Here is a 113,466-nt window from a genome sequence, read left to right on the forward strand (position 1 = left end):
CCCGGCAGCAGCAGGCTTGAAGTACAAACCCGGATTCTCCGACGGCGGCTACACCGGCAACGGCGGCAAATACGAACCCGCCGGCATCGTGCATGGCGGCGAGTTCGTGCTGCGCCGGGAAATCGTCAGCCGGCCTGGCATGCGTGACTACCTGGAAAACCTCAACACCGGCACCGCCATCGACAGCGGCTCATCCAGCCCCAGATCCGGCGCCTTGCAGGCCGCGAGCGGCGCAGGCACGGCGATCCAGGTCAGCACCGTGGTCAACGTCAACACCCAAGAGCGCAGCGGCGAGGGCGGCCAGCTCGACCCGCAGCAATTGCAGCAACGCATGGAGCAACAAATGAAAACCGCCGCCGAACGCGCCGTGGCCGAGTCCTGGCGACCGGGCGGGATGAGCTACCGCAGCAGCCAGGGGAGACGCTGATGGCTATCGAGACCTTTCGCTGGAAAATCGAGCGCGGCGAAGCCGGCGAGATCCAGTACCGCACCCGCGCCGCGCGCTTCGGCAACGGCTACCGCCAAATAGTCGGCGACGGGCCGAACAACCGTGAGGACCGTCACCCGATCAGCGTCACCGGCTCGAACGAGCAGGCGCGCCGCATCCTGGTCTTTCTCGACCGGCACGCCGGCGCCAAGGCGTTCCTCTGGACGCCACCGCTGGGCGAGCTGGGCCTCTACACCTGCAGCAACGTGCGCTCGACGCCGCTCGGCGGCGGCCTGTACCGGCTCAGCGCCACCTTCGAGCGCGCCTTCCATCCCTGAGGCATTGCCATGTCATTGATCAAACACCTGCAGACCCTGGAGCCGGGCAGCGAAGTGCTGCTGTTCGAACTCGACGGGTCGGACTTCGGTGCCGACACCTTGCGTTTCCACAGCCATGCCATTCCTCACTCGGCGCAAGAACTGGCCGCAGCGGGCGAGGCGGCCGACACGTTGCCGGCCAAATCGATCTGGTGGCAGGGACAGGAATACGACGCCTGGCCGCTGCAACTGGACGGCATCGCCGCCAACGCCGACGGCACGTCGGTGCGGCCGACCCTGACCGTGGGCAACGTCGAAGGGCGCATCACCGCCCTGTGCCTGGCCTTCGACGACCTGCTCGAATTCAAGCTGACCCTGCGTCATACCCTGGCGCGCTACCTGGACGCGAACAACTTCCCGGACGGCAACCCCGAGGCGGACCCGACCGAAGAAGCGATCGAGGTCTGGTACCTGGACCAGAAAATGGCGGAAAACGGCACCACGGTGGCCTGGGAACTGGCCAGCCCGGGCGACGTCGGTGGCGAAACCATCGGCCGGCAAATGACCCAGCTGTGCCACTGGGCGATGGTCGCAGGCTACCGCGGCCCCAACTGCGGCTACACCGGCCCCTACCACGACCTGGACGGCAAACCCACCGACGACCCGGCCAGGGACCAGTGCAACGGCTGCCTGGACTCGGGCTGTACCGTACGCTTCGGCCAAGGCAATCCGTTGCCGTTCGGTGGTTTTCCAGCCGTTTCACTGATCGCACGGAGTTGACCATGCACCCAGACATCCTCAGCGCCGTGCAGGCGCATGCCGCCGCCGAGTACCCGCGCGAGAGCTGCGGCTTGATCGTGGCCGCCGGCCCGGCCCAGTGCTACATCCCCTGCACCAACACCGCGACCGAGCCCGCCGAAGAATTTCGCATCTCGCCCGCCCAATACGCAGCCGCCGAAGACCAGGGCGAGGTCATCGGCATCGTCCACTCGCACCCCGACGCGACCAGCCGGCCTTCGCCGCGGGATCTGGCCATGTGCGAGGCCACCGGCGTGCCCTGGCACATCCTGTCGTGGCCCGAAGGCGATCTGCGCAGCATCACGCCCACGGGGCACACCCCCTTGCTCGGACGTCCCTTCGTGCATGGCGCCTGGGATTGCTGGCAGGTGTGCGCAGACTGGTATGGCCGCGAATGGGGACTGGGGTTTCCGGTCTATGCCCGGGATGATCTCTGGTGGGAGCAGGCGGACGGCCCGAGTCTGTACGAGCAAGCCTATGAGGCGGCAGGCTTCTACCCAGTGGATGTGCCGCAGCACGGCGACCTGATCGTCATGGCCGTGGGCCGCACGGCGCATCCGAATCATGCGGGGATCTACCTGGGCAACACTGCGCGGTTACCGGACGAAGAGGGGCAGGTGTTCGGATCAGGCCCGTTCCTGCTGCACCATCTGCTGGGCAGGCCTTCGGAAATCATCGTGTACGGTGGGCCATGGCTTGAACGCACACGGCTCGTCTTGCGGCACCGGGAGGCTGGTTGATCGATAGCCTAGGCTGCTAATGTCATGGTTTTCAGGGACCATTCAACTATCTCGCTGCTGGGCAACCGAATCTTTGAGTAGGGCTGGCAGAAACTGGCCTCCGTACGGGCATGGCGGTGCGTTCCATAACCGCCGGTGTTCAAGCAAACCAAGAAGTTTTTTACAGAGTCGGTGGGGACAAGAGCGGCGCTCATACCTGACCTTACATTGGCGATAAACAGATTTTGGAGAGGGTGAATGCTCAAAGGAGATCGCGTGCGAATTCTAGCGGTCGGGTTGGGACTAGCGTCGCTAGCAGGGTGCGGGACCATAGGCGACACCAGAAACAATCCTTCGCTTTTGGAGTTGGACTCCCGTTTACCGCCCCAACAGGCCGCTGAGTGTATTCGCGACGCATGGCAGGGCACGACCGTCTGGGGCGCGAGCTTGGGAGGCGTCCTGCAGTCTTCGGGAGGTCACTTGTCGGTTCTTTCCCCGGACGCCCAGTCCCCAATACACTTGGTCGATGTCACGCCAGTCCAAGGCGGTTCGCACATCAGCTATCACTTCTATCGAACTTGGCAGTCGCCGCTCCAACGTGTGCTCGATGCTGTAAGGTCTTGCGCTGGATAAATCGACCGCCGCAACCATCGACCACCTCCGGGTGGTTTTTTTACGTCTGGAGAAAAGATGTCAGCGCTTTCAATCGACTATCAGCCAATGACGAACGTCGTGTTCTATGGCCAACTTCGGCAGTTCGGGCGGTCGTTCAGGCTGTCGGTGCGCTCGCCAGCGGAGGCCATCAGAGCGCTATGTGTTCAAATTCCTGGCCTTGAGCGGTTTCTCAGCGATGCAAAGGCACAGGGCATCGAGTTCGCTATCTTCCGCGGCAGCCGAAATCTGCAAGAGAAAGAGCTGTGTTTCAGTGGTTCCGGCGATATCCGGATTGCACCTGTGGTCACCGGCAGTAAGCGCGCCGGCCTGTTGCAGACGGTAATCGGGGTCGTGATAGTGGCGTTGGCCTGGTGGAACCCGCTTGGATGGTCCGCTGCCACTGCGTTGGCTGTCGGCATGAGCGGCGGGTCCATGGCCCTTGGCGGTGTCGTGCAGATGCTCAGCCCTCAAGCCAAAGGCCTTTCCATGAGCGGTGCCCCAGAAAACCTGCCGTCCTATGCCTTCGGCTCCGCCCGCAACACCACCGCCAGCGGCAACCCCGTACCCATCTGCATCGGCGAGCGCCGCTGGGGTGGGGCGATCGTTTCGGCATCCATCGAAGCGCAAGACAAGGCCTGACGGGCCGAGCTTGAGCGGACACGCTGGGCATCGCTGAGCAGCGGCCGGCGTCTACGGCGTATCGGTTAAGCAACAAGGGCTGCAACAGCCCCAACCAACCCTATTTCGTCTTGACTGACCGGCATTGGCCCTCGGGCGGTTTTTTTATTACAGGAGAATCCTATGAACACAGCGGTCATCGGCGGCACGGTGACGACCTTGATCAAACTTTCAGGATCACTCGCCAAGAAATTTGGACGTTCGCACCGCAGAGTGATTGACTCCGGCTCGACCTGGGAGGTGTTTCAAGCGCTCAAAGCCACCCTCGAAGGCTTCGAGGCCGAAATCAAGCGGCTGGATCGTCTCGGGCTGAGGTATGCGGTGTTTCGCAACGGAAAGAATGTCGGCGTCGATGCGTTTTGCCGCGCTGGGACACGGGAAATTCGCCTGGTCCCCGTCATGGCAGGTAGCAAGCGAGCGGGCGCTCTCCAGACGGTGATCGGTGTCGCGTTGATCGTAGCGGCAAGCATCGCCTCAGGCGGCTTGGGTGCGGCATTCGCCGCCAGCGCCGGCACCTGGGGTAGCGTTGCCGTAGCCGGTGCGTCCATGGCCATCGGCGGCGTCATTCAATTGCTCAGCCCGCAACCCAAGGGTCTGTCCTTGAGCGCGGCGGCAGAAAACAAACCCTCCTACGCCTTCGGCTCCGCCCGCAACACCACCGCCAGCGGCAACCCCGTACCCATCTGCATCGGCGAGCGCCGCTGGGGTGGATCGATCATATCGGCGTCCATCGAGGCGCAAGACAAGGCCTGACGGCCCATCAGCACACGCAACCGCCTCCGGGCGGTTTTTTTATGTTCGGAGGACACCATGGGTGTAACGACTCACCTGGATATCACCGGTGCCAAGGGCGGCGAAAGCAAGCCCAAGGCCCCGGTCGAGGCACCCGACAGCCTGCAATCGACCAACATCGCCAAAATCCTGCTGGCCGTGGGCGAGGGCGAGTTCGACGGCGTGCCGACCGACCGCGACATCTACCTCGACAACACGCCGATCACCGACGCCAACGGCAACGTCAATTTCCCTGGCGTGAAGTGGGAGTGGCGCCGCGGCAGCGTCGAGCAGGACTACATACAGGGCATCCCCGCCGTGGAGAGCGAAACCTCGGTCGGCGTCGAGCTGCGCAGCGACAGCCCCTTCACCCGCGCCCTGAAGGACCCCCAGCTCTCGGCAGTGCGCGTGCGCCTGGCCTGGCCGCGTCTGCTCAGGCAGGACGCCAACGGCAACACCAACGGCCACCGCATCGAGTACGCCATCGACATCGCCAGCGACGGCGGCGCCTATGTCGAAGCCCACCGCGGCGCGGTGGAAGGCAAGACCAGCAACGGTTATCAGCGCTCGGTGCGGGTCAACCTGCCCAAGGCCACCTCGGGCTGGATGCTGCGCGTGCGCCGCCTGACCGCCAACGCCAACACCGGCACCATCGCCGACACCATGAGCGTGGCCGGCTACACCGAGATCATCGACCAGAAGCTGCGCTATCCCAACACCGCCTTGCTGTATGTGGAGTTCGACGCCCAGCAGTTCCAGAACATCCCGGCCGTGTCGGTCAGGTGCAAGGCCAAGCGCTGGCCGGTGCCGAGCAACTACGACCCGCTGACCCGCACCTACGACGGCGTCTGGGACGGCACCTTCAAGCAGGCCTGGACCAACAACCCGGCACTGGTCACCTTCGGCCTGTGCGTCGAGGACCGCTTCGGCCTGGGCAAGCGCATCAAGCCCTGGATGGTCGACAAATGGGAGATGTACCGCATCGCCCAGTACTGCGACCAACCGGTGCCCGATGGCGTCGGCGGGCAGGAACCGCGTTTCCTCTGCGACCTCAACCTGCAAGGCCGCGCCGATGCCTGGACCTTGCTGCGCGACCTCTCGGCCATCTATCGCGGCATGGTCTATTGGGCCCACGGCGCGCTGTTCATGCAGGCCGACATGCCCCGTGCGCAGGATGTGGACTACGTGTTCACCCGGGCCAACGTCATCGACGGCGACTTCGTCTATGGCGGCGCCGAGCGCAGCAGCCACTACAGCCGCGCGCTGGTCAGCTACGACAACCCGGCCAACAACTACGACACCGACGTGATTCCGGTCACCGACCTGGCCTTGCAGCGCCGCTACCGCGACCGCCCCGTGGAGATCTCGGCCATCGGCTGCACCCGCGCGTCCGAAGCCCAGCGCCGTGGCAAGTGGGCCTTGTTGAGCAACCATCAGGACCGCACCGTCACCTTCAAGACCGGCATGGAAGGGCGCATCCCCTTGCCGGGCTACGTGATTCCCGTGGCGGACGAACTGGTGGCGGGGCGTCCCAATGGCGGCCGCATCGTGGCGGCCGCCGATCGTGCGATCGTTCTGGACCGTGATACCAAGATCCAGCCCGGCGACCGCCTGATCGTCAACCTGCCCAACGGCACCGCGCAAGCGCGCACGGTGCAGGCGGTGCAGGGCCGTGAGGTGACCGTCACCACCGCTTACGACGTGACCCCCGAGCCACAGCTGCAATGGGCGATCGATCACCAGGACTTGGCCATCCAGTTGTTCCGCGTGCTCAAGACCTCGCGCACCCAGGAGGGGCACTACGAGATCACCGCGCTGGAGTTCAATCCGAGCAAGTTCGCGGCCATCGACACCGGTGCCAAGCTCGACGAACGCCCGATCAGCGTCATTCCGGTGAGCACCGTGCAGGCGCCGGCGAGTGTGGCCTTGTCTTCCTCGTATAGAGTCGATCAGGGCATTGCGGTCAACACCATGAGCATCGCCTGGGATGCCGTGCAGGGCGCGGTGGGGTATGACGTCGAGTGGCGCAAGGACAGCGGCAATTGGGTCAGGTTGCCACGCACCGGCACGACCTCCGTGGACGTCATCGGCATCTATGCCGGCGCCTACCTGGCGCGTGTGCGTGCCGTGAGTGCGTTCGACGCGGCGTCCGTCTGGAAACACTCTGCGCTGACCTCGCTCCAGGGCAAGACCGGTGCTCCTCCAGCGATCACCAGCCTGACCACTGAAAGCCTGCTGTTCGGCATCGGCCTGAAATGGACGTTCCCGGCCGGCGCCGAGGACACCCAGCGCACCGAGCTGTGGTACGGCGACGGTACGGACCTGGCCAAGGCCACGAAGCTGGCGGATCTGGCGTATCCGCAAGACAAACACACCTTGCAGGGCTTGCGTGCTGGGCAGCGCTTCTACTTCTGGGCACGCCTGGTCGACCGTTCCGGCAATCTCGGGCCGTGGTACCCGGTGGACGCAGCGCTGGTCAGTGGCCAGGCCAGCGCCGATGCCGGCCCTATCTTGGAGCAGATCGCCAAGCAGATCGGCGAGAGTGAGTTGGGCAAGGAACTGACCAGCAAGATCGAGAAGATCGCGCTCATCGACGGCAACGGCCCAGCGTCGGTCAACGAGCGGATCGGTAGCGCCAAGACCGAGTTGGCCAAGCAGATCGGCGACGTGAACAATGCATTGTCGGGCGTCAAGAGCACGCTCGATGGTCAACTCTCCATCGTCAGCAAGAGCGTGACCGACGCCAAGACCGATCTGCAGCAGCAGATCACCAACGTGTCGACGTTGGCCGGCTCGCTGCCGTACCGCAAGGACAAGACCTACAGCACCAGCCAGAGCGCCTTGGGTGCCGACGGCAAGCTGTACCAGGCCACCAAGGCGGTGCCGCTGAACACGCCGCCGCCGAATGTCGACTACTGGACCGACGTAGGCCAGGCTGTCGTCACTGCGGCGGGTACCGCCGCGCGCGCGTCGAAGCTGGAGACGGACGTCTCGACCCTGGACGGCAAGAGCACGGCACAGGCCTCACAGCTTAGCGGTCTGCAAACGAGCCTCACCGCTACCAACGGCAACGTCACCGCGGCGCAGACTGCTGCCGATGCCGCGAGCGCGCTGGCGGGCGGAAAGGGAAAAGTGATCATCCAAGCGGCAGCGCCCGCCGTTGCCGACCGCCTGGCGCAGAACCTGTGGATCGACACCACCGGCAATGCCAATACGCCGAAGCGCTGGACCGGCAGCGCCTGGGCGGCAGTGACCGACAAGGCCGCCACCGATGCTGCCGTGGCCGCTGCTGGCGCGCTGGCCCTGGCGCAGACCAAGGCCGATGCGTCGGTGGTCAGCAGCCTTTCGACTAGGGTCACCGACGCCGAGGGCAAGCTGACCTCCCAGGCAACCCGCCTGGACGGCATGCAGACCAGCATCGAAGGCAAGGCCAGTTCGCAGGCGCTGCAGCAGGTCACCAGTCGCGTGACGGCCACTGAACAGAAAGATGCCGCTCAGGACCAGCAACTGACCTCGCAAAGCCAGGCGCTGACCTCGCTGACCGACAGCGTGAGCAAGATGGCTGATGCCTCGACCGTGCAGTCGCTGAGCAACACCGTTGCACAGCAGGGGCAGAACCTCACGGCTCAAGGCCAGTCGCTGACCCGGATCGACACCAAGCTGCTCGCTAGCCAGGACAATTCGCCCACCAAGGTCTACCAGAGCGTGTTTTCGGACATGGCCCAAGATCAATGGATGTCGACCAACAGCGGCGCCGGCGCATCGGCGTCATTCGGTGCACCTACGGGCGTTACGCATGGCGCGGCGCTGATCGTGGACGGTGGCTCAGGCAATCGGACGTGGTGGGGCGCTTCTACACGTAAGGTGCGCTTCGACCCGACTCGCCTGTACAAGTTGACCGTGCGAGTCCAACAGGTTGCCATGGGCACCGGCGCGCCCGGCATTTACGCCGGTCTGGATTGCTACGCGGAGGACGGCAAAACCCGCATCAGCACGCTGGGCACCAGCTCGGTTGGCTCCTCGCATTACGTGCTGCTGAGCAACAGGAGACTCAGCCAAGGTGAGTGGGCAACCGCCGAGGTGTATGTGAAGGGCCACACCACTGGCTCGGAGGGTGGTGCAGCAGGTGCTGGCACGCTCGCAGATCCTAAGCGTCTCAAGGAGGGCACGTCCTGGTTCTCGCCGATGGTGATCGCGGGTTACTCGGATGTGGGCGGGCAGGCCGTCGTCGATTATTTCGATATCGAAGATGCCACCGAACAGGCGCAGATCGATGCAGGCGCCACCGCCACCACTGCTATCAGCGCGCGTGTTGAGCGGACAGAGCAAGGGCTGACCTCGGTTGGCCAGCAGACGACCCAGCTTGCCAACAGCCTGGCCAAGAAAGCCGACGTCAACACGGTACAGGCGCTGGCCAACACCGTGGAGCAGCAGGGTACCAACATCTCGGCCACGGGCCGGGCGCTCGTCTCGGTCGAAGCCAACCTCAACCGTTTGGGCGCTAGCGGCGTTAACCTGGTTCCAGCTGAATACTGTGCTTTCACCAAAGACCTGCCGGCCATGTATTCCAACGGCGGGGTCAACGTCACCACTCTGGCTGATCCTCAGGCTCTCAAAGGCTACGCACTGCGGGCCGATAGCCGGGCGGCCGATTCGCATACTTTCGGCCTCAACACAAGCTTGACGGCGCCTGGGTGCAACATGGACTTCAAGCCAGGTAAGTACCTGGTGTCCTTCTATGCCAGGGCCGAGACGGCAGGCCACACAGTTGGGGCGTACGCACGCGTCTTGCTCGCAGACGGCTCCACGTTCAAGACATCGAACGCGCCCACCTTTGCGCTCACCACATCGTGGGCCAGATACGCGGGGGTAATTGACCTTACAGACCCGGCCTACAATGGCACGCAGATGCAGCTGGCCATTCAAAGTAATCGCTCTGGGATAGCCAACCGCGTTACGTACTTCGACCGGTTTATGTTCGAGGCGGTGGTCAACGAGCAGAAAGAACCGTCCACCTTCAGCATGGGTAACAGCTTCGACCAGGTCCAGGCTAACGCCCTGGCTAACACAGCCCTGACGGGGCGGGTCGAAAAAGCTGAGAGTGGCGTGACCAGTGTTTCCGGTCAGCTGACTGAGTTGAACAACAGCATCGGCGACGTTGGCGCGGAGAACCTGGTCTTCAACCCGTCGTTCGAAAGGGTAGATCCCGGCACGCCGGGTATGGCCGATGGCTGGTGGTACGACGGTACTGGCAGCACGACTCGAGTGCCCAGTCTGGTGGCGTCCTCGCTGGCATCGGGCATGGCGCAGCGCCTAGATGTGACAGGACTGACGTCGAGCACTTGGGCTCGCTTCTACGTGAAGTCGCAGTTCCGGTTCAAGCCGGTGCCGGGCAAGACCTATACCGCGTCCGTCTACATGCGCGGCACATCGGGCTTACGCATCCTGCCGCAGGTATACGGAACCACGGAGGCGGGCGCCGGTACCGAAAGTTGGGCAGCGACTCGCGCGGAGGCCTCGGATGGCTGGGTACGCTTGACCGTGACCTTTACGCCAGGCGCTGCAACTGTCCGGCTTTATGCAGCGGTCGTTGTGTACGGCGGTGGATCGGTCAGCAGCGGCTTCATCGAGGCAGATCGCTACCAGATCGAAGAGGGTGTTCGCGCAACGGGCTGGCGGGACAACGGTCAGGTCAACAGCTTCGAGAGCTCAGCGCTGTCGTCTGTCGTGACTGGCTTGTCATCGACGGTATCGCAGCAGGGCACCAGCCTATCGAGCGTCAGCAGCAAGACGACCGCTCTTGAGAATGCCGTTAATAACACCAGCAGCGGCCTAGCCACGAAGGCGAGTACCAGCGCCTTTCAGACCCTCACAGGCCGTGTAACAGCGACCGAGGGAAGCCTGACCGCAGCCAACTCGAGTCTTACTCGAATCGGCAGTCAGATCAGCGCCATTGGCGGTACCGGGTCCAACCTGATGCCGGCCGAATACTCGACGTTCACCGACACGCTGCCGGCGTTCCGCGCTCAAGGTGGGCTCAGCATTACCGCCCAGGCAGACAGCTCGGCGTACTCCGGCAGTTTGCTTAAGGTCGATTCGAGCACCGGTTCGGGCTGGATGTGGCTCGCCGGCAGCCCGTCGGACTTCAACCTTCGGCTCGTGTCCGGACGGCAGTACATCGCTTCGTTCTGGGCCAAAGGTAGCGTTGCGCACAACGTGGCCGTACGCCTGCGGTACCAAAATACCTCAGGAGGCGAAACAGAGATCTTGGTAGCAAACGTCGGCGTAGCCACCGACATAGTCCGACTGAGCCTGACGTTTACGGCGCCGGCGGCACTGGCCGGGCCTGCATGCATCGTACTGTTCACGCAGTCGGCGGCGAATGCGGGCATTACCTGGTTCGACGGCATCATGGTTGAAGAGAAGATCGGCGAGGCCACGACGCCGTCGGCCTTCACGCCAGGTACTTCCACCCGCCAGGCTGCTGGCCAGGCGCTCGCAGTATCGGCGCTGGACACCAAGGTCACGCAGCAAGGCGCCAGGATCGAGTCGGAGACCAAGCGCACAGATGGGTTGTATACGTCCGTGGGTAGTGCCAACGCAGCGATCCAGGATGAAGCAAAGACCCGCACCAATGCCGACTCGGCGCTAAGTACGCGCATCACCACTGCCCAGGCGAGGGCCAATGAGGCTTTAGCAGCGATCCAGAACGAGGCCAGAACGCGAGCTGACGCCGACGGTTCGCTTAGCCAACAACTTCAAACAACCCAGGCTTCGCTTGGCAATACCAATGCTTCGGTCCAACAGGTCGCAACCGCCCAGACGGGCATGAAAAACATGCTCAACGCGCAGTACACCATGCGTGTGCAGATCAACAACCGGTACGGCGTACACCACTGGGGTGGTTTTGGCATTGGTATCAACGAGCAGGGCGGTGTTGTGCAGTCGGCCTTCGTCGTCTACGCAGACCAGTTCATATTGCTCAACTCGAACGGTGCGGGGTTGTCGTCGCCATTTTCTGTGGTGGGGGGGCAGACATTCATTGCCGATGCCTATATCCGCGATGCCAGCATAGGCACCGCTAAAATCGCACACGGCGCGATCGCTAACGCGCAGATCCAAGACGCGGCCATCACCAACTCCAAGATCGGCGATTTGCAGGTGGACACGCTCAAGATCGGCAATGAGGCGGTAACCATACCCCGGTATGCCGGCTATGCGCCTCGCTTCAACTGCAACGCTACCTGGCAGACGCCGCTGACCATCACGTTCTACATGCCCCAGCCGGGCATGGTTTACATCAACTACAGCTCGACGTTCCTGTCCCATGGCACCCAGTATTACCAGTACCGGCTCGTGCTCGACGGCAACCTGATTGCTGAGTCTGTAGCCCGCTGGTCTGACAGCTCGATCACGCTAGCGTCCGGGCAATACGTGAGTGCTGGCCAGCATACGGTCGATTTTTCGATCCTGGCAGAGGTGGGCGTGGTGCTTTCCTATCAAAACCTCATAGTGCAAGGAATCATGAAATGACAGAGGCATCCACAGCCGGGGAGGTCGTACTTTACGACGCACGCGGAGAGATCCGCATGCGTGGTTATATGTCCCGATTCGAGGCAGAACTCAACGCCAAACGAACCGGGTTTTTCTATCTATTCGCGCGGGCCAGCGAGACCGAACAATACGTGAGCGCAGGCAAGATCGTGTCGCGCCCTCAAATGGCGTTGCAGTTGGTCGATATGACCCTGAAAGGCGTTCCTGCCGATGCCACATTGATCATTGAAGGCATTGAATACATCGCCGATGGCAGTGATATCGAGTTGAACTTCAGCCTGCCGGGCGAATACGAGGTCGTGATTGACCTGTGGCCTTATCGGAGCGAGGTAATGCACGTTGAAAATCGAACACAAAAGTGATCATGCAAAGGCCCGCGCCTCTGATTACCCAGCCATCGAAGAACAACTCGACATGCTTTGGCACGCAATGGACCAAGGAGCGATGCCCAAGGCCGAACCGTTCTACTCCACCCTTGAACGAGTGAAGAAGCAGTATCCCAAGACCTGACGGTCGAACATCCCAAACCTGCCCCGTGCAGGTATTTTTTCGCCTGGAGAAAACCATGCCCTATGTAGCCATCAACCTGACCAACGACTACGACGCCACCAACAAGACCCGCTATGCCAACCAGGAAGAAGCCGACGCCCGCGCCCGCGAAATCCTAAACCAGTTCCCTTCCGCGCAGGTCTATACCGCACGGATACTCAAGGATTACACGGCCGAAGTATCGATCACGGCCAAAGACCCAGCCGAGCCCCAACCGACGTACGAGAACGATACGGCCCTGTGAAATGAGCCTGATCATGCCCTGCCGACCGGCTGTTCATTCTGAATCCAACAGCCTGTTCAGAAGGCCCTTCTGGTAAGTGTTGTCATAACAGCCCGGTTGGTTGGGAGGGCTGGCGTCACAGGGAATGTTTCTCTGGTCCCAACGACTTCCATAGGGGCTATTGAAGTAGTGGTTGCACCCCGAAAGTAGGAGGACCGCCAGCCCGATCAAAATGCTTCTGTTCATGTCCATTCCATGTAACTCGTCCAATCGAGTGCGCTTGGGGAAACACAAGCATTCGCAGGTCGAGAATTTTTGCAGAGTTGAAGAACATATCCGCCCTCTGGTCTATTCCATGAAGGGGAATCGATGCGGCTCGCTGCTGATACTCATTACCCGGTCAATATTCCAATCTTCGGATTGGGATACTGCCCCGTTGCACCTGCTGATAGGCGGTGTACGGGAGAACGAGCGTATCTGCAATCCCGGAGAGTCCCATGTCCACGAAAATCGTCTCGGCCGACCAGTGAGGTCCCGATCTGGTCGGCCCGCTCAAATTGCACAGTTGGTACGAAAAACCGCTGAAAGCGCGAGGAATCGAGTGGCAGTCCGACCCCCAGCGTGCCAGTTTGTCGACTGCCTTGGACTCATTGGACACGGTTTCGATAGTGCCGCACCCAGTACATGCAACCGCAAGCACCACCACAATCCATCGTTTCATCGGGCCATCTCCTTTGTAGGGGCCGAATCATAACCTATTGCTTCGATTGACCGCCTCGTGCGGACCTTTTCCATTTCTGGAGAACACCCATGACCCCTCGCGGCATCCGCAACAACAACCCCGGCAACATCGAATACAACCCCCGCAACGCCTGGGTCGGCCAGCTTGGCCTGGAGCAAGGCGTAGCCAACCCCCGCTTCGCCCGCTTCGACTCGCCCGAGAACGGCATCCGCGCCCTGGGCAAGCTGCTGATCAACTACCGCAGCAGAACCGGTCTGCCAGGCGTCGGCGGTAAAGGCATCGATACCGTGCTGGAGATCGTCGACCGCTGGGCGCCGAGCAACGAAAACGACACCCAGGCCTACGCCGAGGCGGTGGCCGCACGGCTGGACGTGCAAACCGCCGACAGCATCGACATCAAGGACCCGGCGCGACTGCGCGGCATCGTACTCGCCATCATCGTGCACGAGAACGGCGCCAACCCCTATCGGTCGGCAGTGATCGACGAGGGCGTACGACGGGCGTTGGCATGAGCTGGCCAGCACGGCTGGGGTTGCTGGGCCTGGTGCTGGCGTCCTACTGGGGCGCCTACGAGCATGGCCGGTCGGTGGCGCGCAGCCAGGCCCTGGCCGCCGCCGCCCAGCGCGACAGCGGCGACCGCCTGGCCGAGGTACTGGGCGAGCGCGCCGCGCGCAATGAAGAACGACGACGCGCACAGGCGCAGGAGAACGCGAGTGTCCATGCACACGAACAACACCGGATGGCTGACGCTGGCGCTGCTGACGCCGATGCTGCTGGCCAGCGGTTGCACCACGACGCCGGTCAGTTCGCCGCCAGCGTCGGTTGCCCCGGCCAGGATCCCGCCGCTACCGCCCGAGGCCAGGCAGCCAGCCGCGCCGCCATGGTGCTCTCCGACCTGCTCGCACGGGCTGATGCTCGAGCGGGAGAGCTGGCGAAAGCCTATGACCGTGCCCGAGTGGCGGGCCTTGCCTGCGAGGCCTCCTACAGCGCCTTGACGCCGTGAGTGCCAGCACTTCGAGCACAGGTTCTGTCGCGGCAGCTGGATACACCACAGCCATGAAAACGTTCTCCGTGCGCTGAAAAATATATTTCCCCGCCCAAGCATCAAGCATTGTTCTTCCACGCCGATGAGAACGAAGCGCCAGCAATTTCTCGCGCGTCTAGTCAACCTCTCACTGGTGTTTCCAATGCTGCAATCATTCAACAACCTGGGTGTGCGTACAAAACTGTCGTTGGGCTTTTCGCTGCTTGTCGCCATGATTCTGCTCATCGCGTTCACCGGGTGGCGGGCGACCGTTTCCCTGGCGGACCGGGGCGACCGCATGCGCGACATCGCCACCTTCAGTTCGCTGGCCCGCGACATGCGCATCGAGCGGTTGGTGTACTTCGTCAGCGCCACCGACGAGCAGGCTGGCAAATGGCTGGCTGCGCTGGACAAGACCGAGACCCAGTTGCGCACCATCGCGCCCAATTTCAAGTCGCCGCAGAACCAGGCGTTCCTGAGCGAAGCCAGCAAGCTGTTGGAGCAGTACCGCGGCTTCCAGCAACAGGCCGTGACGGCCACGCGCGAACGTGAAGCCGCGCGTACCACGGCCTCGGCATCGGCAGAGCAACTGAACCAATCGCTCGAACGTCTGTGGAGCGTCGCCAACGCCGACGGGGGGCGCAGCGAAGATCGGCAGACGATGGTGGCCTTGTCGATGGGCATGCAGCGGATGCGCATGAGCTTTCGCAGCTACACCGCATCGCCTGGCACCACCAGCGAAGCCGCTGCGAGAAAGGCTATCGAAGGTGTGCTGAGCACCGTTGCAGCGCTCACGTCGAGTGCGCTGCCGCAACCGCTGGTGCAACAACTGGCCACCGAGCTCAATGCCTATCAAGGCCGCTTGCAGCAAGTGATCCAGGCGCAGGCCGGCGTGGATGCGGGCCAGGCCGGCATCAGCCAGACGATCAACGGCTTGCTCGCGCTGGCCGACAAGCTGACGGCACGTCAGGCCGAGTTGCAGGGTTCGGACGTCAGCGAAGCGCTCCAGGCGCTGCTGATCTGGTTGCTGCTGGCGATCGCCCTGAGCGTGTCGGCTGCCTGGCTGATCACCCGCTCCATCGTGGGACCGCTCAAGGAAACCGTGGAACTCGCCGAAACCGTCGCGCGCGGCGACTTCACCCAGCGTCAGAGCGTCACCCGCACCGACGAGATCGGCGCCTTGCAGGCCAGCATGCAACGCATGACGCTCAACCTGCACGGCCTGGTCAGCCAGCTCAAGGATGGCGTGGTGCAGGTCGCCAGTGCCGCCGAAGAGCTCTCGGCCATCACCGAGCAGACCAGCACGGGCGTGCAGTTGCAAAAGGTGGAAACCGACCAGATCGCCACGGCCATGCAGGAGATGACCGCCACCACCCATGAGGTGGCGCGAAATGCGGGCCAGGCGGCTGCATCCGCTCAAGGCGCGAGCCGCCAGGCGGTGCAGGGCGACCAGGCCGTGGGCAAGGCGGTCGAGCAGATCGAGCTGCTGGCCGAGGAAATGGCCTCGGCCAAGTCGGTGATGGCGACCTTGCGCGGCCATGCCGACAGCATCGGTGGCGTGCTCGACGTGATCAAGTCGGTGTCCGAGCAGACCAACCTGCTGGCGTTGAATGCGGCCATCGAGGCGGCGCGTGCCGGGGAGGCGGGTCGTGGCTTCGCGGTGGTGGCCGATGAGGTGCGCAACCTGGCCAAGCGCACGCGCACGTCGACGGACGAGATCATCGAACTGATCGCGGGCTTGAACCAGAGCACCGGCCATATGGCCACGGTGCTGGAGCAGAACGTGCAGTTGACCGGCAACAGCGTCGAGCTGTCCCGCGAAGTGGGACAAATGCTCAAGCAGATCGCTCACTCGATCAAGGACATCGAATCGATGAACGATCAGATCGCCTGCGCTGCCGAACAGCAAAGCGCGGCCGGCGAGCAGATCAGCCGCAGCGTGACCAACGTGCGCGACATTTCCGATCAGACCGCAGCTTCCAGCGAAGAAACGGCGAACGCCAGTACGGAACTGGCGCGCATCAGCGTACAACTCCAAGAAATGTCGGGCCGCTTCCGCGTCTGACCTTCACCGTGCCGGACGTAGCGTTCGGCACGACCACGATTCGCTTCTTCGAACCACGGGTATGGAATCATGAAAAAGACCTTGGTACTGCTCAGCTTCATGTTGTGCGCAGGCGTGCAGGCTGCGCCATCTTTGAAGACTTACTCCAGTTGCAAGATGAGCGCGCAGGACGCTGCCGAACTCAAGGCTTCCGGGCCTACCACCGACGCGTTGCACAACCACATCCTGTTGCGGGTCGAGACGCTGACGAACGACATCCGCGAGGCCGATCGGCTCCACACCGTAAGTGCCTCGGTCGCTGGCGGGTTGATCGAGCGAATCGAAGCAGTCAAGTCGTCTGCCGCGCGTGATGTGAAAAACCAAGGTTTTCTGAGTGCCGCGGAAAGGGCCAGTTACGATCGGGAACTGAATGCCGTTGCAGCGGAATTCTGTGAGTCCAAGTGACCCGCGTAGCCGGCGTAGGCGTGATGCTATGTATAACGGCGAGGACCAATAATCGGATGGGCTGAAGGCACAATCGGGCTGTGCGAATACTTTACGAATGGAGCCCGGGCGCGTGCCGGGCATTAGTGCTGACAGGCCTGCGGTCCGCTTGAGTCGTCACTGAAGGGCGGCGGTTGATCGACATCAAATACGAACGGTATTAGCAAACAATACACAACAAAGAATCATTCCTGTTTGTTATATTCGCGCCGCTCGTTCATCCGCCTACCGGCTTTTCGTATTCGACCGTCTCGCTCAACAGGTCTGCTCATGCCTATTTCTCTTTATCCCCGCAAGAACGCGCTGACTTTCCTTTGGTTGCCCGTGGGCTTGCTCGTCGGTTTTGCCTCGCCACAGGTAGTGGCGCAGACCGTGCTTGAACTGCCCGCAGCCGGCGAACCTGCCGCCCAGGCCGCTGATGTCCAAGCGCCCGTGCTCGAGCTGGAAGAAACCGCCGTCTCGGCCAGTGCCGATGCCTCGCGCGAAGGTCTGGTGCCCGAATACGAAGGCGGGCAGGTCGCCCGCGGTGGACGCGTGGGGATCTTGGGCAACAAGGACTACATGGAGACGCCGTTCACCTCCACGTCCTATACCAACCAGCTGATCCAGGACCAGCAGGCGCACAGCGTCGCCGACATTTTGCAGAACGATCCTTCGGTGCGTATCGCCCGGGGTTTCGGCAACTTCCAGGAACTGTACATGGTGCGCGGCTTCCCGCTGTACTCCGATGACATCGCCTATAACGGCCTGTATGGCCTGCTGCCCCGGCAGTACGTGGCCTCGGAGTTCATCGAGCGGGTCGAGGTGTTCCGCGGGGCCAGCGCGTTTCTCAACGGTGCGGCACCGGGTGGCACGGGGATCGGCGGGGCGATCAACATTCTGCCCAAGCGTGCGCCGAACGAACCGCTGACCCGGCTCACCGCCGGTGTCGAGAACCGTGGCTTCGGTACTGTGGCGGCCGATGTGGCACGTCGCTTCGGAGAGGGCGATCAGTTCGGGGTGCGGGTGAACGTCGCCAAGCGGGCAGGGGAGACGGCGGTCGAGGATCAGGACCGTAGCCTGGATATGTTCGCGTTGGGGTTGGATTACCAGGGCGAGCGGTTGCGCTTGTCGTCGGACATTGGGCATCAGTATCACTTCATCGATAATCCGTTGCCGAGCGTCACGCCGACTGGCGGAGTGCCCAGCGCGCCGGATGCGAGCAAAAACTACGGACAGTCGTGGACGTACTCGAAGGAAAAGCAGACGTTCGGGACGTTCCGGGCGGAATACGATCTGACGGATTCCGTCACTACTTGGGCAGCCATCGGCATGCGCAAGGGTGAAGAGAAGAATGTGCTGTCCAACCCGTCGTCCACCCCTTCTGGCATCACATCTGCCAATCGATTTGACAATTACCGCGAAGAAACCGTAACCACTGGCGAGGTGGGCGCACGTTGGAACATTCAAACCGGCCCTGTATCCCATCAATGGGTCGTTTCTGGCGCGATGTTCGATACCAAGGACCGCAACGCGTGGGCAGGTAACTTCGGTAGGTTTGCAGACAATCTGTACGATCCCGTCGGTTTCGCCAAACCGGAAAACACAAGTTTCAGCGGCTCCATGTCCGACCCGCACATTACTGCCCGCACGCACACGCAAAGCCTGGCCATCGCCGATACCCTCGGCTTTTTCGACGACCAGCTTCAGGTCACGCTGGGCGCTCGCCGCCAGGGGTTGGACGTGACGAGCTACAGCTACGCCACGGGTGACAAAACATCGAAATACAATCGTTATGAAACGACGCCCGTCGCCGGCGTGGTCTATCAGCTCAACGAACAGTTCTCGGTCTACGCCAACTACATAGAAGGCCTCACCAAGGGTGACACGGCGGGCGCTACCACCACGTTGCCCGATGGATCATCCGCACCGATTCTCAACGCCGGTGAATCCCTGGCCCCCTATGTGGCCAAACAGACCGAACTGGGCGTGAAATACGACGGTGGCGGCCTGGGCGGTAGCCTGGCCGTGTTCGAAACCCGCAAGCCCGTCGGCATCGTCGAAAATCAGGTGTTCAAAGACGGCGGCGAGCAGCGCAACAGAGGGCTCGAGCTGTCCCTGTTCGGCGAGCCCGTACAGGGCGTTCGAGTACTGGGTGGTGTCACCCTGCTGGACGCCGAACTGAGCAAGACACAAAACGGCAAGGACGATGGCAACGACCCCATCGGCGTGCCGAAAACCCAAGCCAACATCGGCGCGGAATGGGATGTGCCGGGGCTTGAAGGGCTTACGCTGACCAGTCGCGTTACTTACACCAGCCGTCAGTACGTCAACACCGGCAATACGCTGGACATCCCCTCGTGGACCCGCCTGGACCTCGGCGCCCGCTACGGCTTCAAGGTCGACGACAAGGACGTCACGCTCCGCGCCCGCCTCGACAACGTTGCCGGTCGCGACTATTGGGCATCCACCGGGGGCTATCCCGGTTCGAACTATCTGGTGCTGGGCGCCCCACGCACCTTGTCGGTCAGCGCTTCGGTCGACTTCTGATCAGTTGCAGAACTGTCACCCCGCCGCAAGGCCGGGTGACAGATCTATCGCTATCGTTCTGACTTGTACATCCTCAAGAACGATGTACAACACTCGCGGAACGATTGCCCGCGCCGCCACTCCGAACTCTATCTGCGGAGCGATACCGCCACTGCAACGCAGTGAATCAACAGGAGTTTGGGCAGTGTCCAACAGCGATCTACGTGTCGACAACCGCTTCACTGCCGACGTGCTCGGGCACCCGAAAGACATCTTCTTCGCCGCCGTGGAAAGTACGCGGATGCCGATGATCGTCACCGACCCGAACCGGCCCGACAACCCGATCATCTTCGCCAACCACGCGTTCCTGGAGATGACCGGCTACGACGCTGTGGAGATCATCGGGCGCAATTGCCGCTTTTTGCAGGGCGAAGACACCGACCCCGAGGTGATCGCTTCGATCCGCCAAGCCGTGGAACAACGCCACGACTTTTCCACCGAAGTGCTCAATTACAAGAAAGACGGCAGCTCGTTCTGGAACGCGCTGTTCATCTCGCCGATCTACAACGAGGCCGGCAAGTTGACCTATTTCTTCGCCTCGCAACTGGACGTCAGCCGTCGTCGCGATGCCGAGGAGGCCTTGCGCCAATCGCAGAAGATGGAAGCGCTGGGGCAATTGACCGGTGGCATCGCCCATGACTTCAACAACCTGCTGCAGGTCATTGGCGGCTATATCTCCTTGTCCAAAGCCGTAGCCGGCAAGTCGTCACCAGACCTGGCGAAGATTCTCGGCAACCTCACCTATGCCAATGATGCGGTAGAAAAGGCCAACACCCTGACCAAGCAACTCCTGGCCTTCTCGCGCAAGCAAAAACTCCAGGGCAGGGTCATCAGCCTCAATCAACTGGTCAAGGACGCGCAAGTGCTGATGAACCGCACGCTGGGCGAAGGCATCGAGATCCAGCTCGATCTCGACCCGCACCTTGCCAACTGCCGCATCGACCCGGCGCAAGCGGAAATAGCCCTGCTCAACGTCGTGATCAATGCCCGCGACGCCATGGTCGGTAGCGCCCGCCAGGAGCTGCACATCGAAACCCGCAACGTGGTCATCACCGAAGAGGTGCGGGCGGCTTACGAAGGTCTGCTGCCGGGCACCTACGCTTGCATGGCGATCACCGACACCGGCGAGGGCATGTCCGAAGAGGTACTGGCACGTGCCATGGACCCGTTCTTCACCACCAAGGAAGAAGGCAAGGGCACCGGCCTCGGGCTGTCGATGGTCTATGGCTTCGCCAAACAATCCCGTGGCAGCGCGCGCATCTACTCCGAACAAGGCGTCGGTACGACGTTGCGTCTGTATTTCCCGTCCGATGAAAGCGACGTCCAGGCCCTCGACAAACGCAACGCGCATTTGCCCAAGTCCGGCGATGAGCGTGTGCTGGTGGTGGAAGACCGGGACGATGTCGCGCAACTGGCCTGTACCATTCTCGAAGAGTATGGCTATGTCACGACGGTCACGGCGGATGCCCGCCAGGCCCTGGCGCTGATCGATGATGGGCATGAATTCGACTTGTTGTTCACCGACCTGATCATGCCTGGCGGCATGAACGGAGTAACGCTCGCGCGTAAGGTGCAGGCGCTCAAGTCCGAGACCAAAGTATTGTTGACGACGGGCTATGCGGAAAACTCCATCGAGCGCACCGATGTGGGCGGTTCGGAGTTCGAAGTCATCTCCAAACCCTACCTGCCGCATGACTTGGCGCGCAAAGTGCGCCAAGTGCTGGACTCGCCAGGCGGCGTGTAATGAGGCCTGTTGCTCATCCAACGCAGCGAATTCTTGTTTGGACTGGAAAATGGCCGAATAGCCGTTAACCTGATCACGAATTTTCCAAAGCTTCGAGCATCTACTTGCATTGATCGATCAGTGTGATATCACTGTGCTCAGATAGCTTGCTAAGTAATAACTCCAGGAAAACCGTGATCATGAAAACAGTCATCGCCGCTGCGGTGCTTTCGCTCTTTGCCATCTCCGCCCAGGCGACCGAGTTGTCGGGTGCCATTGGTGCCACCAGCCAAGGCGGCCTTACCGCGCGTGTCGGGGTGGGCTTCGCTTGGGACAAGTCGTGGCTCGAGTCCGACGTTGGCCGTCTGACCGGCTACTGGGACGCTGGCTACACTTACTGGGAAGCCGGCAAAGCCGCAGGCGGCGCGCACTCGCTGTCGTTCGCGCCCGTGTTCGTCTATGAGTTCGGCAATGGCGACATAAAGCCCTTCATCGAGGCAGGTATCGGTGTGGCGGTGTTTTCGGGCACTTCGGCCGGCGACCAGGAATTCGGCAGCGCTTTCAACTTCGAAGACCGCATCGGTGCGGGTCTGAAGTTCGGCGACAACCAGCGCGTGGGTATCCGTGCCACGCATTATTCCAACGCCAGCATCAAGCAGCCCAACGACGGCATCGAGTCCTATGCGCTGTTCTACAGCCACCCGATTTGATCGAATCTTATGAAAAGAGCCCGCGCATGCGGGCTTTTTTCATTGTGGGCGTTAGAGCAGGGGACATTCAAACGCTCTGCCATTGGCCGCTTGTCCTGGCCAGGGGCATCCAGGATAAAATACCGGTTTCCCCACGTTCGAGATGGATCTTATGCGACAAGTTCTTGCCATGACCTTTGGTGGCCTGACCCCAAGCTACTATGCACGGCAGCTCTTCTTCGGCGTGTTATTCGCCGCGTTCTTCATCTACATGAAGGCCAATGCGCCGAGCGGTATAGGTGTGGGCAGCATCCTCATGGCCATCGTCTGTGCCTTGCTTTATCCCTACTCGCGTTTCGTCTACGAGCGCATCATCGGCTTCATCATGGGCAACAACGTGTTCTTCGTGAACGCATTGCTGATGCTGTTCGTGAAGTTCATCACCATGTTGATGTGCTGGTTCCTGGCGATTTTCATCGCGCCGTTGGGCTTGGCGTATCTGTATTGGTACAACCGTCGGCAACTGACCGATCGATAATCACTGCGTCCGTTTCAATGCGCCAGTCGCACAGTCCAAGCCCCGGTCATTCCCTGTCGGGGCTTTGATCTTTCCGGTGTCTTGATTTCACCACGGCGCCTCGCACCTCACCTCGAACACCCCACATCCACACCTGACCCCGGAGATCTCGCCATGGCTGATGCCGACACACCGTCCAGCCCTTCGCACACCGCCACCCTGCAAGCGGTCTGTGCGGTACTGGATCTGCCTTCGGACTCCTGGCTGATGGATTTTTGGCAGCAACATGCCGGTGCATGGCTCGTGGACCAGGTTGTGGTCTACGCGATCGGCGATGTCCAAGAGCGTAACCACACGTTCGAGGTCGCCCAGTATTTTCCGCGGCAGATTGCCGTAGGCGACGATTCGGGCGGGCGGCTGATCCTGGTCGACCGCTTGGCCGATTCCGGGCTGTGGCTGGTGGACGCAGGTTCGCCTTCGCTGGACGGTGCCGAGCACTTCGACACCCTGGCACAACTGGTCGCCGCCGTCGTGCGCGAACATGAAAAGCCGACACAATAGTGTGTGAGATGTCCTGACGACTGCGGAGTGACCCTATGAAAATATATGGATATGCGCTTGAACATACTGAAAGGGTAGCGTTGTCGGAAGCATCAATCGTTGCAAGTGCTGGAGAGTTGCGTGCTTTGGCAGCATTCTTCAATCACGTAGCCGATAGAAAAGAGGGCGTGGTGGAAAACACTTCAGACCACGTTCATTTTAGGGATCATTGGCCAAGCTGGGAATCTGAGTCGGCGGATGTGGTTCTAATGACAGTCGACACTCAAACGTCTTCCTGATCGGCTGTACTGGACGCCCTATAGCGCTACAGCCACCAGCCCTGCAGAAGACTCAACCCTGCGCAGGCGGCCCTGCCCGGTTGGCGATACCAAAGGGCACATGCACCATGGGCAGGTCCCTGGCGGCCGAGTCCAGGTGGCTGCGCTGGTCGTCGAAGAACATGTGCGGCTTCAGGATCGACAGCACCCGCCTTTTTTCCATACCGCCGAGGAAGAACGACTCGTCCGGCGACACGCCCCAATCCTTGAGCGTGGTGACCATCCGTTCGTGGGACGGCGCATTGCGCGCCGTGACGATGGCGATGCGCAGAATGCGTTGGTATTCGGGGCACTCGGCCAGTTTCTGGTCTTCCAAGGTGCGGATCGACGACAGCTTGCGAAACAGGTCGGCCAGCGGCCCCGGCCGGTGCGGAATCGCTTTGCGCGTCAGCTCGTAAGCCTGGAAGGCATTCAGGTCCAACGCCTGCTTGTAGACGCTTTCGGCCTCGTCATCGGCGATCACGCCGTCGAAGTCGAAGGCCACGCGCAGTTCGTTGTCGATCTCATCGTCGTAGACCTTGCTCGGCAGCACCAACCCGGCCGGGTAGTCGGCGTCGATGGCCCGCTGCACGTCGCTTTCGTTGGCACTGAGAAACAACGAGGCGTTGAACGCGGGAATGTATTCGTAGGGCGAGCGACCCGACATGAACGCTGCGCGGCTGATGTCCAGTCCATAGTGTTCGATGGAACGAAACACCCGCAGGCCGGTTTCCGGCGAATTGCGCGACAGCAGCACCACCTCCACTGGCAGTTGCTCGGGAAAGGCCTGGTTGATCCGCAGGAAGCGCCGAATGAACGGAAACGCCACGCCACGGGCGAAAGGCTGGTCGATGTTGCGCTCGTGATGCGAGCGATACGCTTCGACGCCTTCGCTGGCATAGATATGGTCCGACTCGGTGAGGTCGAACAGCGCGCTGGAGGCAACGCCCACTACCAGCTTGTCATCGATCGGGTAGGGCATGGCTGCCTCCTTGGCTGCAAATGGGAGTGATCAGTCGGCCTGAGGCGTACGGCCTTCGGCGAAGCTTTGCAGACGTTCGCCTTCGAGGCGGTACTTAATCCACTCGTCCTGGGCCTGGGCGCCCACCGCCTCGTAGAAACCGATGGCCGGGGTATTCCAGTCCAGCACGCTCCACTCCAGACGACCGCAACCGGTGCGCACCGCTTCGCGGGCAATGTGCTGCAGCAGGGCACGACCGGCACCGCCGCCGCGTTGCTCGGGGGTGATGTACAGGTCTTCGAGGTAGATGCCATGCCGGCCCAGCCAGGTGGAGTAGCTGGTGAAATACACGGCAAAACCGATGGCCATGCCGTCGCGCTCGCAGATCAGGCTGCTGACGCTGCCGGCTTCGTCGAAGAGGCTGCGCTCGATGTCGGCGGTGGACGCGATGACCTCATGCCGGGCGCGCTCGTACTCGGCCAGCTCGGTGATGAAGGCGAGGATCTGCGCCGCATCGCTGCGCTGGGCGGGGCGGATGGAAAGGGACATGGCAGGGCTTCCTTGGTGACGGGATGCGTATTCTAGCCGCAGGGTTGCCCCTCAAGGCAATGTAAAGTTCGCTTGACATGGCCCAAGAGATGCGGGCAATGTAAAGCCTCCTTTACATGGAGGTCCCACTTATGTCGCTCACACGCTTTGCCCCAGCGTTCGCATTCAGCGTAGCGCTGTACGTCCTGGCCGTGCTGGTCAGCAGTCATTACCTGCCGCTGTTGTCGGCGCCTTCGACCAAGGCTGCGGTAGCCCTGGTACCGATGCCGGCGATGATCGCCATGGCCTGGGTGGTGATCCGTCAACTGCGCAGCCTCGACGAGTTGCACCGGCGCATCCAGCTCGAAGCCCTGGGCATGGCGTTCGTGGCCACGGCGCTGATCACCTTCGCCTACGGATTCCTGGAAACGGCAGGCTTGCCGCGTTTGTCGATGTTCATGGTGTGGCCGTTGATGGGCGCGCTGTGGGCGTTGGGCACGGTGTTCGGCGTCAGGCGCTACCGATGAACAACCGTGTGCGCGAGCTACGCGCCGAACACGGCTGGTCGCAAGCGGAGCTGGCGATGCGCCTGGGCGTGTCGCGGCAAACCGTCAATGCCATCGAGACCGGACGCTATGACCCTAGCCTGCCATTGGCTTTCAGCCTGGCGCGCGTGTTCGAGCAGCCGATCGAGATGATCTTCCAGCCGGATTGAGCGATACAGTCAGGTGTATGGGCGAAATATGTCATGACTGTACATGTCTGCCTGAGGCGGCCTTTCGCTACCTTAGATCGGCCTTATCACCCCATTCGGACACCAGACCATGCTCGGTTCCTACGATTTGCTCACCGCCTTCGTACTTTTCGCTTTCGTCTCATCCATCACCCCCGGCCCCAACAACACCATGCTGCTCGCCTCGGGCGTGAATTTCGGCGTGCGCCGCAGCGTGCCCCATGCGCTAGGTGTGAGTATCGGCTTTGCGGTGATGGTGATTGCGGTAGGCCTGGGCCTGGGCAAGGTATTCGAGGCCTGGCCGATGCTCTATAGCCTGCTGCGTTATGCCGGCGCAGCGTACCTGCTGTACCTGGCTTGGAAGATCGCCACGTCAGGCCCGATGGCCGAAGGTACCGGTAGCGAGCGCAAACCGCTGACATTCCTGGGTGCGGCGGCTTTCCAGTGGGTCAACCCCAAAGCCTGGGTCATGGCGGTGGGCGCGATCACCACCTATGCCCCGGCCCAGGGCTACCTGTACAACGTCCTGGTGATCGGCCTGGTCTTCGCGTTGGTGAATCTTCCCAGTGTCGGGATCTGGGTCATGTTCGGCAGCGCCTTGCGCAACCTGTTGCGCAATCCGCGTTGGTTGATGCTGTTCAATGTCCTGATGGCCTTGCTTCTGGTGATTTCCCTGTACCCGCTGCTGTTCGTAGAATCGACGTTCTCCTGACCGCGATAGCGACTTGACGATGCAGCTGATCCCTTGGTCTTACCCCACCGTCGAAGGCTTCACCTTAAGGGGCTGGCGCTCGCCGCCCAGTGGCAAGCCACTGTTGCATGTGCTACACGGCAACGGGTTTTGCGCCCTGGTCTACCGACCCATGCTGCTCATACTGAGCGAGCGCTACGACCTGTGGCTCAGCGACGTGCAGGGGCATGGCGAGAGTGACCACGGCGGTGTGTTCCGCGGTTGGAATCGCAGCGCTGAACTGGCCCTGGAGGCCTTCGAGGTTGGTCGCGCAGCCTATGGCGAGGTGCCGCGCTATGCAATCGGGCATAGTTTCGGCGGTGTGCTCACAGCCTTGATCCTGGCTCACCGCCCTGCGCTGTTCGAACGCGCGGTGTTGCTCGACCCGGTCCTGTTCAGCCCACGTATGATCGCAACCTTTTGGGTGGCCCGCTGGCTGGGCTTGCACAAGCGCCACGGCCTGGCGCGCAAAGCGGCGGCTCGACGCAGCCAGTGGCCGGATCGTCAGACCGCCCGTGCGGCGCTGCAGGATAGGGGGATATTCAAAGGGTGGATACCGCAGGCGCTGGAGGCTTATTTAGAGTACGCGTTGATGGCTTGCCCTGAAGGGGTTCGACTCAGGTGCCGACCCTCACGCGAGGTTGAAATATTCAGCTCGATGCCCCGGGGCTTATGGCCGAACCTGAGGCGGATTGCCGTGCCCACGCTGATTTTGCATGGTGAGGGCAGCTACCCATTCGTGGGCCCGTCGGTACGGCGGATAGCGTCCTCGAATCGAATGGTTTCCCAGCTGCAAGTGGCGGGGGGCCACTGTTTCATGCAGGAGGCGCCTGACTTGGCAGCGGAACGAATTATCGATTTCCTGAGGGCAGACTCAAAAGGCTGACGGTATAGGAGATGGGCTGCAGGGGCGGGTGGTCGCAAGTCCTCGACACCAGCCCGAACACCTCAGGCCATACCATGGCCAGCCTCAGGCAGCCACATTGCTCAATACCAGCTTGTGATGACGCATCGGTTTGGGCCGTATGCTCGCCTCCCCATGGTGGCGACGCGCAACGCGCAGCACGCCCCACAAGAACGCCAACGCCACCACTGCCCAAGCACTCATCAAGCTAAAAAGGGTCATCGCCAGGTTCATTGAAAGCTCCTTTGCTTTGCGGTCCTCTCTAGATAAATGACTGCCTGGATGGCGGGTCATTCCAATGGATCGGTCAGCGCTCCCGACCAACGGCCATCACACGTGGCCGCTGCTGTTGACGATGCGCAGGCACAGCGCCTCATAGGGGTCCAGATTGATCATCAAACGACCGTCTTCGGTCAAATCGCCTTCCACCGTCTCGTTGATCATGTCCACGACGGTGCCAGGGGTGAAGCCGTTCAATTGCAGCTCCTCGGCGATCACCGTCTGGCCAAAGTTCAGCGCGCTGATCTGGGTACCGCGTCCGGCCGGCAGCTCGTGCACCATCACCAACAGCCCAGGGCTGGTCACATCGGGCACGAGGATTTGCCGGGCGGTGGCAATGCCGTAGGCCTGGCGCACGGCCAACAGCTTCTTCACCTTGCAGGCGAACGAGTCGCCCCGCTCCATTTGCGCATCGAGACTGCCATACAGTGCGCGTGCGCGTGGCATGCCGCGTACCGAAGTCTCGTTGTCGGGTGCCAGCCCGGCCAGATCGTAGCCTCCGCGGTGGATCCAGCGCGTGTCGCCGTCGAGCATGCGCTCGGCCACCGCTTCGGCCGGCAGCGGCAGGGCGCCCACCATGTCCCAACCCGACAGCGCCACCACGCCTGGTTGCATGGCGTTGTACATGACCAGCAGCAGGTGCACCTTCTGGATCTGCTCGATGTCGGCTTCGCTGATGTCGGCCAGATCGCGAATGCCCAGCGCGGCGGTGATCAGGCTGGCCGTGGTGCAGGAAATCCCGTTGGTGACGAAGCGCAGGTTGTACGGCGCATGCTCGCCCGACAGGCGTTCGTAGATCTCCTCGCGAATGTGCTCGCGCAAGATGCTGCCCGGCAACGTCTGGCCTTTGTAGTGGTACATGTCGTGGGCATGCAGGGTCCAGAAGTGCACCAGCTCCACGGTCAGTTCGTCATGGTTCTGCAGCGCATGGATGAGCGAAGCGGGGTCGATGTCGAAGGCCTGCATCTCCTTGAACATCAGGCGCAGGAACTCGGTGTCGCCGGTCAGCAGCGCATGCTGGTAGGCCGGGCGGGTGATGAAGTCGTACGAGAGGTCGGCGCCGCCCTTGGACATGCCGGCGATGTCGTCCAGGGTCAGGTTCAGTTCCTGGAAACTGAAACCGCCGGCTTTGCGGATCATGCCGCCGATGATCTGGTTGCCCACCAGGGACAATGGGTGGCTTTCCGACCAGGCCGTGCCTTCGGCGCGGGTTTCCACGCCCAGGAAGCCGTTGGCGTCCAGGCGCAGGCCACGCGCGCCGAGGCAGTCGAGCGCGTGCAGGGCATCGCCGATGATCATCTGCTGGGCGGTGAAGCTCGGGTCGAGCCAGTTCAGCGACGGCTGGCCTTCCTTGAAGTAATGCAGGTAGACCCAGCGCCGCGTCACCCCATCCACACCGGTGACGGGCGGGGTAGCGCTCCAGTCGGTTTCCTTGACGCCGGGCTCGAAGAAGATCACCCGTTGCAACTGGCCGACGATGTAGTGACGGGCCTTGAGTTCGTCGCACTGCGCCGGCAGCAGGTTCACCGCGTCGCGACCCGCGGGCACGTCGGGCAGCAGGTTCCAGTCTTCTTCGCGGATCTCGACCATGTGGTAGAGCCCCGGATAGGCGCCGTGGCCCATTTCTGCCAGGCGGAAGTCTGCGCCCTTGCCGGTATGCGAGGGGATCAGGTCGTCGATGGTCACGGCGTTGTGCGCAGCGGCCAGGCGGCTCATCTGCACCAGTTCCTGTTCGGTGCCGTAGAGCGGGTCGATGTCGAAGCTGATGCGATCGAAGTTGCCGTCCACGCTGGGTGTGAAGTCGCGTTCGCGCACGCCACCGGACCGCTTGATCGGGCCGGTGTGGATGCCTTGCACGCCCATGTCGGACAGGCGTTTCCACAGTGCCTCATGGCCGAGAGCGCCCAATACCGAGCAGCCTTCGGGGGCGATGATGGCGTCGGGGTAGACCGTCAGCCACACCGACGCGATCTGCGTGGCGCGGCGCGGCTGGGCCTCGGCGAAAGGGTTGAGCCACAGGCGCGATTGGCCGGAATAGAGCCGTGCTCGGTCCTGGGAGGCTTTGAGCATCGACTGGTCTTCGAGCCATTTCACATACGACGGGTCGGGGTGCGACATCGGGCGTCCTCTTTGTGCGCAGTTCCTGGGTATGTGTGTATGACGATGCCGCGCGCGGTACGTTCGTCCGGGATCGCCAGTCGGCCGATCGCGCACGTGCGTGTTGCGCCGGCCCACCGAAGTTGGCACGCTTGCTCGCGCTTTGGCACGCGAGCGCGGTGCCATCGACCAAGCCACATCCACGCTAAGACACAAGGAACCACCAGGTTGAACTGGGAAAAAGTCGGTAAGTCCCTTGCGGGCGTCTTGGTCGCGCTGGTCTGCGTGGCTGCGCTGTACCTGGTGTTCAGGCACGATCCGCAGCTCGAGGCCGAGCTGACCTACCAGTCTTTGACCTATCCCAGTCAATTCAGCGAGCGCATCAGCCAGACCAACGATGCGCTCAAGTACGAGCAGCTGTACGACCATGCCCGCAGCATCGCTGGCGACGCGCTGAGCCACGATCAGCTCGACAAGTTCGTCGACCTGGCCCAGGCGCCATACCGCACGCTGTTCGCCAAGCCGTTCGAGGCCGGCTTGGTGGACCACCGCACAGGCCTGTTCATCACCTTGCGCAACGACGGCGAAACGCCAATCCGCAACGTGCGCATCCGCCTGCCGGTCAAGGGCCTGGTCCAGGTACGGGACGAGGCGGGCAACGACAACCTGCTGGAAAACGCCACCAGTACGGTGGAAATCCCGGCCATCGGCGGCGACGCCCAGGCCCGGGTATGGATCTATTTCGACGGCGACTACGCGCAGATCGCCCAGGCCGGAGTGCGCATCAGCCATGAAGGCGGGGAAGCGCGGGTCAAGGTGTTCGAATCGTTCGCCGGCATCCAGGCCAGCGTGGCGCGCTATGCCACCGAACTGGTCGTGGCGTTGGTCTGGTTGCTGCTGACCTTGCTGGGCCTGGGCTACATCTGCCTGCTGCAGCATCGTGCGTTGGCGGTCAAGGCCAAGCATGGGCACGGGTCGACCGAACGCTGAGCGGCGGTCGCCTGGCCGAGTTCTGAACCAGATAAAATAGTCGCCGCTGCTCGATGCCGATTAGCCGCGATGGGCTGCGAAGCAGTTCCAAGTGACACCACTGCGGCTCAATCGGTAGGCATTACGCCCTTGTCTGTCCCCTTTTTTCGACTGGGCTGTCATCTAGGGCAAATGATCCCTACGAGAGCCGTACCATGCCCGCATTTCCACGCCACCGCCCACGCTTGGCGTCTTCGATTTCTGCGCCCACCCTGTGTCTGGTCCTGGGGTGGGGCGCCATGCCCGCGCAGGCTTTAGCCGAAACCGCTCCACGCAGCTTCCAGATTCCGGCAGGCAGCCTGGGCGCCGCGCTGACCCGTTTCGCCGGGCAGGCCGGTGTCAGCCTGTCGGTGGAGCCGGCCCTGGTGGCCGGGCGGCAAAGCCCGGCGCTATCCGGCCGCTACAGCGTGCAGGAAGGCTTCGCCCGCCTGCTGCAAGGCAGCGGGCTGCAATTGCAGACGGTGGGCACCGACAGCTACACCCTGGTGCCCAGCCCCGGCTCGGCCGACGTGCTGGAAATCGCCCCGACCACCATCCAGAGCGCGCAGAACAGTGGCGCGGTGGACGCCGAGCGCTACGCTGGCGGCCAGGTCACCCGTCGCGGCTCCCAGGGCCTGCTGGGCGCACGCGACTTCATGGACACGCCCTTCAGCATGACCAGCTACAGCAGCGAAGGCATCCAGGCCCAGCAGGCGCGCACCCTGGGCGACATGGTCGCCAGCGACCCTTCGGTGCGGACCACCAACCCGGCGGGCGGGCGCTTCGAACAGTTCACCGTGCGTGGCCTGAGCCTGTTCAACAGCGACGTGTCCTATGGCGGCTTGTACGGCATCTTGCCGACCTACAGCATCGACATGGAAATGGCCGACCGCGTCGACATCATCAAAGGCCCCAGCCAGCTGATCAACGGCATTTCCCCGCGTGGCAGCGTCGGCGGCGGCATCAACGTCGTGCCCAAGCATGCCGGCGACGACCCGCTGACCGCGTTCACCGCCAGCTACGCCTCCGACAGCCAACTGGGCGGCGCGGTGGACATCGCACGGCGTTTCGGCGAGGGCGATCAGTTCGGCGTACGCTTCAACGGCGTCAAGCAATCGGGCGATACGCCCTGGGACCATCAGAGCGTCGACCGGCAAATGGCCGTGCTCGGCCTGGACTTTCGTGGCGAGCGTCTGCGCCTGTCGGCCGACATGGGCCACACCGAACGCGATACCGACGCACCGCAGGAACGGGTGATCGTCGGCGCGCGGGCCAAGGTGCCCGATGCCGACAAGGTGCGCGACAACTATGCGCAGTCCTGGAGCAAGGCGCGCACCAACGACACCTTCGGCATGCTCAACGCCGAATACGACATCAACGACTCGCTGCTGGCCTATGGCGCGGTCGGGGCGCGCAAAAGCGACCACGACTTCCTGCGCCACAACGTGCCGGTCTCCAACGATGCCGGCGATTTCAGCGTGCAGCCGCGCGACTTCACCCGTGACGAGAACGTGCGCACGGGCTTGGCCGGTTTGCGCAACTGGTTCCACACCGGCCCGGTCAGCCATGAGCTGAACCTGGCCGCCAGCTATTTCTACATGGACTTCGAAAACGACGGCGGGCGCTACGCCGCAGCGCCCAGCAACCTCTACGACCCGGTACCGACACCTACCCCAGCTAGGCCTACGCGCCTGGACGACAAGGTCTACACGGAAAATCGTTTCACCGGCGTCGCACTGTCCGACACCCTGGGCTTTTTCGACGACCGCCTGTTGCTGACCTTGGGCGCCCGCTGGCAACGCGTGCAAGTCGACGACTGGAGCAACGGCATCAAAGGCGACACGGCCTACGACGAGGAAAAACTCTCGCCTTCGGCCGGTGTGGTGTTCAAGGCCACCGAGCAGTTGTCGCTGTACGCCAACTACATGGAAGGCTTGAGCCAGGGCAAGATCGCGCCCAGCACCTCGATCAACGAAGACGAGATCTTCCCGCCGTTCATCAGTCGCCAGGTGGAAGTCGGCGCGAAATACGATTTCGGCCGTTACGCCGTGACCGCCAGCGCTTTCCGTATCAAGCAGCCTGCCTATGAAACCAACACCGGCACCCGTGTGTTCGGCCCCAACGGCAAACGCGAGAACACCGGCCTTGAGTTGAACGTGTTCGGTGAGCCGCTCGACGGCCTGCGCCTGCTGGGTGGGATCATGTACATCCACAGCGAGCTGCGCGATACCCTCGACGGGCAATTCGATGGCAACCGGGCGCCGGCGACGCCGCGTTACAACGTCAACCTGGGCGCCGAATGGGACGTGCCGCAGCTGAGCGGGCTGACGCTGACCGCGCGGGGCATCCACTCCAGCTCGCAGTACCTGGACCAGTCCAACAGCAAGCAGATCGACGGCTGGGAACGCTTCGACCTGGGCGCGCGCTACGCCTTCAAGGTCGAAGGACGTGACGTGACCCTGCGCGCCAATGTCGAGAACGTGCTCAACGACCGCTATTGGGCCTCGGCGGGGGCTTCCGACGACAGTGAGGCCGGCTTGACGCTGTCTTCGCCGCGCACATGGCTGCTGTCCACCACCGTAGCGTTCTGAGGCGAGCGCCGGCCTGGAAGGTCCGATCCAGGCCGGCTTACCTGAACCCGCATACGCGTCTGTGAAGCCTTGATCGCCAACTTTCCGGCGCCGTGTTCGGGGCGTCTGTGGGCTCATTGCCCCGTACTTTTGCGTCTGAGCCGAGCGCCTCTTGGCAGGCGCATCGCAACCCTGCAAACTCCGCGCACGCCAGGTCAGGTCTGGCCTCAAGCAAAGGCACTGCACTGCCGATACAGTGAAATCGCCGCCCAGGCGCGATGGCACAATGCAATCTTCGGGCGCATCCTGCACAAACTATTCAGGCCCACTACGGTCAGTCACAGCAGGCCGGCCATTTCGGCTTTTCTTCCCTTTTGGAGCACACGGCACATGGCAGCATTGCAGGGCAGTACGTTGGACGCGATCAACGACAATCAAAGCCAACTACTGGATGGGTGGATCGCCAGCCTGGAAGCCAACGGCGCTACGCGCAACCTCAAGGAACAGGAGCTGCGCCAGCAGACCAGCGGCTTTCTCAGCCTGCTGCTGATGAGCCTGAAGGAAGGCACCATGACAGGCGCAGGCTCCGACGAACTGCGGCGCTTCCTGGAAAAGCTGTCCGCCTCGCGCGCGCAGCTCGGCCACGATTCGCACCAGACCGCGTTCTTCATCTTTGCCCTCAAAGGCCCACTGTTCCAGCTTTTGCAACAGCACTACCAGGATCAACCGGCCGTGCTGGCCGAGCAACTGCTGGTAGTTTCCGAACTGCTCGACAGCCTGGGCATGCACACCGTGCGCGCCTACCAAGTTACCCGTGAAGCGGTGATCCGTCGCCAGCAGGAGGAACTGCTCGAACTGTCCACCCCAGTGGTCAAGCTGTGGGATGGCGTGCTGGCGCTGCCGCTGATCGGCACCCTCGATTCGCAACGCAGCCAGACCGTGATGGAATCCCTGTTGCAACGCATCATCGACACCGGTTCGGAAATCGCCATCATCGACATCACCGGCGTGCCTACCGTCGACACCCTGGTCGCCCAGCACTTGCTCAAGACAGTCACCGCCATCCGCCTGATGGGCGCCGACTGCATCATCAGCGGCATTCGCCCACAGATCGCCCAGACCATCGTGCACCTGGGCCTGGACCTGAGCACCATCACCACCAAGGCCAACCTGGCCGATGCGCTGAAGCTGGCGATCAAGCGCCTGGACATCGGCGCAGACCAGCGGGGTTGAGGCATGGAGCGTATTCCGATCCTGCAGATGGGCGAGTTCCTGCTGGTCACCATTCAGGTCGACATGCATGACCAACTTGCGTTGAACCTGCAGGAAGACCTCACCGAGCGCATCAGCCGCACGTCAGCGCGCGGCGTGCTGATCGACATTTCCGCACTGGACATGGTCGACTCCTTCATCGGCCGCATGATCGCCAGCATTTCCGGCCTGTCGCGGATCATGGACGCGCAGACCATGCTGGTTGGCATGCAACCGGCCGTGGCCATCACCCTGGTCGAGCTGGGCCTGACCCTGCCGGGCGTCAGCACTGCACTCAATGTCGAGCGCGGCATGCAGATTCTGCGGCAACGGGTGGCGCAACGATGAACGTCATGCAAAGCGGTAGCCTGCCGGTGCGCCTGGAACAGGACGTCGTATTGGCGCGCCAGTTCGTGCGCAAGCTGGCCGCCGACCATGGCATGCGCCTGGTCGACCTGACCAAGCTGGTCACGGCCGTCAGTGAGCTGGCACGCAACACCGTGGTCTATGGCGGCGGCGGCGACATGGACTGGTCGGTACTCGACCGCATGGGCCGGGTGGGGCTGAGCATGCTGTTCCGCGACGAAGGCCCCGGCATCGCCGACACACGCCTGGCCCTCACCGATGGCTGGACTTCCGGCAATGGTATGGGCCTGGGACTGACCGGCGCACGCCGCTTGGTCGATGAGTTCGAGCTGGATACCGCGCCTGGGGAAGGTACACGGATCACGATCACACGATGGATATGACGCTTACCGCCAGTCTGACCCTGGTGCTGACCGTCGACGACCCCAGCCAGGTCGGACATGCCCGGCGTACAGCGCAAACGCTGGCTCAGACGCTGGGTTTCGACGAGACCGACGCGGCACGTGTGGCGCTGGTCGCCACGGAGCTGGCGAGCAATCTGCTCAAGCATGCCGGGCAGGGCGTGCTGCACCTGCGCCGCTTGACCAGCGCCCGGGGCAGGGCGGGCGTAGAGCTGCTCAGCATCGACCGGGGTCAAGGTTTCGACCCTTTGCAATGCATGATCGACGGGTTTTCCTCGAGCGGCACGCAGGGCATCGGGCTGGGCAGCGTGGCGCGCGGCGTCCAGGTGTTCGACGTGCACAGCGACAGATACGGTTCGGTGGTGCTCGCACGGTTGTATGCAGGGACTGGCGCCGACGACGACTTGCGCATTGGCGTCAGCCAGCATTCGTTGCACGGCGATCCGGCCTGTGGCGACACCTGGCAGGTGGCCCTGCGCGATGGCGGTTTGAGTGCGCTGGTGGTCGACGGCCTTGGCCATGGCGAAGAGGCCGAGCATGCTGCCCAGGCAGGCGCTCGGGCGTTCGGCCAAGCGCCGTTCGACGCGCCGCAATACGTCCTCGAACGGATGCATTCGGCCATGTGCGGCAGCCGTGGAGGCGCCGTGGGCATGGCCCAGTACGAGGCCGGCGAGCACAAGTTGCGCTATCTCGGCGTCGGCAACATCGGCGCTACCCTGGTCAAAGGCGACGGCAGCCGCGGGCTGGCTTCGCTGTCCGGCATCGTCGGTGGGCAGTACCGCAAGGCGCAGGTGTTCGAACAGCCCGATATCGACAATCACTTGCTGATCCTCTACAGCGACGGCTTGCAGTCGCGCTGGAACCTGAACAATTACCCTGGCCTGGTCCATCGTCATCCGGCAGTGATCGCTGCCGTGCTGCACCGCGACTTCTGTCGCGGCCGCGACGACGTGACGGTGCTGGTCATCGACCTGGAACTCAGCCATGCCTGATTCTCTCCCTCTCGACGCTGCCCAACAGGCGGCGCTGATCACACGCTTGCAGGCCGAGACCCTGGCCCTGCGCGCCGAACTGGACGACACCAACCAGGGCGTGCTGGCACTGTATGCCGAGCTGGACAACCAGGCCGAGCAACTGCGCCAGGCCTCGGAGCTCAAGAGTCGCTTCCTGGCTTACATGAGCCACGAGTTCCGCACGCCGCTGGGTTCGATCCTCAGCATCACGAGGTTGCTGGCCGACGAACTGGACGGCCCGTTGTCGGGCGAACAGCACAAGCAGGTGGCCTTCGTCAGCGCCGCCACCCGCGAGCTGTCGGACATGGTCGACGACCTGCTGGACCTGGCCAAGATCGAAGCCGGGCGCATCACCATCTCGCCAGGCTGGTTCGACATGCTCGACCTGTTCTCGGCCCTGCGCGGCATGTTCCGCCCCATCGTCGACAGCAGCTCCGTGGATCTGATCTTCGAAGAGTCCGAGGGTTTGCCACGGCTGTATACCGACGACAAGAAACTCACGCAGATCCTGCGCAATTTCATTTCCAATGCCTTGAAATTCACCACCCGTGGCGAGGTACGCGTGTCTGCCCAGCTGCTGGGTGAAGACCGCGTGCGCTTCGCCGTCAGCGATACGGGCATCGGCATCGCCCCCGAACTGCTCGGTGCGCTGTTCGAAGACTTCAGCCAGGTCGACTCGCCGTTGCAAAAGCGTCTGCGCGGCACCGGCCTGGGCCTGTCGCTGTGCAAACGCTTCGCCGAACTGTTGGGCGGCGAGGTCGGCGTGCTGAGCGAGCCGAGCAAAGGCTCGACGTTCTACGTGGTGATTCCTCTGGCGCTGACCCGGGAGCGTGCCGATGCGCAATGACGAGCGCTTGCTGATCGTCGACGACAACCTGGTGACCCGCTACGCGTTGCGGCGACGCCTGGCCCTGCACGGCTTCGAAGTGCTCGAGGCCGGTACCGGGGGGGAAGGCCTGGCGCTGCTGGCGGAGACGGCGGTCGATGCACTGATCCTCGACGTCAACCTGCCGGACATGAGCGGTTTCGACGTGGTACGGCGGCTGCGCCAGGACAGCCGCACCGCGCTGCTGCCGATCATTCACGTCTCGGCGGCGGCGATCCAGACCGGCGACATCATCACCGGCCTGGACAACGGCGCCGACGCCTACCTGATTCATCCGGTGGATCCTGACGTGCTGCTGGCGACCCTGCGTACGTTGTTGCGGGTGCGCGACACCGAACGCGCCCTGCGCGAAAGCGAGGCGCGCTTCCGCGAAATCTTCAACAACGTGTCGGCGCCGATCGCCGTACTCGACGCCGAACTCAAGGTGCACGAGTGCAACCACGCCTTTGCCACCCTGATGTTGGACAACCAAACCCCGGGCTACCTGCGCGAGTGCTTTGCCGAAGGACAGGAGGCGGTGTTGCAGGCCTTGCGCCTGCACCTGGCCGAGGGTGCGCGCTGGCGCGGCATGCTGGGCATGAGCCAGCACGGTCAGTTGCGCGAAACCGAATGGCAGCTGTCGCCGTACCGCTCACCCGGCCTGTGCCTGGTGTTCGTCGAAGACGTCACCGAGCACCGCCATCGCGAGCGTTCGCACTTGGCGCGCCTGGACGATGCCAACAGCCAACTGGCCAAGGAAGTGGCCGAGCGCGCGCGCACCGAAGCGCAGTTGCTGCAGATGCAGAAGATGGACGGCCTGGGCCGCCTGACCGGTGGCATCGCCCACGACTTCAACAACTTGCTGACCGGCATCATCACCAGCTTGGAACTGATGCGTAAGCGCATCGGCGAGGGCCGCCTGGAGCGCATCCCCACCTATGCCGACGCCGCGTTGAACTCGGCCATGAGCGCCGCCTCCTTGACCCACCGACTGCTGGCTTTCGCCCGTCAGCAGCCGCTGGACACGCGTCCGGTGGACGTCAATCGCAATGTGCTGTCGTTGCAAGACCTGCTCACCCGCACCATCGGCGAGCGCATTCGCCTGGTACTGTCGTTGTCGAACCGCCCGGCCATCGCGTCGGTGGACCCCGTGCAGTTGGAAAGCGCGGTGCTCAACCTGATCATCAACGCCCGGGACGCTTTGCCCAAGGGCGGTACCATCGAGGTCACCACCTCGCCGGTGTGGTCCAGCGGCGACCCCAACCTCAAGGATGGGCCGTACGTCTCGCTGAGGGTGCGCGACGATGGCGCCGGCATCGAGCCGGCAGTGTTGGACAAGGTCTTCGACCCGTTCTTCACCACCAAGCCACTGGGGCAGGGCACGGGCCTGGGCTTGTCGACCATCTATGGCTTCGCCCGTCAGTCCGGCGGCAACGTGCTGCTGCGCAGTAGCGTCGGGCATGGCACCGAGGTGACGCTGATGCTGCCCGCCAGCGGCGAGGCTGCGGATATCGCCACGCCACCCGCGCGGTTGGAGCGGCCGGGCAAGGGCGAGCATGTACTGGTGGTGGAAGACATGGCGTCGGTGCGGGTGTCGGTGGTCGAAGTGCTGCTCGATGCCGGCTACCGCTGCAGCCAGGCCGACTCCGTGGAACAGGCCCTGGACTGCATCCGCCATGACGCCAGTGTCGACCTGCTGCTCAGCGATGTCGGCCTGCCGGCCATGAGCGGCCGTGAACTGGTGGACATGGCGCGCACCTACCGCCCTGGCTTGCCAGCGCTGCTGATGACCGGCTATGCCGAGACGGCCCTCGACAAGCAGGCGTTTCTCGGTGAGGACATGGACATGCTGACCAAGCCGTTCCACATCGCGGACTTGCTGGAGAAGGTACGTCAGGCCCTAGGCTGACATCGCACCGAAGGCCGAATGCAGTGGGCGCCTGCGCAGCGCGCCTGGTAGCGCCAATCTTGTAATAGCGGCCGGTTCGGCGCTCCGATCGGCCGCGATGGCCTGCGCAGCAGGCCTGGTAGCGTCGATCGGTTTCTGTCAGGCGATCAGCGGTGCCTGAAGTGGGGCGGCGATGCCGCCCATCGCGGCTTAAGCCGCTCCTACAGGGAGCCTGCGCAGCGGGCCTGGTAGCGCCTAGCGCCGAGCCCTTGTAGGGACGGCCGGTTCGGTGCCTCGATCATTAGCGAGGGGCCGCACCGCCTGCGTCGTCCCAGCCGAGGTCCCGCCGGACCTTCAGGCCGGCCTTGCGCTTTGGATCGGGCACTTCAACACCAGTCTGGCACCGCCCAACTCGCTGTCACCGATCTCCAGCTCGTAGCCATGCAGGTCGACGATGGCCGCCACGATCGACAGCCCCAACCCGAACCCCGCATGGCGGTGACCTTCCTCGCTGCGGTAGAAACGCTTGAGCACGGCCTGGCGCTCATCGATCGGGATGCCAGGCCCGCTGTCTTCAACGGCAACTCGCAGTGCTTTGTCATCGACGCTGGCGACAATGCGCACCTGGCCGCCTTCCGGGGTGAACTTGATGGCATTGCCCACCAGATTGGCCAGTGCTTCGAACAGCAGCTCGCGGTCGCCATTGAGCGGTGGCAACTGCGACGGCTGTTGCAGGCTCAAGCGGATGGCGCCGTCTTCGGCGAGTGGCAGATAGAAATCGTGCAGTTCCAGCAACAGACCGTGCGGGTCGAGTTCGAGGAAACCGGCACGGCGGCGGCGGTCTTCCAGTTCGCTGATGCGCAGCAGCCCACGGAAGCGCGCCATCAGCGTGTCGGTTTCGCCGATGGCCTGGTCCAGGGCCTCGGCCAGGGGGTCCTGGTCATGGCTTTGCTGGCGGATGCGGTACAGCTGGGCGCGCAGCCGGGTCAGTGGCGTGCGCAGGTCGTGGGCGATGTTGTCGCAGACGCCCTTGACCTCGTGCATCAGCCGCTCGATGCGGTCGAGCATGGCGTTGACGATGGCGGCCAGCATGTCCAGTTCGTCGCGCCGCGACGACAAAGGCAAGCGGTGGGTCAGATCGCCCGCGACGATCAGCTCGGCACTGGCCTGTACCGCACGGATACGCTTGAGCGGGCGTCGGCGCAGCCAGTACCAGCCGGCGAAACCCGGAATCAAGGTCAGGGAAATGCCCCACAGTAAGGCATCGAGGATGATCCGCGTGACCACGAACAGCGAGCCGTTGTCGCGCAGCAGCACCAGCCAGCGGCCGTCCTTGATCTGGATGGCGACGGCATCGCAGCTGTCCTGCGGCAAGTGCGGGTTGCCCACGTCCAGGCACTGCTTGAGCTCGTGGATCGTGCCGTCGAGTTCCAGACCCGGCGGGAACGCACGAACACGTCCGCCCAGCGGATTGAGCTTGGCGTCGAACAGCCCGTAGGCATCGAAGGCACGCTGCTCGAACGCTTCGCTCGCGACCAGGGCGTCGTCGAGCTGCTTGCCGCTCATGTGCGCGAACAGGTGCTGGCGTTGCAGCATGGAATGGCGGGTGAGCTTGTTCAGATAGCTCGACACCTCGAAGTACAGCACCCCCATGAGGATGCTGCTCCAGGCGACGAACAGAAAGCTGTACAGCGCCAGCAGGCGGCTGGTGGACGAACTCCAGCCCTTAGACGGGTTCGGCAATGGCATAGCCCGAGCCCCGTACCGTACGGATCAGCGGCGCCTGGCCGGGCGAGTCGATCTTCTTGCGCAGACGGCCGATGTGCACGTCGATCAGGTTGGTGCCCGGGTCGAAGTGATAGCCCCACACTTCCTCGAAGATCATCATCCGCGTGATCACCTGGCCGGCATGGCGCATCAGGTATTCGAGCAGCTTGTACTCGGTGGGCAGCAGGTTGAGGGTCTGCTCGCCGCGCCGGGCCTCGTGGCTGATCAGATCGAGCTCCAGATCGCAGACCTGCAGGCGGGTCTGGGTCACCGGCACGCTGTTGCGCCGCAGCAGCACTTCCACCCGTGCGGCCATCTCGTCGGAGGCGAACGGCTTGGTCAGGTAGTCGTCGCCCCCGGCACGCAGGCCGCGCACGCGTTCGTCGACGTCCGACAGTGCGCTGATCATCAGGATCGGCGTGGCGATCTTGAGGTTGCGCAGGGTGGTGACGATGGTAAGGCCGTCGACCTCGGGCAGCATGCGGTCGAGGGTGATCAGGTCGTAGCCGCCGCCGATGGCCTTGGACAACCCCTCGCGACCGTTGTCCGCCCAGTCCACCTCAAGGCCATGGCTGGTCAGCTCGGCGACGATTTCCTGGGCGGTGACGGCGTCATCTTCGATGGTCAGTACGCGGGGCATGCTTATACCTGGGCAGCGGGTTGAGTCCGGATTGTGCCAAAGAATAGCCGTTGGCCGATTTAAGAAAAATTCATCTGCCGTAAATGCGCGCGGGGTGCGACCGCCGGCGCCTACACCGGGTAGGTCGCGGCGGGCGCACCCCGCGTTGCACGTTGGGAACGTCAGTCGACCTTGACGATCCAGCCGGCCGGCGCTTCGACGTCACCGCTCTGGATGCCGGTCAGTTCGGCATACAGCTTCTGAGTGACCGGGCCGACGTTTTCCAGGTCGTGGAAGACATGCAGCTTGCCGTTGTATTCGATGCCGCCGATCGGTGTGATCACCGCCGCGGTACCGCAGGCGCCGGCTTCGATGAAACGGTCGAGCGCGTTGATTTCGACGTCGCCCTCGATGACTTTCAGGCCCAGGCGCGAGGCGGCCAGTTCCATCAGCGAGAGGCGGGTGATACCCGGCAGCACCGACGCCGATTTCGGCGTGACGAATTCGTCGTTGGCGGTGATGCCGAAGAAGTTCGCCGAGCCGACTTCCTCGATCTTGGTGTGGGTCAGCGGGTCGAGGTAGATGGCGTCGGCGAAGTTGGCTTTCTTCGCTTCGGCGCCCGGCTGCAGGCTGGCGGCGTAGTTGCCACCGACCTTGGCCGCGCCGGTGCCTTGTGGGGCGGCGCGGTCGAAGCTGGAGATCTGGAAGTTGTGCGGCTTCATGCCGCCCTTGAAGTACGAGCCCACCGGAATGGCGAAGACCGAGAAGATGAACTCGGGCGCGGTGCGCACACCGATGTTGTCACCGGTGCCGATCACGAACGGACGCAGGTACAGGGCGCCTTTGCCGTGCGGCGGCACGAATTTTTCGTTGGCCTTGACCACCTGCTTGCAGGCGTCGATGAACACCTCGGCCGGCACCTGTGGCATCAACAGGCGGGCGCAGCTGCGGGCCATGCGCGCGGCGTTCTGGTCGGGGCGGAACAGGTTGATCGAGCCGTCCTTGCAGCGGTAGGCCTTGAGGCCTTCGAAGCACTGCTGGCCGTAGTGCAGGGCAGTGGAGCCTTCGCTGATGTGCAGTACGTTGTCGTCGGTCAGGGTGCCGTTGTTCCACTCGCCGTTGCGCCACACGGACAGGTAGCGTTTGTCGGTCTTGATGTAGTCGAAGCCCAGCTTGTCCCAGTTAATGCTTTCGTTGCTCATGACACCCTCGATTGTCTTGTCCGTGCTGTTGATGCGCACACGCCACGATAATACAAACCGCGTCGGTTCGGAAACGCTCACCCGGCAAATGCGCACGGGGTCGAGGCGGCTCAGCGACCCGCCAGGTCGTCAGGGGTGTCGATGTCGAGCCAGATCCCGGGGTCGGCCACTTCGACTTCGAGACAGGCCTGGGCATGGGCTCGCAACACGGGGCGGCCGCCCTGATCGCCGCCGACCCGCTCCAGTTCGGGCCAGAATTGTCGGCCGAACAGCACCGGATGGCCGCGGCGGCCATCGTGGCAGGGCAGGACGATACGCTCCGCCGTCGCCGTTTCACGCAAGCGCAGCAGGGTGTCGGCCGCCAGCCAGGGCATGTCCCCCAACAACACCGCAAGCACGCAGGTTTGGCTTGCTCTCATTGCCCTTACGCCCGCCGCCAGGCTCGCGCCCATGCCTTGGTCGGCGTGCTGCGCGCGCACCACCCGCACCCCTTCGGGCAACGCCAGTGCCTGTGGGTCGTCGTGCCCGGCGATGACCACCCAGACCTCATCGAAGTGCGCCTGCGCACGGCGCACCGTGGTCGCCAGCACGGTCTGCCCGTCGCCCAGCCGCGCCAGACGTTTGTCGCTGCCGAAACGACGCCCCCGGCCCGCCGCCAGCACCAAGGCGGCGCAGGTCACAGCGCCTTCTGGGCAGACGGTACTCAGTTGCTTTGAACGCATGCCAGTGGCTCCCGGTCGGACCTCAATAAGCAGAATAAGCAGCCTATGGCTGCATATAACGACAGCATACCGACCGTGAGGCTTGAGAGATGAGCGATTCCGACTGTATTACGGCCAGCCAGCCGCTTGAGCTGACCATCAACGGCCAGCGCCAGACGCTGCAGGTGCAGCCCTGGCTGACCCTGCTCGATCTGTTGCGCGAGCGCCTGGACCTGACCGGCAGCAAGAAGGGCTGCGACCACGGCCAGTGCGGCGCCTGCACCGTGCTGCGCAACGGCCAGCGCGTCAATGCCTGCCTGACCCTGGCGATCATGTGCCAGGGCGACAGCATCACCACCATCGAAGGCCTGGCCGAAGACGGTCGCCTGCACCCCTTGCAGGAGGCGTTCATACGCCACGACGCCTTCCAGTGCGGCTACTGCACGCCCGGGCAGATCTGCTCGGCCGTAGCCCTGGCCACCGAAGGCAAGGCCCTGAGCCGTGCCGAGATCCAGGAAGGCATGAGCGGCAACCTGTGCCGCTGTGGCGCCTACGGCAACATCGTCGCGGCCGTGGAAGACGCGCTGCCCAAGATGATCGCCAGCGACCAGGGAGGGGCACGGCCATGATCCCGTTCGCCTACAGCAAGCCCACCGACATCGCCAGCGCCGTGGGTATGGCCGGTCCTACCACGCGCTTCATCGCCGGCGGCACCAACCTGCTCGACCTGATGAAAGAGAACGTCGCCCAGCCCGAACAACTGATCGATATCACCGGTCTGCCGCTGCGCGAGGTGAGTGCCAGCGCCACCGGCGGCCTGCTCATCGGCGCCCTGGTGGGCAATGCCGAATTGGCCCATCACCCCCGCGTACAGGCCGACTACCCGCTGTTGGCCGAGGCCATTCTCGCCGGCGCTTCGCCACAACTGCGCAACATGGCCAGCACCGGTGGCAACCTGCTGCAGCGCACACGCTGCCCGTATTTCTACGACACCGGCACGCCGTGCAACAAACGCGAGCCGGGCACTGGCTGCCCGGCGCGCACCGGCCTCAACCGTAACCATGCCATCTTCGGCGCCAGCGACCAGTGCGTTGCGACCCATCCTTCGGACATGTGCGTGGCCATGGCGGCGTTGGAAGCGACCGTGCACGTTCAGGGCAAGCAAGGCACCCGACAGATTCCGTTCGCCGAATTCCATCGCCTGCCGGGCGACCAGCCCCAGCGCGACAATTGCCTGGCCGAAGACGAGTTGATCACTGCCATAGAGCTGCCGGCACCGCGCTTCGCCAAGCACGCGCGTTACCTGAAGATCCGTGATCGTGCCTCCTATGCGTTCGCCTTGGTGTCGGTAGCCGCTGCTCTGGTCTTGGACGGCGACCGTATCGGTGAGCTGCGCCTGGCCCTGGGCGGTGTAGCACACAAACCCTGGCGCGATGCCGACCTCGAAGCGCGCTTCAAAGGTCGCCCGGCCACCGCCGCGACCTATGCCGAGATCGCCAAAGCCATGTTGCAGGGCGCGCAACCTCTGGAGCACAACGCCTTCAAGGTCAAGCTCGCGCACAACGCCATCATCCGTGCCCTGGGCCAAGCCCAGCAGCGCCAAGGAGCCACCTCATGAATGCGCACGTAAAGCCCGTCAGCGGGCAGCCGCTGGACCGCACCGACGGCCCGGCCAAGGTCAAGGGCGAGGCTCGCTATGCCGGTGAATACCCGGATGAAGGCCTGCTGTACGGCAGCGTGGTCTGCGGCAACATCGCCAAGGGGCGCATCCGTTCCATCGATTGCAGCGCAGCCCTGGCGCTGGAAGGGGTGGTCGAGGTGATCCATCACCTGAACCGACCGCCCATGGCGGGCGACGACAAGCCTTACCAGGACGATGACGCCGCCGACGGCCATCCGTTCCGCCCGCTGTTCAACGACCGCGTGCTGTACAGCGGTCAACCGCTGGCGCTGGTGATCGCCGAAAACCTGGAGCTGGCGCGTTACGCTGGCAGCCTGGTGCGCTTCGAGTTCGACACCCGTCCCCATGAAACCGACCTGCGCGCCGTGATCGACGAAGCGTATGAAGCGCCGGCCGAACTGCCCGAGCCCCGCGGTGATTTCGCCAAGGCATACGCGGCCGCACCGTTCAAGGTGGACGCCGAATACAGCACGCCCAACGAACACCACAACCCCATGGAGCCGCACGCCTCGACAGCGATCTACCAGAACGACGGCAGCCTGCTGATCCACGACAAGACCCAGGGCACGCAGAACAGCCAGGACTACGTGACCAGCGTATTCGAGCTGCCCAAGGAAAAGGTGCGCATCTGCGCCGCGTTCGTCGGCGGGGCGTTCGGCTCTGGTCTGCGCCCGCAGTACCAGCTGGCCCTGGCGGTCATGGGCGCGCTCAAGCTCAACCGCTCGGTGCGCGTCACGCTGACCCGGCAGCAGATGTTCACCTTCGGTTACCGCCCACGTACGTTGCAGAAGCTGGAACTGGGCGCCGACAGCGAAGGGCGTCTGCTGGCCATCCACCACACTGCGACCGGCCAGACCTCGCGCTTCGAAGACTTCAGCGAGCACGTGGTGGAATGGAGCGGCATGCTCTACCGCTGCGACAACGTCGCCATGACCTACAAGTTGGCGGCCCTGGATGTGTACACCCCTCTGGACATGCGCGCCCCGGGCGCGGCGCTCGGCCTGCTCGGTCTGGAGTGCGCCATGGACGAGCTGGCGGAAAAAGTCGGCATCGATCCTGTGGCCCTGCGCCGCATCAACTTCGCCGACAGCAACGGCAACGAGGGCAAGCCGTATTCGAGCAAGGCCCTGCTGGCCTGTTATGAAGAGGGTGCCCGCCGTTTCGGCTGGGAGCAGCGCAAACCTGCGCCGCGCAGCCAGCAAGAAGGCGACGAGCTGATCGGCTGGGGCATGGCCGGAGGCGTGTGGGAATCGATGCAGATGAAAGCCAGCGCCAAGGCACGCCTCGATGCCCAGGGCAAACTGTGGGTCAGCAGCGCCACCACCGACATCGGCACCGGCACCTACACCGTCATGACCCAGATCGCAGCCGACGCAGCCGGCATGGGCATGGAGGACGTGACCTTCCAGCTCGGTGACAGTTCGCTGCCGACCGCGCCGCTGCAAGGTGGATCGTTCACCGTATCGTCGGTAGGCTCGGCCGTGCGCCAGGCCTGTCAGTTGCTGCGCGGCAAACTCGTGGAGCTCGCCAAGTCGCGCTTCCCCGAGCTGTCGGAGGCGGCGGCGGAAGACTTCCAGGTGCAGGAAGGTCGGCTGCACGTGGGTGAGCAGGCGTTCGATCTCGACGCGCTGCTCCAGGGTGCCGACGATGATGCGCTCGAGGTGCAGATCACCGCCGAACCCGGCTCCAAGCGCCAGGGCTTCGCCTGCGCCACGCACTCAGCGGTGTTCGTCGAGGTGCGTGTCGACGAGGCGCTGGGCACCGTGCGTGTGAGCCGAGTGGTCAGCGCCGTGGCGGCGGGCCGTGTCATCAATCCCAAGACCGCGCGCAGCCAGATTCTCGGTGGCGTGGTGTGGGGCGTGGGCATGGCGCTGCACGAGCAGGCCGAGGTCGACCATAACCTGGGCCGGACCATGAACCACAACCTGGCCGAGTATCACATTCCGGTGAACGCCGACATGGGTGAGGTGGATGTGATCTTCGTCGACGAGCCGGACGACATCGTTAACGAACTGGGCTCCAAAGGTGTGGGCGAGATCGGTGTAGTGGGGGTGGCGGCCGCCATTTCCAACGCGCTCTATCACGCGACCGGTCGCCGGGTTCGTGACTACCCGCTGACCGTGGACAAGGTGTTGGGCTAAGCGATCGGGTTGCGACTTGGCGCCCATTCGCGCCAGGTCGCGCTGCGGTCTTCGTTGGAAGGGTGGGTTGAGCCGCCGATCGCATCGAACCTCTCGCCAGCAGATGCGCGGGCAGGCCGGAGCGCAGGCCACACATCCCAAGCATTTCTCTAACCGCATCGGCGGCCTTCCAGAATGCGCAAGCGCTGGAGGGCCGTTGGTCGCAAACCTCAAGCCGACCTGCTAGTTTGGTACACCCTTGGAGAAGTCGGCATCCTGCGGCGGGCTTTTCCCCTCTGGTCTGCGTTCAACTAGCGGAGTCCTCCTATGTCTTGCTCCTACACCCTGATGGCATCTCCCGTGGGCGTGCTCACCCTGGTGGCACGTGACGAACACCTCGCTGCCGTGCTCTGGGAGAACGAGCGTGAAAACCGTGTACGTCTGGGCGCTTTGCAGCGCGACGACGAGCACTCGCTGTTGCAGGAAACGGCCCGCCAACTGGGCGAATATTTCGCCGGCTCGCGTCAACGCTTCGATTTGCCGTTGGACTTCACCGGCACCGATTTCCAGCGCGAAGTCTGGTCGGCGCTGCTGACCATCCCCTTCGGCGAAACCCGCAGCTACGGCGAAATCGCCCGCCAGATCGGCAAACCCCAGGCCGTGCGCGCCGTCGGTGCTGCCAATGGTCGCAATCCCATTTCCATCGTCGCGCCGTGCCACCGCGTGATCGGTGCTTCGGGGCGCCTGACCGGCTTCGCCGGCGGCCTGCCAGCCAAGCAGTTGCTGCTCAAGCTCGAAGGCGGTCATGCCGTGCAGAGTGAGGCGGTCTGATCCCGTAGGGCACTTCGGGCGGTATCCGGGGGTATCTGTCATGCCCACGGCGCGAGCACTGCAGTGGACAGATGCAGCCATGCAGAAGTCAGCTGTCATGCAGCCATGCAGCCATGCAGAAGTCAGCTGTCATCACTCACCCGTGGGTCTTGTTCAGGCGATGTGCCGAGGCCAGGTCGATGGTGCCATGGCCATTGGGCCGGCGATGCCGGCCATCGCGGCTGATCGGAGCGCCGAACCGGACGCTCCTACATGGCATCGAACTTCTGTTGGAGCGGCTTCAGCCGCGATGGGCGGCATCGCCGCCCTAGTCCATGCGACGTGCAGGGTTCGGCGAACTCGCTTATAGGGTAAAGGGTTGCTTGGCGGCCCACCGCGGCTGATCGGAGCGCCGAATAGACAGCGCCTGCAAATTCGCGCTCAAGCCGCAATCAAATGTGCCAGCACCCCCAGCGCAAGCGCGATCAACATCACCCCCGACACCCGTTGCAGCGTCGGCAAGGCACGTTCGAAGCGCTGGCGCACCGTGTTGCGGCCAAACGCCGCTGCCACCAGCAAATCCCACAGCAGCACGATGCCGAACATCCATCCCGCGTAGGCCAGCTTCCAACCCAGGCTGCTGGCGCTGACCATACTCGCCAGGCTTGCATAGAACAGCGCGTTCTTCGGGTTGAGGATGGCGCAGACGAAGCCCGCCCCCAGATTGCTCCACCAGCCGCGTCGCGCGCTTGCTGTCGCATTGGCCGTCAACGGCGATCGCTGGCTGGCGTGACGCAAGAACAGCCCGCCGATGTACAGCAGATAAGCGCAGCCGGCCAGTTGCAGGACGACGAACAACGCGCTGTCCTCATGCAACAGCGATAGCCCGGCGAAGGCCATGCCGATGAACACGCCATTGGCCAGGGCGATCCCCAAGCAGGCGCCGCTGGCGACGCGCCAGCCGGACGTTGCGGCGTTGCGCACCACCAGGAAAAAATCCGGACCGGGCGACAGCAGCGCGAGGAAGTGGGCGAGGGCGATGAGCAGGAATTGTTCCATGGGGCGGACTCGTGAATGGATGAGGCCGCAGAGTCGCGCGGAGCGGGAGGGGTTGTATTGAACAATAGTGCGAGGGCAATGGTGATGGGGGCGGTGTCTAAGCCAAGTAGAGCCAGCTCTACAAAAATCGCTCAACGTCCTGCGCGATAGGCCCCCGGCGTAGTGCCGGCATGCACCTTGAACACCCGCTGGAAGTGGCTCTGGTCGGCAAACCCCAAGCGGTAGGCCACCTCCGCCAGATCGCCGCCCTGGCGCAGCAGCACCCGTGCCCGGTTGATACGCGCGTTCAACAGCCAGGCATGGGGTGTCATTCCGGTTGCGCGGCGACAGGCGCGGATCAAGGCATAGCGACCCAGCCCAGCCCAGCGCGCCAGATCCTCCAGGCTCAAATGCGCCAATCGCTCGTCGGCCAAGCCCTGCAAGCCTTCTTCCAGGTTCAGCGCGGCGGCATCCTCGGCGGGTGCCATGGGCAGGGCTGCGAAGGCCCGTTCGTCATGGTCGCCAATGAAATCAACCAGAGCGATTTCCTTCTCCAAGACACTGGCTTCGGAAAACAGCAGAGCGGTCAATTGGCAGAACTGCCGGTACAGGGCTGCATCCCGCGTGACCAGCGCCGCCGTGCCGGCCCCCTGGACGGCAATGCCACGCTCGTGCCGCAGACGCAGCAGCCACTCGGCGTCCAGATGCAGCATCTGATAACTCCACGCGCCACCCGGCTCGGGGTTGCAGGCATGCACCCGCTGCGCCGGCACCAGTACCAGCGTACCGGCCGTCAGGCGTTTGCTGCCGGGCCCGGCGCCGGAGAAATGGCTGACCCCGGAATCCACCGCCCCAATGGAGAATGTCGGATGGCTGTGTGCCTTGTAACAAGCGCGGCTGTGGCAGGCACGGCGCGCTTCGACGAAGGGCAGGGCAGGATCGTTCCAGTGTCGGCGGTCAGTCATGGGCAATGGAGCACGTGATGGAGGGCATGGGGAAGTCTACCCCCTGGACACCATACCGGTCATTCGTCGCGCCGGGCGCGAGCTTCGACGCGCTATGCCAAGGCCTGTGGAACAGCGACGCAGGCGTGTCTGGGTCAATAGTTCCAGCGCAGGCCCATATTCGCACCGATGCCTCGCTGCTCCCTGCCATCGAGGTCCTGACTGTAGTGCACGCCGCCGTGCACGCTGAAACGCTCGCTCAGCACCGCTACCAGGCCGGTCTCGACCTGCATCGAGGTATGTCGGTAATCGGTCTTGAGGCGGTCGCGTCGATCGAACTCCAGGGTGTCGCGCCCACCGTCTCCATGCCACAGGTTGACCTGCATGTAGGGTTGCAGCGAGGCAGCACCCTCTAAAGGCAAATCGCCTGCCACGCGGGCGCCAAGGCGGGCGGTCAATTCGGTTTGCGCATCGAAGTCCACCTGCGAGACCTGGTCGCGTACGCCTTCCACCTGGGTGCGCTGGGCGATGACCTGCGCCTGTGGTTCCAGGTACCAACGCGACGAGAGCGCGATGGGATAGCCGCTCTCCAAAGAAACCGTCCATACATTGCCGTCCAGGTCCAGACGCCCGCCACGGTCGGAGCGTGCACGGCCATCCAAACGGCTGTACTGCACCACAGCGTCGAAGTACCCCAGCTGGGGTCCGACCACGGTCCAATAGCCTGCGATGCTGTCTGTATCCAACCGCAGGTCGCCGACCTGGCGGTTTTCCTGAGCCAGGGCGAAGCCCTTGACGTCTGCGTCGAGTCGGCTGTGGCCGACGTAGAAGCCGAACTGCTGGCGATAGCCGCCGTCGGTGCTGAAGGCGAACAGATCTTGACCGGCCCGCCAGCCGGCGATATCGCCGTCCAGGCCGGGGTTGACCGTGCCGCTCCATTGCTGGCGTGTGCGACCACCGTAGGCCTGACCCCAACTGGCAGGCAACGCCCCGGATCCGGTCAGCAAACGCTGGTCGCCCTGGCGCTGGTGGAAAGTGCCCAGCGCTTGTCGAGCGGTCAGCGCGGCGGCGCGCGGTGCCACACCATAGACCGGCACTTCCGGCCGATACAGCGGCACGCTGTCGCTTGCAGCTGCAACGGGCAGCTCAGGTTGCCCCGGTGCAGGGGCGGCCACCGGCGGTGTGGTGGCCGGGGGCTGTACCACCTGTGGCGCGGTGGGTGGTATGACCACAGGCGGATCGACCGGTGCCTCGCCAGGGGGAACGACCACCGGAGTCTGCGTAGGCGGCACCTGCACCACCACGGGCGCTGCCAGAGTCGAACGCAGGTACCAGCTGTTTTCGCTGCCTGCTGTGAGCCCCCCCTTGAACAGCCGGTAGTCGTAAGCACCCGCCGACAGCGTCTGGGTCTGGACGAAGGCCGTTGCCGTACTGGTACTGCCCTGACCAGCTTCGACCACCTGAATGCCGTTGATCGTCGTCGTAGCGCCTACCCCGCCCAGGTTGTCGACCACAAGCAGCGTCCTGCCGTCGATGCTGCCTTGGTTGACCACCAGACGATCGGAAGGCGCATCATCGCCGGCGAGCACACTGTTGAGCTTGAGTACGCCGTCGCTGCCGACATAGTTGCCCTGTACCGTCAGACGACCCAACCCGTCGCGGCTGCTGAGGTCGATCAGCCCCGCGTTGTCGAGGGACGCTGAAGCATCGGCGGCGAACGGACTGATCGACCCACTGCGCGAGCGCAATGCGCTTGTGGCATCGATATTCAGATTGCCGCTATCGCTAGTAGCATCGCCCAGTACCCAATCGTCATCGAGCGTGAAACGGCTAGCGTCAGCCAGTTCGACCCGTTCCCAGTTCGGATACAGGGTGCCTTGACTCGCCTGGCTCTGCTCGAAACGCAACGAGTCCAGACCCTCGCCGCCGTCCACGGTGATGCGCAGTTGCTCAGGGCCAAGCTGGCGCAGCAGCGCCCGATCGTCCCCGGGGCCCATCTGCACGAGCCCGGCGATGGTGCCGCCGTCCCAGGTGAACCGATCGTTGCCAGTGCTCAGGAGTACGTCACCGCCCACACTGCCGCCGTGGATCAGCACCTGATCGTCACCACCGCTGACGCTGATGTTGCCGCCGATGGCACCGTCGAACCGCTCGACGTAGTCGCGGTCGAAGCCCGTCACCAGGTTGCGGTCGATGATGCCACCACGCATGAGAAACGTGTTCTGGTCCAGGCGCATGTTCACGGTGCCGATGCGGCCGCCATCCATTTCTGCGTAATCGCCACTGTCGAACGTGCCGACGATCCAGCCGTCACGCAGGAAAAAGCGGTCGAGGCCATCGCCCTGATTGACGCCGCCCGTAATCACGCCACCTGTCATGGTGAAGGTGTCGATGCCCGCGCCTTGATTGACCGATCCCTCGATACGGCCGGAAGCCATGTCCAACGCGTCTTCGCCAGGTCCGAACGTTACGTCGCCCGCGATCAGACCGGTGCCGCCGGCCGGCAGGCTGAGGCTGTTGTGGCCCTGCAAGTCGACCAACCCCGGCGCGCTGCCGCTGTCGCAGACGTAGGCGTCGTTACCCGGTCCGGGGTTGAACGTGCAAGCGGCGTAAAGATCGGGGGAGATAAACGAGGCGAGGGTAAGGCCGGTAGCCTTAAATAATGGGCGCATGGGGCGATTCCATGTCAGAGGATCGCCTCAAGACTGGGCGTGCGCCAAAAAGGTGACAACTGGCAAAAATGTCAGGTGGCGACCTCAAGGCGAGCGTTCAGTCGCGGTAGAACACCTGCACCAAGTGATAGCCGAACTTGCTCTTGACCGGCCCATGCACCACCCGCAGCGGCTTCCTGAAGATCACCTGATCGATGGCCCCGACCATCTGCCCCGGCCGGATCTCGCCAAGATCCCCGCCGCGCTTGCCCGAAGGGCAGGTGGAGAACTTGCGGGCCAGTACGTCGAAGGCTTCGCCCTTGTCGATGCGCTGCTTGAGCTGTTCGGCCTCGGCGGCGGTTTTGACCAGAATGTGGCGGGCTTGGGCTTTCATGGGTGTCCTGCGCAGCGTGCGAAAAAATGGCGGCCATTATGCCCAATGTGGCGGGGCTGTGCCCGCCCGGCGGTCCCGAAGGCGAGCGCCAGGCAAATGAGACATCGCTCACAGCCCGGTTTCGAAGCGACCTATGGGCTAGTCACTCTGTACTAGCATCAATGCTGTCCGCACACCCTTGCCAAGGAAGTCGTCGATGCTCGAACGCCGCGCGTGTTGGTTGGTGGCTTGGTTGATGGGCTTGTCGTGCGCACAGGCGCAAGAGGACTGCGCCGAACTCGTCGTGACCGGCAACCCGGAATACCCGCCCTATCTGTGGCGCGATCCGAACATGCCCGGGCAGCTGATCGGCGCCAACGCCGACCTGATGCACTATCTGGGCAGCAAGCTGGGGTTGCGCGTGCAGGTGCGCGATGTCGGGCCCTGGCCACGGGCCCAGGAAGAGGTGCGGCTGGGCCGTATCGATGGCATCGCCGGCTATTTCCGCACCGACGAGCGCGAGCAGGATGTGGACTTCATCCAGCCAGCCTTTCTCTCCACACCGAGCATGGTCTGGGTACGTCGCGACGAGGTCTTCGCCTATCGACAGTGGTCCGACCTCAAAGGCCGTACCGGCGGCACTTTGGTCGACAACAGCTACGGGCAGGCTTTCGACGAATATGCCCAGGCCAACCTGGACCTGGAGCCTGTGCCCAGCGCCAACCAGGCCTTCGAAAAACTCTTGCACAAGCGCAACGACTACCTGGTCTACGAACGCTATCCAGGGGCTGCGCTGTCCCAACGCCTGGGGATCGATCAGGCATTGCGCGTGCTGGAGCCGCCGATCTCCAGCGAAGGCCTGTACCTGGCGTTGTCCAAGGCCTCGCCATGCAATACCCAGGCGCTGCGCGAAAAACTGTCGGCATTGATGCAAGGGTTGGCCGACGGCGACTTGGCCGAGCAGTGGGTCACGCGCAACCTCGAGCGCTGGAACGTCCAGTCGCCTGCCCAGCCCTGAAACTCACACCGGCAGGCTCTGGTAGGGCTGTTCTTCGCCAGGGCTGCGGGCGAACTGCCGTTTGTACTCTCGGCTGAACTGCGACGTGCTCTGGTAGCCCACCCGATGCGCCGCCTGGGCCACGCCCACGCCTTCGCCCAGCAGCATCTGCTGTGCCTTGAGCAGGCGCAGACGCTTGAGGTACTGCATCGGCGCCAGTTCCGTGCAGCGTTTGAAGTGCTCGTGGAAGGTCGACACGCTCATGTTGGCGCGCTCGGCCAGGGCTTCGACGCCGAGCGGTTCGGGGTAGTGCTCGCGCAAGAAACTCAACGCGGCGCCGATTCTGGCGAAATGTCCCTGTTGCTCCACCAGTGCGCGCAGCACGCCCGCCTGGGGCCCGCGCAGGGCGGTATAGAGCACTTCGCGCACCCGGCCCGGGCCGAGCACCTGGGCGTCCAGCGGGTCTTGCAGGCAGGTCAGCAGCCGCTCGACGCTGGCGCGCATCGGTGCGTCCAGGGCTGCCGAGGTCATCGACTGCGGCGTCTGCGCCTGCACGCGGTCGGTAGGCGGCAGTTGTTGCACCAGTTCGGCCAACACGTTGCGGTCGATGTCCACCGCCACGCCCAGCAGCGGTGCGTCGGGGGTGGCGAAGGTCTCGCACATGAACGGCACCGACAGCGCCTGCACCAGGTAATGCCCGGCACCGTACTCCAGGGTGCGCGGCCCGAGGCGCGCCAGTTTGCTGCCCTGGGCGAGGATCATCAGGCTCGGCTCGTAGATCTGCGGGCTGCTGGCCACGTAATGGTCCCAGCTCAGTACCTGCACCTGCGGCAAGTGCGTAGGCACGAAGCCGGGCCGTGTGGTGAGGGCGCCGATCAGTTTGCACAGCCGGGCGTTGGCATCGACATGACGGGTGAGCTCCATGGAAAACCCAGGTAGAGAATCAGACAGGCGGATGATCGCAGATTGAACCTATTGCGCCAGCACAATGGAGAAATTTTCGGAGAATCAGGCAAGCCTGCCGGAGAATCTGCAATGGGCTGGCCTGGCCCGAATGGGCACAATGGTTCACCTGAAACGATTAACGTCGTTCGCAACGATTTCCGTCTGTCACTTGCCCGCGAGGTCCAGCATGTACACCGCCATCGGTTATGCCGCGCAAACCCCCACCAGCCCCCTGGCCCCCATGACGTTCGAACGCCGCACCCCCCGTCCGGACGATGTCGCCCTCGAAATCCTCTATTGCGGCGTGTGCCACTCCGACATCCACCAGGCCCGCAACGAATGGGGCATCGCCGTCTACCCGCTGATGCCCGGCCACGAAATCATCGGCCGGGTCACCGCGGTCGGCAGCGACGTCACCGCCTACAAAGTCGGCGACATGGTCGGCGTCGGCTGCATGGTCGATTCCTGCCGCACGTGCAAAGCCTGCAAATCCGACCTGGAGCAATATTGCCAGGAAGGCCCGACCATGACCTACGCCACCCCCGACCGCGTCGACGGCAGCAACACCATGGGCGGCTACTCCAACAGCATCGTGGTCAGCGAACACTTCGTGGTGCGCATCCCCGAAGGCCTGGACCTGGCCGCCGCCGCGCCCATCCTGTGCGCCGGCATCACCACCTACTCGCCGCTCAAGCACCATGGCGTCGGCCCAGGGCACAAGGTCGGCATCCTCGGCATGGGCGGCCTGGGCCACATGGGCATCAAGCTGGCCAAGGCCTTGGGCGCCGAAGTGACCCTGTTCACCCGTTCCCAGGCCAAGGCCGAAGAGGCCCGTCGCCAGGGCGCCGACCATGTGATCGTGTCCACCGACGAGGAGCAGATGCGTGCCGCCGCCGGCCGCTTCGACTTCCTGCTCGACACCATTCCGGTGCAGCACGACCTCAACCCCTACCTGGAAACCCTGACCTTCGACGGCGTGCACATCCTGGTCGGCCTGATCGAACCCGTCGAGCCACCGGTGCATGCCGCCAACCTGGTGCTCAAGCGCCGGGTGATCGCCGGCTCCCTGATCGGTGGCATCGCCGAAACCCAGGAAGTACTGGACTTCTGCGCCGAGCACAAGGTCAGCTGCGACATCGAGATGCTCGACATCCGCAATATCAACGAAGCCTACGAGCGCATGATCGCGGGCGACGTGAAGTACCGCTTCGTGATCGACATGGCCACGCTGAAGGCCTAATCGCACAGGCATGAAAAAGCCCGGGGCCATTGCGGTGGCACCGGGCTTTTTTCGTTTCGGCCGACTCAGTTGGCGGCGAGCGGATCGTCCTGCGACAGAATGGCCTGGGCCAGCTCTTCGTCACCGATCTGCAGGCCTGGGTTGGCCTGACGCACTTGCTGCAGGGCCGATTCGACGTAGGCACCGCGAATCGCGCCACCGCTGGCGACGAAGGCCGACAGGTCGTCGCGGGCTGGCAGGATACGCTTGTCATCCTTGAAGGTGGAATAGAGCGACGCGGATACGCCGGCCGACGTGGCGACATCGCGGCCATCGACACGGGCAAAGGCTGCGCCGGCAGGCAACAGGAGCATGAGAGCAGGAACGAGAATGAGCTGACGCATGGCGAAACCTCCGGAGGGAATGGGGGTGCCGAGGGTGGGCACGCATTTTTGAGCGCCAAACCGGGGGGTGAGTTCCACCGGCGTTGCCGCCGGCCGGTTGCCGTGTTAGAACCCGCACCTGCCATTCGCCAGCCCAATGCCCCGATGCCTGCCATTACCAAAGCCACTAGAGCCCTGTTCGATCTCGACCTGCTGCGCGCTGTAGTGGTGGTCGCCGACTGCGGCAGCTTCACCACCGCCGCCGCGCGCCTGCATTCCACGCAATCGACCATCAGCCAGAAAGTCCGCCGCCTGGAAGACATGGTCGGCCACCGCCTGCTGGTGCGCGGCAACCGCGACGTGCTGCCCACCGATGCCGGGCAGACCTTGCTCGGTTACGCCCGGCACATGCTTGCGCTCAACGATCAGATGCTCGAAGCCCTGGCCGGCGCACGGGTCGGTGTGACCGTACGCCTGGGTGTGCCGGAGGACTTCGTCGGCGGCCCCACGACCACCGCCCTGGCGGCATTCGCCCGGCAGCATGCGCAGGTCAAGCTCGAAGTCACCAGCGGCCTGTGCCGCGACCTCAGCCAGGCCTATGACAACGGCGAGCTCGACCTGGTCCTGCTCAAGCAGCGGCGCAATGCCCGCGACAGCGTGGCGCGCTGGCCGGAGCGCCTGCAATGGGTCGACAGCGCCCACGCGCCGGCTTTCGGCCTCGATCCCGTGCCCCTGGTGACCTTTCCGCCCCGTGGCTTGTACCGCGACGACATGATCAACGCCCTGGAAGCCATGAGCCGTGCGTGGCGCATCAGCTTCACCAGCTCCAGCCTCAGCGGCTTGCAGGCGGCGGTGGCCGACGGCATGGGCATCAGCCTGCTGCCGCCGCGCGCGGCCACGGCCATGCATCGTGTATTGGGCGCCAGGGAAGGGCTGCCGGAAGTGGACAGCTATGAAATCGTCCTGGTCCATCGCCCCACCGCCGACGTCATGGTCAAGGCCCTGGCCGAGGTGCTCGGCGAACTGCTGCACAGCGCCGCCCACTGATTCCCGACCGCACCCCTTGGCCAGCATAGGGTCCATTGGAAGGTGCACGCGACCAGCGCCCGTGTTGAGCACTGCGGGTGTGCGAAAAAAGCCTGGTCTGTGATGCTGGCCAGTCGAGCTGTAAAAGGTATCGACTGGGGCTGCTTTGCAGCCCATCGCGGCTCATCGGAGCGCCGAACCGGCCGCTCCTACAGGGTAGGTGTGATGCCGTTGGCGCGACAGGTTGGGCGCTGCGCAATCGCCGCCAGGCAAGCCGGCCGTTCGCACCGCCCGTTCAATTCCAAGGATGCTCCATGCTGCTCATCGAAAAGCTGCACAAAACCTACCCCACAGCGCAGGGCCCGTTGCCGGTGCTGCAAGGCGTCGACCTGCACCTCGATGCCCACAGCAGCCTAGCCTTGATGGGCGAGTCGGGCAGCGGCAAGAGCACCTTGCTGCACCTGATCGCCGGCCTGGACCGGGCCGACAGCGGGCGCATCCTCATCCACGGCCAGGCCCTCGACGCACGCAGCGAGGCGGGGCTGGCGCAGTGGCGACGCGAATCCATCGGCCTGGTGTTCCAGCAGTACAACCTCATTCCTAGCCTGGACGTGGCCAGCAACCTTAGCTTCCAGGCGCGTCTGGCCGAACGCCACGACCCCACCTGGGCCACTTACCTGGCCGAACGCCTGGGCTTGGTCACGCTGTTGCGGCGTTACCCCGAGCAACTTTCCGGCGGGCAGCAGCAGCGCGTGGCCATCGCCCGTGCCCTGGCCGGGCGCCCGGCGCTGTTGTTGGCCGACGAACCCACCGGCAGCCTCGACGAGGGCAGCAGCGAAGAAGTGCTGGCGCTGATGCTGCAATTGATCGACGAAGCCGGCAGCAGCGTGCTGATGGTCACCCATAGCGAACGCCTGGCCGAGCGCTTGCAACGGCGTTGCCGCTTGCAGGCCGGACGGGTACTGCCCGAGCTGAGCCGATGAACGCCCTGCGCATCGCCCTGCACACCCTGCTCAGCCACTGGCGCAGACACCGCCTGCAAGGGGTGAGCATCTTTCTCGGCCTGTGCCTGGCGACCACCCTGTGGACCGGCGTGCAGGCGCTCAACAGCCAAGCGCGCAGCGACTATGCGCGGGCCAGTGCGGTGCTGCGCACGGCCAGCCAGGTGCAACTGCTGGGGCGTACCCACGAACGTTTCGACCAGAGCCTGTACGTGCGCTTGCGTCTGCTCGGCTGGCCGGTCAGCCCGGTGCTGGAAGGGCGCGTCACCTTGGCCGGCGACGCACAACTGGGCGTGCGCCTGATCGGCATCGAGCCGCTGAGCCTGCCCCGCGGCTTCAGTGTGGCCGGCACCCGCGCCGAAGGCTTCGACCTGCCGGCATTCATCGGTGCCACCGGGCAGACCTGGATCGGCCCGGACACCCTGCGCAGGTTGGGTCTGCATGAGGACGACGCCGTCAGCACCGCCGAAGGCGTGCGCCTGCCGCCTTTGCAGGTGCAGGCAGGCCTGGCGCCGGGCGTGGTGATCGTCGATATCGGCCAGGCGCAGCGCGTCTTGCAGGCGCCAGGACAGGTGTCGCGGCTGTTGCTGGACGGTGCGGCAAGGCCTTTGCCGAGCGAGTTCGACGCGCAGTTGCGCGTGGCGCCTGCCGAAGACGATGGCGACTTGCAGAGGCTGACCGAAAGCTTTCACCTGAACCTCACGGCCCTGGGTTTGCTGGCGTTCGTCGTGGGGCTGTTCATCGCCCATGCGGCCATCGGCCTGGCGCTGGAGCAGCGCCGTGGCCTGATCCGCACCTTGCGCGCCTGCGGCGTCAATCTGGGCACGGTGCTGGCCGCGCTGGCGCTCGAACTCGGCCTGTTCGCCGTGCTCGGCGGGCTGGCCGGCGTGGCGGGAGGCTACCTGTTGGCGGCGGCCTTGCTGCCTGACGTGGCTGCCAGCATGCGCGGCCTCTATGGCGCACAAGTCGCCGGGCAGTTGAGCCTGTCGCCGGCCTGGTGGGCCAGCGGCCTGCTGGTCAGTGTGGTCGGGGCGTTGCTGGCCGGCGTCAGCGCGGTCTGGCGCGCCGCGCGGCTGCCGTTGCTGGCCCTGGCCCAGGCACAGGCCTGGCGCCGGGCACAGGGGCCTTGGCTGCACCGCCAAGCCCTGGCTTCGCTGGGGCTGGCAGCGGTCGCCGTCGCCTGCTGGGCGTGGGGGCAAGGACTGCCCAGTGCCTTCACCCTGTTGGCTTGTCTGCTGCTGGCGGCGGCGCTGCTGTTGCCGCTGTTGCTCGACCGGCTGTTGGCGGGCCTGGCGCTTGTGTGCCGACGGCCGCTGGCGCAATGGTTCATCGCCGACAGTCGCCAGCAGTTGCCTGCGCTCAGCCTGGCGCTGATGGCATTGTTGCTGGCCCTGGCCGCCAGCGTCGGTGTCGGCAGCATGACCGAAGGCTTTCGCCGCACTTTCACCGGATGGCTCGATCAGCGCCTGTCCGCCGACCTGTACCTGACGCCGCGCGACAGCGAGCAAGCCGAGACCATCGACCGCTGGCTGGCCGAACAGCCCGGTGTCAGCGCACGCCTGCCGACCTGGCGCACCGAACTGCGCCTGCAACAGTGGCCGGCGCAGGTGCAGGGGATCGTCGATGCACCCTGGTATGGCAGGCATTGGCCGCTTCTGGCGCAGCGAGAGGATGCCTGGGCGCAATTGGCCGCCGGCACTGGGCTGATGCTCAGCGAGCAACTGGCGCGGCGTCTGCACGTGGGGTTGGGCGACAGCGTCGAACTGCCCACCGCGACGGATGCCGACCGCCAAGCGCTGACGGTGGTCGGGCTGTACGCCGACTACGGCAACCCGAAAGGCCATGTGCTGGTCAGTGCGCCCTGGCTGCGCGCCCACGTGCCGCAAGCCAGCCTCAGCGGCATTGCCGTGGCCGTGGCGCCGGAGCAGCTCAGCCCGTTGCAGCGACAGTTGCAGGAGCGCTTCGAGCTGGGGCCGAGCCGTCTGGTGCAGCAGGCCACCTTGAAGGCCTGGTCGACCGAAGTGTTCAGCCGCACCTTTGCCGCTACCGCCGCGCTCAATACCCTGACCCTAGGCGTGGCCGGCCTGGCCCTGTTCATCAGCCTGCTGACCCTCGGCCAGAGCCGCCTGGGGCAACTGGCGCCGCTCTGGGCACTGGGCGTGCCGCGCCTGCGCCTGATCGGCCTGTCCCTCTGGCAAACCCTGCTGCTGGCCAGCCTCACCGTACTGCTGGCCATGCCCCTGGGGCTGTTGCTGGCCTGGTGCCTGGTGGCGGTGGTCAACGTGCAGGCCTTCGGCTGGCGCCTGCCGTTGATGGTCTTCCCCGGGCAATTGCTGCAACTGGCAGGCCTTGGCCTGTTCACCAGCCTGGCGGCCAGCGCCTGGCCGCTCTGGCAACTGGCACGGCGCCAGCCGGCCGACCTGTTGAGGACCTTCACCCATGAAGCGTGAATGCTGCCTGCTGCTCGGCCTGTTCCTGGCCGGATGCGACGCCCCCGAACCGCCTGCGCGCAGCTATGCCGGCCTTGGTCAGGAGGCGGCCGCCTACACCCAGGTGCAACGCGGAGTGCCTCTGGTGTTCCCACGCGACCACGGCGCCCACGACGGCTTTCGCATCGAATGGTGGTACGTCACCGCCAACCTGCACGATGCCCAGGGCCGCGACTGGGGCGTGCAGTGGACCCTGTTCCGCTCGGCGCTGCGCCCAGGTGCGGTCGAGCCCGGCTGGAGCAGCGCCAACCTGTGGATGGCCCACGCCGCGCTGACCGGGCCTGGCGGGCATCAGTCCAGCGAACGCCTGGCCCGCGGCGGCATCGGCCAGGCCGGCGTGCAGGCCGCGCCCCTGCGCGCCTGGATCGATGACTGGTCGCTGACCGGCGATGCGCAGATTCGCGACCTGAACATGCGCGCCCAAGGCGAGGGCTTCGCCTACGACCTCGATCTCGCCAGCCAAAAACCCTTGGTGCTACACGGCGACCATGGCTATAGCGAGAAGTCCGGCCAGGGTCAGGCGTCTTACTACTACAGCCAGCCGTTCTACCAGGTCAGCGGGGTCGTGGAACGCGGCGGCCAACGCATCCCCGTCACCGGCAACGCCTGGCTCGACCGCGAATGGAGCAGCCAGCCGCTGGCGGCCGGGCAGTCGGGGTGGGACTGGTTCTCCCTGCACCTGGACGGCGGCGCCAAGCTGATGTTGTTCCAGGTGCGCCAGGATCACGGCAAGCCCTACCGCGCGGGCACCTGGATCGGCGCCGATGGCCGTAGCGAGCCGTTGCAGGGCGAGCAGATCCGGCTAACGCCGCAAGCTTCCACGCGCCAGCATGAAGGCCAGGTGGTACCGACCCGTTGGCGCGTGCAAGTGCCGGGCAAGCGACTGGACATCGAGGTCCAGGCTCTGGAACCGCAGGCTTGGATGCACACCCGATTTCCTTACTGGGAAGGCCCGGTGCGCATCGAAGGCACTAGCGGCGGGCGCGGGTACCTGGAGATGACCGGCTACGCGCCGCCGGGCTAGGGTTCCCGGTATTCCCCAGCGCTCAGCGAACATCGAACCGGGCAAAGCGCGCTTGGATCAATGCCGCTCGTCGGCTTACCATGAGTGAACTTGAAGGCTACTAATGGTCAGGCTAATAGTTACGCATTGCCAGGGGGGCGCTTATGCAACAACGTTTCGTCATCGTGCCGGCATTGCCTGTCGAAAAGGACATATACAAACGCCGGGCACTGTCATGGGCCAGCCTGTGCAACCCGCGATTCGACCTGTACGACACACTCGAGAAACAACGTCTGCCGTTGAGCCTGAAGGACCGGCCCGAAGCCGAGGCCGAATGCAGCCGGCGCAATTGCCTGGGCTGAATCAGCGACAGGCAAGGGCAACAGGTGCCCAGCGCTCGAGGGCGCTTAGCTGAAAAGCAGACGGCCTGCACGTTGGCGACCCCTTCACGAAAACGCCCATACGGAATGTGTATGGGCGTTTTCATAGGGGTTCTCTTGGGGCGGCAGGGCTACTCGCCCGGCCAGTGCGATACCGATGCGTTACAGCGCGTAATGCTTCAACTCCCGCGCAATCAGCAGCCGCTGAATCTCGCTCGACCCTTCATAGATCTGCGTGATGCGCGCATCGCGGTAATAGCGCTCGACCGGGTAGTCCTCCAGATAGCCATAGCCACCATGCACCTGGATCGCCATCGAGCACACCCGCTCGGCCATTTCCGAGGCGAACAGCTTGGCTTGCGAGGCCTCGGACAAGCAGGGCCGGCCGGCGCTGCGCAGGCGCGCGGCATGCAGGATCAGCAGGCGTGCGGCGTTGACCTGCACCTGCATGTCGGCCAGCAGGTTGGCGATGCTCTGGTGCTCGCCGATCGGCTTGCCGAACTGCACCCGCTCACGGGCATAGCCCAGCGCCGCCTCGAACGCCGCCCGGGCGATGCCCAGGGCTTGGGCGGCGATGCCGATGCGCCCGCCTTCGAGGTTGGAGAGGGCGATGGCCAGGCCCTTGCCGCGCTCGCCGAGCAGGTTCGCGGCCGGGATGCGGCAGTCGCTCAAGCTGACCGCGCAGGTGTCGCTGGCACGGATGCCCATCTTGTGTTCGCTGCGCTCGACATTGAAACCGGGGGTGTCCGTGGGCACCAGAAAGGCCGACAGGCCTTTTTTGCCCAGATCCGGGTCGGTCACGGCGAAGACGATGGCCAAGCCCGCCCGGCGCCCGTTGCTGACGAACTGTTTGGCGCCATTGAGTACCCATTCGTCGCCCACGCGCTCGGCACGGGTGCGCAGGTTGTGCGCCTCGGAGCCGGCCTGGGGCTCGGTCAGGCAGAAGCAGCCGATGACCTCGCCACGCGCCAGGCGCGCCAACCAGGTGGCTTGCTGCTCGGCATTGCCATGGGCCAGCAGTGGTCCGCAGCCCACCGAGTTGTGGATGCTCATCAGCGCGCCGGTGGCGCCGTCGGCCACGGAGATTTCCTCCACCGCCAGGGCGTAGGCGACGTAGTCGGTGTAGCTGCCGCCCAGGGTATCGGGTACCACCATGCCGAGCAGGCCCAGTTCGCCCATCTGGCGCACCACGCCGTCGTCGATCCAGGCCGCTTTTTCCCAGGCCTGGGCATGTGGGGCGATCTCGTTGCGGGCGAAATCGCGCGCCATGTCGCGGATCATCACCTGCTCTTCGTTCAGTTCGATGTCGTGCATGCGCAGCTCCGGGTCAAAGGCCTTCGAAGAATCGCGCCACCTGGGCGTCCGTCACGGCGGCGGGCGTAGGAGGGTTCCAGCGCGGTTGTTTGTCCTTGTCGATCAGAAGCGCGCGCACGCCTTCGATGATGTCGCCGTGCTCGAACCACTGCCGGTCGACATGCAGCTCCTGGGCGAAACACTGCTCCAGGGTCAGCTCGCGACCGCGGCGCACCAGCTCCAAGGTCACCGCCATGGCCAGGGGCGAGCGGGTTTCCAGCAGGTCGGCGGTGGCCAGCGCCCAGGCATGGCTGTCGCCGAGGTTCACCGCGCGCAATTGTTCGATGAACGCCGGCACGTCGGCCTGTGCGAAATAGTGGTCTATCGCCGGACGCAGGGCCGCCAGTGGCGCGTCTTCCAGACGCTGCTGACCGAGCTTGGCGAGCAGCCCTTGCAGATCCTTGAGCGGGTAGCTGCCAAACTGCACACGGTCCAGGCCCGCGTCCAGCTCAGCCAGGGTGGCGCTCGGCAGGTACCAGTCGGCCAGCCCGCAATACAGGGCGTCGGCCGCCTGGATCTGGCCGCCGGTGACGGCGAGGTAGACGCCCAGTTGGCCGGGCAGGCGCGAAAGGAAATAGCTGCCGCCCACATCGGGGAAGTAGCCGATGCCCACCTCCGGCATGCCCAAACGGCTGCGTTCGGTGACGACGCGCAAGTCGCACGCCTGCGCCAGGCCCATGCCGCCGCCGAGGGTGAAGCCGTCCATCAGCACCAGCAATGGCTTGGGGTAGCGGTGCAGGCACAGGTCGAGCGCGTATTCCTCTTCGAAGAACACCTCGTGCAAGGTGCTGCCGGCTGTGTAGCTGTCGTACAGCGAGCGGATGTCGCCGCCGGCGCAAAAGCCTTTCGGGCCTTCGCCGCGCAGCACCACGGCCAGCACTTGGTCGTCGTGGCGCCAGGCGTCGAGTTGGCGCTGCAGGCTGCGCACCATCTCCAGGGTCAGCGCGTTGAGGCCCTCGGGGCGGTTCAGGGTGAGGTGGCCAATGCGGTTGCGGACGCTCGCCAGCACTTGGGCGGCGGGCGGGGTTGGGGCCTGTGCGGTCATCGCGATCTCCTTGCGGTGGTTGTCGTTGTCCGGGAAGCGCTGCGCTACGCGGGGTGGGCCGATGCTGGCATGGGCACAAGGGCCCGGACAATCGGCAAATCTGCAGCGCGGTGCTGCATTTTTGCCGGGCTCGGCTCTCCCTACGGGTGCGTGCGCGTCGTGCTTGTGACAGCGACGGCGAGTAGATGACCTATTGACTTACCCTAAGGCCCTGTACGAACCGATAGTGTCTTGACCGCGAGGCTGCGCCCAAGCCCCCGCAGTTTGAGCCACTGCCAAACGCGCATGACCAGGCCCAACGCGACCCCGCTAGACCGCCAGCTGAAGCAGCTCAAGCGCCAGTGCTCGATGAACTCTGTCTGCCGTTCGTGCAATTGATGGCTGGAATTGTCCAGGCTCACCCGCGAGGCATCGATCCACGTCCAGCCTTCGTCCAGCCCCCATTGGATCAGCGCTTCGAGCAAGACCCGGCCGCTGCCCAGGTCGCGGTGCTCGGGCAGGAAGGCCAGGTTGTAGTCGTAGAAGCGCCCAGCTTCTAGCAGGCCCAGGCGGTAGCTGATGCAGCGTCCGTCCAGCTCCAGCAGGACCGCACAGACCTGGCCCTGCGCGGCCAGTGCGGTGAACGCTCGGTACATCCACTGCCGGCGCTGTGCGCCGGAGAAGATGCCCACTGCGTCGTCGCCTTTCCAACTGGCGTCTTCCACCGCGCTGACCGCGTCGAGCAGTGCGCCGATGTTCGCCGCGTCGGCCAGCACGCGGCGCTCCACCGCGCCGCAGGCAGCGATGCGCTTGCGCGCCCGGCGCAATTTGTAGCGCGGGTCGCCGCTGACCTCCTGGCGGTCGGCGGCACTGATGCGATGCACCGGCACGCGGCAACCCAGGCGCCGTTCGAAGGCCGAGCTGTCCCTGGCCCAGCACTCCAGCCAAGGCTCGTCGGCGAGCGCCGGGCAGACTTCGCTCAGTTGCAGCAGCGCGTGCGGCAGGCGCTGGCGGATACAGCGCAGCACCTGGCCGGCGGCTTGCACCGGCAACTCGTTCATCAGCGCGATCCGATCGCTCAGCGGATAGCCCAAGTGGCGCACCACCGCCACGCGCAGCGGGCCGAACGCCTCGCGGCTGCGTACCAGCGGCAGGCACAGGCGCAGCTCGCCGTCCGCATGGCCCAGCAGCACCGCCAGTTCCTGGCGCGGCCCTAGCGCGTGGGCGGCTGCACGCAACCAGCCCAGGTGGTTGAACGGGGTACTGCCGGCCACGCGCTGGCGCAGCGCCTCGTAGTCGACGGCAGGAAAACTCGCCTCGCTCAGCGAGTGGCACCAGCGCAGTTCCACGGCCATGGCTCAGGCCGCCGTCGCCGACGGTGTGGCCACGGCCTTGCGCAGCCAGTCCAGGCGCGAGCCGTGGTAGCGGCTCTGCCGGTAAAACTTGTAGCCGAACAGGTGATACACGTGCTGGATACGCCCCTGTTCGCGGTAGCCCATGCGCAAGTGCAGACGCAGCGCCGGGATGTTGTGCAGCGCACACACATCGACCACTTTTTCGCAGCCCTGGGCACGCATCACCTGCCACAGGCACAGCTGCGCCTCGGTGGAAATCGGCGTGCCCCAATAACGGCGTATGGACTCGCCACCGAACTGGAAGAACTCGCCAGGCCTTACCGAGAACCAGCAGCCGAAGTGGTGGCGGTCGTGGTAGTCGCGGGTACTGCCCCAGACGAAGGCGCAGGCGTCGCCGTCCTCGTCCAACCACATCAGCCCCACATGGCCCTCGGCGGCCAGTTCGCGCATGGTCTGCACGCGGTCGCCGAAGTGCCGGGCGAAGGCCGGCGCGTTGTGCACCGTGATGCGTTGCATGTGCAAGGGCGGCGCAGGTCTGGTGCTGTGCGGCGGCACGGGGGTCACCAGGTCGCGCTCCATCCACAGAAGCTGTTCATGGCGATAGACGTAACGCCGCACGATGCCGTTGACGGCGCCGCGCAGGCCTTTGCGTCGGACGTACTGCTCAAGGGTGCTCAAGGCTGAGATCATGATGCCTCCAGGGCGGGGTGGGTCGGATCATCGACCGGTGGTCCAGGTCAGAGCGAACAGCGTGCGTTCGGCGAGGGCGAGCCGCGCTTGTCCGTCCGCGCAGGTGAAGGTGGCGTCGCGCGGCTGCTGGTCGGGGCCGAACAGCTGCAAAGTGGCGTCACGGCAGGCCTTGCCCAGGCCGTCGACGCGCAGGTGCTGGATGCGGCTGGCCTTGTTGACGCCGAACAGGCTGCGCCGATCGCCATCGGCCATGGCCAGGGCGTCCACTTCGAAGCCGTCGTTGTCCAGCGCCAGCACGTGCGGCAACCAGTGTCGCTGCATGAACTGGTGCGCCAGGGCCACGGGCTTGGGCGTGAAGCGGCTGCGGCCCTCGTCGACCTCGACCATGCCCTTGGGCCAGGCGGCCTCGTCGCCCAGGTGGAACCAGTTGAGCATGTCCAACAGACCGTCGGCCGAGGCGTTGATGGCCACCGACGCCCACCACAGGCCGGCAAAATCGGTGTTCTGCTCATAAGGACTGAGGTTCGAGCCGCTGGAAATGTTGGTCTGGTCGAGCAGCAGAGCCTTGCGCGGTCGGCCTTGGGCGTCCAGCCCGACCAGCTCGGCGGCCTGGCGCACCTGGGCGCGGTAGATCCGCGTGGCCAACAGGTCGCGCACCATCCACTGGTGCCAGGCCAGCGCGTCGATCTGCTCACCGTGGCTGGCCAGCAAGCGGCGCGCCCAATCCAGGCCGATACGGGCGGCGCTGTCTTCGTGCAGCGGGCCGTTGACCAGGTTGGCGCTGGCCGGCATGGCGATGCGCACCCCGGCCTCGCGCGCGCCCGGGAAGCGGCGCACCTGGGCCGCCAACGTCTCGAAGTCACGGGCATAGCGGGCGTAGTCGGGGTAGTTGAGGTTGGGCTCGTCGGCAAAAGCCACGTAGTGCAGGGTCTTGCCGCCCAGTTCGACGCTGGTGGCGAGCCAGGCGTCGAGGCCCGCACGGGTGTCGCCATCGGGGTCGAGCACGGCGCGCCGACCGCTGCCGGCGAGCAGGGTGATGTCTTGGGCGATGGGGTAGCGGTCCTGATAGAAGCGGCGCATCGGGCGCTCGTAGCCGGGCTGGCGACGCAGCACATCGACGAAGCTGTAGCCACCGGTGGCGCGCGGTTGCACCACATCGATGGCGGGGTAGCTGGCCTTGGGCGGCAACTGGTACGGCACGTTCACGCCCAGGCTGGCGCTGCGTCCGCGCACCGTGCGGCCTACACGCAACGCCACTTGGCCGTCGGCCAGGGCCAGCGGGCCGAGGTGTTCGGCGCGCTGGGCGAAGAGGTTGGCGGTGCCGTCCAGCCAGAACGCCGCCTTGCCGCGACCGACCAGGCGTAGACGATAGGTACGCGTTTGCTCGGCCACGGGCAGGGCCAGGCGGTCAAACTGCCAGTAGGCGCGGTAGGGTTTGAGTGGCAACTCCTGTGCCTGCCCATCGTCCAGCCGTTCGACGCGCAAGGCCCGTACCCCACCGTGGAACTTGCCGGCGAGGCTTGCGTGTTCGCCGGCCTCGACGCGGAAATACAGCACGGTGTTCGCGGGGGCTTGCACGCTGAAGTGCACCTTGGCCGGAGCGAACTGGGCGCGGGTGCTGGCATCGAGCGCCACGCGGTAGCGCCGGAAGCTGTAGCCCGGCACCTCCAATTGATAGGCGTGGTCACTGGCCGCCAGCGGCCAGCGCTGCGCGCCGGAGGTTTGCGTGCGCTCGATGCGGCGCTCGCCCTGCAGGTGCCCGCGGCCGTCGAGCAGGTAGAGGTGTTCCTCGGCGGCGTCGGCCTGCCAGGCCGGTCGCCAGTCGATGCTCAGGGTATCGTTCTGGCGCGGTTGCAGGTACAGACTGCCGTCGCGCAGGTCGCTCCAGGTCAGCGACTCGGCCTGGCACGGCCCCGCCAGCAATAGGGCGGCCAAGGCCAACAGCAGGCGCCGGCTCATGCCGGACTCCGTTGCAGCATCCGGCGCAAGGGCACGATATCGCTGGGCAGCACGATCAGCGTGCGCCACGGTGAGACGCCGCTGAGCCGGCAGTACAGCGCCAGCATTATCAGCGCCACGGCCAGATAGGCCACCGACGAGGCCAGGGCTGCGCCGAGAATGCCCAGGCCGGGAATCAGCAGCAGGTTCAGCACGAGGTTCAGCGCCGCACCGAGGCCCATGATCCATGACACCGCGCCTGGGCGGTTCTTGCCCAGCAGGTCGAGGCGCAGGATGCTCACATGGCTGACGCCGAGCAGACCCGGCAACAGGCCGAGCAGCGCAGGGTAGGCCGGCTGGTAGGCGCTGCCGAACAAGGTGACGATCAACCACTCGCCGACCAGCGCCATGCCCAGGCAGGCCAGCAGCATGCTGGTGCAGGTCAGACGCAGGGCCAACGGGGTCAGCCGGCTCATCTGGGTTTCCTGACGCAGCAGGCGCTTCATCAGCGGCGTGGTGACGGCTTCGGGCACGATGAACAGCAGCTCGGCCGCTGCGGTGGCCATGGCGTACAGCCCCAGCGGGGCGCTGCCGAGCAGCGCGCCGATCAGCAGGAAGTCGCCACGCTGCATGGCCTGGCGAAACAGAATGTCGGGGTGGCTCTTGGCACTGTAGGCCAACAGCTCGCGCTGGCCGCTGCGGTCCCAGCGCAGGGCGATGGGATGGGCACGCCCCAGCCAGTACAGGCCGAGGGCGACGAACAGGCCCAAGCCGCCAAGCCAACTGAGCACCGCCGCTTCCAGGGCTGCATCGCGCCACCACCACAGCAACCCGCCGAACAGCAGCAGCGGCACCAGCGATTCGAGCAGGCGCAGGGCGTTGTAGGTGCCGGTGGCGCCGGATGCGTTGTGCAGGGTCAGCAGGGCGGTCTTGAGTACCGACAGCGGCACCGCCAGCAGCAACAGCCAGACCAGCAGCCCGAGTTGCTCGGTGGCTTCCAGGCGCTCGCCCAGCGCTTGCGCCAGGACGATGCAAATCAAGGTCAGCAGGGTCGCCAGCAAGCAGCCGAACACCAGCGCCTGGGTCAGCAGCAAGCCCATGCTGCGCTGCTTGGCCCCCTGGTAGCCCAGAGCGGTGTTGAGGCCGCCGCAGCCGAGCGCGGCGATCAGCTCGGGCAGGGTGTTGAGCAAGGCGAACAGGCCGCGCTCGCTGGGGCCGAGGATGCGCGCCAGCAAAACGTTGCGCGCCAGGCGCAGCACCAGCATGGCGAGGTTGGTGCCCAGGCTCAGGACCAGGTGGCGCAAATAAGCGTTGCCCTTCATCGACGCGCTCCCAGGCACATGCGCCAGGCCAGCAGCGAGGGGTGGCGCGCGCTGCGTTGGCTGACCCCGATGCGCGGTAGCGCCAAGGGGTCGTCCTTGGCCTGGTGGATCGCCTGGCGGGTGCTCAGGGCGAACGGATAGTCGTGCGCCGCCAGACGCTGGCGCACCCGTGCGTCGTGGTCGCCGTTGGGGTAGCAGTACACCGGCAGCGGATGCGCACAGGCTTGTCGCAGCGCCGCACGGCTGCGCGCCAGTTCCGCGTCGAGGCTGGCATCGTCCAGCTCGGGCAACAGCGCGTGGCTGGCGCCGTGGGGGCCGAAGCTGACCAGCCCCGACGCCTCCAGCTGACGCACCTGCGACCAGTCCAGCGCTTGCGGCAGCGATTCGGCCGGGCAGGCTTCGGTGAGCTGGCGCAGCACCCGAGACGGCAGCGCCTTGAGGCTTTGCAGGTAGTCCGCCAGCGCCTGGCTGCGTAGCACCTGAGAAGGCGCTGCGAACACCGCTGCCGGTACCGGACGGCCTTGCTCGTCCAGGCGCGTGCACAGCGCTCTGCAAGGCGCCTGACCATGGCTGCCCCACAGCGTTTCGCCCAGGCTCTCCCACCAGAAGCGCTGGTGGCTGCCGATGTAGTCGGTGGACAGAAAGATGCTCGCCGGCACCCGATGCTGGTTCAGCAGGGGAAAGGCATGCAGCGCGTTGTCGCGCCAACCGTCGTCGAAGGTCAGCGCCACCCGCGGTCGCTGCCTGGCCTGCGGCGGTGGCCCGGGATCGAGCAGGCTCATCAGCGGCACGCAGTCGAAATGCTGGCGCAGCCAGCGCAACAGCCGGTCGAAGGCCTGCGGCCCGAGGCACAGCTCGTTGCGGTGGGGCAGGTCGGCGCTGGCGTCGTCGGCCAACACCCGGTGCAGCATCAGGATCACCCCGCCACCGCGCAGTTGCAGGCGGCTCGCGGGGGAATTCAAGTACAACCAACCGCCGGCGCGTTTGAGGTGGGTCTTGATCGACATGGCGTGTCCTCAGCGGGTCTGGTCGGGTGCCCATTGGGCGTAGCTGCGTCCGCGCAGGAAGTGCCACAGGCCCAGGCTCATGCCCGCCGCCGTGACCAGCACGAAGGCGGCCAGGCGAAAAGGCTTGGGCAGGCGCTGGCGTCGGTCGAGCAGCCCGGCCAGGGCGATGGCGTACGCCAGCACTTGGGCGAGCAGCGTCAGGCGGTACAAGCCGCCAGCCTCGAGCAGCAGCAGGTTGCTCAGCAGCAGCGGCAGCAGCAACACCGGCGCCAGGCGCCGGATCAGCTTGTGGCTGATCAGTGCGATGGCGTACAGGCCGTGCCGGAAGGGGTCGAGCAGGTGGCGGCGGGCCTTGAGGCTGATCAGCCCGCCGACGGTCACGCGCTGACGGCGGCTGAACTGGCGCCCGGCCCCCTCGGTGCCGTAGTCGACGGCACGTGCCTGGTCCACATAGGCCACGCGCAAGCCGGCTGCTGGCGCGCAGGTGCTGATGAAGAAGTCGTCGTTGACCCGGGGTGGAATCGCTTGGTACAGCGTGCGGCGCAGCGCCTGCAAGGCGCCATCGACCGACACGCAGCAGCCGGCACGCTGTTCCAGGCAGCGCAGCCAGGCTTCCTGGCGGCGGTACAGCGCTTCCCCGTAGCTCAAGCCCTTGCCGTTCAGCGGGATGACCATGTTGCCACCCGTGGCGCCCACCTGCGGGTCGGCGAAGGGTGCCAGGAGCGCGGCGAACGTGCCGTCCAGCCACTGCACGTCGGCGTCGGTGAACACCAGCACCTCGCCGCGGCAGTGCGTCACCGCCGTATTGAGCGTGGCGTTCTTGCCTTGCCGAGGCAGGTCGAGCACCAGGATGCGCGGGTCGTCGAGGCTGCTGGCCAAGGCCACCGTGCCGTCGCTGGAACCGTCGCTGGCCACCACCACTTGCAGGCTGGCGAGCTCTACGCGCTGCGCCAGCAGGTTGCGCAGCTTGGCTTTTATGTGCCGCGCCTCGTTGTGCGCGGCGATCACCACGCTGACGTGCAGCGGGGTAGGCGCCGGCAGCGCCGGACGTCGACAGAACGGCCCGACCAGCACCAGCAGCACGGGGTAGCCCAGCCAGGCGAAGGCGGGCAAGGCCAGGCAGGTCCAGAAGATCGCTTCAGCCACGGGCGGGCCTCCTCGGGTAGCGGTTGCACAGGCTCAGCAGCACGGCGCCGGCGGCGACGCGCAGGCGCAGCCAATGCAGGCCGCACAGTTGCAGGGTCAACAGCGCGTCGCGCTGGCGCAGGCTCTGGCGGATGCCGAGCGCCAAGGCCGGCAGCGCGCCGACCGCCAGCAGCGCCAGGGTCGGCGCCGGCTGGCCGCTCACCAGCGTCAGCAGCGCCGCGAGGTCGCAGGCCCCGGCGCCCAATGCCAGCAGGGGAAAACGCCACAGGCGCAGGCTCGGTGCGTGCTGGCGCAGCAAGCGCAGATGCCCGCCTTGGCGCCACAACTCTTTGCCCAGCCATTCGCCCCAGCGGCCCTCGAAGCCCCAGTGCACAACGGCCGGTGCGCGCACGCTGGTCAAGCGCGCGCCGGCCTGGGTCAGGCGCCAGGTGAAATCCTTGTCTTCGCCGGTGCTCAAGCGCTCGTCGAAGCCGCCGACCCGCTCGAACCAACAGCGCCGCATCAACAGGTTCTGCGACGTCAGCCAGCGCTCCTGCGCCTGCAGCGCGCCGCTGCGCCACGTGCGGCGCTGCCAAGCCTGAGCATACCAGGGGGCCGTCGACGGCGTGTCGCAGGCCAGGGCGAAGACGTCGCCGCGCTGCTCGTGGTGCAGGCGCAACAGGTGCACCAGCCAGTGCGCCGGCACTTCCACGTCGGCGTCGAGGAACGCCAGCCACTCGCCCTGGCTGCTGGCGGTGCCGCGGTTGCGCAGCGCGCCGATGCTCAAGCCCGGCAGCCGCAGTACCCGGGCGCCCAAGGCGCGGGCCAGGGCCGGGCCTTGGTCGTGCGAGCCGTTGTCGACCACGACCAGCTCGCAGGCCAGGCCCGCCTGGGCGGCCGCCTCGCGGGCGGCGGCGAGGGTGCGGGCGATATGCCGGGCCTCGTCGAACATGGGGATGACGATGCTGATCCTGTTCATGCGCTGCGCGCCTTGCCGGCGTGTTCGGCCTCGCTGCGCAGCACGCTGGACAGCGCCAGCATGATCCACAGGTATTTATGGTTCGGCGCACTGAGAAACAGCAGGAACAGCCCAATGGCGAGCATGCTCATGCTCAGGTGGGTCAGCAGATCGGCGTGGTGCCGTTGACCGGCCTCCAGCCACAGCCGACGAGCGCGCCACAGATTGCGCCAGGCCAGGACGAGCATGGCGCAGAACAGCAGCCCGGCCGGAATGCCGGTTTCGCTGAACAGCTCCAGGTAGGTGTTGTGTGCCTGGCGGTAGAGGTTGCTCGCTTTGGCGTTGGGCGCGAAACCGTTGGCGAAGCCCGTGGTGGCGTAGTGCAGGGGAAAGGTGCCGGGGCCGGCGCCGAGCAGCGGGTCGCTGCGGATCATCTGGCCACCGACCACGATGTACGAAGCACGGCGGCCCAGGGATTCGTCACGGTTGTTGCTGGCACCTGCGCCGAGCAGCACCAGTGACTCGATGCGCTGCACGTAGCTGGCCGGCAGCAACGCCGCCGCCGTGGGCAGCAGCAGGGCCAGACCCAGCACGACGAAGCCCAGATGGCGCGGGCGGATGTGCGTGAGCCAGGCGCGGTAATGCACCAGGGCGATGGCCAGGCTGGTCAGCAGCACCACCAGCCCCGAGCGCGAGTCGGTCTTGGTCATGCCGGCCAGTAAAAGCCCCAGGCAGCCCAGCCACAGCAGCCGCTGCAACCCGCCGCGGCTGTGCAGCAGCGCCCACAGCGCCAGGGGTACGGCCACGGCGATCAGCAGGGCGAACACATTGGCGTCGTCCAGCAGGCCACGGGCGCGGCCCTGTTCCTGGAACCTGGCCGAAAGCACCGCCATCGCGCAGGTCACCGCCACGCTGAGGCTGACCACCTTGCACAGCCAGCCCAGGTCGAGCTCGCGGCCGACCAGCAGGGTGATGGCGAACAGCACGAAGCCCACCGCCATGGTGCGCAAGTGGCCGAGCGACAGGCCGACATTGTCGCTGAGCAGCAGGCTCAGCAGGTAGAAGCCGAGAAACGGCAGCAGCAGACGCCATTGGTTGCTGCGCAGACGTTCGGCCGGCAGCTGGCCGAGCAGCAGTTGCACCACCAGCACCAGCGCCAGGGACGCGCCGATCAGCTTGGCACCGGTCAGTTCGCTGTCCTTGAACAGGCCTTCGAACGGCACCAGGGCGACGATCGCCAGCAGGCCCCAGGCCGGTTTGCGGTACAGGGCCAAGAGGCCCGCCAGGCCCAGCACCGTGCCGGGTGCCAGGTACGGCCAGGGGCTGGCCAGCAGGCCCAAGCTGAGCAGCGCCAGCAGGCCGATCAGCGACAGCGGCAGGATCATGGGCAGGCCTCCAGGGATGCGTGCCGGTACACCTGTGCCCAATGCTGGGCCAGGCTCGGCAAGTGGTGGTGCTGGCGCTGCCGTTGCCAGGCGCGGGCGCTCAGTTCGGCGGCCTGGGCCGGGTCCAGCAGCAGAGCTTCGAGGTGCTCGACCAGTTGCGCCACCGCCAGCGGCGGGGCCAACAGGCCACTCACGCCATGCTCGATCACATCGGGTATGCCGCCCACGGCGAAGGCCACCACCGGCACCCGTTGCTGCATCGCTTCGAGCAGGATCATCGGCGTGCCCTCGCTGCGCGAGCTGATCAGCAGCGCGTCCAGACGCTCCATCCATGGCGCCATGTCGGCCTGGAAGCCCACCAGGCGGATGCGTGCACCCAGGCCCGAGGCGTCGATACGCGCCTGCAGCACAGCCCGCTGCGGGCCGTCGCCGACCATCACCGCGCACACGTTGGGCTGGCGCTGGCACAGCGGAATGAGGCCGTCGAGAAACAGATCGGGGCCTTTCTCCAGGCTCAGGCGGCCGACGTAGCCTACCTGCCAGCCCGCGCCGCTGTGCGCACGCACGCCGCTGCCACCGACCTCGGGAAGACCGTTGGGAATCACCGCCAATTTGCTCGCCGCCACGCCCGCCGCCTGCAGCAGGCGGGCGATGCTGCCCGCCACGCAGACCACTTGGCCGACCGCCGCGGTGCGGCACAGCTGCATGGACAGCCAGGTGTACAGCCGCTGTTTGCGGCTGCTCGGGGTGAAGCCGTGCTGGGTGCTGACCAGCGCCAGGCGCCACAGCATCGCCGCCAGCCAGGCCGTCAACAGGCCGCGGAAGTTGTGGCTGTTGAGCAGCGGCCGTTGCTCGCGCAGCTGGCGGACGAAGCCCAACGCCGCGAGCAGCTGCGGGCGGTTGGCGCAGGCCACGCCTGCGGCGCGAAAGCGCGCGAGCAAGGCTTCCGGCGCCCCGAGAAACAGCACCTGGTGCTGCCCCGGCGTATGCAGGCAGTGGTCCAGCAGCATGCGCTCGGCGCCATAGAAGCCACCGCTGCCCAGCAGGTGCAGCACCGGGCGGGCGGCGGCGTCGGCCGCGTTCAATTGCGCACCCAATGGGCCAGGCGCGGCAACGACCAGCGCCGATGCGGGTTGCCCAGTACCGGGGCGTGGTCGTTGAGCACCAGCAACACCGGCAGATCGAGCTGTTGGGTGATTTGCGCCGGGTGTTTGAAGCGGCGGTCGAAGAACTCGCGCAGGTACACCAGCGCAATGGCCAGCAGCAGCCCGGTCAGCAGGCCGAAGGGAATGATCAGGCCCGGCCGCGGGAAGGCCGGCTCGGTCGGCTCGTAAGGCGCGCTGAGGACGCGCGCGTTTGACTGCTCGGCACTGAGCTGACGTTCGCCACGGGCTTCCTCGAAGCGCTGGGTGTAGGTGAAGAAGGCCTTGTGCAGCGCGTCGATCTCGGTGTCGAGCTGACGCGACTGGCTCTGGGTCTGCTGCAACTGATGCACCCGCGCCTTGTAGTCGGCGATGCGCTGGGTCTTCTGCTCGATCACCCCCTGCACCACGGCCAGGTCCTTTTCACGCTCCTGGATGCGGTTGGCCACCACCTTGAGGAACTGTTGGCGCGACTTGGCGATCTGCTCGCGTTGCACCAGCATCTGCTCGCTGCCGGGCTGGAACACCGACAGGTCGTTGTTGTAGGCCAGCAACTGGTTGCTCAACTGCTGGCCCAACTGGCGCACTTCGCGGTCCTCGAAGGCCACGTTTTCGTTGTCGTTGGTGGTGGTGAAGGTGAAGGGGAAGGCGTAGTCGCGCACGCTGGCGTTGCGCGCGGCGGCCAGGCTGGTCTTGAGGTAGGCCAGCCACTGGCTGCCCTGCAACAGGCGGTCGCGGTACTGGTTGAGCGCCTGCTCCTCGGTGTTGATGGCATTGAGGCGGAAGGTGATCTCTTCGCGCGGGTCGGACGAACCGATGTCCTGCAGCATCGCCAGACGCGTCTGCTCGAGGTCGCTGATGCGCGTCTGGTAGTGCAGCTTCTTCTGCTCGTAGAAAGTTTCCGGCAATTCGTTCGATTGCAGGTCCTGGCGGTTGCGCAGGTAGTTGTCGAGCAGGCGCTGGACCAGCAGGGTGCCCAACTGCGGATCGGGGGTGGCGTAGCTCACCGAGACCACGTTGGAGCCGGGCAGGGTCTCGACGGTGAGGTACTTGATGGCGTCCTCGGTGAGGTTGTCCAGCTCGGTGTCGCGTACCGGGTCGACCTCCAGGCCCATCCAGGTGCGCAACGGATTGACCAGATGCTCGCGCAGCGGGTTGACCACCCCGGTGCGCAGTGGCGTCAGCACGAAGCGTTGCAGCAAGGTCGGCGGTACGTCGTAGCGGCCTTCGGCGCGCAACTGGGCGATGGTTTCGCGGATCAGCGCCGGCGAGCGCAGGATGGTGCTCTCGGTCTCCATGTCCGACAGGGTCGGTGGCACGAACTTGTCGCTTTCTTGCAGCAGCGCGCTGTTGCCGTCGCTTTGCGAGAGCTTCTTCGACTGCACGATGACTTCGGCGTTGATCTCGAAGGTCTGCTTTAGCAACAGCGGCAGCAACAGCGCCACCACGGCGAAGACCAGGAACACCCGCTTGACCGTGCGCCGGTTGGCGAACAGCACCCGGAAGCATTCATGCACATAGTTTTCTTTGCGGTTCATGTCCATGCCCCTGGTTGATCAGTCTTCGTTCTTGTTGTCGACGCGGTAGCCGAAGCTGAAGCCCACGCCCTGGAACAGCACGACGTCGGCCAGTTGCCGGGCCAGGTCGCCGGCACTGGCGAGCTTGGTTTTGGGCACGTAGAGCATGTCGTCGGGTTGCAGATAGGCCACCTGGGCGGCGCTCGCGTCCAGGGCCTTGTCGATGTCGTAGGGCATGGCCTGCACCTGGTTGCCGGTGCGGCGCAGGATCATCACCGAGTCGAGCCGAGCCTTGAGGTTGGGGCCACGGGCCAGGGTCAGGGCTTCGAGCACCGAGATCGGCCGGCGGATCGGGTAGGCGCCTGGTTGCGCCACTTCGCCGAGCACGAAGATCTCGTTGGCGGCGGTGGACTTGAGCATCACGTCGACGGTCATGCGCCCGGGCAGGTCGGCATAGCGTCTGTTGAGGTAGGCCTGCAATTGCGAGACGGTCATGCCTTGCAGCGCCACCGCGCCGATCTCCGGAAAGCTCGCCTGGCCGTCGGTGCCCACGGTGATCTCGCGGCTCAGGCCCGTGGCCGGATGGTTGAGCGTGCTCTTGAGGTTCTGCTCGCTGCTGTTGGCGCTGAGCACCTGCACCGACAGTTGGTCGCGGTTGGGTTGGAACAGGCTCTTGTTGCGGTAGGCCTGCTGGATGGTGCGGCGGGCCTCGTCGGCGGTCTGTCCGGCGATGTTGACCGAGGTGTTGGCGCGCGGCAGCTCGATGCTGCCGTCGGGCAAGACCAATTGGTTGCCATTGAGCGAGGCGGCCGAAAGATAACTCAGGCTGACGTTGTCGCCGGGCTGGATGCGGTAGGCGCCCGAGCCTGTGGTGCTGACGTGGAAGATCACGTCGAGCACGTCCTGCGGGCGCAGCACCTGCTCGCGGCGCGGCAGTTCGCTGTCCTGGGCGTTGCCCGGGGCGGCGGTGAGGATCTGTACCGGCATCTGCCGGGTTTCCTGGCTGGCGCACCCGGCGAGGGTCAGCAGGCACAGGGCAATTGTTGGGTAATGCATGGCGAGCTCCTGGGTGCGGGCCTAGAGATGGTCGTACAGCCACTTGGGCATGTAGTACTTGCGCTTGTTGAACACGCTGCCGATCACCGTGGCGCCGGCCTGGGCCAAGCGCTGCACGGTGGCCTGGGCGACTTCCAGGCGGGTCTGCTCGGCGGTCACCACCAGGATCACGCCATCGACCAGACTGCCGAGCACCAGGCTGTCGGCACTGGCGTACACCGCCTGGCCGTCGATGACCACGAACCGGTAGCGGCGGCTGAGCTGGGTGAGCAGCGCGCGCAGCCGTTCCGGGTCCAGGCGCTGGCGGCCGCGACGATAGGTGCCTGCCGGCAGCAGGTCGAACGGCTGGTCGGGCAGGTGCACCAGACTCTCCTGCAAGAGCGGCGGCGCGTCGGCGTCGAACAGCAGGTCGCTGAAGCCGCACAGTTTGCCCGCGCCCAACTGCTGGCTGAGGTTGTTGCCGCTCGGGCTGCTGTCGACCAGCAGCACCTCGCCCGCGCTCATCAGGGCCAGTTGGCTGGCCAGGGCCAGGGCGCTGGTGCTGGTGCCGCTGCCGGGGTTGGCGGCGGTCAGCAGCAAGGTGCGCTGCTCGAGGTCGAGCACCGTGGCGGCCAGGTTGGTTTCGCTGGGGGTGGCGATGCTCAGGCTGCGCGAGGTAGAACCGTCCATCTCAATGTGCTCCGTGGCCAGTGAAGACGATGAAGGGAGTCTTGAGCAGGATCTTCAGGTCCAGCATCAGGCTCTGTTGGTTGATGTAGTGCAGGTCGAGCGCGACGCGCTGGTCGAAGTCGATCTCGCTGCGCCCGGAGATCTGCCAGAGGCCGGTCATGCCGGGGTAGACCGACAGCCGCGCGAGGTGGCTGGCGTGGTAGCGCTGGGCACCGAACGAAGTGGGCCGGGGGCCGACCAGGCGCATGTCGCCCAGCATCACGTTGATCAGGTTGGGCAGCTCGTCCAGGCTGCTGCGCCGCAGCCAGCCGCCGATCGAGGTGATGCGTGGGTCCCGGTCGAGCTTGAAGTCGATGGAATCGGCGCCGTGCTTGTTGAGATGGCGCAGCGACTCCTTCAAGGCTTCGGCGTCGGCGACCATGGTGCGGAACTTGAACATGCCGAAGCTGCGCCCGCGGTAGCCGGTGCGGCGTTGCACGAAGAACACCGGGCCTGCGCTGGAGCGCTTGACCAGCACGGCCAGCACCAGCAGCAGCGGCGCCAGCAGGGCCAGCAGCAGCGCAGCGGTCAGGCACGACCACACCCGGTTGCTGCGCGACAGCGTCCAGGGTCGCCCGCCTGGGCGCCCACTCAGCCAGCCGCGGCCCTGTTTGTGGATGGCCGCGTCGATGCGCTGGCGGTGTTCGGGGTCCAGGCGCTTGTCGCGCGCCAAGGACGCCGCGGCAACGTCGCTCGATAGGTCGCTCATGACACTCTCCGTCGATCCGCCTGCTCGCGCGCAGGGCTCTGCGGCGAAGGGCTGTGCCAATGGTGGCTCTTGAACCAGGCGACGAAGCGTCCGAGCCCTTGGTCCAGAGAAATCTGCGGGGTGAAGCCGGTGACCTGGGCCAGGTCGCTGGCATCGGCACAGGTGCTCAGCACGTCGCCCGGCTGCAGAGGCAGGAGCTCGATGTGCGCGGGGCATTGCAAGTGCTTCTCCAGCAAGGTCACGTAGTCGAGCAGTTGCACCGGACGCTGCCCGCCAACGTTGTACAGCCGCCATGGCGCGTGGCTGCTGGCGGGGTCGGCAGCGTGGGCGTTCCAGCCGGGATTGGCTTGCGGAGGCTTGGGCATCAGCCGTACCAGGCTTTCGACGATGTCGTCGATGTAGGTGAAGTCGCGCGCGTGGCGGCCCTCGTTGAACAGCTGGATCGGCCGGCCCTCGCTGATGGCGCGGGCGAACAGCATCGGCGACATGTCCGGGCGGCCCCAGGGGCCGTACACGGTGAAGAAGCGCAGGCCGCTGCAGGGCACGCCATACAGGTGGCTGTAGCTGTGGGCCATGGCCTCGTTGGCCTTCTTGGTGGCGGCATACAGCGACAGCGGGTGGTCGACACCGTCCTGCACGCGGTAGGGGGTGCGCTGGTTGGCGCCGTAGACCGAACTGGACGAGGCGTACAGCAGGTGTTTGACCGGCACCCGACGGCAGCCTTCGAGCACGTTGAGGAAGCCGGCCAGGTTGCTGTCGAGGTAGGCGTACGGGTTTTGCAGCGAATAACGCACACCGGCCTGGGCCGCCAGGTGGATCACCACGTCCGGGCGCTGGCTGGCGAACAGGCTGGCCATGCCGTCGCGGTCGGCGAGGTTCAGGCTGTCGAGGGTCAGCCGGCCGATGGATTCGCCGTTGACCACTTTGCTGCTGGCGTCGCGGCGCACCCATTGCACGCGGGCATGTTTGAGGGCCGGGTCGTAGTAGTCGTTGAAGTTGTCGATGCCGTGCACGTCGTGCCCGTCGGTCAACAGCCGCAGGCAGGTATGCGCGCCGATGAAACCGGCCACGCCGGTCACCAGCACCTTCATGATGCGCTCGCCTGGGCCGGTACCTGGCGCAGGCCGATGCCGCTGTAGCGCAGGCCGTGGCCGGCCACTTGCGCCGGATCGTAGAGGTTGCGGCCATCGACGATCAGGCGCGCGCGCAGCTTGCTGGCGAGCAGCGCGAAATCGACCACGCGGAAGTGCTTCCACTCGGTGCAGATCACCAGGGCGTCGGCGTCCTGCAACGTGTCGTCGCGGGTCGCGCACAGGTGCAGGTCCTGGCGGTAGCCGTACAGCCGGCGGCACTCGTCCATGGCCTGGGGGTCATAGGCGCGCACGCTGGCGCCTTCGGCCCACAAGGCTTCGATCAGGTAGCGGCTGGGCGCCTCGCGCATGTCGTCGGTATTGGGCTTGAAGGCCAGGCCCCATACGGCGATCGAGGCGCCTTCGAGCGGTCGACCGAGCTGCTGGGTCAGTTTGGCGAAGAGCAGGCGGCGCTGTCGGTCGTTGACGTCGCTGACGCTTTGCAGCAGGTGCAAGGGCATGCCGCTGGCGTGCGCGCTGTGCAGCAGCGCGCGGATGTCCTTGGGGAAGCACGAGCCGCCGAAACCACAGCCGGGGTAGATGAAGTGGTAGCCGATGCGCGGGTCGGCGCCGATGCCGCGGCGCACCGCTTCGATGTCGGCGCCCAGGCGCTCGCTGAGGTTGGCCAGCTCGTTCATGAAACTGATGCGGGTGGCGAGCATGGCGTTGGCGGCGTACTTGGTCAGCTCGGCGCTGCGGTTGTCCATGAACATGAGCTTTTCGCGACTGCGGCTGAAGGGCGCGTACAGCTCGCCGAGCCGTTCGCCGACCTGCGGGTCGTCGCTGCCCACCACGATCCGGTCCGGGCGCATGCAGTCGGCCAGCGCACTGCCTTCCTTGAGGAACTCGGGGTTGGACACCACGCTGACGCGCAGCGCGTCCTTGCCCAGGCGCTGCAACTCTTCCAGCGCCAGCGTCCGTACCTGGTCGGCGGTGCCCACCGGCACGGTGGACTTGATGATCAACGTGCGGTCGGCCTGCATCAGGGCCGCGATTTGCCGGGTCACCTCGAGCACATGGCTGAGGTCGGCGGAGCCGTCTTCGTCGGGCGGGGTGCCGACGGCGATGAACAGCAGCTCGGCATGGGCCACCGCGTCGCTGGCCTGGGTGCTGAACGACAGACGACCGGCGCGCAGATTGTCGTCCAGCAGGTCCGACAAACCAGGCTCGCTGATCGGCGGTACGCCGTGGCGCAATTGTTCGATCTTGTGTGCGTCGACATCCACGCAGAGGACGCGGTGCCCTACGTCGGCCAATGCCACGGCCTGGATCAGGCCCACATAACCAGTACCAAAAACGCTTACGTCCATGCCGGCGCGCCCCAAGGGATGAGTGAGGGTGGTGAAACAGTGTGAGAGGGGTATAGCGCAGTCTTGAGAAAATGCGTCAAAGCAATGGCATGTATCGCTGCATTTACAACGGCCAGTGGTACGGCACTTGGCCATCAATCCCTTTTGTATCCGCTACTTAGCGCGACAATCCCATGGCGAATATTTTTTCTAAAACCGATGAGCGGTGTAAGTAGCTGATAAGGCTGATTTCTTAGTAATAGAGTGTGCGAGTGTGGCTCGTCCTTTTCGCCAAAATACGGCTATGTATGATCGACGTAATATTGACGTTTGCTGGCTTGTGATTTGTCCGTGGAGTGCTACGGTTCCAGTCGAATCCCCTGATCGGAGTACCCCAGATCATGCGTACATGGCTGAAGCTGCTGTTGGTCGTGGTGTACCTGGCATCGTTCCACGGCTACTACCGCGAGCGGGTCGAAGCGCTCGGTGTGGGCCTGCCGCTGGTCATGTTCCTGACGCTGTTCGGCGTATTGGCGGGCGCGCTGTTGCTCGGTGCCTGGACCCGCCCGGCACTCGTGCGTTGGTGCCTGGCCCTGGCGTTCGCCGCCAGCGCGGCGATGTTCGATGCCTATACGCAGATCACCCACGGTTACCTGACCTACAGCGCGTTCGTGTCGATGGTGTATGCCGGTGGCTTCGTCGACGAGGCGCTGCAGCAGTACGGCGCGGCCATCGGCCTGGCGGCGGCCAGGGCATCGTTGCTGCTGCTCGGTGTCGGCCTGCGCCCGCCTGCCGCGCCGCGTCTGCCGCGCGGGTTGCCAGTGGCGGCGCCGCTGCTGGCGCTGCTGTTGCTGATCGGTGTGTTGTTCGTACGCGCCGGGGAGGGCGCACGGGGCTTGCCGGTGATGTACACGCCCTTGGCGTACCTGACCCTGTTCGGCTATGAGAGCCTGCACGACAGCGTAGGGCCACGTCAGCCCGTCAGCCTTGCCCGGCCAGGCGCGGTGGCGGCGCGGCATATCGTGCTGGTGATCGACGAGAGCATCGCCGGCAACTATCTGGACATCAACACGCCGGGCGGTGTCGACAGCCACCTGAGCGGACACCTGCGCGGCGCCGAGCTGATCAACTTCGGCTATGCCGCCTCGGCGGCCAATTGCAGCGCCGACACCAACGTCACCTTGCGCTATGGCGGCACCCGGGCCGATTACCTGCGCATCAACACCACCCAACCGTCGATCTGGCAATACGCCAAGGCCGCAGGTCTGCGTACGGTCTACCTCGATGGGCAGCGCACCGGCGGAGCCCTGCAGAACCTGATGACCCCCGAGGAGCAGCGCGATATCGACCAGTTCGTGCAGTTCGATGACACGCCGGTGCAGCAGCGCGACATGGCCGCTGTGGCGCAGTTGGTACGGCTGCTGAACAGCCCGACGCCGCAGTTGATCGTGCTCAACAAGATCGGCGCGCATTTTCCGGTACACGACAAATACCCGGACGCTTTCATGCGCTACACCCCGGCACTGCCGCGCGGGCGCTTCCTCGACATCGCCGATACGGGCGAGCGGGCCGGCTTCGCGGGCGGCGCCCAGGATTGGCAGCGCTACCGCAACGCCTACCGCAACACCTTGTTGTGGAACGTCGGGGAGTTCTTCCGGCGTCTCTTGAGCGAAGCCGAGTTGAACGATGCGGTGTTGATCTACACCTCCGATCATGGCCAGGACCTGCACCAGCGCGGCAATCCCGGGCTGAACACCCATTGCGGCAGCGATCCGCAGGCTGAGGAAGGCCTGGTGCCGCTGCTGGTGCTGCAAGGGCACGGCCTGCGCACGCTCGACTGGCAGACGCATCTGGCGCAGAACCACAACGGCTCGAGCCACTACAACATCTTCCCGACCTTGTTGTTGCTCATGGGCTACGAGCGGCAGGCGGTGATCGCGCAGTATGGGCAGCCCCTGGACGAGGCGACCCACGACCCGTTCACCTTCAACGCCCGTTACAACGCGCGCCTGGGCGCCAAGCCGGATTTTCGCTTCATCGATTTGAAAGGGTTGGCCGAGCCGAATGCTGCACGGGACGAGTAAGTGCAGCCATCCGCTAATGCTGACCGGCAGGGGTAGGCGCCTTCTGTCCTTCACCTACCGCCAACCGGCCGCCCTGGTTCGGGCACTGCCAAGCATCCGGCGGAAACTGATCGCAGCTATTGGGCCTGCTGCGCAGGCCATCGCGGCTAATCGGAACGCCGAACCGGCCGTTCCTACACGGGCGTGATGGCTTGAGAGATTTGTTGGCTACGCGTAGCCGGTCGCACCTAAGACCGTAACCGCCTCAACCCGCTACACGAAGACCAGTTCGAACGGCTGCAGCAGGCAGTCGAGTAACGTGGAAGGCACCACCGGCGGACGCCCCTCGTCGCTGTTCAACTGGCTGACGTGAGCATGGATCGCCTGGCGCTTGCGTGCCAAACGGGTTTCGTCGACCAGTAGACGCCGCGCGCGCTCCCAGGGTAGGCGCGCGTCGTCCGGGCCGGCCCAGTGCCAGGCCCAGACCGGCACCTCGACCAGTTGCGCACCGCGCGCCTGCGCCGCTTGTGCGCCGGCGCGACCCACCGCTTCGTGGTCACTGTGGCCATCGCCGCGCCAGGTGACCATCAGTATGTCGTCGGGCATGAGCAGTTGGCTGAGGTGGTTGACCAAGTACGCCTCGTCGCGCTGGACACCGCCGTCCTTGAGGTTCAAGCGGCGCCAGTCGAGGCGGTTGAGGTCCAGGTTCAGCGCTTGCAGGGCATGCCGGCTCTCCAGTGGACGCTGATGGCGCAGACGACGCTCGCTCCACTGGCTGGAGTCGGGATGGCTGCCTTCGCCATCGGTGGCCGAGATCAGCACCAGGTCGTCCTCGCGGCCATGGAAGCCGGCCAGCAGGCCACCGGCCATGAGGATTTCGTCGTCCGGATGCGGCGCGACCAGCACCAGGCGACGGCCCGGCGGGCATAGCTGCTGCGGGTCTGTCCAGGCCGCGCGGGCCAGGTGCGCGCAATGTTGCCACTGCTGCCAGGGCGTACCGCCACTGGCTTGGATCAGATTTTCATCGTGCATGGGGCAGGGCTCCTGGGCAGGCGACGCGGCGGCGAACCTCGGCCTGCGCAGGGACGCGAGCCTGGAGCCAGCCTAGGGTGTCGTGCTTGAGAGGCCGCCAGGCGCGCCGGAGTTCAACCCAGCGCACGACCTGCCGTTCGCGTGAGCGCGGCGATCGTGTGGAATTTTGCCTGACGCTTCCGATCCCAGTAGCGTGCCCGCCCGTCTACTCAGGAACTGACGCTTCATGGATTCGATCACCCAAGCCCTGTTGGGCGCTGCATTGCAAGGCTCGCTGCTGGGCCGCGTCCAGGGTCGCCGCGCACTGGCCTATGGCGCGGTACTGGCCACGGTGCCGGATCTGGACGTGTTCGTGCACTACGCCGATCCGGTCTCGCAGATGACCTTCCACCGTGGCTTTTCCCATTCGCTCTTCATGCTGACCGGCCTTGCTATCGTACTCACCGCAGTAGTGATGGCGCTGGCCCGCTGGCGTCGGCCGGACCACGGCTACCATTGGCCTCGGCTGTTGCTGACGTTCTGGCTGGTGCTGGTCACCCATCCGCTGCTCGATGCCTTCACCGTGTATGGCACGCAATTGCTCTGGCCGCTGCAGGTCACGCCGCAGAGCTGGGCGGGGGTGTTCATCGTCGATCCGGTGTACAGCGTGCCGTTGCTGCTGACGGTCCTGTACGCCGCGGTGGTCGGGCTGGGTAAGCGGGCGCGTCGCCTGCTCGCCGCAGCGTTGGTGTTCGGCGCGCTGTACCTGGGCTTCGGCGTCGGCGCGCGCATGGTCAGCGAGCAGCGCTTTGCCGCCGCCCTGGACGCGCAGGGCATCGCGTACGAGCGCGTGCGCGCCGTGCCGATGGCGTTCAACACCTTCATCTGGCGAGTGCTGGCGACCACCCCTGACGGGCACTATTACGAAGGCGTCAGCAGCCTGTTCGACCATGCCCCGCCCGAGATGCAACGCCAGCCTCGCCACCTGGAGGCGGCACAGCCGCTGGCCGGTGTGGCGCTGCACGAGCGTCTGCGCTGGTTCACCGACGACTGGCTGCGCTACGACGTGATCGACGACGCGCTGGTGGTCAGCGACCTGCGCATGGGGACGCCGAGCGACTACAACTTCCGATTCGTCATGGCCCGCCGCGATGCCCAAGGGCAGTGGCAGGCGGTGCAGCCGTCGCGTTGGCGCAGCAGCCGCGCCGGCGGTTTGGTCGACCGGCAGATGTTGGCGTTGATGTGGCAGCGGATCTTCAGCCAAACGCCGCCTTTGCCGTTGGCAGCCTGGCAGGCGCGTAGCGTCGAGGGCGAGACCGTGCGTTGAACGCGATTATCAGGGTTGGGGATGGCTTGCCTGCGTCTGACGGCACGAGCCATTCGAAGGGCGTGTAGCGCGAAAGCCGCGCGCATTGCGAGCCTGGCAGAGGTCGCTGCCTGCCGCCAGGCCTTGCTTTGGCCGGGATCGTGCGGCGCGCGTGCCTCGTACCGAGGCAGCGCGCTTCGCGCTTCAACGGCAGTTGCCCGCCTTCTTGTAACCCTGGGCCTGGGCCTGGGCTTCGGACTCGAAGCTGACGCGGTTCTTCGCCGCCACCTTGTCGTAGCTCGGGCAGCCGCTGGGCAGGTGATAGAGGTGACTGTTGCTGTTGCCGACGATGCTGCCGTGGCTGGCCTGCGGCTTGGCGGCGGCGGTGGCCTGGGGCTTGCCGGCACCAGCGGACGCATTGGGCAACGCACTCACCAAACCGTCGCCAACCGGCCGATAGCCCTGGGTCCACTGCCGGGCACCGCTGACGAACGGGTTGCCATGGCCCATGATCGCGGCGATGCGACGGTCACGTTCCTTTTCCCACGCGCTGACCGGGAACTGTTTGTCCCACGCCATCAGCAGACGCTGCTGCTGGTTGGACATGTTCAGTTTGTAGCGATCGAACATGTAGAACGTGGTGCGCGCCACCAGGCCCTTGACCTCGTCGCGCGGCTCGGCGGTGCGCTCCTTGAAGTCGATGCGGGTCTTGCACTGGCCGTATTGCGGCGCAACGCCCGAGGTCATACCGTAGTTGAAGTTGCTGCGGTCGCCGTTCACCTCGCCGACGGCGGGGTAGAGGTTGAACAGGTTGGCTTCCATGGCGCGGAATACCGGATCGTTGTCGACGCACTGCTTGCGACCGCCGTTCTGCCAGCACTGGCGCTGGTGGCCGAAGGTCCAGGCCGGCACGATGTGTTCCCATTCGGTGCGCTCGGCGCGGTTGGCCTGCTTGCGTGTGCTGTACCCACACGACGCGGCGTCGATGCGCCCACCGGACTTGCCCACCCACGCCCATTTGCAGCCGCAGTACAGCTCACCCATGGCGCTGCTGGCCTGGTCCAGATAGACCTTCTGCTTGGCCACTACCTTGGCTTCGGTGAACGTATCCGGAGGGCTTGCGAAAGTGGGAAAAGCGACGGCGAATGTAAGGCTTAACGCAGATAACAGCTTGATCATGGTCGAAAAAAGGTCGGAAAAAGGAGGGCGCGCATTATAGACATGCCTTGGCGCTACAACCCATCTCGGAAACATTCCCGTCCGCGCGTTCATCCTGTAGGCCCTGGATCAGGGCCATTGGGCCGTTAAGTGATCCTGGTCCCCCGAACGACGGGTAACTGGGATCAGGCCACGCCTTGCCCCAAACGCCCTAAGCACCTACTGCGCCGTGTCGATACTCACCACTACCGACATCCCCGGCCGCAAACGCTTCGCCTCCGCCTGATCGGGGTCGACCTTGATGCGCACCGGGATGCGCTGGGCGATCTTGACGAAGTTGCCGGTGGCGTTGTCGGCCTGCAGCAAGGCGAACTCCGAGCCGGTGGCCGGGGCGATCTGCTCGATGTGGCCGTACAGCTTGCGGTGGTTGAGCGCATCGACCGTAAAACTCGCCGCCTGCCCCACGCGCACATCGGCCATCTGCGTCTCCTTCATGTTGGCGATGACCCACAGGGTGTCGGGCACCAGCGCCATCAGTTGGGCGCCCGAGTTCACATAGGCACCCAGGCGCGTGCCGATCTGCCCGAGCTGCCCGTCGCGTGGGGCCACCACGCGGGTGTTGTCCAGATCGATGCGTGCCAGCTCCACACTGGCCTTGGCGTTTTCCACCGCTGCTTCCAGCGAGGCGCGATTGACGATCACCGACTGCAGGTCTTCGCGGGCGATGGCCAGCGCCGCCTTGGCCTGAGCCAGGCTGGCCTGCGCGGCAGCCGCGGCGGCGCGGGTGATGTCGAACTCACGGCGCGATACCGAACCGTCGCTGACCAGCGCCTGGTTGCGGCGCAGGTCGGCCTTGGCCTTGTCGCCCTGGGCCGCGGCATCGGCGATGGCAGCCTGGCGCTGGGCGATGGTGGCTTCGGCGCTGCGGCGCTGTTGCAGGTTGTTGGCCAGCGCGGCCTCCTGTTGCCGCTGCTGGGCGATGGCCTGGGCCAGGCGCTGGCGGTAGATACGGTCGTCCAGGCGCACCAGCAGGTCGCCGGCCTTGACGAACTGGAAATCGTGCACCGGCACTTCGACGATGTAGCCGGCCAGCTGCGGGCCGATGGTCGTCACCTGGCCTTTGACCAAGGCATTCTCGGTGCTCTCGATGGGGCTGCTGAACGGCGGCAGGCGCCAGGCGTAGAGCACCAGCAGCACGCCGGCTAAGGCGATGCTGGCGAACACCAGGGCCGACAACAGGCGCACCCGCCGGCCGCGTGAGGGGCTGGCCGCTTCGCTGGGTGGCGCTTTGCCTTCTGGGGTCTCGGCCAGGGCAGTGGTGGTGGTCGACGGAGTTTCTTCCTGGGTCATTGGCTCGTGGCACCGGCTGGGGAAGGGGAAGAAGAGGCGCGGCGGGTCGAGTACCAGACCCACAGGCTGCGCAGGGTGATCCATAGCATGGTGAGGATCGCCACCCCGCCGATCAGCATGAACACATCGTTGTAGGCCAGCACATTGGCCTCGCGGGTGGCGGCGTTGGCCAGCAAGCGCGTGCCTACTTCGCTGCGCAGCGCAGGGTCGGCGAACTGCCCGGCATAACTGGCGCCCCCGCTCTGCACCCGTGCGGCCACCAGCGGGTCGAAGGCGCTCAAGCGCTCGGTGATCTGGCTGGAATGGAACTTCTCCCGCCAGATCTGGAAGGTGCCCAACAGCGCCGCACCGATCAGGCCGCCCAGGTTGTTGCAGATCCCGAACAGCACCGAGAAGCTCACCAGGTTGCGCGGGTTGGCGCGCACGTGGCTGATGCCCAGTACCATGCACGGGCCGAGGAAGAAGGTACCGCCGAAGGCCAGGAGGAACTGGCTGAAATACATCTGCGCCGGGCGCGTGAGATTGCTCGAGGTGCTGTCCATGAACGAACCGACGGCCATGGCCGCCACCGAGATGAACAGCGGCCAGATCAGATGCGCCGGGTTGATGGTCAAGGCGCTGGTCGCCAACCCCGCCACGGCGCCGAGCAGCATGATCGCGTACAACGAGCGCATCTGCTCGCTGCCCATGTTCAGCGCTTGCAGAAAGCCCACCGCGCCGGTGGACTGCTCGGAGCTGACCATACGGATCAGGATCACGCACAGTCCTAGCCGGATGACCGCCGCGCTGCCCAGCCAACGGGTCATCAGCAGCGGGTTGCGGCGGTTGTGTTCGATGGCCAGACCCGCGCAGATCAGCGCGATGGAGGCGGCCAAGGCGGCGCCGACCCAAGGCGTTTCCAGCCACCACTCGATACGCCCCAACGACAGCGCCGCGCAGAGCAGGGCGGTGCCGCCGGCCATCAGCGAGAAGGTGAGAAAATCCAGCGGTTCGAAGGTCTTGAAGCGGTCGCCAGGCGGCAGCTTGAGCATCAATACGCAGCCCAGCGCGGTAATCGCCAGGCCCAGTTCGAACAGATACAGCCCGCGCCATTCGGCGATCTGCAGCAAGTCTTCGGAGAACACCCGCGCCAGCGGCAGGGCCAACTGCGAGGCGCCCAAGCCCAGCACCATGGCGCGCAAGCGCCATTTGGCCGGAAACGCCTGGATCATGTAGTACAGCCCCAGCGAACTCAGCGCCGCGCCGACCATGCCGTGGGCCGCACGGACGGCGATGGCGGAGTTGAGGTCGTTGACGAACAGGTGGGCGAAGGTCACCAGCGCGTACAGCACCAGAAACACCTCGGTGAACGCGCGCAAGCCGAATTCTTGGCGGAATTTCACCAGCAGCAGGTTCATCGACACATTGGTCATCACATATGCGGCCGGCAACCAGGCCATTTCTGCGCTGGTCGCACCCAGCGCGCCTTGCAGGAACACCAGGTTGGCGGTGACCAGCGCGTTGCCCAGCCCGCCGGTGATCGCCACCAGCAGCCCGACCAGGCCATAGGCCAGACGTTTGCTCGGCGCGTGTAGCGGCGTGGAAGGCGAGCCGGGCAGCACCGGGCGTTCGTGCTCTTGCCACTGGCGGGGGGCGTACTTGTCCATGGCAGGTCTGCGCGATCTGAGAGGCGTGGGATGGAGTCTAATGGACTGACGGGCGGGGGAAAAATTCTGTCACGGGCGGTTGGTGGTCCGCGGCAAACGCTGTGCGGACACAGGGGTAGGCTTCATCATCGAAGAAGACTGACGCTCAAATGAGCGTAGCGCGCTGTCGGGAGCGCAGTGCGTCGCCGATGCGTTCGAAGCGGGACGAGTGCGATGGGCACCAGGCCGAGGCGCCGTCTCGCATGCAGCGACATGCCGAGAAACGGCGCACCCGGACGACGGATCTTCAGAACGGCAGTTACTTGGGCATCGACCAAGGCTGCAGGTCGTACCCCTTGCTGTAGAGTTCGGCACGCACTTCTTCGATCAGTCGGCCCCATTGCGCGAGGTCGGAGTAGGTGCGCGACGACACTTGCTTGCTGCCGATGCGCGTGTTGGTCCGGTCGATGACCGCCAGGCTCAGCTCTCCAGTACCGTTGGGCGCATCCCAGGCGACACACTGGAAAGGCTCGAAAGCGTGGTCGGCGATCAGCAGTGCTTCGTTGACACGGAGCGGGGCGTTCATGGGTAGCTCTCTCTTGGTTCCTGTACTGCGAATAGGTGTCCGCTCGGTAGTCCGAATCGGATGCCACTGGGCGGGGTTACTGGTAGTGATGCGCGGCGCCAGCCGCTGAGTCACACCTTTTGCAAAAAACTTTTACGCACGGTTACAAGGGCAGTTTCAAGGCGCGCCCGTGTGACGCGATCGGCTTTGAAAAATTCCCAAGACGATGATGCGGCTGAGACATGGCGGACCAACGGTCATGGGGCATCGTCAATTAATTGCTACTTTTGTTCAGGCGTCGCAACTGATTGTTTCCGTTGGAAAACCCTAAACCGACGCCAAGGATTGGTCATGCCGGATACCGCGCCACTACCTCGCCTGCTCATCGTCGACCCGTGCGACGAGTGCCATCGGCTACTGCCGGGTTTGCTCGACGCTGGCTGGGACGTCAGTACTTCGACCCTCGAGCAATCGCTCGGGCAGCCTTGCGATGTAGGCGTATTGCGCCTGCGCGCCGCGCACCTGCGCGATCCGGCCGCAGTCAAGGAGCTGATCAAGCGCAGCGACACGGAGTGGATCGCCGTGCTCAGCGCCGAAGAACTGCGTCTGCACAACCTGGGCGACTTCGTCTGCGAATGGTTCTTCGACTTTCACACCTTGCCGTTCGACGTGGCCCGCTTGCTGCTCTCGTTGGGTCGTGCCCAAAGCATGGCACGTCTGCGCGGCAGGGGCGTTGCCTCGCTCGACCTGACCGACCACCCACTGCTCGGCGACAGCCGGCCGATCCGCGAATTGCGCAGGCTGCTGGGCAAGCTGGCGTCCACCGACGCGCCCGTGCTGATCCGTGGCGAGAGCGGTACCGGCAAGCACCTGGTGGCCAAGACCTTGCATCGCCAGTCGCCACGCCGTCGTGGGCCGTTCGTGACCCTCAACTGCGGGACCGTTCCCGAGCACTTGCTCCAAGCCGAGCTGTTCGGGCAGGGGCAGGGCGCCATGGCCGACGCCCACCAGCGCCAGATCGGGCGCATCGAGGCGGCGCAGGGCGGCACGCTGTTTCTCGACGCCATCGGCGACTTGCCGCTGGGCATGCAGGCCAGCCTGCTGCGCGTCCTTCAGGAAAAACGCCTCGAATCCCTCGACGGCAGTCAGCCGCCCGCCGTGGACGTGCGGCTGTTGACGGCCACCGACAGCGATCTGGTGCAGGCTGTCGAACGCGGAAGTTTCCGTGAAGACCTCTATCGGCAGCTTGACGTACTCCACGTCGAGATCGCGCCGCTGCGTGCCCGGTACGGCGACCTGGCCTTGCTGGCCGGCCATTTCGCCCGGTTCTACAGCCTGGAAACCGGGCGCAGCCCGCGCTCGTTCAGCGACAGCGCCTTGGCGGCCATGGCTCGGCACGATTGGCCGGGCAACGTACGCGAGCTGGCTCATCGGGTGCGTCGCGGCCTGGTGTTGGCCGAGGGGCGGCAGATCGAAGCGCAGGACCTGGGCCTCGAGGCCTGCGCACAGGATGCGCAACCACTCGGCACGCTGGAGGACTACAAACGGCGTGCCGAGCGCCAGGCGCTGCGCGATGTGCTCGATCGCCACAGCGACAATTTCAGCCTGGCCGCACGGGTGCTGGGCGTATCGCGTCCGACCTTCTACCGTCTGTTGCGCAAGCACCACATCCGTTGACCCGCCTGCGGCTGCGTGGGGCAGGGGACGTGGGGTATGATGCCTGCCCCCTACCGCAGCGAGGCCCCACCGCCATGCCCTTGAACGCCGAACAGATGAGCGAATTCCGTGCCTTCGCCGAAACGCTGGCCGATGCCGCCGCCGACGCGATCCAGCCGCACTTCAGGGCGGGCCTGGCGGTTGAGGACAAGGGCGGGCGGCTGTACGACCCGGTCACCGTGGCCGACAAGGCTGCGGAACAGGCCATGCGCGCGCTGATCCAGGCGAAGTATCCGAGCCACGGCATTCTTGGCGAAGAGCACGGCACGGCGCAGGGCAGCAGCCCGCTGACCTGGGTGCTCGACCCCATCGACGGCACCCGCGCCTTCATCACCGGCCTACCGCTGTGGGGGACGTTGATCGCCTTGAACGACGGCAAGCGCCCGGTGCTGGGGGTGATGAACCAGCCCTTCACCGGCGAGCGCTTCATCGGTACCGGCGACAGCGCCTGGCTCGGCGAACGTCGTCTGCGTACGCGGGCCTGCGCGAGCCTTGGCGCCGCCTCGCTGATGTGCACCACCCCCGACATGTTCGAAGGCGCCCAGCAGAAAGCGGCGTTCGAACGGGTGGCCGGCAAGGTCCGCATGCTGCGCTATGGCGGCGACTGCTATGCCTATTGCATGCTGGCCAGCGGTTTCGTCGACGTGATCGTCGAGGCGAGCCTGCAGCCTTACGACGTGCAGGCCTTGATGCCGATCATCGAAGGCGCCGGTGGCGTCATGACCGCCTGGGACGGCGGCTCGGCGCAGAACGGCGGCTGTGTGGTGGCTTGCGGCGATCCGGCATTGCACGCGCAGGTACTGGCGCTGTTGCAGGGCGTGAAGTGATGACGGCCCGCGCCTGCTGACCTGGACCCCGGCCCACGGCCTCGGGGATCGGCCGACCGGGCCTGGCCAATGACCGCACACGATGCCTTGGCCACTGCGTCAGGCAGGGGCACCGCACTTTTCCCCCGTGCAAGGCTCTATGTCTGGCCAGGCCGCACCGACCCCCGGTGCGCCCACCCGATATCGATTAGGTCCCGATGCCCGTTCGCACCCATCTGTCAGTGTCCTGCCTGCTGTTTAGCCTGATCGCCAGCCTGGGCGGCTGCGCCCGTGACCAAGGCCGCGACATCCTCCACCAACTGGGTGACGGCAAACCCAGCGAGCTGTTCCAGACCAGCGTCGATCGCATGGCCACGCTGTCGATGCGCGACAACCTCGACAGCCTCTACCTGCTGATGAACAAGCTCTACCAGCGCAACCCCAACCAGTGGAAACGGTCCGGCTACCTCGACGCCGCCACCGCCGAGCGACAGATCCGCCAGGCCATCGAGCAGCGCCAACCCCTGGCGCAACTCGGCCAACGCCGCGACCTGGCGGCCCTGAGCTATGCACTGGACCCCGAATTTCGTGGCGACCGCGTCGGCGCGTTCATCTATGCCATCGGCAGCATGCTCATCACCGCCCACGGCGGGCGCAGCGAGTTCTTCGTCACCGACACCATCGACCCGCTGTTCGTCAACAACGCCGCGCGCAACATCGAGAAGGCCACCTGGATGCTGAGTCAGCGGCAAGATGCCCAAGGCGTGCTGCTGCTGTTTTCCAACGAAATTTCCGAAGCCGGCAGCAACCTCAGTTTCGCCGTGGAGTTCGGCAAGATCGTCGCCCGTCTCGACTTGCTGGCGCAGATGCTCGACGAGCGCTACCGGCGCATCGGCCTGAACTATGCGCAGAGCCTGCTGCTGATGAACTTCCTGCCGGTGCAGTGAGGAAGGGGTAGACTGGCGGCAGTTCCCTGGCGACCTGTAGGCACAGGCCTTGGTCGCCCCAGTTGCAACCCTTCCACTGAGGTCCCCCTTTGGCGTTACAGCAGGGCTTTCTCCTGACTCGGCATTGGTACGACACTGCGCAAGGCACGGTGCTCGAATTCTGGCTGGCCACCGACCAGGGTGCGCGCTGCGTGCGCCTGGCCCCACAGCCTTCGGTGGCGTTCCTCGCCGAGGCCGACCGCGCGCGGGCGCAGGCGGTCATCGCCGGCGAGGCGGGTGTGGAGCTACGTACGCTGGCGCTGCGCGACTTCGATCAGCGTCCGGTGTTGGGCCTGTACTGCCTCCAGTACCGCCAGTTGTTGCAACTGGAAAAGCGCCTGCGCGCCGCCGGCATCGAGGTGTTCGAAGCCGACATCAAGCCCCCCGACCGCTACCTGATGGAACGCTTCATCACCGCCGGCGTGTCCTTCACCGGCCGGCCCGACGCCCATGGCGTACTGTGCGACGCCCAGCTCAAACCGGCTCCCGACTACCGTCCGGCGCTGCGCCTGGCGTCGCTGGACATCGAGACCACCGAGCGCGGCGAGTTGTACAGCATCGCCGTGGAGGGTTGCGGCCAGCGCCAGGTGTACATGCTCGGCCCGGCCAATGGGCCCGACGAGCCTCAGGATTTCGACCTGACCTACTGCGCCACCCGCGCCGAGCTGATCACCGCGCTCAACCACTGGCTGGCGCGCCACGACCCGGACGCGATCATCGGCTGGAACGTGGTGCAGTTCGACCTGCGGGTGCTGCAAACCCAGGCCGACAAGCATCAGGTGAAACTCTACCTGGGCCGCGACGGCCAGCCGATGAGCCTGCGCGAAAACGACAGCCGCAGCCACTTCTTCGCCGCCGCGGCCGGGCGCCTGTTGATCGACGGCATCGAAGGCCTGCGCTCGGCGACCTGGAATTTTCCTTCCTTCAGCCTGGAAAACGTTTCCCAGACCCTGCTCGGCGAGGGCAAGGCGATCGCCACGCCCTATTCGCGCATGGGCGAGATCAACCGTATGTTCGCCGAGGACAAGCCGGCGCTGGCGCGCTACAACCTCAAGGACTGCGAGTTGGTCACGCGGATCTTCGCCCATACCAGGCTGCTGGCGTTCCTGCTGGAGCGCGCCAGCGTCACGGGCCTGGCGGCCGACCGCAGCGGGGGTTCGGTGGCGGCGTTTTCCCACCTGTATCTGCCGCTCATGCACCGCCAGGGCTTCGTCGCGCCCAATTACCGCAGCAGTGCCGAGCAGAACAGCCCGGGCGGTTTCGTCATGGATTCGCGGCCGGGCTTGTACGCCTCGGTGCTGGTGCTGGACTACAAGAGCCTGTATCCGTCGATCATCCGCACCTTCCTCATCGACCCGGTGGGGCTGGTGCAAGGGCTGCACCAGCCTGACGACGCGCATTCGGTCGAAGGCTTCTGCGGTGCGCGCTTCTCACGCATGCAGCATTGCCTGCCGGCGATCGTCGAGCGCGTATGGCGGGGTAGGGAGCAGGCCAAGCGCGATGGCAACGCGCCTCTGTCGCAAGCGCTGAAGATCATCATGAACGCCTTCTACGGCGTGCTCGGCACCAACGGCTGCCGCTTTTTCGATACGCGCCTGACGTCGTCGATCACCCTGCGCGGCCACCAGATCATGCGCCAGACCCGTGCGCTGATCGAAGCGCGTGGCTATGAGGTGATCTATGGCGATACCGACTCCACCTTCGTCTGGCTCAAAGGCCCGCACAGCCAAGAGGCCGCTGCCGCCATCGGCCGTTCGCTGGTGGGCGAGGTCAACCAGTGGTGGCGCCAGCACCTGGCCGAGACCCTGCAGCTGGACAGCGCCTTGGAATTGCAATTCGAGACCCACTACCAGCGCTTTCTGATGCCGACCATTCGCGGCGCCGACGAAGGCAGCAAGAAGCGCTACGCAGGGCTGGTGCAGCGCGAAGACGGCGAGTTCCAGGTGGTCTACAAGGGGCTGGAGTCGGTGCGCAGCGACTGGTCGCCGCTGGCCCAGCAATTTCAGCAAGGGCTGTATGGGCGAATCTTTCGCGACGAGCCTTACCATGACTACGTGCGCGATTACGTGCGCAGCACCCTGGCCGGCGAGCTGGACGCGCAGTTGGTGTACCGCAAACGCTTGCGCCGCCCGCTCGACGACTACCAGCGCAATGTCCCGCCCCACGTGCGCGCGGCGCGCCTGGCCGATGCCGACAGCGCCGCCCAGGGGCGGGCGCGGCAGTATCACAAGGGCGGTCGCTGGATCAGCTACGTGATGACCGTGGCCGGCCCCGAGCCACTGGAAACCCTGCAATCGGCGCCGGACTACGACCATTACCTGGACCGCCAGTTGAAGCCTGTGGCCGATGCCATCCTGCCCTTCGTCGACGATGATTTCGCCGCTTTGGTGGGGCGACAGATGGCGCTGTTCTGACACGACATAAGCACCCCAGCCGGCGCTTGCGGGATCGCTAACCTGCCCGCTTTCCCATGCGAGGGCAGGACCATGGTCGCCAGTACTCAACCCAACACCCGTCAAGCGGAACACTACCAGGACAGCCTGATCGCCCAGGCCATGCCCACGTGGTTGCGCAAGGCCAGCGTGGCACAGTTGGATCAATTGCAGGAAGCCAGCGCGTTGAGCCTGTACTGGCGCGAACGTAGCCAACAGGTACTAAGCGGCTTGCAAGGCATCGAAGCCTTCTGTCGACCGCGCTTGCAGCATGCCTTGAGCGTGCAGTTTCCTGGCGTCGAGCAAACCACGACGAGCTGGCGCGAGGGGCACCGCGAGCCCGTGGTCACCTCACAGCCCATCGGCTATCCCGTCACTACGGCGGTCTATCGCACCCGTCCGTTGCTAGAGGCCGCGCTCGCCAACTTCACTGCCGAGCAAGCCGAACCGGGCGGCATGCTTGTCGGCAATCGTCTGCAACGGGCCGCTGGTCTGCCGGCCCAACCCTTGCCCGACGCTGCCAGCTTCGCCCGGTTCTGCCGCACGCTGGATCTGGGCGGGCAATACCAGCGGCACGTGCACGAAGTACTGGAAACCTCCGCTGCCGAAGAAGTCAGCCCACGTTCCGTGTTGTCCCGGCACCTGCGTTACGCCTTGCTGGTGGAGGCGCACCGGGCCTGGATCGAAGGGCATCTGGACGCGTTGACGCATCGTTTGCTGACCGACGTGTGCACACTGCGCCTACCGACGGCGGACGACGCTACGACACTGCGGGTTGGGCGCCTGCGCCTGCTCGGTTACACCCTGGAGCGCATCGTCGTGGTGGACGGTGGGGATTTTGCGGGTTACGCCGAGGGAATGCCGAGCCAGCCGGTCTTGGTCTACATCCCGGGCGATGCGCACGGCGCGTTGCGCGGCTATCCGAGCTTGCGACACTTCGCCAACGACCTCGGACGACGCCTGCGCACCCCCCAGTACCAGCGCTTTTTCGCGCGCTTCGTACGCCGGCGCGACAGCCAGGGTTTCTTCACTGCCGTCATCGAGGGCTACGACGGGGTAGGCGACCTGGGAAACATCAGCCTGAGCGAGCGTGTGCTGCCCTGCAGCGCGCCGATCTTCGACGAACTGGCCCAGGCACAGATCGAGCACATCAAGGACGATGCCCGCCTGATCGCCACGCCCGTAGCCGAGATCGACCTGCAAGTGCAGCGCGAGCACGATCGGCGCTTGGCCGCCGAAGGCTGGACCTTGCTCAACCTCGCCGGGCTGTTCGTCCCGGCCTTGGGCGCTGCGCTGTTGGCGGTCACCGCTTGGGAAGTGCTGGACGAAACCTTCGTGGGCATCGTCGCCTGGCGCCAGGGCGAGCACAGCGAAGCCATGGCCCATCTGCTCAATGTCGCGGCCCAAGTGGCGACCCTGGCTGCGCTGGGCGGTGCTGGCGCTTTGGCGTCACGCGCCTGGAGCCGTTCGCGTCAGGTCGACAGCCTGCTGCCGCACACCTTGAGCGACGGCCGCGTGCGTCTTGGCCTTGCGCGCCTCGAAGGGCCGACCCAGCCGCTCCCGGCAGAGGCCATACGCGACGAAGAAGGGCTGTACCGGCTTGGCGAGCAGCGTTGGGTAGTGCTCGACGACCAGCCTTATCCCGTGCAGCGCCTCGACGAGGACCACCCTTGGGCCATCCACACGTCGGACGGCGTGGTCCATCCACTGACCCACAACGGCGCCGGTGCCTGGCGGCTGTGGCACGAATCGCCTTGCGAATGGACAGAGCCCCGCTACCTGTTCCGTCGGTTGGGCGTGGCGCCGACCATCCTCGACGACGACGCCATCGACTTGATTCTGCAGGCCACCGGAACCAACGCGGATACGCTCAGAGGCCTGCATATGCAAGGCGATGCGATCGATGCGGTGTTTCAGGACAGCATCGAGCGGGTGGTCCTGGAGCAGCGTCTGCGCGCCTTGATCCGGCAGTTGCGCGGCGGCGAAAGGGTCAACGACGCACCGCTGCTGGCGCTGGTGCGAGCGCTGCCCGAGGTCGATGGTTTGAGCGATCAAGCGCTGGCCGAGCATCTCTGGTCGATGCGCCGGGCAGTGTTCGGCCCACTGTTGAACGCCTTGCAGGCGCCGGCGTCGCCAGCGGCCGAGGTACTGACGCGCGATTTTCCCGGGCTCAGCCGGCGTACTGCGCAAGCGTTGGTCGATGCCGCCAGCCATGTCGAGCGCGGACAACTGCTCGAAGAGGGCCGAGTGCCTTTGCGCATGGCGCTCGAAGCGCGCCGCAGCCTGCGCCGGATACGGGTTGCCCGGGCGTATGAAGGCTTGTCGATAGACATGGCGCAGGACCTCGATCTGGCGCGCCTGGCCCTGCAACTGAGCCTGCGTCTGCCAAGCGCAGCCGAAGGGCTGGGCTGGCGGCTGTTCGAAGGCAGCCGTGACGGCGCGCCCCTGTGGACGGGCGCCTTGGCAGCCGATGCGCGCATGCTCGATGTGGTGCGCGGCGAGACAGGGTTCGAGCTGTTCGATACCCAGGGCACTCGGCTTTCGTCGGCACCGGCTGAACTGTTCGCCACGCTGGCGACGGCTTTCGCCACTTCCGAGCGCGAAGCGCTGGGCGTCGCCGAGCCGTTCGCCCATAACCTGCGCGTGCTGCTGGCGCGACAGGCGCGGGTGGACCGCGATGCCATTGCGCATCTGCTCGGCCAGGCTATCGACCAGAGTGGGCTGCGCGTGCCGACGCGCTTGGCCGATGGGCGTTTGGGTTACCTGCTCAGTGGCCGCCGCGCGGGTCGTACGCCTCGTGGACTGGGTGCGCAGATGCGCCGACTGTACCCACTGATGACCGATCAGCAGATTGACGCCTGGGCCCAGCAGGTGCGCGACAGCGGGCACAATGTCGATCAAGTGCTGACACAACTGGGGCATGAAATGCGGGAGCTGGAGCGGGCCTTGCGGCACTGGTCGAGTGCAGGGGCGGGTGTGCTGATACGCAACGAGCGCAGCCGCTTCGCCGACCATCTGATGGCCACCTGGCGACGCATGACCTCTTACCTGTTTCCAGGTGCCCAGCAACACGAGATGTATCACCTGCGTTTGCGGCGGGTCTATCTTCCGGTGCTTCCCCGCCTACCGGCGGGAGTCAGTTTCGCGCACGTTCACACATTGTCGCTCCAGGAGGTAGGGCTCCATGACATTGGTCCTGATTTCCTTGGGCGTTTCCCGCAATTGCGCATACTCGAACTCGACGGCAATGTCTTGCGCCGTTTGCCACGCGATCTGAACCTATTGCCCCAATTGCAGGAACTGTCGTTGGCCGGCAATGCGATCAACCTGGACGAGGAGCAGACCGGGCAGTTGACCACGCTTACGCACCTGCACCTGCTCAACCTGGCAGATAACCCATTGCGTCGAACCTTTTCGGTGCAGAACATGCCGCATCTGCGCTACCTCAATCTGCGCCACACCGAACAAAGGCTTCTGCCAGCAGGTTTGACAGCGCGCCCCAACCTGGTACTGGCCGACCTGCGGGAAAACCATATCCGCACGCTGCCCGAACCGTTTTTCACCAGACCAAGGTGGATGAGCCAGACGATTCTGGTGGGCAGAAACCCGCTGGACTCAGCGACCTTGGACCGTATGGAGGCTTGGCGGGAGTCGCAGGCGGGCGTCGATGCCCAGGGTACGGACGAATCCGCCGCTGCGGTCGTGCGCGATGCCTGGTTGACCTCACTGCCCGAGCAACCGCAACTTGAACGCCTGGCGATCTGGGAGGAACTGCGCTTGCGCAGTGAAGCCCATGGGTTATTCGATCTGCTCGACCGGCTGCGCCAGAGTGCCGATTTCATTCGCCCTGAGGCTGCTTTAGGCCAGCGGGTCTGGGCCCTGCTCGACGCATTGCATGCCTCTCCTGATCTTGCCGACGAAGTCTTCGCACTGGCCAACGTGCCGCTCACCTGTCAGGACAGCGCCGCCTTGTGCTTCAGCGGCCTAGAGCTGCACCTGTTGGTATGGCAGGCGCTACAGCGCGCACGCAATAGCGCAGGTTCCGAGGTGCAGGCGCTGATCCAGCTGGGACGCCAGTTGTGGCGGCTCGACGAAGTGGAGCGCATCGCCCTGCGCGATATCGAGGCACGCCATGCCGACGGGGCCGACCCTGACCAGATTGAGGTCGTACTGGCATATCGGGTGGGGTTGCGCGAGGCGCTGGATCTGCCTGCGCAACCCCAGGACATGCTGTTCGCAGGGGTTTCGGGCGTCGATCCTGCGCGTTTGGAGCAGGCGCGGCAGGCCGTGTCAGCGGGTGAGCGGCGCGACGTGCTGATACGGTCCCTGGTCCAACGGGACTTCTGGCGCACTTGGCTGGAGCGTCACCATGCCGATCGTTTCGAAGCGTCGGACATGCCGTTTCAAGCGCGTTTGGCGGCTTTGATGGAACAAGCCGAAGCGCAAGCGGGCGCCGAAGGCGATTACCTCAACCAGATGAACGCAGTGCGTGACGAGCGCGAGGCGAGTCGTGCGGCACTGATGCTTACCCTCACTGAAGCGATCCTCGACGCTCACGCCGCGCAGTGAGCCAATCCCGGCACGGTTCAGGGTCTTCGTGTAAAAGGCCTTGGACTATGCTGTTGGTTAATACGGAAATTTCCTGTTTTCCTGTGGTCCTGATCTGAGACCGGAGGTTACCCTCTAGCTAATCCGTGATGACCACGGTCGATTCAGCTTGCTGCTCCGAACCGCCCACGTGGTTCGTCGTTACTCGAATCAACAAGGAGATGCCCATGCTCGTACGGTCCCTGACTCTCGCCACTTTGCTCTGCGCCGCCAGCCCGCTGTTCGCCGCCGACAGCGACGCGCCACTGGCCAAGGAACTGGGCAAGGCACGGCCCCTGGTGGTGATCGCCCCCAGCTCGGCCGATCCGACCCTGCGCGGCCTGAGCCAGGCCAGCAAGGATCCGGCCACCGAAGCAGGCTTCAAGGAGCGCAACCTGGTGCTCTACAGTGTGGCCAGCATGATGGGCATGCGTGAAGACAAGCACCTCGAACAGCAGGCCACCATGGCGCTGATCCGCGAACTCAAACTGGGTGTCAGCAAGGGCACACGGGTGATCCTGATCGGCAAGGATGGCGAGCAGCATGTGCTCAGGGACGGCGAGGGCACCGAGCCGCTCGACGCTCAGGCGGTGTTCAAGGCCGTGGACGAGCTACCGGCCAGCGAGAAGGCCGTCACCGCGCCCGAACCCGTGGCCGCTGCGCCTGCTGCAGGCAAGCCTGCCGGCAAAGACGGCAAGCCGGTCAAACCCGCCAAGCCTTCAGCTCCACCCAAGCCGCTCGAAGACTGACCTCTGCGGGCCTTCTACGCGCGTGCTCGCCGCGTACCAAGGCCCGTGCTCAGCGCCGCGGATCGAATGCTTCGCGCAGCGCCTCGCCGACGAACACCAGCAAGGCCAGTATCAGCGCCAGCGCGAAGAAGGCCGTGAATCCCAGCCACGGTGCTTCCAGGTGTTGCTTGCCCTGGGCCACCAGCTCGCCTAGCGAAGCGCTGCCGGCGGGCATGCCGAAGCCGAGGAAATCCAGGGCGGTCAGGGTGGTGATGGCGCCGGTCAGCATGAACGGCACGAAGGTCAGCGTCGCGCTCAGCGCGTTGGGCAGGATATGCCGCCACATCACCTGAAGGTCCGACAGCCCCAGCGCACGGGCCGCCTTGACGTACTCCAGGTTGCGCCCGCGAAGGAACTCGGCGCGCACCACGTCCACCAGGCCGAGCCAGGAAAACAGCGCCATGATCCCCAGCAGCCACCAGAAGTTCGGCTCCACGAAGCCGCTGAGGATGATCAGCAGGTACAGCACCGGCAACCCCGACCACACTTCCAGCAGGCGCTGACCGAGCAGGTCGACCCATCCGCCGTGGTAGCCCTGCAGAGCCCCGGCGGCGATGCCTACCATCACACTGACGGCGGTCAGGACGAAGGCGAACAGCAAGGATACCCGCGTGCCGTACAGCACCCGCGCCAGCACGTCGCGGCCCTGGTCGTCGGTGCCCAGCCAGTTGTCCGCACTGGGCGGGCTGGGGGTAGGTACCTGCAGGTCGTAGTTGGGCGTGTCGGCGCTGAAGGGTATCGGCGCGAAGAGCATCCAGCCGCCTTGGCCGGCGATCAACTGGCGCACGTACTGGCTACGGTAGTCGGGCTGGAACGGCAGCTCGCCGCCGAACTGCCGCTCGCTGTAGCGCTTCAACGCGGGCGCGTACAGCTCGCCGTGGTAGCCCAGCAGCAGCGGCTTGTCGTTGGCCACCAGTTCGGCGCCCAGGCTGAGCAGCAACAGGCCGCCGAACAGCCACAGCGACCACCACCCGCGGCGATGGCTGCGAAAACGTTGCAGGCGCCGGCGCGCCATGGGCGACAGCATCAGTGCGCCCTCGCGTCGAAGTCGATGCGCGGGTCGAGCACCGTGTAGGCCAGGTCACCGATCAGCCGAATCACCAGGCCGGCGAGGGTGAAGATGAACAGGCTGCCGAACACCACCGGATAGTCGCGTGACACCGCCGCGTCGAAGCTCATGCGGCCTATGCCGTCGAGCGAGAAGATCACTTCGATCAGCAAGGAGCCTGCGAAGAACACCGTGATCAGCGCCTGGGGCAGACCGGCCACCACCAGCAGCATGGCGTTGCGCAGCACGTGACCGTACAGCACCCGTCGCTCGCTGAGGCCCTTGGCCCGTGCCGTGACCACATACTGGCGGGCGATTTCGTCGAGCACGGCGTTCTTGGTCAGCAGGGTCAGGGTCGCGAAGCCACCGATGACCAATGCCGCCACCGGCAGCACCAGGTGCCAGAAATAATCCGCGACTTTGCCCAGCAGGCTGAGCTGGTCGAAGTCTTCCGACACCAGCCCGCGCACCGGAAACCAATTCAGCGACGTGCCGCCGGCGAACAGCACGATCAGCAGCAGCGCGAAGAGGAACGAGGGCAGGGCATAGCCGACGACGATCAGCAGGCTGCTCCAGGCATCGAAGCGGCTGCCATGGCGCACCGCCTTGCGAATGCCTAGCGGGATCGACACCAGGTAGGTGATCAGCGTCGCCCACAGGCCGAGCGAAAGCGTCACCGGCAGTTTGTCGAAGATCAGATCGGTGACCTTGGCGCCGCGAAAGAAGCTCTCGCCGAAATCCAGTCGGGCGTATTGGCTGAGCATCAGCCACAGACGTTCGGGTGCCGATTTGTCGAAGCCGTATTGGCGCTTGATGTCTTCCAGCAGCTTGGGGTCCAACCCACGGCTGGCACGCGACTCGCCGCGCAGCACGTCGGCGCTGGCGCCCGCCGCACCCGCGCCGACCCCTTGCAAGCGCGCCACGGCCTGCTCGACGGGGCCGCCGGGCGCGGCCTGGATGATGGCGAAATTCACCAGCAGAATCGCCAGCAGGGTGGGGACGATCAGCAGCAGGCGCCGCAGCAGATAGGCGGTCATGGGCGGTTCCCGCGGCGCTCGGCCATTTGCGCGTTGGTCAAGGGCGTGGGGCTGACTTCCCACCAGGCGTCCAGACCTTCGTCGTACGGTGCCGGGTGGTCGGGCTGTCCGAAGCGGTTCCACCAGACCGTCGAGCTGCCGGGTGGGTAGTAGTTGGGAATCCAGTAGTAGTTCCACTGCAACACCCGGTCCAGCGCATGGGCATGGCGCAGCAGGTCGGCTTCGCTGCTGGCGCGCACCAGGCCTTGCAGCAGCCGGTCAACGGCGGGGTCGCGCAGCACCATGAGGTTGTTCGAGCCCGGGTCGGTGGCGGCGGCCGAGCCGAAATAGTTGAGCAGCTCAGTGCCCGGCGACAGGCTGACCGGGTAGCCGGACACCACCATGTCGTAATCGCGGGCCATCAACCGGTTGACGTACTGAGCGGGGTCGACGTTGCGGATGTCGAGGGTCACACCGATTTGCGCCAGGTTGCGCTTCCACGGCAGCAGCAGGCGTTCCAAGCCGGCCTGACCGTTGAGGAAGGTGAAGCGCAAGGGCTCACCCTGGGCGTCCACCAACTGGTCGCCTTCGATCCGCCAGCCGGCGCTTTGCAACAGCGCCAGCGCCTGCAACTGCTGCGGCCGTACCAGGCCGCTGCCGTCGCTGACCGGCGCTACGAACACGCGCTCGAACACCTCGTCCGGCACCTGCCCACGCAAGGGTTCGAGCAGTTGCCGTTCGGCGGCATCGGGCAACGCCCGCGCCGCCAGGGGCGTGTTGGAGAACACGCTCTGCTGGCGGATGTACAGGTGGCGCATCATCTGCCGGTTGCTCCACTCGAAATCCCAGAGCAGCGCCAGGGCCTGGCGGGTACGGCGGTCCCGGAACACCGGTTTGCTCAGGTTGAACATGAAGCCCTGGGCCACTTGTGGTTTGCCAGGGCCCAGGTGCGCGCGTTGCAAACGCCCGTCGTCGAGCTGCGCGCCCTGGTAGCCGATGGTGTAGGCCGTGGCGGAGAACTCGCGGTTGTAGTCGTAACCGCCGCCCTTGAGCACCTGGCGGGCCACTTCGGTGTCGCTGAAGTACTCCACGCGCAGCTGGTCGAAGTTGTAGCGACCGCGGTTGACCGGCAGGTCTTTGGCCCACCACTGCGTGTTGCGCTCGAAGGTGATGCTGCGGCCGTTGTCGATCTTGCCGATGCGGTACGGGCCACTGCCCACCGGTGCGCTGAAGCCGGCGCTGTTGGCGAAGTCGCGCTGCTGCCAGTCGTGCTCGGGCAGCACCGGCAGGCTGGCCACGTCCAGGGGCAGGGTGCGGCCGTGGCCAGGGGCGAAGTCGAAGCGCACGTGCTGCGCATCTTCCACCGTCACCTGGGTGACGTCGGCGAATTGCGTACGGTAGGTGAGGCTACCCTGGCGTGTCAGCGTTTCGAAGGAGAAGCGCACGTCTTCGGCGCGCACCGGCCGACCGTCGGCGAAGGTCGCGCGCGGGTCGAGTTCGACACGCAGCCAGGCATCTTGCGGGCCGCGCTCCAGGCGGCGGGCGATCAGACCGTAAACGGTGTAGGGCTCGTCCTGCGAGCGTACGGCGAGGGGCGCATACAGCCAGCCGTCGACTTCGCTGACGCCGGTGCCCTTGTCGATGTACGGCAGGATGTGGTCGAACTGCCCCAGATTGGTCGCGGAACGTCGCAGATTGCCGCCTTTGGGCGCATCCGCGTTGACGTAGTCGAAGTGGCTGAAATGGACAGGGTAGCGCGGCGCTTGGCCGTAGACGGTGAGGGCGTGGCTGGGGGCTGCGAGGGCGGGCAGGGCGGGCGCGCCGAGCAGGCAGGCCGCAAGCCAGAGCTTGCAGCGCTGCCAGGCCAGCCGCTGGAAAGGGCGACGGGCCAATTCAGGCTCAGTCCTGACGGCTGGTGACTTCCAGCAGGTGGTAGCCGAACTGGGTCTTGACCGGGCCTTGCACGACGTTGATCGGCGCGCTGAAGACCACGGTGTCGAATTCCTTGACCATCTGGCCCGGACCGAACGAGCCCAGGTCACCGCCTTGGCGGCTGGAAGGGCAGCTGGAATTGTCTTTGGCGACCTGGGCGAAGTCGGCGCCGGCTTCGATCTGTGCTTTCAATTCGTTGCACTTGGCTTCGTCGGAAACCAGGATGTGGCGGGCGGTGGCTTTGGCCATGGGAATTGCTCCTCTTGAGAAAGGGCACAAGCCTAACTCAGGTGGAAGGGGAATGTCTTGCGCAGGCGTAGGAAGCGTCTGCGGTGAGCAAGAGATTATATAGCCTGGACCGCTACCGTTCTACCTTAGGGTACCGCCGATAACCACCTGCTGCGATGGAAGATTAGCGCATCAATGCGCAGTTTTTGTCTCATAAAACCCTTGTAAACACTGGTAAAAATGGCCATTAGAGCCTACAGTCACCTTGTGATGTATACCTTCACAGTGGAGGTCAGGTATGAAACTTGAAGATCGCATGAGCCGCTCGATTAGGCAGCGCGCAAGCGTGGTCATCTTGCGCTCGGACTTTACCAAGATGGGGAGTGACTCTCAGGTCGGACGAGTGCTTGCTCGCTTTGTGGCGGAGGGAACGCTTGTTCGCGTAAGCAAGGGTGCCTTCGCCAAAACTCGAATCAACAAGTTCACCGGCAAACCAACCCCAGCGGGAACGCTGGAAATGATCGCAGCGGAGCTTTTCCGCAAGCTCAAGATATCAGTGCAACCAAGCTCGGCCATATCGGAGTACAACAGCGGCAGATCGACCCAGATTCCCATGGGGGCGACTGTCTGCACCGGACGCCGACGCATTTCGCGGAAAGTGACGGTAGGGAATAGCACTTTAATTTATGAGAAAAATTCCAGACGATCTTAGGTCTGATATCGAAGATGCCGCCGCCGCCGGGATGCTGGGAAACCTACCCGCTGCCGTCGCTGAAAAAGATCAGCACATCACTGACGCGCTATGTGTTTTAGCTCAAATCCGGGTGATACACATTGCGAAGCAAAAGGATCGTCGCAAGGGCGATCCCGCACCGGCATCGATTGACGTTGCAACACGTTTGATTTTTGCTGGCGGCACTTGCCTTTCGAAAGCTCACGGTCTGATCGACCGGATGTCCGAAGACATTGACATCAAGGTCATACTGGAGGAAGCGCCGGACGGCTACACGCTGAAACAAGGAGTTCGTGGGCGTTTAAAGGATTTGCACCAAGAGATTGAGCGCCGCTTGACCGACATGGGCTTTGAGTACGTGGTCCATGACAACGGAGAAAACCCTCTCATGCGCGACAGCCGGCGCTACTATTGTCTGTTGGTTTCGTATGGTGCACATTTTCAGGACGTGTCTGGCGTACTTCGCCCACAGCTCAAACTTGAGCTGATACACCGCCCACCGATGCTGGCCGCTGAGCTTCGCGAAATGGGCTACATACTGGACCAGTTCGTCCAACGCCAATCCCCTCACCGCTTTCCGATGACATGTATCACAGTGGCAGAGACGTTGGCTGAGAAGGTGCTGTCGCTGCTGCGCCGTTGTGCCTGGAGCTGGGATGGACATCAACGCGGCGAATTTGACACTGCATTGGTTCGCCACGTCTATGATGTCTGGCGTATCGCAGAGAGCCAGCCTGATGCAATAGAGCCCGCCTGCCAGATCTTTGCCGCTCTTGTCCAAAAGGATGTGGAGGAATTTAACAAGCAGCATCCGGAGTTTGATCAGGACCCATACGCGGTGCTTCGGCGAAGCTTAGCCTCTGCTGCTAACCATGAAGGGCTGAAGGCGAACTTCGAGCAGCGCCTCAAGCCGCTCCTCTATACCGCGGATAAGCCGGATTTCCAAAGCTGCTATAGCGCTTTCGCTGCCGTCGCAGAGCGGCTGCTGAATCACACCGCCTGACGCCTCCCGCTGAGTGAAGCGTTTTAAGCCTGAGCTTGACCTCTGATTTATAGAACTGTTGTTGTTGATCAGCTCGCGTGTCGGGCGGTTGCTCGAATGCGCAATCTTGCCTTGAGCGGCTCAGGGACGAGCTTTTGCAGATCGGAGTCGACTGGCCGGCCTTGGTATTTCACAGCAGGATTACTTTTCTAAGAAGTAGAGTGCCTGGCCTTGGTTGAAGATGGCCGCCAGGATCGAATCTTTCTTTAGGCTTTGTGCGAAAATTCGCCAAGCGGCGATCAGGCAAGGCCGATGGCGGCCCCGCAAAAAAGGCGGGGGCGCCTAGCCGGGGGCGCCTAGCCGAGGAAGCGGAGTTTGCTGGTTGCAAATGAGCATTCCGACGAGGCCGGCCTCCGGCCTGTTTTCAATGCAGCATGATCGTCGCGCAGGCACTTTTCGTACGAAGTCTAGTCGCTGACCAGCGATGGTAGATGTAGATCCATTCGGGTAGGTGCTCCGATGCCTGCAGCCCGCCCTGCGTCAGGCACCGCTATAGACACGTGTAAACTCATCCCAACTATTGGACCTGCTGCGCAGGCCATCACGGCTAATCGGAGCGCCGAACCGGCCGCCCCAACATGGCTGTGGTGACCTTCAAGACTTGGCTACGACCCTAGATTCTCCCCCAACAGCTTTGAAGACGATTTGGATATCGGCTGGAACGCAGATCACCAGCATCAACCAAAGTCGGCACGCCGCTACCACACGCCGGAGCCTGCTTACAAACGCTCGGCAGCATCGCGCAGCAGCCGCTCGGTCGCATCCCAGCCCAGGCAGCCGTCGGTGATCGATACGCCGTACTGCAAGGCCCCTTTGCCCAATGACTGCGCGCCTTCGAACAGATGGCCTTCGAGCATCATGCCCACCACCGAGCGGTCGCCATCCAGACGTTGGCGCAACACAGCGTCGAACACCGCGGGCTGGCGCGCCGGATCCTTGCCGCTGTTGGCGTGGCTGCAATCGACCACGATCCGCGGCATCAGGCCCGCTTTGTGCAAACCTTCGCGCGCTTGGGCCAGGTGTTCGGCGCTGTAGTTCGGCCCACTGTGGCCACCTCGCAGCACCAGGTGGGTGTCAGGGTTGCCGAAGGTGTCGACGATGGCCGGGTGGCCTTGCGCGTCGATGCCGAAATGGCGGTGCGGGTGGGCAGCGCTGCGCATGGCGTCGCAGGCGATGGCCACACCGCCGTCGGTGCCGTTCTTGAAGCCCACGGGCAAGCCCAGCCCGCTGACCAGTTCGCGGTGGATCTGCGACTCGGTGGTGCGGGCGCCGATGGCGGCCCAGCTCAGCAGGTCGTCGAAGTAGCCGGCGGCCAGGGGTTGCAGCACCTCGTTGGCCAGCGGCAGGCCGCATCGCAGCAGGCCCAGCATCAACTCACGCGACAGGGTCAGGCCCGCCTGCATGTCGTCGCTGCCGTCCAGGTGCGGATCGTAGGCCAGGCCTTTCCAGCCCACGGTGGTGCGCGGTTTTTCCACGTAGGCGCGCATCACCAGCAGCAATTTGTCATCGACTGCGGCAGCCAGCGCTTGCAAGCGCTCGGCGTATTCCAAAGCCGCGCGTGGATCGTGCAGCGAGCACGGACCCAGGATCACCAGCAGGCGCTCGTCGCGGCCGTCGAGAATGGCGCGGATGGCGTGGCGGTGCCGTTCGACTTGCAGGGCGAGGTCGTGGGGCAGGGGCAGTTGCTGCTTGAGCTGGTGCGCAGTAGGCAGGCGGCGGCTGAGAGCGCTGTTGGCCGCCTGGGCCTGGGCGGGTCGCTGGGGCTGCGAGGGGGACTGGGTCAGGGCGAGGGTGGCACGGGGCATGATGATCTTCCTCAAGCGCGCGGCGGGCTCTGGCCCGCGACGTCGGCGCTAGTGATGTGTTCGACAGGTCGTTCGCAATGATCGACGCGCAGTTGTGCCACCTGGGACGGACCGATCGGAGGCGGCAGACTGGCCCGAACGGGATTGGCTAAATCGCCAGGCGCTGGTGCAAGGGCGGTAATAGTCGGCGTGGTGCATGGTGGTGTCCTTTCGATCGATTGAAATGTGTGGGCCTGAAAACGCAAAACCCCCGGACGGGAAGCCGACCGGGGGTTTGAGTATTCTCATGTTCGGCGGCCCCTCGAGAGTGGGCGCCGTGGTGGGTATCAGCGGCGCCTAGTGGCTAAACCAATACCCGAAGTAATAGCTGGAAACCGACACGCAACCAGGCACCGCAGGACGCTGTTGGCGACCGCTGGCAACGCTCTGGATGTGCAAGGGTGTGTGCATGTCGTACTCCGTGAATGGCCTCGAGCTTACTGCACCTGCGGGTGGCGATTCAATGGCTTTGCGCGGATTTTTCTTACAAGCGTCCGCCGCGCGCGGCGTTGCAAAATTTTTTGCATGCGATGAGTTTGCGACATCCTCTTCACGGCATTTTCACCTATGGCTTGGCATAGTGAAGCCACATCCGTGAAACACTTAGCCCGCCCTCCCCAGCGGGCTTTTCTTTGCCCGCCGTTCATGCACGACGCTGGTTTCTCCAGGACATGCGTTGCATCAAGCGAAACGCCTCACTTAGCATGCCGAAGATTTCCTAAAGAGAACGACAGTGGACTTCTTCATTACCTGTTTGCCCGTCCTGGCTCCGACCGTCATGGTCCTGGGGTTCTATGGCTTGATCCGCTGCATCGGCCGGATACGGCGCTTGATTTTCCCCACGCTCAGCGTTCGATTCCCGGCCAGCGCACAGCCGCTCACGGTCGACATTCCCAAACCAGGCCGCTATGTGATCAATGTCGTCATTCCGCCCATGACCTTCCTTACGGGTGTGGCGCACTTCTCAGCCAGATTCCAGGTCGTGGCTTTGCCCAGCGGCGCTTCCTTGAACTACCGATCCTATGGTCGTTCTTTGCTCCACGTGTTCCAGGTGGACAGAACCGATATGTCGGGAAGGAAGTCGATGCCGCTCGGCGCGTTCGACTGCACCGTGCCCGGGGAAATCGCCATCACGTGCTTGAACCCCGAAAGCATCCGCGCCAACTACGCGCTGGAAGTGTCCCCACACGTGCCGCAGTTGAGGTTCTTCGCTTTGGTGTTGCTGACGATCACCTCGGCGGGCATGACCATCGGCGGGTTCGTGCTTTCGATACTGACGTGGAGCGGTAACATTTGACTATCGACTCGTCCGCTTCGGTGCCCGCTTTGCATTCGATCGACCTGAAGAGCTATTCCAGATCGCCTGGATGGGTCGGGCATTTCGATGCAAAACCGGGCTCGAACCGCAGGGTGGCGGCACAGGCCGCCAATCGACTTTTGGTGAATTACCTGAAGCGGCATCCTCAGCCACTCACGGTAATGACCTCGCTGGTCATGCCCCATACCGAAAAACAGTTGCGCGGGCTCGGATACAAGGCTGGCGAAGCACGTAACCTTTAATGCACAAGCCATCAACCGAGCGCCTCTTATCACTTGCCTGGGCCCCTCCGAGGCATCCGCAGGGGCTGACCTGCGCCATGTCGCAGTCTCCGACCATGAGCTCGAGGGGCTCCTGACGGTGATCTATTCGATCATGGCGATGAATGTGTTGCGCGGCGGTTTCCAGGGGCATTTCTTCATCGCCTTCGTACACTGCGGGCTGGTGATCTATCCCCACGACGATTGCGGTTATGGGGTGTTCTAGGGCCACGATCCCGCCGCGAGCCAAGCGTTTTTAGCGGGCGTGGACGCCGAGCGTTTCGATCTTTTCCTGCACAAGTAACTCCGGCGTCCCGGTCAAATCACCTTCACCGCTCGCCCGATGAACTGGATCGGCCCGGTCGGCCGTCCGGTCGGCGAACCGCCGGCCTGCTCAAGCGTCAGCTCGAACAGCTGATCGGCCTCCAGCGGCGGCAACTGCTCCACCGGCACCTGGGCCCGCTCGCCCGGCTGCACCAGGCCCAACGACACCGGCGCCTGCCACCGGTCCACCTTGGTCCAGAACTGCAGCACCTTGCCAGCGGGCACCTGCACCGGCTCCAGCGGAATCAGCTGCAGCGCGCGGGTGTTGCTGGCCTGCACCACCCAGCCCGCCGCGCGGTCGCTGGGCGCTGCGAGCACCACCACATAGGTGCTCGGCGCAGGCGAAGAGAACCACAGCATCACCGCCAGCAGCGCACTGGTGAAGGCGCCCGCACCGGCCAGGCCTTGCCACAGCACCAGGCGCTGCCACCAGCGCGGTGCCGAGTCGGGCGAGGCCTGGGCATCGAGGCTCCGAGCGATACGCTCCCACACCGCGGCTCTGGGCGTGAGGGGTGGGGCGAGGGCGTCCAGTGCCTGCAAACGCGTCTGCCAGGCGTCCACCGCTTCACGCAGGGGCAAGTCATGCTCGAGGCGGCTGGCGACCACGGCGCGCTGCGCGCCGGGCAGGGTGCCCAGCACGTACTCGCCCGCCATGTGGTCGAGGTCGTCCGGGCGTTCGGGGTCGATTTCAGGCTTCATCCCATGCACTCCCGCAGCGCACTCAGGCTGCGTTTGATCCAGGCCTTGACGGTACCCAGCGGGGCATTCACCAACTGGGCGATCTGCCGGTGGCTGCAGCCTTCGACGTAGGCGTGCAGCACACAGGCACGGCGCACCGGGTCGAGCGCGTCCAAACAATGGTGCATACGTCCCGAAGCGAGGCGCGTGTCGGCCGTCTGCCAATGCTCGGCGTCCGTGCGCAGGCTGTCGAGCTGGTCGGGGTCCAGCGGCGTGTCGCGCTGTCCGTCGCGCACATGGTTCAGCGCCAAGTGGCGAACCACGCTGTAGATCCAGCCGCGCGCCGAACCACGGCTGGCATCGAAGCTGCCGGCGCGGGTCCAGATGCGCACGAAGCCGTCGTGCAGGACGTCTTCGGCGCTGGCGGTATCGCGCGTGATGCGCCGGGCCACGCCCAGCAAATGCGCGCCTTCGTGGTCGTACAGGGCTTGCAGGGCACGGCGGTCGCCACGGGCGCAGGCACGCAGGCAACGCTGGAAGTCGAAAGGGGCGGCGGGCTCGCTCAAGGTAGGTTCGATCCTGGTCGGCGCAGTCGGCGCACCGGTTGCTGCTCAGGGTAGACCAGCGCTGGCGATCTGCCT

100 protein-coding genes and 1 pseudogene (1 of these 101 running past the window's edge) are annotated in these 113,466 nt (G+C 64.9%); 57 read left to right on the forward strand and 44 right to left on the reverse strand.

The window, feature by feature from the left end; genetic code table 11:
- The 10 genes from AA0Z93_RS17675 to AA0Z93_RS17720 all read left to right on the forward strand — a co-directional run.
- On the forward strand, positions 1–427 hold the end of the coding sequence (locus AA0Z93_RS17675; RefSeq protein WP_413047666.1) for a phage tail length tape measure family protein. 2,063 nt of this gene lie to the left of the window's left edge; 427 of the gene's 2,490 nt are visible here — the last part of the coding sequence; the start codon falls outside the window, past its left edge; it ends in the stop codon at positions 425–427.
- Complete coding sequence (locus AA0Z93_RS17680; RefSeq protein WP_413047665.1) at positions 427–765, forward strand: phage tail protein; 339 nt, start codon at positions 427–429, stop codon at positions 763–765. The genes AA0Z93_RS17675 and AA0Z93_RS17680 overlap by 1 nt, the downstream gene beginning before the upstream one ends.
- 9 nt (positions 766–774) lie before the next feature.
- Positions 775–1,524: a phage minor tail protein L gene (locus AA0Z93_RS17685; protein ID WP_413047664.1), complete on the forward strand. Its 750-nt coding sequence runs from the start codon at positions 775–777 to the stop codon at positions 1,522–1,524.
- 2 nt (positions 1,525–1,526) lie between these two features.
- Entirely contained in the window at positions 1,527–2,282 is a 756-nt protein-coding gene (locus AA0Z93_RS17690) for a C40 family peptidase (RefSeq protein WP_413047663.1), read from the forward strand.
- Positions 2,283–2,951: 669 nt separating this feature from the next.
- Positions 2,952–3,554 (forward strand): tail assembly protein, encoded by a 603-nt coding sequence (locus AA0Z93_RS17695; protein WP_413047662.1) that lies wholly within the window; start codon positions 2,952–2,954, stop codon positions 3,552–3,554.
- Between the two features lie 162 nt (positions 3,555–3,716).
- Positions 3,717–4,346, forward strand: a complete 630-nt coding sequence (locus AA0Z93_RS17700; protein WP_413047661.1) for a tail assembly protein — start codon at positions 3,717–3,719, stop codon at positions 4,344–4,346.
- Positions 4,347–4,403: 57 nt separating this feature from the next.
- The gene (locus AA0Z93_RS17705; RefSeq protein WP_413047660.1) at positions 4,404–11,897 is read left to right on the forward strand and encodes a carbohydrate binding domain-containing protein; all 7,494 of its coding nucleotides are present in this window, start codon (positions 4,404–4,406) and stop codon (positions 11,895–11,897) included.
- Positions 11,894–12,280 carry a hypothetical protein gene (locus AA0Z93_RS17710; RefSeq protein ID WP_413047659.1) on the forward strand — a complete coding sequence of 129 codons (387 nt, stop codon included), beginning with the start codon at positions 11,894–11,896 and terminating at the stop codon, positions 12,278–12,280. The genes AA0Z93_RS17705 and AA0Z93_RS17710 overlap by 4 nt, the downstream gene beginning before the upstream one ends.
- Positions 12,258–12,428 carry a hypothetical protein gene (locus AA0Z93_RS17715; protein WP_413047658.1) on the forward strand — a complete coding sequence of 57 codons (171 nt, stop codon included), beginning with the start codon at positions 12,258–12,260 and terminating at the stop codon, positions 12,426–12,428. The genes AA0Z93_RS17710 and AA0Z93_RS17715 overlap by 23 nt, the downstream gene beginning before the upstream one ends.
- A 55-nt stretch (positions 12,429–12,483) precedes the next feature.
- A complete protein-coding gene (locus tag AA0Z93_RS17720) occupies positions 12,484–12,711 on the forward strand; it encodes a hypothetical protein (RefSeq protein ID WP_413047657.1) in 228 nt (75 codons plus the stop codon).
- 379 nt (positions 12,712–13,090) lie between these two features.
- On the opposite strand, the gene AA0Z93_RS17725 is transcribed toward AA0Z93_RS17720, so the two are convergent.
- Entirely contained in the window at positions 13,091–13,411 is a 321-nt protein-coding gene (locus tag AA0Z93_RS17725; protein ID WP_413047656.1) for a YceK/YidQ family lipoprotein, read from the reverse strand.
- Positions 13,412–13,500: 89 nt separating this feature from the next.
- On the opposite strand from AA0Z93_RS17725, the gene AA0Z93_RS17730 reads away from it, so the two are divergent.
- From AA0Z93_RS17730 to AA0Z93_RS17780, 11 genes and pseudogenes are all read left to right on the forward strand, one after another.
- Positions 13,501–13,944 (forward strand): structural protein P5, encoded by a 444-nt coding sequence (locus AA0Z93_RS17730; RefSeq protein ID WP_413047655.1) that lies wholly within the window; start codon positions 13,501–13,503, stop codon positions 13,942–13,944.
- On the forward strand, positions 13,941–14,435 hold the full coding sequence (locus AA0Z93_RS17735) for a DUF2514 domain-containing protein (RefSeq protein ID WP_413047654.1): 495 nt from the start codon (positions 13,941–13,943) through the stop codon (positions 14,433–14,435). The genes AA0Z93_RS17730 and AA0Z93_RS17735 overlap by 4 nt, the downstream gene beginning before the upstream one ends.
- Before the next feature lie 253 nt (positions 14,436–14,688).
- Positions 14,689–15,663: pseudogene (locus tag AA0Z93_RS17740) on the forward strand (methyl-accepting chemotaxis protein); the annotation flags it as partial.
- Positions 15,658–16,521, forward strand: coding sequence for a methyl-accepting chemotaxis protein (locus AA0Z93_RS17745; protein ID WP_413398597.1), 864 nt, complete (start codon positions 15,658–15,660; stop codon positions 16,519–16,521). The pseudogene AA0Z93_RS17740 and the gene AA0Z93_RS17745, both read left to right, overlap by 6 nt.
- Before the next feature lie 69 nt (positions 16,522–16,590).
- The gene (locus AA0Z93_RS17750) at positions 16,591–16,965 is read left to right on the forward strand and encodes a hypothetical protein (RefSeq protein WP_413047653.1); all 375 of its coding nucleotides are present in this window, start codon (positions 16,591–16,593) and stop codon (positions 16,963–16,965) included.
- A 309-nt stretch (positions 16,966–17,274) separates the two neighbouring features.
- On the forward strand, positions 17,275–19,533 hold the full coding sequence (locus tag AA0Z93_RS17755) for a TonB-dependent receptor (protein WP_413047652.1): 2,259 nt from the start codon (positions 17,275–17,277) through the stop codon (positions 19,531–19,533).
- Positions 19,534–19,717: 184 nt separating this feature from the next.
- On the forward strand, positions 19,718–21,316 hold the full coding sequence (locus AA0Z93_RS17760; protein WP_413047651.1) for a histidine kinase famiy protein: 1,599 nt from the start codon (positions 19,718–19,720) through the stop codon (positions 21,314–21,316).
- A gap of 179 nt (positions 21,317–21,495) precedes the next feature.
- The gene (locus tag AA0Z93_RS17765; RefSeq protein WP_413047650.1) at positions 21,496–22,005 is read left to right on the forward strand and encodes an acyloxyacyl hydrolase; all 510 of its coding nucleotides are present in this window, start codon (positions 21,496–21,498) and stop codon (positions 22,003–22,005) included.
- Between the two features lie 169 nt (positions 22,006–22,174).
- Positions 22,175–22,522 carry a hypothetical protein gene (locus tag AA0Z93_RS17770; RefSeq protein WP_413047649.1) on the forward strand — a complete coding sequence of 116 codons (348 nt, stop codon included), beginning with the start codon at positions 22,175–22,177 and terminating at the stop codon, positions 22,520–22,522.
- Positions 22,523–22,675: 153 nt separating this feature from the next.
- A complete protein-coding gene (locus AA0Z93_RS17775) occupies positions 22,676–23,062 on the forward strand; it encodes a hypothetical protein (protein ID WP_413047648.1) in 387 nt (128 codons plus the stop codon).
- Positions 23,063–23,097: 35 nt separating this feature from the next.
- Positions 23,098–23,340 (forward strand): hypothetical protein, encoded by a 243-nt coding sequence (locus AA0Z93_RS17780; protein ID WP_413047647.1) that lies wholly within the window; start codon positions 23,098–23,100, stop codon positions 23,338–23,340.
- A 52-nt stretch (positions 23,341–23,392) separates the two neighbouring features.
- Here the strand turns inward: AA0Z93_RS17780 and AA0Z93_RS17785 are convergent, their stop codons facing one another.
- Positions 23,393–24,340, reverse strand: coding sequence for a 5'-nucleotidase (locus tag AA0Z93_RS17785; RefSeq protein WP_413047646.1), 948 nt, complete (start codon positions 24,338–24,340; stop codon positions 23,393–23,395).
- 30 nt (positions 24,341–24,370) lie between these two features.
- Positions 24,371–24,868: an N-acetyltransferase family protein gene (locus AA0Z93_RS17790; RefSeq protein ID WP_413047645.1), complete on the reverse strand. Its 498-nt coding sequence runs from the start codon at positions 24,866–24,868 to the stop codon at positions 24,371–24,373.
- Between the two features lie 131 nt (positions 24,869–24,999).
- On the opposite strand from AA0Z93_RS17790, the gene AA0Z93_RS17795 reads away from it, so the two are divergent.
- From AA0Z93_RS17795 to AA0Z93_RS17810, 4 genes are all read left to right on the forward strand, one after another.
- Positions 25,000–25,374 carry a hypothetical protein gene (locus tag AA0Z93_RS17795; RefSeq protein WP_413047644.1) on the forward strand — a complete coding sequence of 125 codons (375 nt, stop codon included), beginning with the start codon at positions 25,000–25,002 and terminating at the stop codon, positions 25,372–25,374.
- Positions 25,371–25,562 carry a helix-turn-helix transcriptional regulator gene (locus AA0Z93_RS17800; RefSeq protein WP_413047643.1) on the forward strand — a complete coding sequence of 64 codons (192 nt, stop codon included), beginning with the start codon at positions 25,371–25,373 and terminating at the stop codon, positions 25,560–25,562. Before AA0Z93_RS17795 ends, AA0Z93_RS17800 begins: the two co-directional genes overlap by 4 nt.
- Positions 25,563–25,671: 109 nt before the next feature.
- Entirely contained in the window at positions 25,672–26,292 is a 621-nt protein-coding gene (locus tag AA0Z93_RS17805; protein ID WP_413047642.1) for a LysE family translocator, read from the forward strand.
- 19 nt (positions 26,293–26,311) lie between these two features.
- Entirely contained in the window at positions 26,312–27,196 is an 885-nt protein-coding gene (locus AA0Z93_RS17810) for an alpha/beta fold hydrolase (protein WP_413047641.1), read from the forward strand.
- A gap of 84 nt (positions 27,197–27,280) precedes the next feature.
- Here AA0Z93_RS17810 and AA0Z93_RS17815 read toward each other — a convergent pair whose 3' ends face one another.
- Positions 27,281–27,448 carry a hypothetical protein gene (locus AA0Z93_RS17815; RefSeq protein ID WP_413047640.1) on the reverse strand — a complete coding sequence of 56 codons (168 nt, stop codon included), beginning with the start codon at positions 27,446–27,448 and terminating at the stop codon, positions 27,281–27,283.
- A gap of 96 nt (positions 27,449–27,544) precedes the next feature.
- Positions 27,545–29,611 (reverse strand): maltose alpha-D-glucosyltransferase, encoded by a 2,067-nt coding sequence (treS, locus tag AA0Z93_RS17820; protein ID WP_413047639.1) that lies wholly within the window; start codon positions 29,609–29,611, stop codon positions 27,545–27,547.
- Between the two features lie 207 nt (positions 29,612–29,818).
- Between treS and AA0Z93_RS17825 the strand changes: the two genes are divergently transcribed.
- The 8 genes from AA0Z93_RS17825 to AA0Z93_RS17860 all read left to right on the forward strand — a co-directional run bounded on the left by AA0Z93_RS17825 (position 29,819) and on the right by AA0Z93_RS17860 (position 38,973).
- Positions 29,819–30,580 carry a hypothetical protein gene (locus AA0Z93_RS17825; RefSeq protein ID WP_413047638.1) on the forward strand — a complete coding sequence of 254 codons (762 nt, stop codon included), beginning with the start codon at positions 29,819–29,821 and terminating at the stop codon, positions 30,578–30,580.
- Between the two features lie 194 nt (positions 30,581–30,774).
- On the forward strand, positions 30,775–33,189 hold the full coding sequence (locus AA0Z93_RS17830) for a TonB-dependent siderophore receptor (RefSeq protein ID WP_413047637.1): 2,415 nt from the start codon (positions 30,775–30,777) through the stop codon (positions 33,187–33,189).
- A gap of 369 nt (positions 33,190–33,558) precedes the next feature.
- Positions 33,559–34,401: an STAS domain-containing protein gene (locus tag AA0Z93_RS17835; protein WP_413047636.1), complete on the forward strand. Its 843-nt coding sequence runs from the start codon at positions 33,559–33,561 to the stop codon at positions 34,399–34,401.
- A gap of 3 nt (positions 34,402–34,404) precedes the next feature.
- Positions 34,405–34,767 carry an STAS domain-containing protein gene (locus AA0Z93_RS17840; RefSeq protein WP_296267764.1) on the forward strand — a complete coding sequence of 121 codons (363 nt, stop codon included), beginning with the start codon at positions 34,405–34,407 and terminating at the stop codon, positions 34,765–34,767.
- Positions 34,764–35,168 (forward strand): anti-sigma regulatory factor, encoded by a 405-nt coding sequence (locus AA0Z93_RS17845; RefSeq protein WP_413047635.1) that lies wholly within the window; start codon positions 34,764–34,766, stop codon positions 35,166–35,168. The genes AA0Z93_RS17840 and AA0Z93_RS17845 overlap by 4 nt, the downstream gene beginning before the upstream one ends.
- Entirely contained in the window at positions 35,165–36,178 is a 1,014-nt protein-coding gene (locus AA0Z93_RS17850) for an ATP-binding protein (RefSeq protein ID WP_413048406.1), read from the forward strand. The genes AA0Z93_RS17845 and AA0Z93_RS17850 overlap by 4 nt, the downstream gene beginning before the upstream one ends.
- Positions 36,171–37,046: a sensor histidine kinase gene (locus AA0Z93_RS17855; RefSeq protein WP_413047634.1), complete on the forward strand. Its 876-nt coding sequence runs from the start codon at positions 36,171–36,173 to the stop codon at positions 37,044–37,046. Before AA0Z93_RS17850 ends, AA0Z93_RS17855 begins: the two co-directional genes overlap by 8 nt.
- Positions 37,036–38,973 carry a response regulator gene (locus AA0Z93_RS17860; protein ID WP_413047633.1) on the forward strand — a complete coding sequence of 646 codons (1,938 nt, stop codon included), beginning with the start codon at positions 37,036–37,038 and terminating at the stop codon, positions 38,971–38,973. The genes AA0Z93_RS17855 and AA0Z93_RS17860 overlap by 11 nt, the downstream gene beginning before the upstream one ends.
- Positions 38,974–39,306: 333 nt before the next feature.
- Here the strand turns inward: AA0Z93_RS17860 and AA0Z93_RS17865 are convergent, their stop codons facing one another.
- The 4 genes from AA0Z93_RS17865 to AA0Z93_RS17880 form a co-directional block, all read right to left on the reverse strand.
- Positions 39,307–40,701: a sensor histidine kinase gene (locus AA0Z93_RS17865; protein ID WP_413047632.1), complete on the reverse strand. Its 1,395-nt coding sequence runs from the start codon at positions 40,699–40,701 to the stop codon at positions 39,307–39,309.
- Complete coding sequence (locus AA0Z93_RS17870; RefSeq protein WP_413047631.1) at positions 40,679–41,359, reverse strand: response regulator transcription factor; 681 nt, start codon at positions 41,357–41,359, stop codon at positions 40,679–40,681. The genes AA0Z93_RS17865 and AA0Z93_RS17870 overlap by 23 nt, the downstream gene beginning before the upstream one ends.
- A 161-nt stretch (positions 41,360–41,520) precedes the next feature.
- Positions 41,521–42,540: a branched-chain amino acid aminotransferase gene (locus AA0Z93_RS17875; RefSeq protein ID WP_413047630.1), complete on the reverse strand. Its 1,020-nt coding sequence runs from the start codon at positions 42,538–42,540 to the stop codon at positions 41,521–41,523.
- A 110-nt stretch (positions 42,541–42,650) separates the two neighbouring features.
- The gene (locus tag AA0Z93_RS17880; protein ID WP_413047629.1) at positions 42,651–43,262 is read right to left on the reverse strand and encodes a nucleotidyltransferase family protein; all 612 of its coding nucleotides are present in this window, start codon (positions 43,260–43,262) and stop codon (positions 42,651–42,653) included.
- 89 nt (positions 43,263–43,351) lie between these two features.
- Between AA0Z93_RS17880 and AA0Z93_RS17885 the strand changes: the two genes are divergently transcribed.
- The 4 genes from AA0Z93_RS17885 to AA0Z93_RS17900 all read left to right on the forward strand — a co-directional run bounded on the left by AA0Z93_RS17885 (position 43,352) and on the right by AA0Z93_RS17900 (position 47,873).
- Positions 43,352–43,870, forward strand: coding sequence for a (2Fe-2S)-binding protein (locus AA0Z93_RS17885; protein ID WP_413047628.1), 519 nt, complete (start codon positions 43,352–43,354; stop codon positions 43,868–43,870).
- Positions 43,867–44,859 (forward strand): FAD binding domain-containing protein, encoded by a 993-nt coding sequence (locus tag AA0Z93_RS17890; protein ID WP_413047627.1) that lies wholly within the window; start codon positions 43,867–43,869, stop codon positions 44,857–44,859. Before AA0Z93_RS17885 ends, AA0Z93_RS17890 begins: the two co-directional genes overlap by 4 nt.
- Positions 44,856–47,063 carry a xanthine dehydrogenase family protein molybdopterin-binding subunit gene (locus AA0Z93_RS17895; protein WP_413047626.1) on the forward strand — a complete coding sequence of 736 codons (2,208 nt, stop codon included), beginning with the start codon at positions 44,856–44,858 and terminating at the stop codon, positions 47,061–47,063. Before AA0Z93_RS17890 ends, AA0Z93_RS17895 begins: the two co-directional genes overlap by 4 nt.
- A gap of 306 nt (positions 47,064–47,369) precedes the next feature.
- A complete protein-coding gene (locus tag AA0Z93_RS17900) occupies positions 47,370–47,873 on the forward strand; it encodes a methylated-DNA--[protein]-cysteine S-methyltransferase (protein ID WP_413047625.1) in 504 nt (167 codons plus the stop codon).
- A gap of 420 nt (positions 47,874–48,293) precedes the next feature.
- Here the strand turns inward: AA0Z93_RS17900 and AA0Z93_RS17905 are convergent, their stop codons facing one another.
- The 4 genes from AA0Z93_RS17905 to AA0Z93_RS17920 all read right to left on the reverse strand — a co-directional run bounded on the left by AA0Z93_RS17905 (position 48,294) and on the right by AA0Z93_RS17920 (position 52,879).
- Complete coding sequence (locus AA0Z93_RS17905; RefSeq protein WP_413047624.1) at positions 48,294–48,911, reverse strand: LysE family translocator; 618 nt, start codon at positions 48,909–48,911, stop codon at positions 48,294–48,296.
- A 131-nt stretch (positions 48,912–49,042) separates the two neighbouring features.
- Positions 49,043–49,861, reverse strand: a complete 819-nt coding sequence (locus AA0Z93_RS17910) for an AraC family transcriptional regulator (protein WP_413047623.1) — start codon at positions 49,859–49,861, stop codon at positions 49,043–49,045.
- Positions 49,862–49,989: 128 nt separating this feature from the next.
- Entirely contained in the window at positions 49,990–52,506 is a 2,517-nt protein-coding gene (locus AA0Z93_RS17915) for an autotransporter outer membrane beta-barrel domain-containing protein (protein WP_413047622.1), read from the reverse strand.
- 97 nt (positions 52,507–52,603) lie between these two features.
- Positions 52,604–52,879 (reverse strand): peptidylprolyl isomerase, encoded by a 276-nt coding sequence (locus AA0Z93_RS17920; protein WP_413047621.1) that lies wholly within the window; start codon positions 52,877–52,879, stop codon positions 52,604–52,606.
- A 196-nt stretch (positions 52,880–53,075) separates the two neighbouring features.
- Between AA0Z93_RS17920 and AA0Z93_RS17925 the strand changes: the two genes are divergently transcribed.
- Positions 53,076–53,876, forward strand: coding sequence for a substrate-binding periplasmic protein (locus tag AA0Z93_RS17925; protein ID WP_413047620.1), 801 nt, complete (start codon positions 53,076–53,078; stop codon positions 53,874–53,876).
- A gap of 3 nt (positions 53,877–53,879) precedes the next feature.
- Here the strand turns inward: AA0Z93_RS17925 and AA0Z93_RS17930 are convergent, their stop codons facing one another.
- Entirely contained in the window at positions 53,880–54,779 is a 900-nt protein-coding gene (locus AA0Z93_RS17930; RefSeq protein ID WP_413047619.1) for an AraC family transcriptional regulator N-terminal domain-containing protein, read from the reverse strand.
- A 208-nt stretch (positions 54,780–54,987) separates the two neighbouring features.
- Between AA0Z93_RS17930 and AA0Z93_RS17935 the strand changes: the two genes are divergently transcribed.
- Positions 54,988–56,040, forward strand: coding sequence for an NAD(P)-dependent alcohol dehydrogenase (locus tag AA0Z93_RS17935; protein ID WP_413047618.1), 1,053 nt, complete (start codon positions 54,988–54,990; stop codon positions 56,038–56,040).
- Positions 56,041–56,105: 65 nt separating this feature from the next.
- Here AA0Z93_RS17935 and AA0Z93_RS17940 read toward each other — a convergent pair whose 3' ends face one another.
- A complete protein-coding gene (locus AA0Z93_RS17940) occupies positions 56,106–56,423 on the reverse strand; it encodes a DUF2388 domain-containing protein (RefSeq protein WP_296267801.1) in 318 nt (105 codons plus the stop codon).
- Positions 56,424–56,567: 144 nt separating this feature from the next.
- Between AA0Z93_RS17940 and AA0Z93_RS17945 the strand changes: the two genes are divergently transcribed.
- The 5 genes from AA0Z93_RS17945 to AA0Z93_RS17965 all read left to right on the forward strand — a co-directional run bounded on the left by AA0Z93_RS17945 (position 56,568) and on the right by AA0Z93_RS17965 (position 62,283).
- Complete coding sequence (locus AA0Z93_RS17945) at positions 56,568–57,449, forward strand: LysR substrate-binding domain-containing protein (protein ID WP_413047617.1); 882 nt, start codon at positions 56,568–56,570, stop codon at positions 57,447–57,449.
- 293 nt (positions 57,450–57,742) lie between these two features.
- Positions 57,743–58,411, forward strand: coding sequence for an ABC transporter ATP-binding protein (locus tag AA0Z93_RS17950; RefSeq protein ID WP_413047616.1), 669 nt, complete (start codon positions 57,743–57,745; stop codon positions 58,409–58,411).
- Positions 58,408–60,879, forward strand: a complete 2,472-nt coding sequence (locus AA0Z93_RS17955; RefSeq protein WP_413047615.1) for an FtsX-like permease family protein — start codon at positions 58,408–58,410, stop codon at positions 60,877–60,879. The genes AA0Z93_RS17950 and AA0Z93_RS17955 overlap by 4 nt, the downstream gene beginning before the upstream one ends.
- Positions 60,869–61,942 carry a lipocalin-like domain-containing protein gene (locus AA0Z93_RS17960; RefSeq protein ID WP_413047614.1) on the forward strand — a complete coding sequence of 358 codons (1,074 nt, stop codon included), beginning with the start codon at positions 60,869–60,871 and terminating at the stop codon, positions 61,940–61,942. The genes AA0Z93_RS17955 and AA0Z93_RS17960 overlap by 11 nt, the downstream gene beginning before the upstream one ends.
- Positions 61,943–62,085: 143 nt before the next feature.
- A complete protein-coding gene (locus tag AA0Z93_RS17965; RefSeq protein ID WP_413047613.1) occupies positions 62,086–62,283 on the forward strand; it encodes a hypothetical protein in 198 nt (65 codons plus the stop codon).
- 180 nt (positions 62,284–62,463) lie between these two features.
- On the opposite strand, the gene AA0Z93_RS17970 is transcribed toward AA0Z93_RS17965, so the two are convergent.
- From AA0Z93_RS17970 to AA0Z93_RS18050, 17 genes are all read right to left on the reverse strand, one after another.
- Positions 62,464–63,615, reverse strand: a complete 1,152-nt coding sequence (locus AA0Z93_RS17970; RefSeq protein ID WP_413047612.1) for an acyl-CoA dehydrogenase family protein — start codon at positions 63,613–63,615, stop codon at positions 62,464–62,466.
- Positions 63,616–63,628: 13 nt separating this feature from the next.
- Positions 63,629–64,699: an enoyl-CoA hydratase/isomerase family protein gene (locus AA0Z93_RS17975; protein ID WP_413047611.1), complete on the reverse strand. Its 1,071-nt coding sequence runs from the start codon at positions 64,697–64,699 to the stop codon at positions 63,629–63,631.
- Positions 64,700–64,902: 203 nt separating this feature from the next.
- Positions 64,903–66,033 carry a GNAT family N-acetyltransferase gene (locus tag AA0Z93_RS17980; RefSeq protein WP_413047610.1) on the reverse strand — a complete coding sequence of 377 codons (1,131 nt, stop codon included), beginning with the start codon at positions 66,031–66,033 and terminating at the stop codon, positions 64,903–64,905.
- A 3-nt stretch (positions 66,034–66,036) separates the two neighbouring features.
- On the reverse strand, positions 66,037–66,720 hold the full coding sequence (locus tag AA0Z93_RS17985; RefSeq protein WP_413048405.1) for an N-acetyltransferase: 684 nt from the start codon (positions 66,718–66,720) through the stop codon (positions 66,037–66,039).
- Positions 66,721–66,750: 30 nt separating this feature from the next.
- On the reverse strand, positions 66,751–68,682 hold the full coding sequence (locus AA0Z93_RS17990; RefSeq protein ID WP_413047609.1) for a hypothetical protein: 1,932 nt from the start codon (positions 68,680–68,682) through the stop codon (positions 66,751–66,753).
- On the reverse strand, positions 68,679–69,983 hold the full coding sequence (locus AA0Z93_RS17995) for a lipopolysaccharide biosynthesis protein (RefSeq protein WP_413047608.1): 1,305 nt from the start codon (positions 69,981–69,983) through the stop codon (positions 68,679–68,681). The genes AA0Z93_RS17990 and AA0Z93_RS17995 overlap by 4 nt, the downstream gene beginning before the upstream one ends.
- On the reverse strand, positions 69,980–70,990 hold the full coding sequence (locus AA0Z93_RS18000; RefSeq protein WP_413047607.1) for a polysaccharide deacetylase family protein: 1,011 nt from the start codon (positions 70,988–70,990) through the stop codon (positions 69,980–69,982). The genes AA0Z93_RS17995 and AA0Z93_RS18000 overlap by 4 nt, the downstream gene beginning before the upstream one ends.
- A 9-nt stretch (positions 70,991–70,999) precedes the next feature.
- Positions 71,000–72,136, reverse strand: a complete 1,137-nt coding sequence (locus AA0Z93_RS18005) for a glycosyltransferase (protein WP_413047606.1) — start codon at positions 72,134–72,136, stop codon at positions 71,000–71,002.
- A complete protein-coding gene (locus AA0Z93_RS18010; RefSeq protein WP_413047605.1) occupies positions 72,129–73,094 on the reverse strand; it encodes a glycosyltransferase family 2 protein in 966 nt (321 codons plus the stop codon). Before AA0Z93_RS18010 ends, AA0Z93_RS18005 begins: the two co-directional genes overlap by 8 nt.
- The gene (locus tag AA0Z93_RS18015) at positions 73,091–74,458 is read right to left on the reverse strand and encodes an O-antigen ligase family protein (RefSeq protein WP_413047604.1); all 1,368 of its coding nucleotides are present in this window, start codon (positions 74,456–74,458) and stop codon (positions 73,091–73,093) included. Before AA0Z93_RS18015 ends, AA0Z93_RS18010 begins: the two co-directional genes overlap by 4 nt.
- A complete protein-coding gene (locus AA0Z93_RS18020) occupies positions 74,455–75,543 on the reverse strand; it encodes a glycosyltransferase family 4 protein (RefSeq protein WP_413047603.1) in 1,089 nt (362 codons plus the stop codon). The genes AA0Z93_RS18015 and AA0Z93_RS18020 overlap by 4 nt, the downstream gene beginning before the upstream one ends.
- Positions 75,540–77,138: a GumC family protein gene (locus AA0Z93_RS18025; RefSeq protein WP_413047602.1), complete on the reverse strand. Its 1,599-nt coding sequence runs from the start codon at positions 77,136–77,138 to the stop codon at positions 75,540–75,542. The genes AA0Z93_RS18020 and AA0Z93_RS18025 overlap by 4 nt, the downstream gene beginning before the upstream one ends.
- An 18-nt stretch (positions 77,139–77,156) precedes the next feature.
- A complete protein-coding gene (locus AA0Z93_RS18030; protein WP_413047601.1) occupies positions 77,157–78,173 on the reverse strand; it encodes a polysaccharide biosynthesis/export family protein in 1,017 nt (338 codons plus the stop codon).
- A 21-nt stretch (positions 78,174–78,194) separates the two neighbouring features.
- A complete protein-coding gene (locus AA0Z93_RS18035) occupies positions 78,195–78,842 on the reverse strand; it encodes a CpsD/CapB family tyrosine-protein kinase (RefSeq protein ID WP_413047600.1) in 648 nt (215 codons plus the stop codon).
- 1 nt (position 78,843) lies between these two features.
- The gene (locus AA0Z93_RS18040) at positions 78,844–79,590 is read right to left on the reverse strand and encodes a sugar transferase (protein WP_413047599.1); all 747 of its coding nucleotides are present in this window, start codon (positions 79,588–79,590) and stop codon (positions 78,844–78,846) included.
- Positions 79,587–80,681 carry an NAD-dependent epimerase gene (locus AA0Z93_RS18045; RefSeq protein WP_413047598.1) on the reverse strand — a complete coding sequence of 365 codons (1,095 nt, stop codon included), beginning with the start codon at positions 80,679–80,681 and terminating at the stop codon, positions 79,587–79,589. Before AA0Z93_RS18045 ends, AA0Z93_RS18040 begins: the two co-directional genes overlap by 4 nt.
- Positions 80,678–82,030 (reverse strand): UDP-glucose dehydrogenase family protein, encoded by a 1,353-nt coding sequence (locus AA0Z93_RS18050; RefSeq protein WP_413047597.1) that lies wholly within the window; start codon positions 82,028–82,030, stop codon positions 80,678–80,680. The genes AA0Z93_RS18045 and AA0Z93_RS18050 overlap by 4 nt, the downstream gene beginning before the upstream one ends.
- A 380-nt stretch (positions 82,031–82,410) precedes the next feature.
- Here AA0Z93_RS18050 and AA0Z93_RS18055 point away from each other — a divergent pair, with 380 nt between their 5' ends.
- The gene (locus AA0Z93_RS18055) at positions 82,411–84,093 is read left to right on the forward strand and encodes a sulfatase-like hydrolase/transferase (RefSeq protein WP_413047596.1); all 1,683 of its coding nucleotides are present in this window, start codon (positions 82,411–82,413) and stop codon (positions 84,091–84,093) included.
- Between the two features lie 252 nt (positions 84,094–84,345).
- On the opposite strand, the gene AA0Z93_RS18060 is transcribed toward AA0Z93_RS18055, so the two are convergent.
- On the reverse strand, positions 84,346–85,104 hold the full coding sequence (locus tag AA0Z93_RS18060; protein WP_413047595.1) for a PIG-L deacetylase family protein: 759 nt from the start codon (positions 85,102–85,104) through the stop codon (positions 84,346–84,348).
- A 226-nt stretch (positions 85,105–85,330) separates the two neighbouring features.
- Between AA0Z93_RS18060 and AA0Z93_RS18065 the strand changes: the two genes are divergently transcribed.
- Complete coding sequence (locus AA0Z93_RS18065) at positions 85,331–86,410, forward strand: metal-dependent hydrolase (RefSeq protein WP_413047594.1); 1,080 nt, start codon at positions 85,331–85,333, stop codon at positions 86,408–86,410.
- Positions 86,411–86,593: 183 nt separating this feature from the next.
- Here AA0Z93_RS18065 and AA0Z93_RS18070 read toward each other — a convergent pair whose 3' ends face one another.
- The 4 genes from AA0Z93_RS18070 to AA0Z93_RS18085 all read right to left on the reverse strand — a co-directional run bounded on the left by AA0Z93_RS18070 (position 86,594) and on the right by AA0Z93_RS18085 (position 91,108).
- Positions 86,594–87,568: an endonuclease gene (locus AA0Z93_RS18070; protein WP_413047593.1), complete on the reverse strand. Its 975-nt coding sequence runs from the start codon at positions 87,566–87,568 to the stop codon at positions 86,594–86,596.
- A 198-nt stretch (positions 87,569–87,766) separates the two neighbouring features.
- Positions 87,767–88,897 carry an HlyD family secretion protein gene (locus AA0Z93_RS18075; protein ID WP_413047592.1) on the reverse strand — a complete coding sequence of 377 codons (1,131 nt, stop codon included), beginning with the start codon at positions 88,895–88,897 and terminating at the stop codon, positions 87,767–87,769.
- Entirely contained in the window at positions 88,894–90,543 is a 1,650-nt protein-coding gene (locus AA0Z93_RS18080) for an MFS transporter (protein ID WP_413047591.1), read from the reverse strand. Before AA0Z93_RS18080 ends, AA0Z93_RS18075 begins: the two co-directional genes overlap by 4 nt.
- A 298-nt stretch (positions 90,544–90,841) precedes the next feature.
- Positions 90,842–91,108, reverse strand: coding sequence for a hypothetical protein (locus tag AA0Z93_RS18085; protein ID WP_413047590.1), 267 nt, complete (start codon positions 91,106–91,108; stop codon positions 90,842–90,844).
- 330 nt (positions 91,109–91,438) lie between these two features.
- On the opposite strand from AA0Z93_RS18085, the gene AA0Z93_RS18090 reads away from it, so the two are divergent.
- From AA0Z93_RS18090 to AA0Z93_RS18115, 6 genes are all read left to right on the forward strand, one after another.
- A complete protein-coding gene (locus AA0Z93_RS18090) occupies positions 91,439–92,764 on the forward strand; it encodes a sigma-54-dependent transcriptional regulator (protein WP_413047589.1) in 1,326 nt (441 codons plus the stop codon).
- A 74-nt stretch (positions 92,765–92,838) separates the two neighbouring features.
- Positions 92,839–93,630 carry a histidinol-phosphatase gene (hisN, locus tag AA0Z93_RS18095; RefSeq protein ID WP_413047588.1) on the forward strand — a complete coding sequence of 264 codons (792 nt, stop codon included), beginning with the start codon at positions 92,839–92,841 and terminating at the stop codon, positions 93,628–93,630.
- A 197-nt stretch (positions 93,631–93,827) separates the two neighbouring features.
- The gene (locus tag AA0Z93_RS18100) at positions 93,828–94,556 is read left to right on the forward strand and encodes a hypothetical protein (RefSeq protein ID WP_413047587.1); all 729 of its coding nucleotides are present in this window, start codon (positions 93,828–93,830) and stop codon (positions 94,554–94,556) included.
- Between the two features lie 89 nt (positions 94,557–94,645).
- Positions 94,646–97,009 (forward strand): DNA polymerase II, encoded by a 2,364-nt coding sequence (locus AA0Z93_RS18105; RefSeq protein WP_413047586.1) that lies wholly within the window; start codon positions 94,646–94,648, stop codon positions 97,007–97,009.
- Between the two features lie 72 nt (positions 97,010–97,081).
- Positions 97,082–101,596, forward strand: coding sequence for an NEL-type E3 ubiquitin ligase domain-containing protein (locus AA0Z93_RS18110; RefSeq protein WP_413047585.1), 4,515 nt, complete (start codon positions 97,082–97,084; stop codon positions 101,594–101,596).
- Positions 101,597–101,802: 206 nt separating this feature from the next.
- Positions 101,803–102,363 (forward strand): DUF4174 domain-containing protein, encoded by a 561-nt coding sequence (locus AA0Z93_RS18115; RefSeq protein WP_413047584.1) that lies wholly within the window; start codon positions 101,803–101,805, stop codon positions 102,361–102,363.
- A 49-nt stretch (positions 102,364–102,412) separates the two neighbouring features.
- Here the strand turns inward: AA0Z93_RS18115 and AA0Z93_RS18120 are convergent, their stop codons facing one another.
- From AA0Z93_RS18120 to AA0Z93_RS18135, 4 genes are all read right to left on the reverse strand, one after another.
- Positions 102,413–103,429: an ABC transporter permease gene (locus AA0Z93_RS18120; protein ID WP_413047583.1), complete on the reverse strand. Its 1,017-nt coding sequence runs from the start codon at positions 103,427–103,429 to the stop codon at positions 102,413–102,415.
- Positions 103,429–104,487: a microcin C ABC transporter permease YejB gene (locus AA0Z93_RS18125; protein ID WP_413047582.1), complete on the reverse strand. Its 1,059-nt coding sequence runs from the start codon at positions 104,485–104,487 to the stop codon at positions 103,429–103,431. The genes AA0Z93_RS18120 and AA0Z93_RS18125 overlap by 1 nt, the downstream gene beginning before the upstream one ends.
- Positions 104,484–106,295, reverse strand: a complete 1,812-nt coding sequence (locus AA0Z93_RS18130; RefSeq protein WP_413048404.1) for an extracellular solute-binding protein — start codon at positions 106,293–106,295, stop codon at positions 104,484–104,486. The genes AA0Z93_RS18125 and AA0Z93_RS18130 overlap by 4 nt, the downstream gene beginning before the upstream one ends.
- 70 nt (positions 106,296–106,365) lie before the next feature.
- Positions 106,366–106,647 (reverse strand): peptidylprolyl isomerase, encoded by a 282-nt coding sequence (locus AA0Z93_RS18135; protein WP_413047581.1) that lies wholly within the window; start codon positions 106,645–106,647, stop codon positions 106,366–106,368.
- Positions 106,648–106,924: 277 nt separating this feature from the next.
- Between AA0Z93_RS18135 and AA0Z93_RS18140 the strand changes: the two genes are divergently transcribed.
- Together AA0Z93_RS18140 and AA0Z93_RS18145 are read left to right on the forward strand one after the other, a co-directional pair.
- Positions 106,925–107,338 carry a DUF6088 family protein gene (locus tag AA0Z93_RS18140; protein WP_413047580.1) on the forward strand — a complete coding sequence of 138 codons (414 nt, stop codon included), beginning with the start codon at positions 106,925–106,927 and terminating at the stop codon, positions 107,336–107,338.
- A complete protein-coding gene (locus AA0Z93_RS18145) occupies positions 107,313–108,362 on the forward strand; it encodes a nucleotidyl transferase AbiEii/AbiGii toxin family protein (RefSeq protein WP_413047579.1) in 1,050 nt (349 codons plus the stop codon). The genes AA0Z93_RS18140 and AA0Z93_RS18145 overlap by 26 nt, the downstream gene beginning before the upstream one ends.
- A gap of 758 nt (positions 108,363–109,120) precedes the next feature.
- On the opposite strand, the gene AA0Z93_RS18150 is transcribed toward AA0Z93_RS18145, so the two are convergent.
- Positions 109,121–110,206: a 3-deoxy-7-phosphoheptulonate synthase gene (locus AA0Z93_RS18150; protein ID WP_413047578.1), complete on the reverse strand. Its 1,086-nt coding sequence runs from the start codon at positions 110,204–110,206 to the stop codon at positions 109,121–109,123.
- 772 nt (positions 110,207–110,978) lie between these two features.
- On the opposite strand from AA0Z93_RS18150, the gene AA0Z93_RS18155 reads away from it, so the two are divergent.
- The 3 genes from AA0Z93_RS18155 to AA0Z93_RS18165 all read left to right on the forward strand — a co-directional run bounded on the left by AA0Z93_RS18155 (position 110,979) and on the right by AA0Z93_RS18165 (position 112,049).
- Complete coding sequence (locus AA0Z93_RS18155; RefSeq protein ID WP_413047577.1) at positions 110,979–111,542, forward strand: hypothetical protein; 564 nt, start codon at positions 110,979–110,981, stop codon at positions 111,540–111,542.
- Positions 111,539–111,805, forward strand: a complete 267-nt coding sequence (locus tag AA0Z93_RS18160; RefSeq protein WP_413047576.1) for a hypothetical protein — start codon at positions 111,539–111,541, stop codon at positions 111,803–111,805. Before AA0Z93_RS18155 ends, AA0Z93_RS18160 begins: the two co-directional genes overlap by 4 nt.
- Positions 111,806–111,923: 118 nt before the next feature.
- Complete coding sequence (locus AA0Z93_RS18165) at positions 111,924–112,049, forward strand: hypothetical protein (protein ID WP_413047575.1); 126 nt, start codon at positions 111,924–111,926, stop codon at positions 112,047–112,049.
- A gap of 92 nt (positions 112,050–112,141) precedes the next feature.
- Here AA0Z93_RS18165 and AA0Z93_RS18170 read toward each other — a convergent pair whose 3' ends face one another.
- Positions 112,142–112,846, reverse strand: a complete 705-nt coding sequence (locus tag AA0Z93_RS18170) for an anti-sigma factor domain-containing protein (protein ID WP_413047574.1) — start codon at positions 112,844–112,846, stop codon at positions 112,142–112,144.
- Positions 112,843–113,391 (reverse strand): sigma-70 family RNA polymerase sigma factor, encoded by a 549-nt coding sequence (locus tag AA0Z93_RS18175; protein ID WP_413047573.1) that lies wholly within the window; start codon positions 113,389–113,391, stop codon positions 112,843–112,845. The genes AA0Z93_RS18170 and AA0Z93_RS18175 overlap by 4 nt, the downstream gene beginning before the upstream one ends.
- Positions 113,392–113,466 lie beyond the last annotated feature (75 nt).

This window comes from Pseudomonas phoenicis (genome assembly GCF_047302395.1).
Lineage (GTDB): Bacteria > Pseudomonadota > Gammaproteobacteria > Pseudomonadales > Pseudomonadaceae > Aquipseudomonas.

What these genes read in the sequence shown, in the direction of transcription:
- AA0Z93_RS17750 (WP_413047653.1), top strand. Translation starts at nt 16,591, where the DNA reads ATGAAAAAGACCTTGGTACTGCTCAGCTTCATGTTGTGCGCAGGCGTG.
- AA0Z93_RS17745 (WP_413398597.1), top strand. Translation starts at nt 15,658, where the DNA reads ATGACGCTCAACCTGCACGGCCTGGTCAGCCAGCTCAAGGATGGCGTG.
- AA0Z93_RS17805 (WP_413047642.1), top strand. Translation starts at nt 25,672, where the DNA reads ATGCTCGGTTCCTACGATTTGCTCACCGCCTTCGTACTTTTCGCTTTC.
- AA0Z93_RS18140 (WP_413047580.1), top strand. Translation starts at nt 106,925, where the DNA reads ATGAAACTTGAAGATCGCATGAGCCGCTCGATTAGGCAGCGCGCAAGC.
- AA0Z93_RS17960 (WP_413047614.1), top strand. Translation starts at nt 60,869, where the DNA reads ATGAAGCGTGAATGCTGCCTGCTGCTCGGCCTGTTCCTGGCCGGATGC.
- AA0Z93_RS17780 (WP_413047647.1), top strand. Translation starts at nt 23,098, where the DNA reads ATGAAAATATATGGATATGCGCTTGAACATACTGAAAGGGTAGCGTTG.
- AA0Z93_RS17855 (WP_413047634.1), top strand. Translation starts at nt 36,171, where the DNA reads ATGCCTGATTCTCTCCCTCTCGACGCTGCCCAACAGGCGGCGCTGATC.
- AA0Z93_RS17865 (WP_413047632.1), bottom strand. Translation starts at nt 40,701, where the DNA reads ATGCCATTGCCGAACCCGTCTAAGGGCTGGAGTTCGTCCACCAGCCGC.
- AA0Z93_RS18150 (WP_413047578.1), bottom strand. Translation starts at nt 110,206, where the DNA reads ATGCCCCGTGCCACCCTCGCCCTGACCCAGTCCCCCTCGCAGCCCCAG.
- AA0Z93_RS17920 (WP_413047621.1), bottom strand. Translation starts at nt 52,879, where the DNA reads ATGAAAGCCCAAGCCCGCCACATTCTGGTCAAAACCGCCGCCGAGGCC.
- AA0Z93_RS18080 (WP_413047591.1), bottom strand. Translation starts at nt 90,543, where the DNA reads ATGGACAAGTACGCCCCCCGCCAGTGGCAAGAGCACGAACGCCCGGTG.
- AA0Z93_RS17880 (WP_413047629.1), bottom strand. Translation starts at nt 43,262, where the DNA reads ATGCGTTCAAAGCAACTGAGTACCGTCTGCCCAGAAGGCGCTGTGACC.
- AA0Z93_RS17815 (WP_413047640.1), bottom strand. Translation starts at nt 27,448, where the DNA reads ATGAACCTGGCGATGACCCTTTTTAGCTTGATGAGTGCTTGGGCAGTG.
- AA0Z93_RS18065 (WP_413047594.1), top strand. Translation starts at nt 85,331, where the DNA reads ATGGATTCGATCACCCAAGCCCTGTTGGGCGCTGCATTGCAAGGCTCG.
- AA0Z93_RS17735 (WP_413047654.1), top strand. Translation starts at nt 13,941, where the DNA reads ATGAGCTGGCCAGCACGGCTGGGGTTGCTGGGCCTGGTGCTGGCGTCC.
- AA0Z93_RS17860 (WP_413047633.1), top strand. Translation starts at nt 37,036, where the DNA reads ATGCGCAATGACGAGCGCTTGCTGATCGTCGACGACAACCTGGTGACC.
- AA0Z93_RS18050 (WP_413047597.1), bottom strand. Translation starts at nt 82,030, where the DNA reads ATGGACGTAAGCGTTTTTGGTACTGGTTATGTGGGCCTGATCCAGGCC.
- AA0Z93_RS17680 (WP_413047665.1), top strand. Translation starts at nt 427, where the DNA reads ATGGCTATCGAGACCTTTCGCTGGAAAATCGAGCGCGGCGAAGCCGGC.
- AA0Z93_RS17975 (WP_413047611.1), bottom strand. Translation starts at nt 64,699, where the DNA reads ATGACCGCACAGGCCCCAACCCCGCCCGCCGCCCAAGTGCTGGCGAGC.
- AA0Z93_RS17785 (WP_413047646.1), bottom strand. Translation starts at nt 24,340, where the DNA reads ATGCCCTACCCGATCGATGACAAGCTGGTAGTGGGCGTTGCCTCCAGC.
- AA0Z93_RS17980 (WP_413047610.1), bottom strand. Translation starts at nt 66,033, where the DNA reads ATGGCCGTGGAACTGCGCTGGTGCCACTCGCTGAGCGAGGCGAGTTTT.
- AA0Z93_RS17830 (WP_413047637.1), top strand. Translation starts at nt 30,775, where the DNA reads ATGCCCGCATTTCCACGCCACCGCCCACGCTTGGCGTCTTCGATTTCT.
- AA0Z93_RS18055 (WP_413047596.1), top strand. Translation starts at nt 82,411, where the DNA reads ATGCGTACATGGCTGAAGCTGCTGTTGGTCGTGGTGTACCTGGCATCG.
- AA0Z93_RS17935 (WP_413047618.1), top strand. Translation starts at nt 54,988, where the DNA reads ATGTACACCGCCATCGGTTATGCCGCGCAAACCCCCACCAGCCCCCTG.
- AA0Z93_RS17995 (WP_413047608.1), bottom strand. Translation starts at nt 69,983, where the DNA reads ATGAAGGGCAACGCTTATTTGCGCCACCTGGTCCTGAGCCTGGGCACC.
- AA0Z93_RS17850 (WP_413048406.1), top strand. Translation starts at nt 35,165, where the DNA reads ATGACGCTTACCGCCAGTCTGACCCTGGTGCTGACCGTCGACGACCCC.
- AA0Z93_RS18040 (WP_413047599.1), bottom strand. Translation starts at nt 79,590, where the DNA reads ATGAGCGACCTATCGAGCGACGTTGCCGCGGCGTCCTTGGCGCGCGAC.
- AA0Z93_RS18015 (WP_413047604.1), bottom strand. Translation starts at nt 74,458, where the DNA reads ATGATCCTGCCGCTGTCGCTGATCGGCCTGCTGGCGCTGCTCAGCTTG.
- AA0Z93_RS17905 (WP_413047624.1), bottom strand. Translation starts at nt 48,911, where the DNA reads ATGGAACAATTCCTGCTCATCGCCCTCGCCCACTTCCTCGCGCTGCTG.
- AA0Z93_RS17765 (WP_413047650.1), top strand. Translation starts at nt 21,496, where the DNA reads ATGAAAACAGTCATCGCCGCTGCGGTGCTTTCGCTCTTTGCCATCTCC.
- AA0Z93_RS17940 (WP_296267801.1), bottom strand. Translation starts at nt 56,423, where the DNA reads ATGCGTCAGCTCATTCTCGTTCCTGCTCTCATGCTCCTGTTGCCTGCC.
- AA0Z93_RS18075 (WP_413047592.1), bottom strand. Translation starts at nt 88,897, where the DNA reads ATGACCCAGGAAGAAACTCCGTCGACCACCACCACTGCCCTGGCCGAG.
- AA0Z93_RS17835 (WP_413047636.1), top strand. Translation starts at nt 33,559, where the DNA reads ATGGCAGCATTGCAGGGCAGTACGTTGGACGCGATCAACGACAATCAA.
- AA0Z93_RS17890 (WP_413047627.1), top strand. Translation starts at nt 43,867, where the DNA reads ATGATCCCGTTCGCCTACAGCAAGCCCACCGACATCGCCAGCGCCGTG.
- AA0Z93_RS18135 (WP_413047581.1), bottom strand. Translation starts at nt 106,647, where the DNA reads ATGGCCAAAGCCACCGCCCGCCACATCCTGGTTTCCGACGAAGCCAAG.
- AA0Z93_RS17870 (WP_413047631.1), bottom strand. Translation starts at nt 41,359, where the DNA reads ATGCCCCGCGTACTGACCATCGAAGATGACGCCGTCACCGCCCAGGAA.
- AA0Z93_RS17895 (WP_413047626.1), top strand. Translation starts at nt 44,856, where the DNA reads ATGAATGCGCACGTAAAGCCCGTCAGCGGGCAGCCGCTGGACCGCACC.
- AA0Z93_RS18000 (WP_413047607.1), bottom strand. Translation starts at nt 70,990, where the DNA reads ATGTCGATCAAGACCCACCTCAAACGCGCCGGCGGTTGGTTGTACTTG.
- AA0Z93_RS17845 (WP_413047635.1), top strand. Translation starts at nt 34,764, where the DNA reads ATGAACGTCATGCAAAGCGGTAGCCTGCCGGTGCGCCTGGAACAGGAC.
- AA0Z93_RS17695 (WP_413047662.1), top strand. Translation starts at nt 2,952, where the DNA reads ATGTCAGCGCTTTCAATCGACTATCAGCCAATGACGAACGTCGTGTTC.
- AA0Z93_RS17770 (WP_413047649.1), top strand. Translation starts at nt 22,175, where the DNA reads ATGACCTTTGGTGGCCTGACCCCAAGCTACTATGCACGGCAGCTCTTC.
- AA0Z93_RS18115 (WP_413047584.1), top strand. Translation starts at nt 101,803, where the DNA reads ATGCTCGTACGGTCCCTGACTCTCGCCACTTTGCTCTGCGCCGCCAGC.
- hisN (WP_413047588.1), top strand. Translation starts at nt 92,839, where the DNA reads ATGCCCTTGAACGCCGAACAGATGAGCGAATTCCGTGCCTTCGCCGAA.
- AA0Z93_RS18025 (WP_413047602.1), bottom strand. Translation starts at nt 77,138, where the DNA reads ATGAACCGCAAAGAAAACTATGTGCATGAATGCTTCCGGGTGCTGTTC.
- AA0Z93_RS18090 (WP_413047589.1), top strand. Translation starts at nt 91,439, where the DNA reads ATGCCGGATACCGCGCCACTACCTCGCCTGCTCATCGTCGACCCGTGC.
- AA0Z93_RS17690 (WP_413047663.1), top strand. Translation starts at nt 1,527, where the DNA reads ATGCACCCAGACATCCTCAGCGCCGTGCAGGCGCATGCCGCCGCCGAG.
- AA0Z93_RS17945 (WP_413047617.1), top strand. Translation starts at nt 56,568, where the DNA reads ATGCCTGCCATTACCAAAGCCACTAGAGCCCTGTTCGATCTCGACCTG.
- AA0Z93_RS18030 (WP_413047601.1), bottom strand. Translation starts at nt 78,173, where the DNA reads ATGCATTACCCAACAATTGCCCTGTGCCTGCTGACCCTCGCCGGGTGC.
- treS (WP_413047639.1), bottom strand. Translation starts at nt 29,611, where the DNA reads ATGTCGCACCCCGACCCGTCGTATGTGAAATGGCTCGAAGACCAGTCG.
- AA0Z93_RS17840 (WP_296267764.1), top strand. Translation starts at nt 34,405, where the DNA reads ATGGAGCGTATTCCGATCCTGCAGATGGGCGAGTTCCTGCTGGTCACC.
- AA0Z93_RS17810 (WP_413047641.1), top strand. Translation starts at nt 26,312, where the DNA reads ATGCAGCTGATCCCTTGGTCTTACCCCACCGTCGAAGGCTTCACCTTA.
- AA0Z93_RS17885 (WP_413047628.1), top strand. Translation starts at nt 43,352, where the DNA reads ATGAGCGATTCCGACTGTATTACGGCCAGCCAGCCGCTTGAGCTGACC.
- AA0Z93_RS17705 (WP_413047660.1), top strand. Translation starts at nt 4,404, where the DNA reads ATGGGTGTAACGACTCACCTGGATATCACCGGTGCCAAGGGCGGCGAA.
- AA0Z93_RS18125 (WP_413047582.1), bottom strand. Translation starts at nt 104,487, where the DNA reads ATGACCGCCTATCTGCTGCGGCGCCTGCTGCTGATCGTCCCCACCCTG.
- AA0Z93_RS18045 (WP_413047598.1), bottom strand. Translation starts at nt 80,681, where the DNA reads ATGAAGGTGCTGGTGACCGGCGTGGCCGGTTTCATCGGCGCGCATACC.
- AA0Z93_RS17800 (WP_413047643.1), top strand. Translation starts at nt 25,371, where the DNA reads ATGAACAACCGTGTGCGCGAGCTACGCGCCGAACACGGCTGGTCGCAA.
- AA0Z93_RS17925 (WP_413047620.1), top strand. Translation starts at nt 53,076, where the DNA reads ATGCTCGAACGCCGCGCGTGTTGGTTGGTGGCTTGGTTGATGGGCTTG.
- AA0Z93_RS18085 (WP_413047590.1), bottom strand. Translation starts at nt 91,108, where the DNA reads ATGAACGCCCCGCTCCGTGTCAACGAAGCACTGCTGATCGCCGACCAC.
- AA0Z93_RS17950 (WP_413047616.1), top strand. Translation starts at nt 57,743, where the DNA reads ATGCTGCTCATCGAAAAGCTGCACAAAACCTACCCCACAGCGCAGGGC.
- AA0Z93_RS18170 (WP_413047574.1), bottom strand. Translation starts at nt 112,846, where the DNA reads ATGAAGCCTGAAATCGACCCCGAACGCCCGGACGACCTCGACCACATG.
- AA0Z93_RS17965 (WP_413047613.1), top strand. Translation starts at nt 62,086, where the DNA reads ATGCAACAACGTTTCGTCATCGTGCCGGCATTGCCTGTCGAAAAGGAC.
- AA0Z93_RS17790 (WP_413047645.1), bottom strand. Translation starts at nt 24,868, where the DNA reads ATGTCCCTTTCCATCCGCCCCGCCCAGCGCAGCGATGCGGCGCAGATC.
- AA0Z93_RS18100 (WP_413047587.1), top strand. Translation starts at nt 93,828, where the DNA reads ATGCCCGTTCGCACCCATCTGTCAGTGTCCTGCCTGCTGTTTAGCCTG.
- AA0Z93_RS18120 (WP_413047583.1), bottom strand. Translation starts at nt 103,429, where the DNA reads ATGCTGTCGCCCATGGCGCGCCGGCGCCTGCAACGTTTTCGCAGCCAT.
- AA0Z93_RS18010 (WP_413047605.1), bottom strand. Translation starts at nt 73,094, where the DNA reads ATGAACAGGATCAGCATCGTCATCCCCATGTTCGACGAGGCCCGGCAT.
- AA0Z93_RS18060 (WP_413047595.1), bottom strand. Translation starts at nt 85,104, where the DNA reads ATGCACGATGAAAATCTGATCCAAGCCAGTGGCGGTACGCCCTGGCAG.
- AA0Z93_RS17720 (WP_413047657.1), top strand. Translation starts at nt 12,484, where the DNA reads ATGCCCTATGTAGCCATCAACCTGACCAACGACTACGACGCCACCAAC.
- AA0Z93_RS17775 (WP_413047648.1), top strand. Translation starts at nt 22,676, where the DNA reads ATGGCTGATGCCGACACACCGTCCAGCCCTTCGCACACCGCCACCCTG.
- AA0Z93_RS17915 (WP_413047622.1), bottom strand. Translation starts at nt 52,506, where the DNA reads ATGCGCCCATTATTTAAGGCTACCGGCCTTACCCTCGCCTCGTTTATC.
- AA0Z93_RS17955 (WP_413047615.1), top strand. Translation starts at nt 58,408, where the DNA reads ATGAACGCCCTGCGCATCGCCCTGCACACCCTGCTCAGCCACTGGCGC.
- AA0Z93_RS17700 (WP_413047661.1), top strand. Translation starts at nt 3,717, where the DNA reads ATGAACACAGCGGTCATCGGCGGCACGGTGACGACCTTGATCAAACTT.
- AA0Z93_RS17970 (WP_413047612.1), bottom strand. Translation starts at nt 63,615, where the DNA reads ATGCACGACATCGAACTGAACGAAGAGCAGGTGATGATCCGCGACATG.
- AA0Z93_RS18035 (WP_413047600.1), bottom strand. Translation starts at nt 78,842, where the DNA reads ATGGACGGTTCTACCTCGCGCAGCCTGAGCATCGCCACCCCCAGCGAA.
- AA0Z93_RS17725 (WP_413047656.1), bottom strand. Translation starts at nt 13,411, where the DNA reads ATGAAACGATGGATTGTGGTGGTGCTTGCGGTTGCATGTACTGGGTGC.
- AA0Z93_RS17755 (WP_413047652.1), top strand. Translation starts at nt 17,275, where the DNA reads ATGCCTATTTCTCTTTATCCCCGCAAGAACGCGCTGACTTTCCTTTGG.
- AA0Z93_RS17685 (WP_413047664.1), top strand. Translation starts at nt 775, where the DNA reads ATGTCATTGATCAAACACCTGCAGACCCTGGAGCCGGGCAGCGAAGTG.
- AA0Z93_RS17710 (WP_413047659.1), top strand. Translation starts at nt 11,894, where the DNA reads ATGACAGAGGCATCCACAGCCGGGGAGGTCGTACTTTACGACGCACGC.
- AA0Z93_RS17795 (WP_413047644.1), top strand. Translation starts at nt 25,000, where the DNA reads ATGTCGCTCACACGCTTTGCCCCAGCGTTCGCATTCAGCGTAGCGCTG.
- AA0Z93_RS17990 (WP_413047609.1), bottom strand. Translation starts at nt 68,682, where the DNA reads ATGAGCCGGCGCCTGCTGTTGGCCTTGGCCGCCCTATTGCTGGCGGGG.
- AA0Z93_RS18145 (WP_413047579.1), top strand. Translation starts at nt 107,313, where the DNA reads ATGAGAAAAATTCCAGACGATCTTAGGTCTGATATCGAAGATGCCGCC.
- AA0Z93_RS17875 (WP_413047630.1), bottom strand. Translation starts at nt 42,540, where the DNA reads ATGAGCAACGAAAGCATTAACTGGGACAAGCTGGGCTTCGACTACATC.
- AA0Z93_RS17930 (WP_413047619.1), bottom strand. Translation starts at nt 54,779, where the DNA reads ATGGAGCTCACCCGTCATGTCGATGCCAACGCCCGGCTGTGCAAACTG.
- AA0Z93_RS18110 (WP_413047585.1), top strand. Translation starts at nt 97,082, where the DNA reads ATGGTCGCCAGTACTCAACCCAACACCCGTCAAGCGGAACACTACCAG.
- AA0Z93_RS17900 (WP_413047625.1), top strand. Translation starts at nt 47,370, where the DNA reads ATGTCTTGCTCCTACACCCTGATGGCATCTCCCGTGGGCGTGCTCACC.
- AA0Z93_RS17730 (WP_413047655.1), top strand. Translation starts at nt 13,501, where the DNA reads ATGACCCCTCGCGGCATCCGCAACAACAACCCCGGCAACATCGAATAC.
- AA0Z93_RS18070 (WP_413047593.1), bottom strand. Translation starts at nt 87,568, where the DNA reads ATGATCAAGCTGTTATCTGCGTTAAGCCTTACATTCGCCGTCGCTTTT.